Annotated in this window: 108 protein-coding genes, 2 pseudogenes and 1 riboswitch (1 of these 111 running past the window's edge); of the genes and pseudogenes, 68 read left to right on the forward strand and 42 right to left on the reverse strand. The window is 71.7% G+C overall.

Annotated elements, in window-relative coordinates; genetic code table 11:
- Window positions 1-152: 152 nt before the first annotated feature.
- Together AB0L37_RS23630 and AB0L37_RS23635 are read left to right on the forward strand one after the other, a co-directional pair.
- The gene (locus AB0L37_RS23630; RefSeq protein ID WP_365508774.1) at window positions 153-488 is read left to right on the forward strand and encodes a hypothetical protein; all 336 of its coding nucleotides are present in this window, start codon (window positions 153-155) and stop codon (window positions 486-488) included.
- A 94-nt stretch (window positions 489-582) separates the two neighbouring features.
- The gene (locus AB0L37_RS23635) at window positions 583-1707 is read left to right on the forward strand and encodes an amidohydrolase family protein (protein WP_365508777.1); all 1125 of its coding nucleotides are present in this window, start codon (window positions 583-585) and stop codon (window positions 1705-1707) included.
- On the opposite strand, the gene AB0L37_RS23640 is transcribed toward AB0L37_RS23635, so the two are convergent.
- Window positions 1688-2182 (reverse strand): helix-turn-helix domain-containing protein, encoded by a 495-nt coding sequence (locus tag AB0L37_RS23640; RefSeq protein ID WP_365508780.1) that lies wholly within the window; start codon window positions 2180-2182, stop codon window positions 1688-1690. The two genes, AB0L37_RS23635 and AB0L37_RS23640, sit on opposite strands and share 20 nt — an antisense overlap.
- A 203-nt stretch (window positions 2183-2385) precedes the next feature.
- Between AB0L37_RS23640 and AB0L37_RS23645 the strand changes: the two genes are divergently transcribed.
- Window positions 2386-3201 carry an alpha/beta hydrolase gene (locus tag AB0L37_RS23645; RefSeq protein ID WP_365508782.1) on the forward strand — a complete coding sequence of 272 codons (816 nt, stop codon included), beginning with the start codon at window positions 2386-2388 and terminating at the stop codon, window positions 3199-3201.
- Between the two features lie 38 nt (window positions 3202-3239).
- Here the strand turns inward: AB0L37_RS23645 and AB0L37_RS23650 are convergent, their stop codons facing one another.
- The 4 genes from AB0L37_RS23650 to AB0L37_RS23665 form a co-directional block, all read right to left on the reverse strand.
- Window positions 3240-4241 (reverse strand): COX15/CtaA family protein, encoded by a 1002-nt coding sequence (locus AB0L37_RS23650; RefSeq protein ID WP_365508784.1) that lies wholly within the window; start codon window positions 4239-4241, stop codon window positions 3240-3242.
- A gap of 97 nt (window positions 4242-4338) precedes the next feature.
- Entirely contained in the window at window positions 4339-5106 is a 768-nt protein-coding gene (locus AB0L37_RS23655) for an ABC transporter permease (protein ID WP_365508787.1), read from the reverse strand.
- Window positions 5103-6026 (reverse strand): ABC transporter ATP-binding protein, encoded by a 924-nt coding sequence (locus tag AB0L37_RS23660; protein WP_365508789.1) that lies wholly within the window; start codon window positions 6024-6026, stop codon window positions 5103-5105. Before AB0L37_RS23660 ends, AB0L37_RS23655 begins: the two co-directional genes overlap by 4 nt.
- A gap of 61 nt (window positions 6027-6087) precedes the next feature.
- Entirely contained in the window at window positions 6088-6870 is a 783-nt protein-coding gene (locus tag AB0L37_RS23665; protein ID WP_365508792.1) for an AAC(3) family N-acetyltransferase, read from the reverse strand.
- A gap of 174 nt (window positions 6871-7044) precedes the next feature.
- Here AB0L37_RS23665 and AB0L37_RS23670 point away from each other — a divergent pair, with 174 nt between their 5' ends.
- From AB0L37_RS23670 to AB0L37_RS23710, 9 genes are all read left to right on the forward strand, one after another.
- The gene (locus tag AB0L37_RS23670) at window positions 7045-7803 is read left to right on the forward strand and encodes an ArsR family transcriptional regulator (protein ID WP_365508795.1); all 759 of its coding nucleotides are present in this window, start codon (window positions 7045-7047) and stop codon (window positions 7801-7803) included.
- Entirely contained in the window at window positions 7800-9224 is a 1425-nt protein-coding gene (sufB, locus tag AB0L37_RS23675) for a Fe-S cluster assembly protein SufB (protein ID WP_365508797.1), read from the forward strand. The genes AB0L37_RS23670 and sufB overlap by 4 nt, the downstream gene beginning before the upstream one ends.
- A gap of 61 nt (window positions 9225-9285) precedes the next feature.
- Window positions 9286-10467, forward strand: a complete 1182-nt coding sequence (sufD, locus tag AB0L37_RS23680; RefSeq protein WP_365508800.1) for a Fe-S cluster assembly protein SufD — start codon at window positions 9286-9288, stop codon at window positions 10465-10467.
- Complete coding sequence (locus AB0L37_RS23685) at window positions 10467-10784, forward strand: bifunctional 3-phenylpropionate/cinnamic acid dioxygenase ferredoxin subunit (protein ID WP_361931265.1); 318 nt, start codon at window positions 10467-10469, stop codon at window positions 10782-10784. The genes sufD and AB0L37_RS23685 overlap by 1 nt, the downstream gene beginning before the upstream one ends.
- Window positions 10785-10791: 7 nt before the next feature.
- Window positions 10792-11556 carry a Fe-S cluster assembly ATPase SufC gene (sufC, locus tag AB0L37_RS23690; protein WP_365508802.1) on the forward strand — a complete coding sequence of 255 codons (765 nt, stop codon included), beginning with the start codon at window positions 10792-10794 and terminating at the stop codon, window positions 11554-11556.
- Entirely contained in the window at window positions 11553-12809 is a 1257-nt protein-coding gene (locus AB0L37_RS23695; RefSeq protein WP_365508804.1) for a cysteine desulfurase, read from the forward strand. The genes sufC and AB0L37_RS23695 overlap by 4 nt, the downstream gene beginning before the upstream one ends.
- Window positions 12810-12821: 12 nt before the next feature.
- The gene (gene sufU / locus AB0L37_RS23700) at window positions 12822-13280 is read left to right on the forward strand and encodes a Fe-S cluster assembly sulfur transfer protein SufU (RefSeq protein ID WP_365508806.1); all 459 of its coding nucleotides are present in this window, start codon (window positions 12822-12824) and stop codon (window positions 13278-13280) included.
- Window positions 13277-13612, forward strand: coding sequence for a metal-sulfur cluster assembly factor (locus AB0L37_RS23705; protein WP_018533312.1), 336 nt, complete (start codon window positions 13277-13279; stop codon window positions 13610-13612). The genes sufU and AB0L37_RS23705 overlap by 4 nt, the downstream gene beginning before the upstream one ends.
- Window positions 13613-13843: 231 nt before the next feature.
- Window positions 13844-15163: a DUF3616 domain-containing protein gene (locus AB0L37_RS23710; protein WP_365508809.1), complete on the forward strand. Its 1320-nt coding sequence runs from the start codon at window positions 13844-13846 to the stop codon at window positions 15161-15163.
- Here AB0L37_RS23710 and AB0L37_RS23715 read toward each other — a convergent pair.
- Window positions 15150-15377, reverse strand: coding sequence for a hypothetical protein (locus tag AB0L37_RS23715; RefSeq protein ID WP_365508812.1), 228 nt, complete (start codon window positions 15375-15377; stop codon window positions 15150-15152). The two genes, AB0L37_RS23710 and AB0L37_RS23715, sit on opposite strands and share 14 nt — an antisense overlap.
- 392 nt (window positions 15378-15769) lie before the next feature.
- Here AB0L37_RS23715 and AB0L37_RS23720 point away from each other — a divergent pair, with 392 nt between their 5' ends.
- From AB0L37_RS23720 to AB0L37_RS23750, 7 genes are all read left to right on the forward strand, one after another.
- Entirely contained in the window at window positions 15770-16090 is a 321-nt protein-coding gene (locus tag AB0L37_RS23720; RefSeq protein WP_365508815.1) for a multidrug efflux SMR transporter, read from the forward strand.
- Complete coding sequence (locus AB0L37_RS23725; protein WP_365508818.1) at window positions 16090-16626, forward strand: TetR family transcriptional regulator; 537 nt, start codon at window positions 16090-16092, stop codon at window positions 16624-16626. Before AB0L37_RS23720 ends, AB0L37_RS23725 begins: the two co-directional genes overlap by 1 nt.
- Window positions 16627-16751: 125 nt before the next feature.
- Window positions 16752-17351, forward strand: coding sequence for an RNA polymerase sigma factor (locus AB0L37_RS23730; RefSeq protein ID WP_365508820.1), 600 nt, complete (start codon window positions 16752-16754; stop codon window positions 17349-17351).
- Window positions 17348-18331, forward strand: coding sequence for a CU044_5270 family protein (locus AB0L37_RS23735; protein WP_365508823.1), 984 nt, complete (start codon window positions 17348-17350; stop codon window positions 18329-18331). The genes AB0L37_RS23730 and AB0L37_RS23735 overlap by 4 nt, the downstream gene beginning before the upstream one ends.
- Window positions 18332-18419: 88 nt before the next feature.
- Window positions 18420-19409, forward strand: coding sequence for a 2,3,4,5-tetrahydropyridine-2,6-dicarboxylate N-succinyltransferase (dapD, locus tag AB0L37_RS23740; RefSeq protein ID WP_365508826.1), 990 nt, complete (start codon window positions 18420-18422; stop codon window positions 19407-19409).
- Between the two features lie 179 nt (window positions 19410-19588).
- Window positions 19589-20173, forward strand: coding sequence for a SigE family RNA polymerase sigma factor (locus AB0L37_RS23745; protein ID WP_365508829.1), 585 nt, complete (start codon window positions 19589-19591; stop codon window positions 20171-20173).
- Window positions 20170-21390: a WD40 repeat domain-containing protein gene (locus AB0L37_RS23750; RefSeq protein WP_365508832.1), complete on the forward strand. Its 1221-nt coding sequence runs from the start codon at window positions 20170-20172 to the stop codon at window positions 21388-21390. The genes AB0L37_RS23745 and AB0L37_RS23750 overlap by 4 nt, the downstream gene beginning before the upstream one ends.
- Here the strand turns inward: AB0L37_RS23750 and dapA are convergent.
- Window positions 21377-22270, reverse strand: coding sequence for a 4-hydroxy-tetrahydrodipicolinate synthase (gene dapA / locus AB0L37_RS23755; protein ID WP_365508834.1), 894 nt, complete (start codon window positions 22268-22270; stop codon window positions 21377-21379). The genes AB0L37_RS23750 and dapA overlap by 14 nt on opposite strands.
- Before the next feature lie 219 nt (window positions 22271-22489).
- Here dapA and AB0L37_RS23760 point away from each other — a divergent pair, with 219 nt between their 5' ends.
- Genes AB0L37_RS23760 through AB0L37_RS23785 form a run of 6 tightly spaced genes read left to right on the forward strand, consistent with a single transcriptional unit; the run spans window position 22490 to window position 24675 of the window.
- Entirely contained in the window at window positions 22490-22810 is a 321-nt protein-coding gene (locus AB0L37_RS23760; RefSeq protein WP_365508837.1) for a hypothetical protein, read from the forward strand.
- On the forward strand, window positions 22807-22941 hold the full coding sequence (locus AB0L37_RS23765) for a hypothetical protein (RefSeq protein ID WP_365508840.1): 135 nt from the start codon (window positions 22807-22809) through the stop codon (window positions 22939-22941). Before AB0L37_RS23760 ends, AB0L37_RS23765 begins: the two co-directional genes overlap by 4 nt.
- Window positions 22938-23618 carry a hypothetical protein gene (locus AB0L37_RS23770; RefSeq protein ID WP_365508843.1) on the forward strand — a complete coding sequence of 227 codons (681 nt, stop codon included), beginning with the start codon at window positions 22938-22940 and terminating at the stop codon, window positions 23616-23618. The genes AB0L37_RS23765 and AB0L37_RS23770 overlap by 4 nt, the downstream gene beginning before the upstream one ends.
- Window positions 23619-23672: 54 nt before the next feature.
- Window positions 23673-24095, forward strand: coding sequence for a phage holin family protein (locus AB0L37_RS23775; RefSeq protein ID WP_365508846.1), 423 nt, complete (start codon window positions 23673-23675; stop codon window positions 24093-24095).
- A complete protein-coding gene (locus AB0L37_RS23780) occupies window positions 24092-24406 on the forward strand; it encodes a DUF3618 domain-containing protein (RefSeq protein WP_365508849.1) in 315 nt (104 codons plus the stop codon). The genes AB0L37_RS23775 and AB0L37_RS23780 overlap by 4 nt, the downstream gene beginning before the upstream one ends.
- The gene (locus AB0L37_RS23785) at window positions 24406-24675 is read left to right on the forward strand and encodes a DUF4235 domain-containing protein (RefSeq protein WP_365508851.1); all 270 of its coding nucleotides are present in this window, start codon (window positions 24406-24408) and stop codon (window positions 24673-24675) included. The genes AB0L37_RS23780 and AB0L37_RS23785 overlap by 1 nt, the downstream gene beginning before the upstream one ends.
- Window positions 24676-24732: 57 nt before the next feature.
- Here AB0L37_RS23785 and AB0L37_RS23790 read toward each other — a convergent pair whose 3' ends face one another.
- On the reverse strand, window positions 24733-26553 hold the full coding sequence (locus tag AB0L37_RS23790) for an endonuclease/exonuclease/phosphatase family protein (protein WP_365508854.1): 1821 nt from the start codon (window positions 26551-26553) through the stop codon (window positions 24733-24735).
- 224 nt (window positions 26554-26777) lie between these two features.
- Between AB0L37_RS23790 and AB0L37_RS23795 the strand changes: the two genes are divergently transcribed.
- Both AB0L37_RS23795 and AB0L37_RS23800 read left to right on the forward strand, forming a co-directional pair.
- Window positions 26778-28217: a hypothetical protein gene (locus tag AB0L37_RS23795; RefSeq protein ID WP_365508857.1), complete on the forward strand. Its 1440-nt coding sequence runs from the start codon at window positions 26778-26780 to the stop codon at window positions 28215-28217.
- A gap of 308 nt (window positions 28218-28525) precedes the next feature.
- Entirely contained in the window at window positions 28526-29986 is a 1461-nt protein-coding gene (locus AB0L37_RS23800) for an alkaline phosphatase PhoX (protein ID WP_365508860.1), read from the forward strand.
- A gap of 18 nt (window positions 29987-30004) precedes the next feature.
- On the opposite strand, the gene AB0L37_RS23805 is transcribed toward AB0L37_RS23800, so the two are convergent.
- Entirely contained in the window at window positions 30005-31474 is a 1470-nt protein-coding gene (locus tag AB0L37_RS23805; protein ID WP_365508863.1) for an amino acid permease, read from the reverse strand.
- Window positions 31475-31838: 364 nt separating this feature from the next.
- Here AB0L37_RS23805 and AB0L37_RS23810 point away from each other — a divergent pair, with 364 nt between their 5' ends.
- Window positions 31839-33425 carry a TROVE domain-containing protein gene (locus tag AB0L37_RS23810; protein ID WP_365508866.1) on the forward strand — a complete coding sequence of 529 codons (1587 nt, stop codon included), beginning with the start codon at window positions 31839-31841 and terminating at the stop codon, window positions 33423-33425.
- Between the two features lie 4 nt (window positions 33426-33429).
- Here AB0L37_RS23810 and AB0L37_RS23815 read toward each other — a convergent pair whose 3' ends face one another.
- Window positions 33430-34866, reverse strand: coding sequence for an MFS transporter (locus AB0L37_RS23815; RefSeq protein WP_365508869.1), 1437 nt, complete (start codon window positions 34864-34866; stop codon window positions 33430-33432).
- Between the two features lie 160 nt (window positions 34867-35026).
- Here AB0L37_RS23815 and AB0L37_RS23820 point away from each other — a divergent pair, with 160 nt between their 5' ends.
- The 3 genes from AB0L37_RS23820 to AB0L37_RS23830 all read left to right on the forward strand — a co-directional run bounded on the left by AB0L37_RS23820 (window position 35027) and on the right by AB0L37_RS23830 (window position 38321).
- Window positions 35027-35617, forward strand: coding sequence for a helix-turn-helix domain-containing protein (locus AB0L37_RS23820; protein WP_365508872.1), 591 nt, complete (start codon window positions 35027-35029; stop codon window positions 35615-35617).
- Between the two features lie 83 nt (window positions 35618-35700).
- The gene (locus AB0L37_RS23825; RefSeq protein ID WP_365509215.1) at window positions 35701-36945 is read left to right on the forward strand and encodes a TerD family protein; all 1245 of its coding nucleotides are present in this window, start codon (window positions 35701-35703) and stop codon (window positions 36943-36945) included.
- 92 nt (window positions 36946-37037) lie between these two features.
- Complete coding sequence (locus AB0L37_RS23830; RefSeq protein ID WP_365508874.1) at window positions 37038-38321, forward strand: amidohydrolase; 1284 nt, start codon at window positions 37038-37040, stop codon at window positions 38319-38321.
- 60 nt (window positions 38322-38381) lie between these two features.
- Here AB0L37_RS23830 and AB0L37_RS23835 read toward each other — a convergent pair whose 3' ends face one another.
- Entirely contained in the window at window positions 38382-40109 is a 1728-nt protein-coding gene (locus tag AB0L37_RS23835) for a PP2C family protein-serine/threonine phosphatase (protein ID WP_365508876.1), read from the reverse strand.
- 127 nt (window positions 40110-40236) lie between these two features.
- Entirely contained in the window at window positions 40237-41085 is an 849-nt protein-coding gene (locus AB0L37_RS23840) for an NAD(P)-dependent oxidoreductase (RefSeq protein WP_365508879.1), read from the reverse strand.
- A gap of 255 nt (window positions 41086-41340) precedes the next feature.
- Between AB0L37_RS23840 and AB0L37_RS23845 the strand changes: the two genes are divergently transcribed.
- The 3 genes from AB0L37_RS23845 to AB0L37_RS23855 all read left to right on the forward strand — a co-directional run bounded on the left by AB0L37_RS23845 (window position 41341) and on the right by AB0L37_RS23855 (window position 44130).
- Window positions 41341-42306, forward strand: coding sequence for a 5-dehydro-4-deoxyglucarate dehydratase (locus AB0L37_RS23845; RefSeq protein ID WP_365509218.1), 966 nt, complete (start codon window positions 41341-41343; stop codon window positions 42304-42306).
- Window positions 42303-43469 (forward strand): hypothetical protein, encoded by a 1167-nt coding sequence (locus tag AB0L37_RS23850; RefSeq protein ID WP_365508882.1) that lies wholly within the window; start codon window positions 42303-42305, stop codon window positions 43467-43469. Before AB0L37_RS23845 ends, AB0L37_RS23850 begins: the two co-directional genes overlap by 4 nt.
- Window positions 43470-43554: 85 nt before the next feature.
- The gene (locus tag AB0L37_RS23855) at window positions 43555-44130 is read left to right on the forward strand and encodes a TIGR03086 family metal-binding protein (RefSeq protein WP_365508884.1); all 576 of its coding nucleotides are present in this window, start codon (window positions 43555-43557) and stop codon (window positions 44128-44130) included.
- 124 nt (window positions 44131-44254) lie between these two features.
- Here the strand turns inward: AB0L37_RS23855 and AB0L37_RS23860 are convergent, their stop codons facing one another.
- Window positions 44255-44614 carry a nuclear transport factor 2 family protein gene (locus AB0L37_RS23860; protein WP_365508887.1) on the reverse strand — a complete coding sequence of 120 codons (360 nt, stop codon included), beginning with the start codon at window positions 44612-44614 and terminating at the stop codon, window positions 44255-44257.
- A 23-nt stretch (window positions 44615-44637) separates the two neighbouring features.
- Entirely contained in the window at window positions 44638-45432 is a 795-nt protein-coding gene (locus AB0L37_RS23865; protein ID WP_365508890.1) for an SDR family oxidoreductase, read from the reverse strand.
- A 110-nt stretch (window positions 45433-45542) separates the two neighbouring features.
- On the opposite strand from AB0L37_RS23865, the gene AB0L37_RS23870 reads away from it, so the two are divergent.
- The 19 genes from AB0L37_RS23870 to AB0L37_RS23960 all read left to right on the forward strand — a co-directional run bounded on the left by AB0L37_RS23870 (window position 45543) and on the right by AB0L37_RS23960 (window position 69718).
- Complete coding sequence (locus AB0L37_RS23870) at window positions 45543-46064, forward strand: helix-turn-helix domain-containing protein (protein ID WP_365508893.1); 522 nt, start codon at window positions 45543-45545, stop codon at window positions 46062-46064.
- Between the two features lie 61 nt (window positions 46065-46125).
- Complete coding sequence (locus tag AB0L37_RS23875; RefSeq protein WP_365508896.1) at window positions 46126-47316, forward strand: DNA alkylation repair protein; 1191 nt, start codon at window positions 46126-46128, stop codon at window positions 47314-47316.
- A 283-nt stretch (window positions 47317-47599) separates the two neighbouring features.
- Complete coding sequence (locus AB0L37_RS23880; protein WP_365508899.1) at window positions 47600-48271, forward strand: GntR family transcriptional regulator; 672 nt, start codon at window positions 47600-47602, stop codon at window positions 48269-48271.
- A complete protein-coding gene (locus tag AB0L37_RS23885) occupies window positions 48268-49215 on the forward strand; it encodes a dihydrodipicolinate synthase family protein (RefSeq protein ID WP_365508902.1) in 948 nt (315 codons plus the stop codon). Before AB0L37_RS23880 ends, AB0L37_RS23885 begins: the two co-directional genes overlap by 4 nt.
- Window positions 49212-50948 (forward strand): L-arabinonate dehydratase, encoded by a 1737-nt coding sequence (gene araD / locus AB0L37_RS23890; RefSeq protein WP_365508905.1) that lies wholly within the window; start codon window positions 49212-49214, stop codon window positions 50946-50948. Before AB0L37_RS23885 ends, araD begins: the two co-directional genes overlap by 4 nt.
- A 59-nt stretch (window positions 50949-51007) precedes the next feature.
- Complete coding sequence (locus tag AB0L37_RS23895; RefSeq protein ID WP_365508908.1) at window positions 51008-51955, forward strand: sugar ABC transporter permease; 948 nt, start codon at window positions 51008-51010, stop codon at window positions 51953-51955.
- A gap of 20 nt (window positions 51956-51975) precedes the next feature.
- Complete coding sequence (locus tag AB0L37_RS23900) at window positions 51976-52878, forward strand: carbohydrate ABC transporter permease (protein ID WP_365508911.1); 903 nt, start codon at window positions 51976-51978, stop codon at window positions 52876-52878.
- A 5-nt stretch (window positions 52879-52883) separates the two neighbouring features.
- Window positions 52884-54206, forward strand: coding sequence for a pectate lyase (locus AB0L37_RS23905; protein WP_365508913.1), 1323 nt, complete (start codon window positions 52884-52886; stop codon window positions 54204-54206).
- Window positions 54203-56419 (forward strand): DUF6807 family protein, encoded by a 2217-nt coding sequence (locus AB0L37_RS23910; protein WP_365508916.1) that lies wholly within the window; start codon window positions 54203-54205, stop codon window positions 56417-56419. The genes AB0L37_RS23905 and AB0L37_RS23910 overlap by 4 nt, the downstream gene beginning before the upstream one ends.
- Complete coding sequence (locus AB0L37_RS23915; protein ID WP_365508919.1) at window positions 56416-57963, forward strand: family 43 glycosylhydrolase; 1548 nt, start codon at window positions 56416-56418, stop codon at window positions 57961-57963. Before AB0L37_RS23910 ends, AB0L37_RS23915 begins: the two co-directional genes overlap by 4 nt.
- Before the next feature lie 32 nt (window positions 57964-57995).
- Window positions 57996-59972 carry a pectinesterase family protein gene (locus AB0L37_RS23920; RefSeq protein ID WP_365508922.1) on the forward strand — a complete coding sequence of 659 codons (1977 nt, stop codon included), beginning with the start codon at window positions 57996-57998 and terminating at the stop codon, window positions 59970-59972.
- 104 nt (window positions 59973-60076) lie between these two features.
- Window positions 60077-61423 carry a sugar ABC transporter substrate-binding protein gene (locus AB0L37_RS23925; protein WP_365508925.1) on the forward strand — a complete coding sequence of 449 codons (1347 nt, stop codon included), beginning with the start codon at window positions 60077-60079 and terminating at the stop codon, window positions 61421-61423.
- 144 nt (window positions 61424-61567) lie between these two features.
- A complete protein-coding gene (locus AB0L37_RS23930; RefSeq protein WP_365508928.1) occupies window positions 61568-62401 on the forward strand; it encodes a rhamnogalacturonan acetylesterase in 834 nt (277 codons plus the stop codon).
- A 46-nt stretch (window positions 62402-62447) separates the two neighbouring features.
- Complete coding sequence (locus AB0L37_RS23935; RefSeq protein WP_365508931.1) at window positions 62448-63761, forward strand: polysaccharide lyase family 1 protein; 1314 nt, start codon at window positions 62448-62450, stop codon at window positions 63759-63761.
- 245 nt (window positions 63762-64006) lie between these two features.
- Entirely contained in the window at window positions 64007-65116 is a 1110-nt protein-coding gene (locus tag AB0L37_RS23940; RefSeq protein WP_365508934.1) for a pectinesterase family protein, read from the forward strand.
- On the forward strand, window positions 65116-66141 hold the full coding sequence (locus AB0L37_RS23945; RefSeq protein WP_365508937.1) for a pectinesterase family protein: 1026 nt from the start codon (window positions 65116-65118) through the stop codon (window positions 66139-66141). Before AB0L37_RS23940 ends, AB0L37_RS23945 begins: the two co-directional genes overlap by 1 nt.
- Complete coding sequence (locus tag AB0L37_RS23950) at window positions 66134-67189, forward strand: dienelactone hydrolase family protein (protein WP_365508940.1); 1056 nt, start codon at window positions 66134-66136, stop codon at window positions 67187-67189. The genes AB0L37_RS23945 and AB0L37_RS23950 overlap by 8 nt, the downstream gene beginning before the upstream one ends.
- A 40-nt stretch (window positions 67190-67229) precedes the next feature.
- Entirely contained in the window at window positions 67230-68567 is a 1338-nt protein-coding gene (locus AB0L37_RS23955; RefSeq protein ID WP_365508943.1) for a pectate lyase, read from the forward strand.
- 35 nt (window positions 68568-68602) lie between these two features.
- Window positions 68603-69718 (forward strand): pectate lyase, encoded by a 1116-nt coding sequence (locus tag AB0L37_RS23960; protein WP_365508946.1) that lies wholly within the window; start codon window positions 68603-68605, stop codon window positions 69716-69718.
- Window positions 69719-69784: 66 nt separating this feature from the next.
- Here AB0L37_RS23960 and AB0L37_RS23965 read toward each other — a convergent pair whose 3' ends face one another.
- On the reverse strand, window positions 69785-70030 hold the full coding sequence (locus tag AB0L37_RS23965; RefSeq protein WP_365508949.1) for a hypothetical protein: 246 nt from the start codon (window positions 70028-70030) through the stop codon (window positions 69785-69787).
- Window positions 70031-70270: 240 nt separating this feature from the next.
- Here AB0L37_RS23965 and AB0L37_RS23970 point away from each other — a divergent pair, with 240 nt between their 5' ends.
- On the forward strand, window positions 70271-71074 hold the full coding sequence (locus AB0L37_RS23970; RefSeq protein WP_365508952.1) for an HAD family acid phosphatase: 804 nt from the start codon (window positions 70271-70273) through the stop codon (window positions 71072-71074).
- Window positions 71075-71168: 94 nt separating this feature from the next.
- A complete protein-coding gene (locus AB0L37_RS23975) occupies window positions 71169-72317 on the forward strand; it encodes a right-handed parallel beta-helix repeat-containing protein (protein ID WP_365508955.1) in 1149 nt (382 codons plus the stop codon).
- A gap of 101 nt (window positions 72318-72418) precedes the next feature.
- Here the strand turns inward: AB0L37_RS23975 and AB0L37_RS23980 are convergent, their stop codons facing one another.
- The 8 genes from AB0L37_RS23980 to AB0L37_RS24015 all read right to left on the reverse strand — a co-directional run bounded on the left by AB0L37_RS23980 (window position 72419) and on the right by AB0L37_RS24015 (window position 80149).
- Entirely contained in the window at window positions 72419-73249 is an 831-nt protein-coding gene (locus AB0L37_RS23980) for a pectate lyase (protein ID WP_365508958.1), read from the reverse strand.
- 69 nt (window positions 73250-73318) lie between these two features.
- Window positions 73319-74158, reverse strand: coding sequence for a hypothetical protein (locus AB0L37_RS23985; RefSeq protein ID WP_365508960.1), 840 nt, complete (start codon window positions 74156-74158; stop codon window positions 73319-73321).
- The gene (locus tag AB0L37_RS23990; protein WP_365508963.1) at window positions 74155-74733 is read right to left on the reverse strand and encodes a SigE family RNA polymerase sigma factor; all 579 of its coding nucleotides are present in this window, start codon (window positions 74731-74733) and stop codon (window positions 74155-74157) included. Before AB0L37_RS23990 ends, AB0L37_RS23985 begins: the two co-directional genes overlap by 4 nt.
- A gap of 123 nt (window positions 74734-74856) precedes the next feature.
- A complete protein-coding gene (locus AB0L37_RS23995; protein WP_365508966.1) occupies window positions 74857-76317 on the reverse strand; it encodes a penicillin-binding transpeptidase domain-containing protein in 1461 nt (486 codons plus the stop codon).
- A 95-nt stretch (window positions 76318-76412) separates the two neighbouring features.
- Entirely contained in the window at window positions 76413-77066 is a 654-nt protein-coding gene (locus tag AB0L37_RS24000) for a response regulator transcription factor (protein WP_365508969.1), read from the reverse strand.
- On the reverse strand, window positions 77063-78334 hold the full coding sequence (locus AB0L37_RS24005; RefSeq protein ID WP_365508972.1) for a histidine kinase: 1272 nt from the start codon (window positions 78332-78334) through the stop codon (window positions 77063-77065). The genes AB0L37_RS24000 and AB0L37_RS24005 overlap by 4 nt, the downstream gene beginning before the upstream one ends.
- Window positions 78331-79281, reverse strand: a complete 951-nt coding sequence (locus AB0L37_RS24010; RefSeq protein ID WP_365508975.1) for a hypothetical protein — start codon at window positions 79279-79281, stop codon at window positions 78331-78333. The genes AB0L37_RS24005 and AB0L37_RS24010 overlap by 4 nt, the downstream gene beginning before the upstream one ends.
- Before the next feature lie 85 nt (window positions 79282-79366).
- The gene (locus tag AB0L37_RS24015; RefSeq protein WP_365508977.1) at window positions 79367-80149 is read right to left on the reverse strand and encodes an IclR family transcriptional regulator; all 783 of its coding nucleotides are present in this window, start codon (window positions 80147-80149) and stop codon (window positions 79367-79369) included.
- Window positions 80150-80277: 128 nt separating this feature from the next.
- Here AB0L37_RS24015 and AB0L37_RS24020 point away from each other — a divergent pair, with 128 nt between their 5' ends.
- The 4 genes from AB0L37_RS24020 to AB0L37_RS24035 all read left to right on the forward strand — a co-directional run bounded on the left by AB0L37_RS24020 (window position 80278) and on the right by AB0L37_RS24035 (window position 84886).
- Window positions 80278-81819, forward strand: coding sequence for an aldehyde dehydrogenase (NADP(+)) (locus AB0L37_RS24020; RefSeq protein ID WP_365508980.1), 1542 nt, complete (start codon window positions 80278-80280; stop codon window positions 81817-81819).
- The gene (locus tag AB0L37_RS24025; protein ID WP_365508983.1) at window positions 81819-82427 is read left to right on the forward strand and encodes a DUF1349 domain-containing protein; all 609 of its coding nucleotides are present in this window, start codon (window positions 81819-81821) and stop codon (window positions 82425-82427) included. Before AB0L37_RS24020 ends, AB0L37_RS24025 begins: the two co-directional genes overlap by 1 nt.
- A 599-nt stretch (window positions 82428-83026) precedes the next feature.
- Entirely contained in the window at window positions 83027-83749 is a 723-nt protein-coding gene (locus tag AB0L37_RS24030; RefSeq protein ID WP_365508985.1) for a DsbA family oxidoreductase, read from the forward strand.
- 69 nt (window positions 83750-83818) lie between these two features.
- Window positions 83819-84886 (forward strand): aminotransferase class V-fold PLP-dependent enzyme, encoded by a 1068-nt coding sequence (locus tag AB0L37_RS24035; protein WP_365508988.1) that lies wholly within the window; start codon window positions 83819-83821, stop codon window positions 84884-84886.
- A gap of 31 nt (window positions 84887-84917) precedes the next feature.
- On the opposite strand, the gene AB0L37_RS24040 is transcribed toward AB0L37_RS24035, so the two are convergent.
- Window positions 84918-85475 (reverse strand): MarR family winged helix-turn-helix transcriptional regulator, encoded by a 558-nt coding sequence (locus tag AB0L37_RS24040; RefSeq protein ID WP_365508991.1) that lies wholly within the window; start codon window positions 85473-85475, stop codon window positions 84918-84920.
- Between the two features lie 141 nt (window positions 85476-85616).
- Between AB0L37_RS24040 and AB0L37_RS24045 the strand changes: the two genes are divergently transcribed.
- Entirely contained in the window at window positions 85617-86681 is a 1065-nt protein-coding gene (locus AB0L37_RS24045; protein WP_365509221.1) for an alkene reductase, read from the forward strand.
- 144 nt (window positions 86682-86825) lie between these two features.
- Here AB0L37_RS24045 and thpD read toward each other — a convergent pair whose 3' ends face one another.
- The 5 genes from thpD to AB0L37_RS24070 all read right to left on the reverse strand — a co-directional run bounded on the left by thpD (window position 86826) and on the right by AB0L37_RS24070 (window position 91490).
- On the reverse strand, window positions 86826-87710 hold the full coding sequence (gene thpD, locus AB0L37_RS24050; protein ID WP_365508994.1) for an ectoine hydroxylase: 885 nt from the start codon (window positions 87708-87710) through the stop codon (window positions 86826-86828).
- A gap of 5 nt (window positions 87711-87715) precedes the next feature.
- On the reverse strand, window positions 87716-88120 hold the full coding sequence (locus tag AB0L37_RS24055) for an ectoine synthase (protein WP_365508996.1): 405 nt from the start codon (window positions 88118-88120) through the stop codon (window positions 87716-87718).
- A 39-nt stretch (window positions 88121-88159) separates the two neighbouring features.
- Window positions 88160-89431: a diaminobutyrate--2-oxoglutarate transaminase gene (gene ectB / locus AB0L37_RS24060; RefSeq protein WP_365508999.1), complete on the reverse strand. Its 1272-nt coding sequence runs from the start codon at window positions 89429-89431 to the stop codon at window positions 88160-88162.
- 67 nt (window positions 89432-89498) lie between these two features.
- The gene (gene ectA, locus AB0L37_RS24065; protein ID WP_365509002.1) at window positions 89499-90008 is read right to left on the reverse strand and encodes a diaminobutyrate acetyltransferase; all 510 of its coding nucleotides are present in this window, start codon (window positions 90006-90008) and stop codon (window positions 89499-89501) included.
- Window positions 90009-90389: 381 nt separating this feature from the next.
- Complete coding sequence (locus tag AB0L37_RS24070; protein WP_365509005.1) at window positions 90390-91490, reverse strand: aminotransferase class V-fold PLP-dependent enzyme; 1101 nt, start codon at window positions 91488-91490, stop codon at window positions 90390-90392.
- Window positions 91491-91600: 110 nt separating this feature from the next.
- Here AB0L37_RS24070 and AB0L37_RS24075 point away from each other — a divergent pair, with 110 nt between their 5' ends.
- A complete protein-coding gene (locus tag AB0L37_RS24075) occupies window positions 91601-92695 on the forward strand; it encodes an amidohydrolase family protein (RefSeq protein ID WP_365509224.1) in 1095 nt (364 codons plus the stop codon).
- 213 nt (window positions 92696-92908) lie between these two features.
- On the opposite strand, the gene AB0L37_RS24080 is transcribed toward AB0L37_RS24075, so the two are convergent.
- Window positions 92909-94309 (reverse strand): arylsulfatase, encoded by a 1401-nt coding sequence (locus tag AB0L37_RS24080; protein WP_365509008.1) that lies wholly within the window; start codon window positions 94307-94309, stop codon window positions 92909-92911.
- A 395-nt stretch (window positions 94310-94704) separates the two neighbouring features.
- Here AB0L37_RS24080 and AB0L37_RS24085 point away from each other — a divergent pair, with 395 nt between their 5' ends.
- Window positions 94705-95670: an SCO1860 family LAETG-anchored protein gene (locus AB0L37_RS24085; protein ID WP_365509011.1), complete on the forward strand. Its 966-nt coding sequence runs from the start codon at window positions 94705-94707 to the stop codon at window positions 95668-95670.
- Window positions 95671-95794: 124 nt separating this feature from the next.
- Window positions 95795-96175: a group 1 truncated hemoglobin gene (locus AB0L37_RS24090; RefSeq protein ID WP_365509014.1), complete on the forward strand. Its 381-nt coding sequence runs from the start codon at window positions 95795-95797 to the stop codon at window positions 96173-96175.
- On the opposite strand, the gene AB0L37_RS24095 is transcribed toward AB0L37_RS24090, so the two are convergent.
- Window positions 96172-97209, reverse strand: a complete 1038-nt coding sequence (locus tag AB0L37_RS24095) for a saccharopine dehydrogenase NADP-binding domain-containing protein (protein ID WP_365509017.1) — start codon at window positions 97207-97209, stop codon at window positions 96172-96174. The two genes, AB0L37_RS24090 and AB0L37_RS24095, sit on opposite strands and share 4 nt — an antisense overlap.
- 154 nt (window positions 97210-97363) lie before the next feature.
- Here AB0L37_RS24095 and AB0L37_RS24100 point away from each other — a divergent pair, with 154 nt between their 5' ends.
- A complete protein-coding gene (locus AB0L37_RS24100) occupies window positions 97364-98380 on the forward strand; it encodes a helix-turn-helix domain-containing protein (protein ID WP_365509020.1) in 1017 nt (338 codons plus the stop codon).
- On the opposite strand, the gene cobC is transcribed toward AB0L37_RS24100, so the two are convergent.
- The 3 genes and pseudogenes from cobC to AB0L37_RS24115 all read right to left on the reverse strand — a co-directional run.
- Window positions 98358-99446, reverse strand: coding sequence for an Rv2231c family pyridoxal phosphate-dependent protein CobC (cobC, locus tag AB0L37_RS24105; RefSeq protein WP_365509227.1), 1089 nt, complete (start codon window positions 99444-99446; stop codon window positions 98358-98360). The genes AB0L37_RS24100 and cobC overlap by 23 nt on opposite strands.
- Before the next feature lie 123 nt (window positions 99447-99569).
- Window positions 99570-99890, reverse strand: a pseudogene (locus AB0L37_RS24110) (hypothetical protein); the annotation flags it as partial.
- A pseudogene (locus AB0L37_RS24115) lies at window positions 99875-100297 on the reverse strand (cobalamin biosynthesis protein); the annotation flags it as partial. The pseudogenes AB0L37_RS24115 and AB0L37_RS24110, both read right to left, overlap by 16 nt.
- Before the next feature lie 6 nt (window positions 100298-100303).
- Between AB0L37_RS24115 and AB0L37_RS24120 the strand changes: the two are divergent.
- On the forward strand, window positions 100304-101035 hold the full coding sequence (locus tag AB0L37_RS24120) for a ZIP family metal transporter (RefSeq protein ID WP_365509023.1): 732 nt from the start codon (window positions 100304-100306) through the stop codon (window positions 101033-101035).
- Window positions 101036-101037: 2 nt separating this feature from the next.
- Here AB0L37_RS24120 and AB0L37_RS24125 read toward each other — a convergent pair whose 3' ends face one another.
- The 8 genes from AB0L37_RS24125 to AB0L37_RS24160 form a co-directional block, all read right to left on the reverse strand.
- Window positions 101038-102420, reverse strand: coding sequence for a cobyrinate a,c-diamide synthase (locus tag AB0L37_RS24125; RefSeq protein WP_365509025.1), 1383 nt, complete (start codon window positions 102418-102420; stop codon window positions 101038-101040).
- A gap of 8 nt (window positions 102421-102428) precedes the next feature.
- Window positions 102429-103028, reverse strand: a complete 600-nt coding sequence (gene cobO, locus AB0L37_RS24130; RefSeq protein WP_365509027.1) for a cob(I)yrinic acid a,c-diamide adenosyltransferase — start codon at window positions 103026-103028, stop codon at window positions 102429-102431.
- Window positions 103028-105109, reverse strand: a complete 2082-nt coding sequence (locus AB0L37_RS24135; protein WP_365509030.1) for a putative cobaltochelatase — start codon at window positions 105107-105109, stop codon at window positions 103028-103030. The genes cobO and AB0L37_RS24135 overlap by 1 nt, the downstream gene beginning before the upstream one ends.
- A 121-nt stretch (window positions 105110-105230) precedes the next feature.
- Window positions 105231-106748 carry a cobyric acid synthase gene (locus tag AB0L37_RS24140; RefSeq protein ID WP_365509033.1) on the reverse strand — a complete coding sequence of 506 codons (1518 nt, stop codon included), beginning with the start codon at window positions 106746-106748 and terminating at the stop codon, window positions 105231-105233.
- Complete coding sequence (locus AB0L37_RS24145; protein WP_365509035.1) at window positions 106745-107704, reverse strand: cobalamin biosynthesis protein; 960 nt, start codon at window positions 107702-107704, stop codon at window positions 106745-106747. Before AB0L37_RS24145 ends, AB0L37_RS24140 begins: the two co-directional genes overlap by 4 nt.
- Before the next feature lie 58 nt (window positions 107705-107762).
- Window positions 107763-107834: riboswitch (cobalamin riboswitch) on the reverse strand.
- 182 nt (window positions 107835-108016) lie between these two features.
- On the reverse strand, window positions 108017-108238 hold the full coding sequence (locus tag AB0L37_RS24150) for a hypothetical protein (RefSeq protein ID WP_365509038.1): 222 nt from the start codon (window positions 108236-108238) through the stop codon (window positions 108017-108019).
- A 16-nt stretch (window positions 108239-108254) separates the two neighbouring features.
- Window positions 108255-109538 (reverse strand): inorganic phosphate transporter, encoded by a 1284-nt coding sequence (locus AB0L37_RS24155; protein WP_365509041.1) that lies wholly within the window; start codon window positions 109536-109538, stop codon window positions 108255-108257.
- A 227-nt stretch (window positions 109539-109765) separates the two neighbouring features.
- Complete coding sequence (locus AB0L37_RS24160; protein WP_365509044.1) at window positions 109766-110509, reverse strand: lysozyme; 744 nt, start codon at window positions 110507-110509, stop codon at window positions 109766-109768.
- 186 nt (window positions 110510-110695) lie between these two features.
- Here AB0L37_RS24160 and AB0L37_RS24165 point away from each other — a divergent pair, with 186 nt between their 5' ends.
- From AB0L37_RS24165 to AB0L37_RS24175, 3 genes are all read left to right on the forward strand, one after another.
- Window positions 110696-111385, forward strand: coding sequence for a class II aldolase/adducin family protein (locus AB0L37_RS24165; RefSeq protein WP_365509047.1), 690 nt, complete (start codon window positions 110696-110698; stop codon window positions 111383-111385).
- Window positions 111386-111560: 175 nt separating this feature from the next.
- Complete coding sequence (locus AB0L37_RS24170) at window positions 111561-112688, forward strand: alpha/beta hydrolase (protein WP_365509050.1); 1128 nt, start codon at window positions 111561-111563, stop codon at window positions 112686-112688.
- Window positions 112689-112789: 101 nt separating this feature from the next.
- Window positions 112790-113213, forward strand: the start of a protein-coding gene (locus tag AB0L37_RS24175) for a hypothetical protein (RefSeq protein WP_365509053.1). The gene runs 968 nt beyond the window's last position; only the first 424 of its 1392 coding nucleotides appear in the window; its start codon is at window positions 112790-112792; the stop codon falls past the right edge of the window.

A 113213-nucleotide genomic window follows, 5' to 3' on the forward strand; every position in this document is an offset into this window, starting at 1 on the left:
GCCAGTTGCCGAGGACCGTCTCGCTCTCGCCGCCGACGCTCCCGGTGTTCCAGAACGCGTAGTTGTCCGACGTGTCGACGAACGTGCCGCGTGGCCTAGGCCACGCGCCCCACCCATCGCCTGTTTGGCTACTCGTCGGTAGCATCCTGTCCATGGCAGAGACTCAGACGGTTGAGGCGCCCGGTCGGGCGGCGAAGGACGAGCGCCGGGCGGCCAAGCTGGCCAAGCGGATCGGCGCGTTCGCCCAGGCGCACGGCGGGGCCGAGGGACAGCTCGCGTACATCGGGGAGCACGGCACCCGCATCGTGCTCGTCGGCGAGGACGGCGGCTGGGGCGACCTGGTGGCCGACACCTATGAGGTCGCACAGAAGGCGGTCGAGAAGGCCGGTATCACCGTCCACGAGGACTTCGACGGCGACTTCGCGGCGAAGGTGGAGACGGGCCCCTACGAGTGGAAGCGCATGGCGGGCATCCAGCTCGGCGGCTGAATCGCGCGTTTGTGCGCTCTCGCGTTGAGCAACACCAGGCGCTCGTTCACCCGTTAGGACTGTAGGAGCACGGTCCATATACGGGGAGCCCCGGATGATCGAAACGCCGTCCCTCGTGGACCAGTACTGCCACGGGGTGCTGCGTACGGAGCTGGGCCTCGGCACGTTCGAGGCCCACCTCGGCCGGGGTGAAGGGCCGCCCGCGCCCGGCACCACCTTCTTCGACACGCAGACCGGCTTCGCGATCCGCCGCTGGTGCCCGCCGCTGCTCGGCCTGGAACCCCACTGCCCGCCCGCCCGCTATCTGGCCAGACGCCGCGAACTCGGCGTCATGGAAGCGGGCCGCAGACTGCTGTGCGGGAGCGGCATCACGACGTATCTGGTCGACACGGGACTGCCCGACGACCTGACCGGGCCCGCGGAACTGGCCAACGCCGGGGAGGCCGAGGCCCACGAGATCGTCCGCCTCGAACTGCTGGCCGAACAGGTCGCGGACACCTCCGGCACGGTCGAGTCCTTCCTCGCGAACCTGGCGGAGTCGGTCCACGCGGCCGCCGCCGGTGCCGTCGCCTTCACCTCGGTCGCCGGCGTACGACACGGCCTCGCACTGGCGCCTCAGCCCCCCGGGCCCGGCGAGGTGCGGGGAGCGGCGGGCCGGTGGCTCGCGGGGCGGACCGTGGGCGGGCCGCTGACCGACCCGGTCCTGCTGCGCCATCTGCTGTGGATCGCCGTCGCCTCGGGCCGGCCGCTCCAACTGCACGCGGGGCTCGGCGAATCGGGTCTGCGCATCGACCGCACCGACCCGGTGCTCCTCGCCGACTTCGCCCGCGCCACGGCGGGCCTGGGCACCGACCTGATCCTGCTGCACGGCTACCCGTACCACCGCCAGGCCGCCCATCTGTCCGGCATCTTCCCGCATGTCTACGCCGATCTGGGCCCCGCGCTGGCCAGGACGGGGGCGCGGGCTCCGGCCGTCCTGGCCGAGATCCTCGAACTGGCCCCGTTCGGCAAGCTGCTCTTCTCCAGCGGTGCGCGCGGGCTCCCGGAGCTGCATGTCGTGGGGGCGCGACTGTTCCGTGAGGCGCTCGGGAGGGTCCTCGGCGGGTGGGTGGCCGAGGGGGCGTGGTCGCTGGGCGATGCCCAGCGGGTGGCGGGGATGATCGCGTCCGGGACGGCGCAGCGGGTGTACGGGCTCGGGGTCACGGACGCAGCCGGCTGACCGACTCCGGGGTGAGGTGCCGGGCGAGGACGCCGAGCGCCTCGGTCACCTCGCGCAGCGCGGCGGGATCGTCGCTGCCGAGGGCGGTGGTGAGGGCCTGGGTGATGTCGGACCTGCGGACCTCGGCGACCCGCTCGGAGACCTCGTCGGCCTGCTGGATCAACTGCCGCCTGCCGTCGGCCGGATCGGGCGCGGTCCGGATCGACCCGGTCTCCTTCAGCCGGGCCACGGCGCCGGACACCTGGCTCTGGGGCAGCCCGGTGCGGGACGCGATGGCTCCGACCGACGTGTTGTCGTGCGCGTGGATGTCACTGAGCACGACCAGGATCGCGCGGGTGCCGCCCCGGAACTGACCGCCGCCGACGGCCGGTTCGGGCAGGGACTCCTCGCCGATCTTCATCAGCGTGCGGCCGAGGAGGAACAGCTCGACGGGGGTGAGGGGAGGTCGGCTGTCGGACGGGGGCTGGGGGCTCATGGGCGGATGTTATATCGAGACCGATGAATCCTAAGTGATGGATCCGAAGCGATGAATCTGAAGCGATGGGCCCAGGTCGATGAATCCCTATCGATGCATCTCTATTGATGGATCGAAATAGATGGAGTACGGTGAGGGTGTTCGGCGCGGATGTCGGGCGGAGGGCGAGCGGCGTCCTCCGGCGTATGCGCCCTGGGGGATCGATGTTTCTCACCGTCGACGGAGCCAAGCTCTACTACGAGGTCCGGGGCAGCGGCCCTCTGCTGCTCATCGCACAGAGCGGAGAGGGTGATGCCGGTCGCAGTGTCGACCTGGCCGACCGCCTCGTGGACCGCTACACCGTGGTGACGTACGACCGTCGCGGCCTGTCCCGCAGTGAGCTGGCTGAGCCGGAGCGGGGCGTACGGATGACCCAGCACGCCGACGACGTGCACCGGCTGCTGGCCGAGCTGACCGACCGGCCGGCGTTGATGCTGGGGTGCAGCATGGGCGCCTCGATCGGGCTGCATCTCGCGGTGCGCCATCCGGAGCAACTGGCGGTGCTCGTCGCCCACGAGCCGGTGTCACCCGCGTTGCTGCCCGCTGAGCGCAGGCCCCACCATGTGCGGGAACTGCTCGACCTCCAGCGGGTCCACCGGGACGGGGGACTGCAAGCGGCGGTACCGGAGATGGCGCGCGTGCTCGGGATCGACCCGGTGAACCAGGAGGTCGAGCCGGACCGTACGCCGATGCCCATGACACCGCAGCGCGCGGCGAACTTCGCGTACTTCATCCAGTGGGAGTTCACCGCGGTGATTCAGGCGGAGCTGGACGTGGAGGCGGTCGCCGGGTCCCCCGTGCGGATCGTGCCGGCTGTCGGCAGTGCCACGGCCCCCGACGTCTTCGACCGGCACTGTGCCCTGGAGCTGGCGCGGATACGGGAGACGCAGGCGCGCGAGTTCCCCGGCGGACACAACGGGAACACGACGCACCCGCGCGCGTACGCGGCCCGGCTCACCGAGGTCCTGGGGGAACGGTGAGGCTCTGCGCGGTGCTGGGGCTGTGCGCGGCGCTGAGGTCAGCGGCCCGCGCTCACCGGCTCCTGCGTCGACGGCCCCGGCAGATCGACGGTGGTCGTGGGCCGCTCCCGCAGCGACAGGACGACACGCAGGACGCCGATCCACACCAGCGCCGAGCCCAGCATGTGCAGGCCGACCAGGACCTCGGGAAGGTCGGTGAAGTACTGGACGTAGCCGATGACGCCCTGCGCGAGCAGGATCAGGAACAGGTCGCGGGTGCGGTGCAGGGGACCCTTGGGGGCGTCGACCGCCTTCAGGACGAACCACAGGGCGAACGTCAGCGTGACCACGATCCAGGCCAGGACCGCGTGGAGCTTGGTCACCGTCTCCCAGTCGAGCGGCATGCGCTTGACGTCGCTGGAGTCACCGGCGTGCGGCCCGGCGCCGGTCACGACGGTGCCGACGGCGATGAGCAGCCCGGATGCCGCGACCAGGAACCACACCAGCTGCTTGACCGAGGCGCCGACCAGCGGGCGCGGCGCGGAGTCGCCCTCGCGGGTGCGCTGCCACATCAGCACGGCGACCGTGAGGAGGGCGGTGGTCAGGATGAAGTGGGCCGCGACCGTATAGGGGTTGAGGCCGACCAGGACGACGATGCCACCGAGCACCGCGTTGCCCATGACGATCCAGAACTGGGCCCAGCCGAGCCGGGTCAGCGGGCGCCGCCACGGCTTCTGGGAGCGGGCGGCGATGATCGCCCAGCCCACCGCCGCGCACAGCACGTACGTGAGCATGCGGTTGCCGAACTCGATGGCGCCGTGGAAGCCCATCTCGCTCGTCGCGGTCAGCGACTGGTCGGTGCACTTGGGCCAGGTCGGGCAGCCGAGGCCGGACCCGGTCAGGCGGACCGCCCCGCCGGTGATGACGATGATCACGGTCATCACGACGGCGGACATGGCCGCGCGCTGGACGGTCCGCTGCGTGGGGGTCCAGCGGTCAGCGATGAAGGCGAGCGGGTTGCGCAGCGCCTGCGCGGCGTCGGCGGGGGTCAGCTTTGGCACGCGCCCATCGTAGGGGGCCGCTTGTGCACGGCTTCACGAGGGGGACGTAACTGGGCCTTTTGTGACGCGGGTTACGCCCCCCACGGCCGCTGTGCGGCTACTCCCAGCGGAAGAAGCGGCCCGCCGCTCCCAGGCCGAGGACCGCCCACACCGCGAGGATGCCGAGGTCGCCCCAGGGCATCGAGGCGCCGTGCTGAAGGACGTCCCGCAGGCCGTCGGAGAGCGCCGAGATGGGCAGCAGGCCGAGCACCGACTGGGCGGCGTCGGGGAACTTGTCGAGCGGCACGATGACGCCGCCGCCGACGAGCAGGAGGAGGAAGACGAGGTTGGCGGCGGCGAGCGTGGCCTCCGCCTTGAGCGTGCCGGCCATCAGCAGGCCGAGACCCGAGAAGGCGGCGGTGCCGAGGACGAGGAGAAGGAGGACGGCGAACGGATTGCCGTGCGGCGACCAGCCGAGGGCGAACGCGATGACCGTGAGCAGGACGACCTGGAGGATCTCCGTGACCAGAACAGAGAGGGTCTTCGCCGTCATCAGGGCCCAGCGGGGCAGCGGGGAGGCGGCCAGGCGCTTGAGGACGCCGTACCGGCGCTCGAAGCCCGTCGCGATGGCCTGGCCGGTGAAGGCGGTCGACATCACGGCGAGGGCGAGGATGCCGGGGGTCAGGAAGTCGACGGCCTTGCCGGAGCCCGTGTCGACGATGTCGACGGACGAGAACAGGACCAGCAGAAGGGTGGGGATGACGACGGTGAGCAGAAGCTGTTCGCCGTTGCGCAGCAGCATCTTCGTCTCGAGGGCCGCCTGCGCGGCGATCATGCGGGGGAGCGGAGCGGCTCCGGGGTTCGGTGCGTACGTGCCCGCGCTCATCCGCGCAGCTCCTTGCCGGTCAGTTCGAGGAAGACGTCTTCGAGGGTGTGGCGCTCGACGGAGATCTTGTCCGGCATCACGCCGTGCTGGGCGCACCAGGAGGTGACCGTCGCCAGGAGCTGGGGGTCGACCTTGCCGGACACGCGGTAGGAGCCGGGGGTGAGTTCGGCGGCCGCGGAGTCGGCGGGCAGGGCTTTGAGCAGGGAGGCCACGTCCAGTCCGGGGCGGCCGGAGAAGCGCAGGGTGTTCTCGGCGCCGCCGCGGCACAGCTGCTCCGGGGAGCCCTGGGCGATGACCTTGCCCGCGTCGACGATCGCGACGTCGTCGGAGAGCTGTTCGGCCTCGTCCATGTGGTGCGTGGTGAGGATGACGGAGACGCCGTCCGACCGCAGATCGCGGACCAGGTCCCAGGTGGCGCGGCGGGCCTGCGGGTCGAGGCCGGCGGTCGGCTCGTCGAGGAAGACGAGGTCGGGGCGGCCGACCACGGCCATCGCGAGGGCGAGGCGCTGCTGCTGGCCGCCGGACAGCCGTCGGTAGGTGGTGCGGCCGCAGCTGCCCAGGCCGAGACGCTCGATGAGGGCGTCGACGTCGAGCGGGTGGGCGTGCAGCTTGGCGACGTGGCGGAGCATCTCGTCGGCGCGGGCGCCGGAGTAGACACCGCCGGACTGGAGCATCACGCCGATGCGGGGGCGCAGCGCCGAGGCCTGCTTCACGGGGTCGAGGCCGAGGACGCGGACGGTGCCGGCGTCCGGCCTGCGGTAGCCCTCGCAGGTCTCGATGGTGGTGGTCTTGCCCGCGCCGTTGGGACCGAGGACGGCCGTGATGCCGGGGGCTGTGGTGAGGTCGAGGCCGTCGACCGCGGTCTTGTTTCCGTACCGCTTCACCAGACCGGTGATGTGGACGACGGGCTCGCTTTCCATGGTGGGCAAGTCTAGGGAGGTCGTGCGGGTGCGCGGTGGGCGGGGCCGCACCTGCGTCACCTCACCCGCCGCTCCCGCTCAGCCACTTCTCCGCGTACGCGACCGCCTCCGCCACCGGGAACAGCCGGGAGTCGGCGGCGCCCACCCGGCCCCGGACCACCGGCGTCTCCCGCTCGAAGTCCGCGCCGAGTTCCTCGAAGCGGTCGGCGCTGATGGCTACTTCGGTCACCGGTTCCCAGCCCGCAGGGCCCGGGCGGCCGGCGTCCTCCGTGCGGCGGGGGACGCGGTACTCGGCCAGGTGGAAGGCGGTGCACGCGTCGTAGCCGGCGCCCAGGAGCAGGACTCGGGCGCCGAGCTGCTCCAGGCGGGCCAGCGGGCTGTGCTCGCCGAGGCGGCAGTCGACGGCGTGGCCGTCGGTCACCTCCGCCGCGCGCGGGCCGAGCGCCGCGAACGAGGTCTGCGGGTGCGCGCTGCGCAGGGCACCGGGCCAGGTGCGGACGGTCTCGGGGACCACGCCGACGCCGCGGGTGGGTGTGGTCAGCGGGTCGTAGGCGGGCATCGTCGCGCGGATCGCCTCCCACCACTCGGCCGGCACCGGTGGGTCGCTCCACAGCGACGGGTCCGTGAGGTCTCCGGACTGGGCGGGCACCACGAGCGTGCCGTGCGGGCCGAGGGCGTCGAGCAGTGCCTGGACGACGGCGACGGGGCCGCCGTTCACCCAGCCGAGGCTGCTGAGGGAGGAGTGCACGAGGAGCGTCTCGCCGGGCCGCACCCCCAGGGCGCGCAGGTCGGTGGCGAGGGACGCGCGGGTGACGAGCGGGCCGGTCGGAAGGGGTAAGGGCATACGCGCGAGTCTGCCCGGGAGGTTGCGGGTGCGCCACGGAATTTTGATCGATCGGAGATCGTTTACGCAGGTCACGCCCTATACCTACTTAGGTTTGCCTAAGTGATGCACCGCACCGCAGGGCGATCACCAGTGCGCTTGTCAGGGTCTGAGGAATTACGCAACAATGGCGTTGTGAAAAACGTCGGCGAGGCTCAGGAGTCCCCCGTCGGGGCTCCTCAGGAGGAGCTCGCGACCGGGGAGCGCTCGACGCGCAACCGGGTCGCGCGCTCGATCCTGGACCACGGCCCGTCCACCGTCGCCGATCTCGCCACCCGTCTCGGTCTCACCCAGGCCGCCGTCCGCCGTCACCTGGACGCCCTGGTCGCCGACGACGTCGTGGAGCCGAGGGAGCAGCGCGTCTACGGCGCCCGTACCCGGGGCCGCCCCGCCAAGGTCTTCGCGCTGACCGACTGCGGCCGGGACGCCTTCGACCAGTCCTACGACAAGCTCGCCGCGGACGCGCTCCGCTGGATCGCGGAGCAGGCCGGCGGGGACGAGGCGCTGGTGGCGTTCGCCCGCGCCCGGATCGCCGCGCAGGCCGCTCCGTACAAGGCGGCCGTCGAGTCCGTGGCCCCCGAAGAGCGCACGCAGGCCCTGGCCAGGGCCTTGAGCGCGGACGGGTACGCTGCTACGGCGCGCAGCGCGCCCCTCCCGCAACAGGGCGAGCAGCTCTGCCAGCACCACTGTCCGGTCGCCCATGTGGCGGAGCAGTTCCCGCAGCTTTGCGAGGCGGAGACGGAAATGTTCTCCCACCTGCTCGGTACGCATGTGCAGCGGCTGGCCACCATCGCCCACGGTGATGGCGTCTGCACGACGTTCATCCCCAAGAGCACCACCCCCAAGACCATCACCAACGCATCTGCAAGCACCGCCGGGAGGAACCCCGCATGACTCTCCCCATCGAGGAGACGGCCCACCCCGAGCTCGAGGGCCTGGGCAAGTACGAATACGGCTGGGCGGACTCCGACGAGGCCGGTGCCTCTGCCAAGCGCGGTATCAACGAGGACGTCGTCAAGGACATCTCCTCGAAGAAGTCCGAGCCGGAGTGGATGACCAAGCTCCGCCTCAAGGGCCTGAAGCTGTTCGGCAAGAAGCCCATGCCGAACTGGGGCTCGGACCTGTCGGGCATCGACTTCGACAACATCAAGTACTTCGTGCGCTCCACGGAGAAGCAGGCGGAGTCCTGGGAGGACCTGCCCGAGGACATCAAGAACACGTACGACAAGCTCGGCATCCCCGAGGCGGAGAAGCAGCGCCTCGTCGCCGGTGTCGCGGCCCAGTACGAGTCCGAGGTCGTCTACCACCAGATCCGTGAGGACCTGGAGGAGCAGGGCGTCATCTTCCTCGACACCGACACCGCCCTCAAGGAGCACCCGGAGCTCTTCAAGGAGTACTTCGGCACGGTCATCCCGGCCGGCGACAACAAGTTCGCCGCGCTGAACACGGCCGTGTGGTCGGGCGGCTCCTTCATCTACGTGCCGAAGGGCGTGCACGTGGAGATCCCGCTCCAGGCCTACTTCCGTATCAACACGGAGAACATGGGCCAGTTCGAGCGGACGCTGATCATCGTCGACGAAGACGCCTACGTGCACTACGTCGAGGGCTGCACCGCGCCGATCTACAAGTCGGACTCGCTGCACTCCGCGGTCGTCGAGATCATCGTCAAGAAGGGCGCCCGCTGCCGTTACACGACCATCCAGAACTGGTCGAACAACGTCTACAACCTGGTCACCAAGCGCGCCGTGGCGTACGAGGGCGCGACCATGGAGTGGATCGACGGCAACATCGGTTCCAAGGTCACCATGAAGTACCCGGCCGTCTACCTGATGGGCGAGCACGCCAAGGGCGAGACGCTCTCCATCGCCTTCGCGGGCGAGGGCCAGCACCAGGACGCCGGCTCCAAGATGGTCCACATGGCGCCGAACACGTCGTCCAACATCGTCTCGAAGTCCGTGGCGCGCGGCGGCGGTCGTACGTCGTACCGCGGCCTCGTCGAGATCGGTGAGGGCGCCCACGGCTCCAAGTCGAACGTGCTGTGCGACGCGCTGCTCGTCGACACCATCTCCCGCTCCGACACCTACCCGTACGTCGACGTCCGCGAGGACGACGTCTCCATGGGCCACGAGGCGACCGTCTCCAAGGTCTCCGAGGACCAGCTCTTCTACCTGATGAGCCGCGGCCTGAGCGAGTTCGAGGCCATGGCGATGATCGTGCGCGGCTTCGTCGAGCCGATCGCCAAGGAGCTGCCGATGGAGTACGCGCTCGAGCTCAACCGGCTGATCGAGCTCCAGATGGAAGGGTCGGTCGGCTGACCCCGGTCGCCTGACGTCTCCATCAGCCCACTTACGTAAGAAAGCGAGCGCTACGACAGCCATGGCTGAGGCTCAGAACATCCCGGCCGGATCCACGACCGCCGGAACCATCGCGGTGGCCGCAGAGTCGACCGTCGCCACGCGCATGAGCGCGCCCCCGTCCTACGACGTGCAGGACTTCCCGGTCCCGCACGGCCGTGAGGAGGAGTGGCGGTTCACGCCGCTGGAGCGGCTGCGCGGCCTGCACGACGGCACCGCCGTCGCCACCGGCACCGGCGTCAAGGTCGACGTGGAGGCGCCCGCCGGCGTCACCGTCGAGACCGTCGGCCGGGACGACGCCCGCATCGGCAAGGCGGGCAAGCCCGTCGACCGCGTCGCCGCGCAGGCGTACTCGGCGTTCGAGAAGGCCGGCGTGATCACCGTCCCCAAGGAGACGGTCCTCACCGAGCCGATCCGTATCGCCGTGCACGGCGAGGGCGGCACCGCCTTCGCCCACCAGGTGATCGAGCTGGGCGCCTTCGCCGAGGCCGTCGTCGTCATCGACCACACCGGTGACGCCGTGCTCGCCGCCAACGTCGACTACCTGCTCGGCGACGGCGCGAAGCTGACCGTCGTCTCCGTGCAGGACTGGGACGACAAGGCCGTGCACGTCGCACAGCACAACGCCCTCATCGGGCGCGACGCGTCGTTCAAGTCGGTCGTCGTGACCTTCGGCGGTGACGTCGTCCGCCTGAACCCGCGCGTCAACTACGCGGGCACCGGCGGCGAGGCCGAGCTGTTCGGCCTCTACTTCACCGACGCCGGCCAGCACCAGGAGCACCGCCTCCTGGTCGACCACAACACCCCGCACTGCAAGTCGAACGTCGTCTACAAGGGCGCGCTCCAGGGCGAGAACGCCCACGCCGTGTGGATCGGTGACGTCCTCATCGAGGCCGCCGCCGAGGGCACGGACACGTACGAGATGAACCGGAACCTGGTTCTGACCGACGGTGCCCGCGTCGACTCCGTGCCGAACCTGGAGATCGAGACCGGCGAGATCGTCGGCGCCGGTCACGCCTCCGCCACCGGCCGCTTCGACGACGAGCAGCTCTTCTACCTGATGGCCCGCGGCATCCCCGCCGACGAGGCGCGCCGCCTCGTCGTGCGCGGCTTCTTCGCCGAGCTGGTCCAGCAGATCGGTGTCGACGACATCGAGTCGCGGCTGCTCGAGAAGATCGAGGCCGAGCTGGAGGCCACGGTCTGATGGCTTTCGTACGCGCCTGTGGGCTGAGCGAGCTGGAGGAGGACACCCCGAAGCGGGTGGAACTCGACGGCACGCCGGTCTCGGTCGTCCGCACCGAGGGCGAGGTGTTCGCGATCAACGACATCTGCTCGCACGCGAACGTCTCCCTCTCCGAGGGCGAGGTGGAGGACTGCCAGATCGAGTGCTGGCTGCACGGCTCCGCGTTCGACCTCCGCACCGGCAAGCCGTCCGGCCTTCCCGCGACGCGCCCCGTCCCCGTATACCCCGTAAAGATCGAAGGGGACGACGTGCTCGTCTCCCTCACCCAGGAGTCCTGAGGCACCCATGGCAACGCTTGAAATCCGAGACCTGCACGTCACCGTCGAGGCCGACAACGCCACGAAGGAGATCCTCAAGGGCGTCGACCTCACCGTGAAGCAGGGCGAGACGCACGCCATCATGGGCCCGAACGGCTCCGGCAAGTCGACCCTCGCCTACTCCCTCGCGGGTCACCCCAAGTACACGATCACGCAGGGCACCGTCACCCTCGACGGCGAGGACGTCCTCGAGATGTCCGTCGACGAGCGCGCCCGCGCCGGCCTCTTCCTCGCCATGCAGTACCCGGTCGAGGTCCCCGGCGTCTCCGTGTCGAACTTCCTGCGCACCTCGGCCACGGCCGTGCGCGGCGAGGCCCCCAAGCTGCGCACCTGGGTCAAGGAGGTCAAGGAAGCCATGGAGAAGCTCTCCATGGACCCGGCCTTCGCCGAGCGCAACGTGAACGAGGGCTTCTCCGGCGGTGAGAAGAAGCGTCACGAGATCCTTCAGCTCGAACTGCTCAAGCCGAAGATCGCGATCCTCGACGAGACCGACTCCGGCCTGGACGTCGACGCGCTGCGCATCGTCTCCGAGGGCATCAACCGCGTCCGTGAGAACGGCGAGGTCGGCACCCTCCTGGTGACCCACTACACGCGCATCCTGCGCTACATCAAGCCCGACCACGTGCACGTGTTCGCGGGCGGCCGCATCGTCGAGTCCGGTGGCGCCGAGCTCGCCGACCAGCTCGAGGCCGAGGGCTACGACAAGTACGTGAAGGGTGGCGCATCCGCGTGACACAGCTGCCGGGCCTCCTCGACACCGAGGCGATCCGCAAGGACTTCCCGATCCTCGACCGGGTGCTCCACGACGGCAAGAAGCTCGTGTACCTGGACAACGCGGCGACCTCGCAGACGCCGCGCCAGGTACTCGACGTCCTGAGCGAGTACTACGAGCAGCACAACGCCAACGTCCACCGTGGCGTGCACGTGCTGGCCGAGGAGGCCACGGCGCTGTACGAGGGCGCGCGCGACAAGGTCGCCGCGTTCATCAACGCGCCGAGCCGCGACGAGGTCATCTTCACGAAGAACGCCTCGGAGTCGCTCAACCTCGTCGCCAACATGCTCGGCTGGGCCGACGAGCCGTACAAGGTCGACCACGAGACCGAGATCGTCATCACGGAGATGGAGCACCACTCCAACATCGTTCCGTGGCAGCTGCTCTCGCAGCGCACCGGCGCGAAGCTGAAGTGGTTCGGCCTGACCGACGACGGCCGCCTCGACCTCTCCAACATCAACGAGGTCATCACGGAGAAGACGAAGATCGTCTCCTTCGTGCTCGTGTCGAACATCCTCGGCACCCACAACCCGGTCGAGGCCATCGTGCGCCGCGCCCAGGAGGTGGGCGCGCTCGTCCTCATCGACGCCTCGCAGGCCGCCCCGCACATGCCGCTCGACGTGCAGGCGCTCCAGGCCGACTTCGTGGCCTTCACCGGTCACAAGATGTGCGGCCCGACCGGCATCGGCGTGCTGTGGGGACGGCAGGAGCTCCTGGAGGACCTGCCGCCGTTCCTCGGCGGCGGCGAGATGATCGAGACCGTCTCGATGCACTCGTCCACCTACGCTCCGGCGCCGCACAAGTTCGAGGCGGGTACGCCGCCGATCTCGCAGGCCATCGGCCTCGGGGCGGCGATCGACTACCTGAACTCGATCGGCATGGAGAACATCCTCCGCCACGAGCAGGCGCTCACCGAGTACGCGGTGAAGAAGCTCCAGGAAGTCCCCGATCTGCGCATCATCGGCCCGACCACGGCCGAGGAGCGCGGCGCCGCGATCTCCTTCACGCTCGGCGACATCCACCCGCACGACGTGGGCCAGGTCCTCGACGAGCAGGGCATCGCGGTCCGCGTCGGACACCACTGCGCGCGGCCCGTCTGCCTGCGGTACGGAATTCCTGCGACCACGCGAGCGTCGTTCTATCTGTACTCCACGCCCGGCGAGATCGATGCGCTGGTCGACGGCCTGGAGCACGTACGGAACTTCTTCGGGTAGAGGGCTGGGACTGTGAAGCTGGATTCCATGTACCAGGAAGTCATCCTGGACCACTACAAGCACCCCCACGGGCGCGGTCTGCGGGACGGCGACGCCGAGGTGCACCACGTCAACCCGACGTGCGGTGACGAGATCACGCTGCGCGTCAAGTACGACGGCGAGAAGATCGCGGACGTCTCGTACGAGGGCCAGGGCTGCTCCATCAGCCAGGCCTCGGCCTCCGTCCTGAACGACCTGCTCGTCGGCAAGGAGCTCGCGGACGCGCGGAAGATCCAGGAGACGTTCCTGGAGCTGATGCAGTCCAAGGGGCAGATCGAGCCGGACGACTCGATGGAGGAGATCCTGGAGGACGCGATCGCGTTCGCCGGTGTCTCCAAGTACCCGGCCCGAGTCAAGTGCGCCCTCCTGAGCTGGATGGCGTGGAAGGACGCGACGGCCCAGGCCTTCGCGGAGGAGGCGAAGAGCGCATGACCGAGAACGCTGTCGAGATGAAGCCGGCCTCCGAGGAGGAGGTCCGCGAGGCGCTGTACGACGTCGTCGACCCCGAGCTGGGCATCGACGTCGTCAACCTCGGCCTGATCTACGGCATCCACATCGACGACGCGAACATCGCGACGATCGACATGACGCTGACGTCCGCGGCCTGCCCGCTGACCGACGTCATCGAGGACCAGGCGAAGTCCGCCACCGACGGCATCGTCAACGAGCTGCGGATCAACTGGGTCTGGATGCCGCCGTGGGGCCCGGACAAGATCACGGACGACGGCCGCGAGCAGCTTCGGGCGCTCGGGTTCAACGTCTGAGGGTTCAGCCCGCGTGCGACGACCGTACGGCCCCGTCTCTTCGGAGGCGGGGCCGTTCGTCGTCCGGTGCTGTTCAGCTGTCGTATGTAGGGCCGTCACCGGGGATTGGCGCAGGGCGAAGAGGGTTCCGGTCGACACCGTGTCGACGAAAGGGACCCAGTGCCGCATCACATTCCGCGTTCACGCCGAACGGCCGTTGCCGTCGTGGGTGGGCTTCTTACGCTGGCCGGCATGGGCAGCAACTTCCCGGCGGGTGCGGCGGGTTCGGCTACGCCGACGATCGCGCTGTCGGCCGGATATCTGAGCAGTGCCGTCGGTGGCGTGAGTGATCCGACGGTGACCGTGAACGTCGCGCAGAGCGGGGCCGACGCCTCCCGGCTCACCGTCGCGGCGAGCGCCAGCAGCAGGACGTCGGTCGCTCAGCCGGTCGATGTCACCGTCAGCGGCACCGGCGCGAGCCGTACGGTCTCCGTCGCCGCGCGGGGGCAGGGGTACACCGATCTGACGTTGAAGGTCACGGGGGTGGGCGGTGTCTCGGCGACGACGACGCTGCACTATGCCGCGTCCGGGGGTGTGCAGAACGCCGTCGACGCGCGGTACTTCACCGGGTCCAGCGACGCCTCCGCCGCCGTCGACGTCGGTGACGGCTATGTCGTCGTCGCCGACGACGAGTCCAACGTGCTGCGTCTGTACGACCGCTCCGCCTCCGGTGCGCCGGTGCGGACGTGGGACTTCTCCTCGCAGCTCGGGGTCAGCAAGGAGGTCGACATCGAGGGGGCCGCGCGCGTCGGTGACCTCATCTACTGGACCGGTTCGCTCGGCAACAACAAGGACGGCGAGTACAAGGCGCCGCGCAACACCGTCTTCACCACGGCGGTGACCGGGTCGGGCTCCGCCACGCAGTTGTCGTACGCGCACTCCTACAAGAAGCTGCGCGATCAGCTCGTCGCCTGGGACGAGGCCAACGGGGACCGGTACGGGTTCGCCGCCGGCACCGCGGCCGGTGAGGCGCCCAAGCAGGTCGACGGGTTCAACGTCGAAGGCCTCGAGTTCGCCCCCGGGTCCACCTCCACCGCGTACATCGGCTTCCGGGCGCCGCTCGTGCCCCCGAAGGACGGCGGCAGGGCGCTCATCGTGCCCGTCACGAACTTCGACAAGGTGCTCGCGAGTGGGGCGGCCCCCGTTTTCGGCGCGGCCATCGAGCTGGATCTCGGCGGGCTTTCGATCCGTGACATCCGGAAGAACTCCGCCGACCAGTACCTGATCCTGGCGGGGAGCTGGGCCGCCGACGACAACACCGACCCGTACGCGCTGTACCAGTGGGACGGCGTCGCCGGGCACGCGCCCGTCAAGCGCGCGGATCTGCCGACGAGCGATCCCGGCGGCTGGGAGTCCGTCGTCGCCGTGCCCGATCTGAGTGTGCCGGGGCAGCGGGCGCAGCTGATCACCGACAACGGCTCCGCGGTTCTTTACGGTGACGGCGTCCAGGCCAAGGACCTCACGCACCCCGAATGGAAGAAGTCGCGGGCGGGCTGGTTCACCGTGTCGTAGCGCCGCCCTGTCCGGGCGCGAGGGACTGCGCCGGGTCGCTGCTGCGGATGTCGTGGTGGCACAGCGGGTTCCACGAGGCTGTCGCCACCTGGGCGCAGGTGAGGGGCGCGGCGGGCAAGTGGCGGGCCCGGCTGGGGAGTTCGTGGGGGCGCGAGGTGTGGATCGAGGACCTCGTCGCCGGCCCGAGACCGAACTGCGGCGCGTCTGCGGGCACTTGCCCCACCGGCTCGCCGGGGTCGCCGTGCTCGCCCGCAAGACCTGGCACGCGCACGCCCGAGGCGCGCTGGACGTGTCGTGGGCCGAGACCTGGGTGACGCGTCTGACATCTGATCAAGTGCGGCTCTGTGACGCCGTGTTGGGGTCCGGCACGCCCCTTACGGCTATGAGGCCGCCGGATCCGTTCGCCCCGATCCGGCGGAGATCGCCCGCTACCGGAAGGCCGTCGGGCAGCGCCGCACCGCGTACGGGAAGCGGCGCCGCGCGGACCGGGCGGTGCGACTGCGCGAGTGCGGCGAGGTGGCGGACGCGCCGCGGCCCGGAGCGGCCTGACGGCGGTCGGCGCCGCGTTGTGTACGGGCGTACGCAACGATACGTACACTCGTCCGCATGGGATATGTACTGCTGGCCGGCGCCATCGCCGCCGAAGTGGGCGCCACCACGGCCATGAAGTACAGCGAGGGGTTCAGCAGGCTCTGGCCCTCGCTCATCACGGTCGTCGGATACGTGATCGCGTTCGCCCTGCTCGCGCAGACGCTGAAGACCGTCCAGATCGGCACCGCGTACGCGATCTGGGCGGGCACCGGCACCGCCGTCATCGCCGCCATCGGCATGCTCTTCCTCGGTGAGGGACTGACCGCCGCGAAGGTCGCGGGCATCGCCCTCGTCATCGGCGGCGTCGTCCTGCTGAACCTGGGCGGGGCCCACTGATGGCCCGGCGCCACGACCCCGAGCGGCGCGGGCGGATCATCGACGCCGCGATCCGGGTGGTGGGGGAGAAGGGCATCGGCGGGCTGAGTCATCGCACCGTCGCCGCCGAGGCCGATGTGCCGCTCGGCTCGACCACGTACCACTTCAAGACCCTCGACGAGCTGATGGTGGCCGCGCTGCGGCAGGCCAACGAGGGGTTCGCCAAGATCGTCGCGGCGCGCGGCGCCTTCCGGGACCCGGACCGCGATCTCGCCGACGAGCTGGCCGGGGTGCTCGGCGAGTGGCTCGCCGGGGACCGGGTCGGGGTGGAGCTGGAGTACGAGCTGTATCTGGCGGCGCTGCGGCGCCCCGCCCTGCGGCCCGTCGCCGCCGAGTGGTGCGAGGAGCTGGCCGAGGCCGTGGCGGGCCGCACCGATCCGCGCACCGCCCGCGCCCTGGTCGCCCTCATGGACGGGATCGCGCTCCAGGTGCTGCTCACCGGCGGGGAGTACGACGCGGCGTACGCGCGGGAGATGCTGGCCCGGCTCCTCCCTTAGCCGACTCATCCCCTAGCCGACTCGTGTCCTTCAGCCGGCCCGTGTCCGCGGTCCGTGAACCTTTGGGCGGCCTGTGGGGAACAGGGGGGTGACATGCTCGCACCCATCCCGCGGACGGAGGGCCCGTGACCGGACCACCAGCTGTGCCCGATCCCGGCGCCGACGACGGACTCGTCATCGCCAGGTCACTGGAACATCCCGAGCTCTTCGCCCGGCTCTACGACCGGTACGCGCCCGACATCCACCGGTACGCGGCCCGCCGGCTCGGTGACCAGGCGGCGGACGACCTCACCGCCGACACGTTCCTCACGGCGTTCCGCGTACGCGGCCGCTACGACACGGCGCGGACCAGCGCACGCCCCTGGCTCTACGGGATCGCCGCGCACCTCATCGGCAAGCAGCGCCGCACCGAGGTGCGGGCCCTGCGCGCCCTCGCGCGGACCGGCCACGACCCGGTCGCCGCGAGCTGGGTCGAGGACACCGACAGCCGGGTCGCCGCACAGGCCCCGCTCGCGGACGCGCTCGCCGCGCTGTCCTCGGCGGACCGGCACGTGCTGCTCCTCGTGGCCTGGGCCGATCTCTCGTACCAGGACGTCGCCGAGGCGCTCGGCATACCCGTGGGAACGGTCAGGTCCCGGTTGAACCGGGCCCGGCGCAAGGTGCGGGCCGCGCTGGGCGCGGACCCGGCGTTCGGCAGTGAGGTCCCGGAGGTGGTCAGGCCGTGAACGTCGACGAGATGAACGAGGTACGACAGCTGCGGGCCGACGCGCCCGTGCCGGACCGGGGGCGGCTCGCGCCGGGCCGGGCCCGGCTGGAGGAGGCGCTGCGCGGACGCGCCCGGACCCGCAGGCTCCGGTCCGACTGGCGCATCGCCGCGGGGGCCGCGGCCGGCGCGGTCGCGGCGATCACCGCGGTCACGCTGCTGGCGACGGGCGTCGGCGGCGACGGAACCGCGGGTCCCGCGACCCCCGCCGCGAGCAGGCTCGTCCTCGGCGAGCCCGCGGACGTGCTCGGCCGCATCGCCGACACCGTCGAGCAGGGGCCCGAGGTGCCCGAGCCGGGGCCCACGCAGTGGACGTACCAGCGGGTGATGCGCGGTGACGCCGGGCTCTGGCCGAACGACGGCGCCGCGACCCCCGAGCCGCAGATCCAGAACGAGTGGAAGAAGTACGCCGACCCGCGCTTCGAGAACGGCCGCGAGGGCGACGACCACTCGCCGCGCGAGCGGTACCGCTTCCTGAAGGCGCTGCCCGACGACCCGAAGGGCGTCCTGAGGAAGGCCCGGGAGTTCTATCCGACGGGCAAGCACAGCAGGCAGTCGCAGGCGGAGGAGGACTTCGGGTCCCTGCGCGTGCTCCTCGCGAGCTACCCGATACCGCCCGACGGGCTCGCCAAGGTGTACCGGGCGCTGGCCACCGTGCCGGGCGTGGAGATCACCGACCATCTCGTACGGGACGTCGCGGGCCGCGAGGCCATCGCCATCGGCGTGAGGCCAGGGCCCACGACGGACATGCGCGACGAGGTCCTCATCGACCCGCGCACGTACGCGTACGCCGGAGGGCGCCAGATCGCGGTGCGGGACCACATGCAGGACTACCCCGGCGCCGACGACACCCCCGACCGGCCGTGGAAGACGGGCGACATCCGGCTCCAAAACGCGCGGCTCGCCGCCGCCGTCGTGGACAAGAAGGGGCAGCGCCCCTGAAACCGGGGCCGGGGAAGGGAGCCCGGCTGCTGAGACGGGCTCCCCGCCGGTTCGCATCCGCGGGGGCCCGCCGATTAAGTTGGCCCCCATGACCGACACCATTGCTCCGCGTTCCACCGGCGCCGTCGCCGCAGGCCTTGCCACCGTCACCGCCGACGGCACCGTTCTCGACACCTGGTTCCCCGCGCCCGAACTCGTCGCCGAGCCGGGCCCCGCCGGGACCGAGAAGCTCTCCGCCGAGAAGGCCGTCGAACTGCTCGGCGAGGGCGCGGCGAAGGCGATCGGTCCGGACGCCCGCCGCGGTGTGGAGATCGTCGCCGTCCGCACGGTCATCGCGTCCCTGGACGACAAGCCGCTCGACGCGCACGACGTCTACCTGCGGCTGCACCTGCTCTCGCACCGCCTGGTCAAGCCGCACGGCCAGAACCTGGACGGCATGTTCGGCTTCCTCGCCAACGTCGCCTGGACCTCGCTCGGCCCGGTCGCCGTCGACGACGTCGAGAAGGTCCGCCTGAACGCCCGCGCCGAGGGCCTGCACCTCCAGGTCACCTCCATCGACAAGTTCCCGCGCATGACGGACTACGTCGCCCCGAAGGGCGTGCGCATCGCCGACGCCGACCGGGTCCGCCTGGGCGCGCACCTCGCCGAGGGCACCACGGTCATGCACGAGGGCTTCGTGAACTTCAACGCCGGCACGCTCGGCACGTCGATGGTCGAGGGCCGCATCTCCGCCGGCGTCGTCGTCGGCGACGGCTCGGACATCGGCGGCGGCGCCTCCACCATGGGCACCCTCTCCGGCGGCGGCAACGTCCGCATCGTCATCGGCGAGCGCTGCCTCGTCGGCGCCGAGGCGGGCGTCGGCATCGCGCTCGGCGACGAGTGCGTCGTCGAGGCGGGCCTGTACGTCACCGCGGGCACCCGCGTCACGATGCCCGACGGCGAGATCGTCAAGGCCCGCGACCTCTCCGGCGCCTCGAACATCCTCTTCCGCCGCAACTCGGTGACGGGCACGGTCGAGGCCCGCCCGAACAACGCGGTGTGGGGCGGCCTGAACGAGATCCTGCACAGCCACAACTGAGCAGCCCAGGCCCAGCACGTCGTACGAGCGGCCCGCGTCCGGGAATTCCCTGGCGCGGGCCGCTCGCGCGTGTGCGGGAGAAAAATGTCGGGGGGCAGGCATAGCGGTGCCCGGGTGCGCTCGTCATCAGGGGAGAGAGCGTGTACAGCCGGGGGAGCCCGGGGGGAAGAGAGGTGGCGATGGATGCCGTACGCGAGGGGCTCGGCGAGAGCGGAGAAGGAGCCGAGAGCTTCCGGGATTTCGTGGCGGGGCGGTCGTCGGCGCTCCTGAAGACGGCCGTGCTGCTGTGCGGCGGCGACCGGCACGCCGGTGAGGACCTGTTGCAGGGCGCGCTGATCAAGGTCGCGGGGCGCTGGAACAGGGTCGAGGACCCCGAGGCGTACGTCCGTCAGGTCCTGTACCGGCAGCAGGTCAACCGCTGGCGGCTCAAGTGGCCGCGGCGCGAGGTGAGTTACGGGGACGTGCCCGACGCGGCCGGAGGTGACGGGGGTACCTCCGCCGCGGAGCTGAGGGTCGTGCTGCGCGCGGCCCTGGCCCGGCTCACCCCGCGCCAGCGCACCGTCCTCGTCCTGCGCTACTTCGAGGACCTGCCCGAGGCCGACGTGGCCCGCGCCCTCGGCTGCACGGTCGGAACCGTGCGCTCCACCACCCACCGCTCCCTGGCCAGGCTGCGCAGCCTCGCGCCCGAGCTGAGCGCGCTGGGCCTCGCCGACGGCGAACAGCCGCCGTCCCGTGACTACGCGCCCGTGGAGGTGCGCCCGTGAACGTCGACGACATGCTGAAGGACGCGCTGCGCGAGCAGGCCGCCCGCGTCGAACCCGCGCCCGCGGACTTCGCCGACCGGGTGCTCGCGACCCGGCGCAGGCGGCGCGGCCGCGGGATCGCCGTCGCGGCCGTGGCGGTGACCGCCCTGGTCGCCGGAGCCGTCGTGGTCCCGCAGATCGGGGGCGGCGAGGACGTCAGGCCCGCCGGGGTGACCGGTACGCAGGACGTCATCGCGCACCCGGACCAGTCACCGCCGAAGGACGTGATCGCGGCGGGGCGGACGGCACTGGCGTCGTTCGTCACGGGGAAGAGCGTCGTGTACAAGAACGGTGACGGTCACCAGGACCGCATCTACGGCGTGATCGACCCGACGACCAAGACCTACCGCAAGACCACCGCGTGGTCCTGGCTGACCGTCGCTCCGGGGCTGCGTACCGCCGCCGTGCTGGAGAAGAAGTGGCCGGTCGACCGGATCGGGATGCTCGACCTCGCCACGAACAAGGTGAAGCGGTGGATCCCGGTGAAGGAGGGGGTCGCCGGGGTCGGGTTCTCGCCTGACGGGAGCAAACTGGTCGCCACGACGTACGCGAAGGACCCGGACAAGCTCTACAAGCGGAACAGGGTCGAGGACGGCAGCGGCAAGGTCATGCCCGGCCCGGACTTCCAGTCGACCAGGAACGGCTTCGCCGTCGTCGACGTCAGGACGGGACACAGCGACTGGCACGCGGTCGACGAGAACGACGACATCAACGCCCGGCAGGACTTCGCGTTCAACGCCGACGGCACCCTCGTGCACGCCGGTGTCATGACGGGTGGCGTCCCCGAGCAGTACTTCGACCTCCAGGGACGCAAGGCTGCCGTGCCCGCCAACGAGCGCCACGTCCACTGGTTCATCGAGGCGGGCCTCTCGCCCAACGGCAAGCTGGTCGCCGGCGACTTCGCAGGCAAGGGCGACCAGATCGCTGTCGCCGTGAACGACGCCCGCACCGGCAAGCTCGTCGAGAAGCTGCCCGCGCAGCAGCTCGTCGCCTGGGCCGACGACAAGCGCGTCATCGCCTGGGGCTGCGACCCGCACAAGTGCAACGGCAAGGGAGAGTTCCACAATCAGCTGCTCCTGATCACCCTCGGCAGCCACAAGGTCGTTCCGCTCAGCGACTTCCGCAAGGCGTCGGCCGACTATCCGGGGCGCTGGAGCCCGGAGTTCACGACGCGCTGACCAGCTCGTCGTACGCCGCCCGCAGCCCGTCGACCGCGTCCCGGTCGGCGGGCCGCAGCGGTGCGCGGACGGGGCCGCCGCCCGGCAGGCCGAGATCGGTGAGGAGCGCCTTCGCCGTCACCGTGCCCGGCAGGCCCGCGTTCATCATCAACTCCGTGAGCGGGACGGTGAGTTGCTGGAGACGGGCGGCGTCCTTCGCGCGTCCCTCGTCGTACGCGTCGACGATCGCGCGGAACGTGGCGGGCGCGACGTTCGCCACGGTCGAGACACAGCCCGCACCGCCGAGCGCGTACAGGGCGAGGACGTACTCGTCGCAGCCCGTGTAGTACGCCAAGTCCGTTTCCCGCATGACCCTTTGGGTGCCGAGCAGGTCGTACGCGCAGTCCTTCACCGCGACGATATGGGGATGCTCCGCGAGCCGGATCATCGTGTCCGGCTCGATGCGCGTGCCGGTGCGGCCCGGGATGTCGTAGAGCATGACGGGCAGCTCCGTCGCGTCGGCGAGGTCGCGGAAGTGCGCCTCGACGGCGTCCTGCGGCGGCCGGCTGTAGTACGGGGTGACCGCCAACAGGCCGTCCGCGCCCGCCTGTTGGGCCTGTGCGGCGAGGGCGATCGTGTGCCGGGTGTCGGACGTGCCGATGCCGGCGATGACCGCTGCCCGTCCGTCGGCCGCCGCGCGCACCGCCCGCACGAGGTCCGCCTTCTCGGCGTCGGTCGTGGCGGGGGACTCCCCGGTCGTGCCGGAGAGCACCAGGCCCTCGCAGCCCTCGGTGATCAGCCGGTCCGCCAGCTTCTGCGCGGCGTCCAGGTCGAGGGCGCCGTCCTCGGCGAACGGCGTGACCATGGCGCACAGGGCGCGGCCGAAGTGCGTTCTGTTCATGGGGGCAGTGTCGGCCGCCCGACAGTGAAGCTCCACTTAAATCTGCTACGAGGTAAGGCGGAGCGCTGCTGAAGAGTGTGAGGGATAGGACATTTTTCCGGGCGTTCTCGGGCGGTTTTGGCCGGTGGATGTCCTTCAGTCGGCCCGCGTGGAACCCGATGAACTGCACAGAGCACGTGAGTGTGTTGTTCGTTTCATACGGGTCTTGAGGGGTTTGTGGTGCGAGACGTGGTGATGGCCCTGGCCATGCCCGTGCTGATGTGCGCGAGCGGGATCTACGCGGCGGGTGCGGCGTGCTGGCGGCGCAGGCGCCCGGCAGCCCCGCCGCACTCGCAGGCGGGGCTGCGCCTCGCGGGCGAGCGGGCGGTCGCCGTGGCCGAGGCGATGGTGGCCGACCATTACGCGCTCCTTGTCTGCGACGGGGCCGGCGGCAGAGGCGGCGGTGCGGGCACCGGTGCGAAAAAGCCCGGGATGCGCCACCATGAGAAGCCGGTGGCCGACGACCGGGTCGCCGAAGGCCGTTCAGGGGAGGCAGCATGAGGCTCGGCAAAGCACTCGCCACCGGGATCGCCGAAGAGGCACCTGAACTCCCGGTGCAGGAGCCGGAGTTCACGGAGCCCGCAGAGGGCGTCGAGCCGGCGGAGCCCGTCGAGGTCCCGGCCGCACGATGAGGCTGCGGCTCCCCGAGGAACGTCCCACGGAGCCGCCCACCGGATACAAGATCGCCCACCCCGTGCTCGACGCGGATGGTGGGCGCGCCGGTTTCCTGGGTGTCTCGCTGGGTGCGGCCGCGCCGTACCGGGTGCTCGACGACGCGCGCTGCGTCTACGGGCGCAGACACCGCGCACCGCACCGCCGCTGCGACTGCGGATTCCACTGCGTGCACGAACGCGCGGTCGCCGAGGGGCTGTTGGCGAGCGAGGAGCACCGCAAGGCCGTGCTCCTCGAAGTCTCCGTGCTCGGCCCGTACCTCCGCTTCGAGCGCGGTTTCCGCTACGGCCGGCAACGGGTGCGGAGCGCGACCGTCGGGCCCTGCCCGTGCGGGGCGCCGGCCTCCGTGCTCGCCGACGCCGGGTGGGGCCGCGAGGGGCGGCGCGTCCTGGAGGCCGCGTGCGGCGGCTGCGCGGGTGGCAGGCCCCGCTGGACCCTCGCCACGTTCGCCCGCCTGGCCGGCGACGGCCTGCGGGTCGTGGCCGCACCCGGCACCGACGTACCCCTCGGTGAGACGCCCGGCATACCCGAGCTGGTCGCGGAGGCGGCGCTGCTCCAGGCGCGGCTCGACTGGTTCCAGGGGCAGTTGGCGCGGATCGGCCGGGCGAGGGGGCCGGGGCGCGACACGGACGGATAGCGCGCCCGACGGCGGGTACCCGGCACGTCCACGCACCGAAGGAGGCGGGAGACGGTGACCGGGACCACCGACCAGTACGCCGGACAGCACACGGAGCGGCGCTCCGTCAGCGAGCTCGTCGAGCAGGCGACCGAGCAGCTCTCCACGCTCGTACGGCAGGAAATGGCGCTCGCGCGCTGGGAGTTGACCGAGAAGGGCCGCCGGGCCGGACGCGGCGGCGGACTGCTCGGCGCCGCGGGGGCCGTCGCGTACGTGGCGTTCATGGTCCTGGCCGGAGCCGGGACCGCCGCCCTGGCCCTGGTGCTGCCCGTGTGGGCGAGCGCCCTGATCGTGGCGGGCGTGCTGTTCGCCGTGGCCGCGGTGCTCGGCATGCTCGGCCGCAGCGAACTGAAGCAGGCCACCCCACCGGTGCCCAGCGAGGCCATGACGGAGATCAAGCACGACGTCGACGAGATCAAGGGAAGGGCGCATCGATGAGCCGTACGGACAGCACGCCCGGAGCCAAGGGGCCCGAGGAGCTGCGCCGCGACATCGCGCACAGCAGGGGAGAACTCGCGGACATCGTAGGGGAGTTGGCGGAGCGCGCCGATGTGAAGGGGCGGGCGCGGGACAAGGCCGTGCAGCTCGCCCACCGCGTCCAGGACGGCACCCCGCAGCCCGTGCGCCACGCCACGTCGACCGTCGTACGGGCCGGGCTCGACTACCGTAAGCCGGTGCTCGTCGCCGCGGCCGGGGCCGCCGTGGCCGTCGCCGTCGTGCGCCACCGCAGCCACACGGGGCGGCGCTGATGGGCCGCGCCGTCAAGATCGTCTACCGCCCCCTCGGCATGGCCACCGGCCTCGCGGGCGGACTGCTCGCCCGCGCGGTCTTCAACAAGACCTGGAAGGCGCTGGTCGGCGAGGACGACGCCCCCGACGCCATGGACGAGGACCGCGGCTGGGGCGAGGTGCTCGGCGCGGCCGTCGTCCAGGGCGCGATCTTCGCCGTGGTGAAGGCCGCCGTGGACCGAGGCGGCGCGGTCGGTGTGCGCCGGGTGACCGGGGTCTGGCCCGGCTGACCGGGCCGAACGAGCCTGCCGGGCGGGGGAGTGCGGCCCCCGCCCGGCAGCCCCGTGTCACGGCCGGAAGCGCAGGACCTGCGGGTCGTGGTCGCTGATCTGGTCGTGGAACTCGCTGTTGATGTGCACGCTGTCGTAGTCGAACCCGCCCTTGCGGATCGACGGGCTCACCAGGATCTGGTCGAGGACCTGGCTGTTGCCCTGGTAGTCGTACGTGTAACGCTCCTTCTTCGGCAGCGACTTGATGCCCGAGTACAGGTCGCCGTCGCCTTCCAGGATCTTCGCCGTGTCGGAGAACTCGAAGTCGTTGATGTCGCCGAGGGCGATGACGTCCGCGTTCTTCTGGGCCGCGTAAATGCTCTTCACGAAGGTGTTGACGGCCGTCGCCTGCGCATGGCGCTGGGTCTCCGAGCTGCGCGGCACCGGCTGGAACTGCGAGGTCAGCGCGTAGTCGCCGCCCTTGGAGTTCAGGTGGTTGGCGATCACGAAGACGGTCTTCCCACGGAAGACGAACTCGCCGGCCAGCGGCTTGCGGCTCGCGTCCCACGCCGTGTTCGCGGGGTCGACGCGGCCGGGCGACGCGGTCAGCTGCGCCGCTCCGCCGACCCTGGTGACCCTGACGGCCGTCGTCGCGTCGCCGCCCGCGCGGTCGGTGAACGACACCCGCTCGGGGTTGAAGAGAAACACCTGGCGGATGTTGCCGCCGGGCTCGCCGCCGTCCTTGTCGTTGACCGGGTCGATGGAGCGCCAGTCGTAGCGCGGGCCGCCTGCCGCGACGATCGCGTCGATCAGCTTGCCCATGGTCCGGTCGGCGGCGACCGTGCCGTCGTCCTTCGCGCCGTTGTTGTCCTGGATCTCCTCCAGGGACACGATGTCGGGTGCCTGGAGGTTGTTCACGATGGCGCTCGCGTGCGCGGCGAACGTGCCGTCGGACGGGTCGAGGTTCTCGACGTTGTACGTCGCCACGGCCAGCTCGCGCGAGGACTGCTTCTTCGTCGTCTCGCGCTCGATGCCGCCCGGCTCGGCGGCGCCGATGGTGGCCGCGGAGATCGTGTAGCCGCCGTACGAGTTGAAGTCGAGCGGGCCCTCGGTCGTGCCGGTGAGGCGGTCGCCGACGTCGACGGTCGGGAACTCCTGCGCCGAGTTCAGCGGCATCACCTGGAGACGGCCGGTGTTCTGGTCGTCGTACGAGCGGTAGAGGGAGCCGCCGCGCGCGGTGCGGTTCTCGTGCGGCTTCACCGTGACCCACAGCTCGTCGTACGCGTTCGAGGCGGTGACCACCCGCGAGGAGCCGATCGCGACGCTCATGCCCTCGAGGGACTCGTAGTAGTCGAGGGCGTACGCCGACGGGTCGAGCGTGAGGCCGTTGATGGAGTTGCCCGCGGCGCTGTCGCCGGCCGGGGCGTACGCGTCCGGCACCGACTTGGCGGTGATCGCCGTGGCGGCGGGCAGCGCGTTGCCGGACGAGACGACCGTGACCGTCGGCTTGCTGATCTCGGTGAGCGACTGGTTGCCGGTGCTCACCACGTACTCGGTGACGGTGCCGGAGACCGTCACCGCGTCGCCGACGGCGACCTTCGGAGCGGAGCCGGTGTAGACGAACACGCCCTCGCTGGTGGCGGGATCGTCGTCCGGGTTCGGGTCCTGGATCCAGAACCCCTTGGAGCCGGTGGTGCGGACGGCGGTGACGATGCCCGCGACATCGGTGACCGCCTGGCCCTTGTACGGGGATATCCGGGTCGTGCCCTGGATGTCGTGGACGGCGACCGTGGCGGCGTGCGCGGTGCCGGTCAGGGCCACGGCGTACGTGGCACAACTGGCGGTGGCGACGGCGAGCGCCGCGAGACGGGTGCGGCGGTGCGTGGACTTGCTCGGCAAGGGGATCCCTCCGGGGACGTACGTGAGCGCCGGGACGAGGGTGGAGCACATCGGCTTCTACGCGCGTAAATCTCTTGTGTGGGCACGGGAGTTGTCAAGGTTTCGTGGGCGTCCGTGAGGCGAGCGGAACCTGACGGGTACATGAACCGGGCAGCAAAGGGTCAAATCCGTCTAGGCTGAGCGGTCGCAGAACCAGGCTTTCAGCCCCTGAGGAGAACCAGCCGATGTCAGACAGCTCCCCCCTGCCGCCGGTGCGGCTGCCCGCCGAAGCGGAGCTGGCGCGGGACGCCCTTGCCACCCCTCTCCTGTCGCGAGCGGTGCGGCTCGCCCGCTGGGCCGGGCCCGACACCCGGGTCGGCGCGGGCGGCGAACTCGTCGACGAGCAACTGCCCGGCGCCGCCGCCGAGCTGGGGCTCACCGACGACGAGGACGGCGCCGCGTACGCGAGCGAGGCCTGGCGCGTCGCCGTCGACACCGGTCTGGTCGACGTCGTCGACGAGGAGGAGGGCACCGTCACCGTCGGCGCGGAGCTCGGCACCCTCACCTCCGGCGCCCCCGCGGACGTGCTCGACCTGTGGCTCGGCGCGCTCGACACGGTCCTCGCCGACGCGACCGTGCCCGACCTCGACGACCTGGTAGGCGCCATGGGCGAGGACGGCGGCGAGATCGACTTCTCGCAGCTCGACTGGGACCCGGAGGCGGAGGCCGAGTTCCTGGAGGGCGTGCTCGGCAACCTGTACCTGCTGACCGTCAGCGAGGGCGGCGCCGGCGAGGGCCCGGTGCCGCTGCCCGCGCTCGCCGCGTCGATGATCGTGCCCGACGACATGGGCGAGCCGACCGACGACGTCCTGGAGCAGGTGTCGGACGCGATGATGCGCCTCGACGACCAGTTCCGGCTGCTCGACCCCATCGGGCTCGTGGAGTTCCAGCCGGTCGACGAGGCGCTGATGGCGGACATCGACGACCCGGCCGAGCCGGTCGCCGAGCCGGTCGACGAGTCCGACGTCTCCCGGTACGGCATGGTGCGGCTCACCCCGCTCGGCCTGTACGGGATCCGCGCGCGGATGCTGGACGCGGGCGTCGAGGCGCCGGCCGTCGGCGACCTCGCCGACAAGGGGGCCGACGTGCTCCTCGACAGCACCTCCGGCTTCCCGCAGGCGGCCGCCCAGGCCGAGATCGAGCAGTGGCTCGCGCGGCGTGAACCGCTGGGCGCGGCACGGGAGTTGCTCGGCGCCGCCCGGGGCGCCGACGCCGGGGCGCCGCTGCGGCGGCTGCGCTGCCAGCAGGCCCTGTCGCTGGTCGGCGCCGAGGCCGAGCCCGCGCTGCGCGAAGTCCTCGACGACCCCGAACTCGGCGGTCTCGCCCGGGTCTGGCTCGCCGAACACGGTGCGGCGGACGTGCCCGCGCCCTCGCAGGACCTCGTCTTCTGGCTCACCGTCGACACGATCGCGGCGCAGCTCTCCCTGGAGGGCAACTCGGACGAACTCCAGGCGCTGGTGGAAGGGCTTGCCGCGCAGCACAGCGGGTTCTTCGCGACGGCGTGGCGGGTTGAGCACCCGGCGACGGCGGATGTGCTGGAGGCGATGGGCCGCCTCCACCCGGACAAGAAGGTGGCCAAGGAGGCCCGCAAGGCGGCGTTCAAGGCTCGGTCGGCGGCGCAGTAGCGGTTGCCGGGTGCGCGTGGCCGGGCGTCTGCGGGTGCGGTGGGGGCGGGTCGCGCAGTTCCCCCGCACCCGTTACCGCGGGAACCCCTGCCGCGCGCCGGGGCGGTCAAGGCGTTCTGCGTGACATCTCGAGATTCCGTACGAGATGCGCCTGTTGACCTTCTTCGCGAAGATTCCCGGACGTCATGGAACCGGGCCCCCGGACGTAGGGCGGCGTTCAACCGCCGTTCAGGAACGGGCGAGAACGTATGGCCGAAAACAGGTCCGCCCCCCCGCACCGCCTTCACCTCAACCGGGAGACAGCCACCATGCCGCTCACTCGCAGGGACTTCGCCAGACGCTCCGCCGCCACCGGCGCGGGTGTCGCCCTGGCCGGCTCCGTCGGCGCCCTCGCCACCGCTCCGGGCGCCCTCGCGGCCACCGATGACACCGCGGCCGCCGGTGCCGACGCCGAGTCCGCGCGCAAGGGCGGCCACCACCACGGCGTCGGCTACGGCCCGCTGGTGCCCGACCCCGACGGCATCCTCGCGCTGCCGGAAGGGTTCTCGTACAAGGTCATCACGTACTGCGGGAAGACCAAGCTGGAGTCGGGCGAGTTCACGCCGTCCAACCACGACGGCACATCCACCTTCGAGGGCCCGCGCGGCACCACCCTCCTCGTCAACAACCACGAGCTGGCCGGCGCCCGTGCCGACTGGCCGCACCCGGTCCCGCTGACCGAGGGTCTCGTCTACGACCCGATGGCGGCCGGCGGCTGCACCGTCGTCGAGGTGCGCCGCGGCGGCGAGGTCGCCGAGTGGGTCGGCATCGCCGGCACCGCCACCAACTGCGCGGGCGGCAACACCCCGTGGGGCACCTGGCTGACCTGCGAGGAGACCGAGGACAAGGCCGGCAAGAACGGCTTCACCAAGGACCACGGCTACGTCTTCGAGGTCGACCCGTACGACCGCCGGGCCAACCGGTCGCCCAAGCCCATCAAGGCACTCGGCCGCTACGCCCACGAGGCCGTCGTCGTCGACCCCAAGCGCGGCCACCTGTACCTGACCGAGGACGCGTCGGGCCCCAACGGCCTCTTCTACCGCTGGACCCCGCCGCATGGCTTCACGCACGGCCGAGGCAAGCTGCGCACGCTCGCCGACGACGCGGGCACGTACGAGGCGTTCAAGTGCTTCGACTCCGGCGGCCGGTTCGTCGACGACCTCTCGCGCGCCACGAAGATCGGCACTGTGTACGGCGTCGACTGGGTCGAGGTCCCGGACCGCGACGCCAAGGCGGTCTCCGTGCGCAAGCAGTTCGCGGAGGGCGAGATCACCCGCGCCCGCAAGCTGGAGGGCATGTGGTGGGGTGACGGCGGCGTGTACGTCGTCTCGTCGTTCGCCCGCGCCGAGAGCCCGGTCGCGCACGACGGCCAGGTCTGGTTCTACGACCCCAAGCGCCGCACCCTCACCCTGAAGGTGCTGTTCGGGGTGAACCCGGACCCGTCGGTCGACGGCGCCTTCGACGGCCCGGACAACATCACCGTCTCGCCGTACGGCGGTCTGGTCATCGCCGAGGACGGCGAGGGCGTCCAGCACCTGTTCGGCGCGACCGACGGCGGGCGCACGTACCCGATCGCCCGCAACGAGCTGAACATCGGCACCGCGCAGGAGCCGGAGTACAGCGAGTTCACGGGCGTGACGTTCTCGCCCGACGGCCGCACCCTGTTCGCCAACATCCAGTCGCCGGGCATCATGCTCGCGATCACCGGCCCCTGGAAGCGCCAGAAGTAGCGGCCCGTTCGTCCCGGGCTATTGCAGCGGGTCCACCGGCGGAGCCTCCTGCTCGTCGGCGATGCGGTGGACCCGCCCGCGCACCGCGTACCAGCCCGCCGTCAGACACAGCGCGATGGGAATGAGCATCAGGACGGTGTCGCGGCCCGCGCCGTCCTTGTCGAACCACATCATCACGATCACGCCGAGCAGGAAGGCGATCGTGATCAGCTCGATCCACGGCGACCACCACAGCCGGAACGAAGGACGGTGCACCACGCCCTCCTTCGAGCGGCGCACGAACACCAGGTGGCAGAGCATGATCATGCACCAGGTGGAGATGACGCCGAGCGAGGAGATGTTCGTGACGATCGCGAACGCGTCCTCGGGCAGCCACGCGTTCAGCGCGACGCCGAACAGCGCCGCCGTCGCCGTCAGCAGGATGCCCCCGTACGGGACATGGCTGCCGCTCATCCGGGCCGTGAACGACGGCGCCGAGCCCGCCATCGACATCGAGCGCAGGATGCGCCCTGTCGTGTAGAGACCGGAGTTGAGCGAGGACATCGCGGCCGTCAGCACGACCAGGTTCATGATGCCGCCGGCCGACGGCACCCCGATCTTCGACAGGACCGTCACGAACGGGCTCTGGTCCGCCGAGTACGCCGTCCACGGCAGCAGCAGCGTCAGCATCACGACCGAGCCGACGTAGAAGATGCCGACCCGCCACATGATCGAGTTCACGGCCTTCGGGACGAGCTCCTCCGGGTTCTCCGTCTCGCCCGCCGTCACACCGACCATCTCCACGGCCGCGTACGCGAACACGACGGTCTGCGTGATGAGGACGACGGGGAGCACACCGAGCGGGAAGAACCCGCCGTTGTCGCTGATCAGCGAGAAGCCCGGGTCGTTGCCGTCCACCTCGTGGCCGGTGACCAGGAAGAAGATGCCGATCAGCAGGAACAGCACCAGCGCGGCCACCTTGACGATGGCGAACCAGAACTCCATCTCACCGAAGCTCTTCACGGAGATCAGGTTCACGGTCAGCACGATCGCCAGCGCGATCGCGGCGAGCACCCACTGCGGGACCGACGTGAACATCGACCAGTAGTGCACGTACAGGGCGACCGCCGTGATGTCGGCCATGCCCGCGGTCGACCAGTTCAGGACGTACATCCACCCGGCGACGAACGCGCCCCGCTCGCCGAGGAACTCACGGGCGTACGACACGAACGAACCGGACGACGGCCGGTGCACGACGAGTTCGCCCAGGGCCCGCACCACGAAGAACGCGAACATCCCGCAGATGGCGTACGCGAACGCGAGGGCCGGGCCCGCCTTGGCGAGGTTGCCGCCCGCGCCGAGGAAGAGGCCGGTGCCGATCGCGCCACCGATCGCGATCATGCTGATGTGCCGTGGTTTCAGGGACTTGGCATAGCCGAGGTCACCGGCGTCAGTGACGCCTTCCGCGGTGAGCGGGTCGTCGAGGTGCGCATCTTTTTCCGGGTTCACGCGGGGAACTCTCGCAAAATAAATGCCTGGCGTGGCTGATGCGCGCCGCCATACAGTCGTTCCCGTCGAGAGCAGCACCTCCCGGTGCGCGAGGCGGCGGTTACTTCCTTTCCAGAACGAATACCGCGGCCGGCTTGATCTCGGGAGGCGCAGCAGATGGTGTGTGCCCGGTGCGCAGGCAGCGGATACTTCTTTGATCCGGCGGTTGCGGGTTCGAGTCCCGTCGGCGACTTCAGGTCGTCGTAGCTCAATCGGCAGAGCACCAGAATGGACCGCCGCCGACTTCCGATCTCGGGCACGCTCCATTCGCTGCGCCTCCCTCCGAAGCTCACAGAGCACTACTCATGAATTCGGGGGAATTCTCATGGCGCGTTTCAACCGTAAGTCCGCGAAGGCGGCCGTCCTTTCCGCCGTGCGCACCACGGGGCGCACCCTGGCCACCCACGAGGGCGGCCGTGGATTCCAGCGCGACGCACGCTCCGAGCTCTTCCTGCTCGCCGTCGCCAACTTCGTGTCCCAGCAGACCTTCTACGAGGACGGCGCCGCCCGCGACGACCGCTTCGCCGCGCTGGTGCGCGAGCTCGCCGTGTCCGACCCGGAGTGGACCGCGGGCCTGCTGGGCTGGCTGCGCGGCGAGGGCAACCTGCGCACCGCCTCGCTCGTCGGAGCCGCCGAGTACGTGAAGGCGCGCCTCGACGCGGGCGCCACCGACGGGCCCGCGAACCGCGAGGTCGTCGCCTCCGTGCTGCGCCGCCCCGACGAGCCGGGCGAGCTGCTCGGCTACTGGACGCAGACGTACGGGCGGGCCGTGCCCAAGCCGGTCAAGCGCGGCATCGCCGACGCGGTGCGCCGGCTGTACCACGACAGGGCGCTCCTGAAGTACGACACCGCGTCCAAGGGCTTCCGGTTCGGCGACGTCCTGAACCTGGTGCACGCGGCGCCCGACCCGGCGAAGGCCTGGCAGGGCGAGCTGTTCCGGTACGCGCTCGACCGCCGGCACCACCCGGACACGGCGGTGCCCCCGGCGTCGAGTCACGTCCTGTGCGCACACCGAGAGTTGATGGCGGTGCCGGTCGACGCGCGGCGCTCCGTGCTGACCTCCGCGGACGGCGCCGAGCGGCTCGCCGCGGCGGGCATGACGTGGGAGGCGCTGGCCGGCTGGCTCCAGGGGCCGATGGACCGGGCGGCGTGGGAGGCCGTCATCCCGTCGATGGGCTCGATGGCGCTCGTCCGTAACCTGCGCAACTTCGACGAGGCAGGGGTCTCGGACGAGGTCGCGGCGCGGGTGGCCGCGAAGATCTCGGACCCGGCCGAGGTGGCGCGCTCGCGGCAGTTCCCGTTCCGCTACCTCGCCGCGTACCAGCACGCGCCGTCGCTGCGCTGGGCGTACCCGCTGGAGCAGGCGCTCGCCCACTCCCTGTCCAACGTGCCGTCCCTGAGCGGCCGTTCGCTGATCCTGGTGGACCGCTCGGGCTCCATGTGGGGCCGCCTCTCCGACCGCTCGCAGCTCAACCGGGCCGACGCGGCGGCGGTGTTCGGCACCGCGCTCGCGCTGCGGGCCGAGCGGGCCGACCTGGTGCAGTTCGGCACCGGCAGCGCCGACGTGATGTACCGCAAGGGCGAGTCGGTCCTTAAGATCCTGGAGCGGTTCGGCAGCCTCGGCGGCACGGACACGACCGAGGCGGTACGCCGTCACTACCGCGGCCACGACCGGGTGCTGATCGTGACCGACGAGCAGGCGGCGTACAGCCACCACGGCGACCCGACCGCGCGGATCCCGGCGCAGGTTCCGGTCTACACATGGAACCTGGCCGGGTACCGGGCGGGCCACGGCCCCTCCGGGTCGGGCAACCGGCACGTCTTCGGCGGCCTCACGGACGCGGCGTTCCGGACGGTGACGCTGCTCGAGTCCGGTCGCGATGCCAACTGGCCCTGGATGCAGCGGAGTTGAGCCGTCAGGTCGCCTTCGTCCCGCGGGGTGTTCCCCGCAGGACGAAGGCGACCACCAGCAGGGCCGCAAGGCCGATCAGCGCGCCCACCTCGAACGCCCGGCCCGCGCCGTGCACGAGGACCGCGTCCGCCGTGCCCCGGGTGTGCCGGGCCGCCGTGCCGTACACGGTGACGAGGACCGCGAGGCCGAGCGTGCCGCCCAGCCACTGGAAGGTCTGGAGCAGGCCCGAGGCCGCGCCCGCCTCGTGCGGTGTGACGCGTGCCAGGATCGTCGCGTTGAGCGGCATGAAGCTCAGGCCGACGCCCACGCCGAGCAGCACCATCGGGCCGAGCAGCCCGGCCGCGTACGAGTCGTCGACGCGCAGCCGTGACAGCCATCCGGCGGCCGCCACCGTCAGCAGCGAGCCGGTCAGGAGCAGCGGCTTCGGGCCGAGCCGGGCGAGCAGCCGCGGCGCGGCCCGCACCGTCGCGAACGCCCCGGCCGTCAGCGGAAGGAAGGCGAACCCCGCCTTCAACGGGCTGTAGTCCAGGACCTGTTGGATGTAGAGGGTGAGGAAGTAGAAGGCGCCGAAGTTCCCTGCGGGCAGCAGCAGGATCACGGCGTACGCGGCCGCCCTGGTGCGGTCGCGCAGCAGGGTGAGCGGCGCGATGGGCTGCCGGGCGCGCGACTCGACGCAGAGGAATCCGGCGAGCAGCACGGCCGCGATGAAGAAGCAGGTCAGGGCGCGGGTGTCGGACCAGCCGCGGTCCGAGACGCGGAGGAAGGCGTAGACGAGGGTGAACATGCCGGTGGTGCCGGTGACGGCCCCCGCCGCGTCGAACCGCCCGGTGCGGCGCGGGGTTTCGCGCACGGCCCGTGGCAGGGCGAGCGCCAGTGCGGCACCGATCGGTACGTTGATCAGCAGGGCCCAGCGCCAGGACGCCAGGTCGGTGAACGCGCCGCCCACGACGAGCCCGATCGAGGCGCCGATGCCGGCCATGGAGGAGTAGACGGCCAGCGCGCGATGGCGGGCGGGGCCGTCGGTGAAGTGCGTGGTGATCAGGGCGAGGGTGCTGGGCGCGATGAGGGCCGCGCCGACGCCCTGGACGGCGCGCGCGGCGAGCAGCAGCCCGCCGTCGGAGGCCAGGCCGCCGAGCAGGGACGCGGTCGCGAAGATGAGGACTCCGCAGGTCAGCGCCTTGCGGCGACCGATAAGGTCGCCCGCGCGGCCGCCAAGGAGGAGCAGGCCGCCGAAGGTGAGGGTGTAGGCGTTCAGGACCCACGACAGGCCCGTCGGGGCGTAGTCGAAGGTGCGCTGGATGTCGGGCAGGGCGACGTTCACGACGGTCGAGTCGACGCCGACCATGAGGTAGGCCGTGACGACGAGGAGAAGGACGGCGCCGGGACGCGTTACCGTGCGCTCTGCGGACAGGGGCGGTGTGACGGGCGGTGCGGAGGACATGCTCGACTCCCGTACGGGGACGGTGGGTTGAGGACGGTGAGCGAAGGTGTGCGGGCAGCCCGGACTGCCCGCACCGAAAGCGGGGACTGTCTCCGTTTAGCTCCGGCTAAGATACGGAGACCGTCCCCGGTTGTGCAAGGTGCTTTGAGGAGGCGTGGAGATGTCCCAGGTGGGAGCGGGCCGCCCGGCCAAGCCGAAGCGAGCCGACGCGCGGCGCAACTACGAACGCCTCGTCCACGAAGCCGGGTTGGCGTTCGCCGAGAAGGGCGCGCAGGCCTCCCTCGACGACATCGCGAAGCGGGCCGGCGTCGGCTCGGGCACGCTCTACCGGCACTTCCCCACGCGGGAGGCGCTCATGGAGGCGGTGTACGTCGGCCAGTTCGACGAACTGGCCGAGCAGGCGCGGCGGCTGGCCGCCGAGCTGCCCCCCGCCGAGGCCCTCTTCGCCTGGCTGGCCGCCCTGGGCGATCAGATCGTGCGGGTGCGTGCCCTCAAGACGCTGCTCGGGGCGGCCGTCGCCGAAGGCGGCGCGGCCCTCGTCGTCCAGTGCGGTGACGTCCTCAAGGCGGCCGCGGCCGAGCTGCTCGCGGCGGCCCAGGAAGCCGGCGAGGTGCGGGCCGACCTCACCCATCTGGAGCTGCTGCGGCTCAATCACGCCATGGTCGCCGCGGCCGAGCTCGCGGGCGACGGACCCAAGGACATCGGCCGCTACCAGCAGCTTCTGCTCGAAGGGGTCCGGGCGAAGCCGTGACGGCGCCCCGGGGGTCCCGGAAGAAAAGTCTTCGGTAAGGGAACGGTAAAGCGGAGCCGCTCGTTACCCCAGGCATGACAGCTATGACCCCCGGCTCGAACATCCCGCTCACGGCGCAGCGTGTGGCGGTGGACGTCACGGGCCCCGTGCGGCTCGACGTATCGGGCCTGCTGCTCACCGCCGACGGCAAGGTGCGCTCGGACGACGACTTCATCTTCTACAACCAGCCCGCGGGCCCCGGCGTGAGCTATACGTCGGGCGGTGGCACGAGCCCCGACTCGATCACCGTGGACACGGCCGCCGTGCCGCCCGGCATCGAGAAGATCGTCGTCACCGCGAGCCCGGACGCGGCGGGGCAGACGTTCCAGGGCATCGAGCCCACGGCCACGATCCGCAACGCGGACGACGGCTCGGTCCTCGCCACGTTCACGCCGCCGCAGCTCGGCGCCGAGACGGCGCTGGTGGTCATGGAGGTGTATCTCCGCAACGGCGCGTGGAAGGCGCGCGCCGTGGGCCAGGGGTATGCGAACGGGCTCGCGGGCATCGCCACCGACTTCGGCGTGAGCGTCGAGGAGCCGGCCGCGCCGGCCGCGCCCGCCCCGGCTCCCGCCCCCGCCGCGGCGCCGGTCGCCCCGCCCGCCGCCATGCCCGCGCCGACCACGCCCCCGGTCGACCCGCGCATCGCCCCGCCCCCGCCGCCGGCCGCGGCCCCCGCCGCGCCCGCGCCCGCCGCCCCGGCCCCCGGCTCCGGCAAGATCAACCTGGACAAGGGGCGCGTCTCCCTCCAGAAGAACCAGACGGTGTCCCTGGTCAAGGGCGGAAAGCCGCTGCTCAGCCAGGTCAAGATGGGCCTCGGCTGGGAGCCCGCGTTCCGCGGCAAGGACATCGACCTGGACGCGTCCGTCATCGCGTACGGGCCGCAGCGCAACCACATCGACACCTGCTACTTCGGCAAGCTGTCGATCGTGAACGGCGCGATCAAGCACTCCGGCGACAACCTCACGGGCGAGGGCGGCGGCGACGACGAGGTGATCGTCGTCGACCTGGGCCGGCTGCCGCAGGACGTCACGGGCCTCGTCTTCACGGTGAACTCGTTCTCCGGCCAGAAGTTCACGGAGGTCGCCAAGGCGTACTGCCGGCTGCTCGACGCGGCCACCGGCGAGGAGCTGGTCCGCTTCGACCTCACGAACGCGGAGGCGCAGACCGGCGTCATGATGGCCAAGCTCATCAAGCAGTTCTCCGGCGAGTGGGAGATGACCGCGATGGGCGACTTCGTGAAGTCCCGCACCGCGCGCGGCATGGTCAAGCCGGCGGCGCAGGCCCTGTAGCCGCTGATCCGGTCCGGCCCTCGTGGCCGGGCCGGACGCCGGGCCCGGCGGTAGCGTGCTCGTGACAGGACGGGACACGAGGAGGCCGGGCCATGGCAAAGGCGCAGGTGCAGTCGGTGCTCGACGGGCTCGCGGGGATCCGGGAGGACCTCGCCGCGTTCTACCGGGACCTGCACCGGCACCCGGAGCTGTCCCTCCAGGAGACCCGCACCGCCGGCCTCCTCGCGCGGCGGCTGCGGGACGCCGGGTGCGACGAGGTCGCCGAGGGCATCGGCACCACCGGCGTCGTCGGCGTCCTGCGCAACGGCGAGGGGCCCGTGGTCATGCTCCGCGCCGACTTCGACGCGCTGCCCGTCGAGGAGAAGACCGGTCTGCCGTACGCCTCCACGGACCGCGGCGTCGACCACGACGGGCGCGACGTCCCTGTCATGCACGCCTGCGGCCACGACATGCACGCCGCCTGCCTCGTCGGCGCCGCCACGCTCTTCGCGCGGGCCCGTGACGCCTGGTCGGGCACCCTCCTGATCGTCTTCCAGCCCGCCGAGGAACTCGTCGTCGGCGCCCAGGGGATGATCGACGACGGCCTCTTCGAGCGGTTCCCCGTGCCCGGCATCGTCCTCGGCCAGCACGTCGGCCCGCTGCCCGCCGGGTTCATCGGACACGGATCGGGCCCGGTCATGGCGGCCGCGGACTCCCTGCACGTCACCCTGCACGGCCGCGGCGGGCACGGCTCGCGCCCCGAGTCGACCGTCGACCCGGTCGTCATGGCCGCGCACGTCGTGACCCGGCTCCAGGGCATCGTCGCCCGCGAGGTCCCGCCGTCCGAGCCCGCCGTCGTCACCGTCGGCCGGCTCCAGGCGGGCACCAAGGACAACATCATTCCCGACACCGCCGAGCTCGGGATCAACATCCGTACGTACACGCCGCAGATCCGCGACCTGGTGCGCGCCGCCGTCGAGCGGGTCGTGCGCGCCGAGTCCGCGGCCGGCGGCGCCGTCGCCGAGCCCGACCTGCGCTGGTCCGGCGCCGCGCCCGCGCTGGTCAGCGACCCCGAGGCGACCGAGGCGACGGTCGCCGCGTTCGCCGGGCACTTCGGTGAGCAGCGCCTCCAGAAGCTGCCCCTGATCACCGCCAGCGAGGACGTCGGCCTGTTCGGCGCCGTCCTGAAGGTGCCCACCGTCTTCTGGTTCTGGGGAGGCCTCGACACCGAGCCGACGGTCGCCGCCTTCCTGGAGGGCCGGATCGACGAACTCCCCGGCAACCACTCGCCGTTCTTCGCGCCGGTCGTCGAGCCCACGCTCAGCACCGGTGTGGAGGCGCTGGTGGTGGCCGCCCACACCTGGCTGAGCCGTCTCGACGGAGCGCGTCGACCCTAGTGCGTGCTCTGGGGGAGCTTGCCAGGTGTCGCGAGGCGGACGGGAATGGTCGGACAGGCGCTACGTCCGGCCGGGCGTGGGCGGGATGCGGCGCAGGGCGAGGAGCGTGGCGTCGTCGGTGCGGTGCGGACCGTCGAGCCGGGCGACCAGGCGCTGGGCGTAGTCGAGGAGGTCGTCGTGCCCGGCGCTGGGGGCCGCCTGGCGGTAGCAGTCCCGGGCGGCGGCCAGGAAGCGGGCGGTGTCCTCGTCCGGGTCGTGGCCGCGCCGTTCGGTCAGACCGTCCGTGTACAGGAGCACGATGTCGCCGAGCTGGAGGGAGACCGTCGCCGCACTGTACGTGGCACCGGGCAGCACCCCGACCGGCAGCCCGGGACCGCCCGGCGGCAGGGGCAGCTGCGTCGCCCGGCCCGCGCGCAGCAGGACGGGGCTCGGGTGTCCGGCGCAGGTCCAGCGCAACAGGCCGATCTCGGGGTGGTAGCGGGCGATGACGGCCGTCGCGGTGGACTCCATGCCGTCCGCGCAGGCCAACTCGTTGAGCCACTGCGTCAGTTGCTCGACCCGCTGCTCCGTGTAGGCGAGGCCGGCCAGGGCGTACCGCAGCTTCGCCATGAGGGTGACCGCTTCGAGGCCGTGGCCCCGCGCGTCCCCCAGCGCGACGAGCAGCCGGTCGCCGGGCAGCCTGCGGGCCTTGTACCAGTCGCCGCCGACCCCGGCCTCGCGGGCGTCGGGCCGGTAGACGACGGCGGCTTCGAGACCGTACGCGGCCAACTCGTCCTGGAAGTGCGGCAGTACGGCCTCGCGCAGTGCGCCCGCGACCTCGGCGACCGCCTCGGCGTGCTTGCGCTGGAGACGGGCCTCGCGCTCGGCGCGCTCGGCGGCGTCCCGGCGGCGCCGCTCCGCCGTCACGTCGACGAGGACCCCGCGCACCGCCCACACCAGGCTGCCGGGAGCGATCCGCAGGGGCTCGGCCGTCAGCCGGATCACCCGCGCGCCGGGGCCGCGCAGCCGCAGCTCGCACTCCGTCGTCCGCTTGCGCAGGATGACGTCGTACAGGGTCTGGTAGAGGCCGGGGAGGCTCTCCGGCGCGGTGGCCTCCGCGAGGTCGTACAGGCCGGGCAGCGGTGCGTCCGTGTCGAGGCCGAGGACCTGGCGGAAGCTGCCGGAGGGCGCGACCCCGTGATCGCCGAGGTTCCACTCCGCCCAGCAGACCCGCACCAGCTGCTGTGCGGCGGCGGCCATGTGCAGCCGGTGCCCGCGCTCCCAGACGGCGAGGACGTGGTCGCCGCAGGGAGCGACCTGCACCTGGTCGTTGATCCGCACCGGCCCCGCCGGGGTCCGTGCGATCCACTCGACGGTCTCGGGCCCCTGGACGGTGCCCTCGCGCAAGGCGCGGGCGATCATGCCGGGGACCGCCGTCGCCGCCATCCCGGGGAAGCGGTCGTACGCCGACACCGGGTCCGTCCAGGTCGGCATGGTGGTACGGGCGAAACGCTCGGCGGCGTAGGCGCGGGCCGCCGCGTTCTGGGACACGTAGAGGAGGTCCTGGATCCGCCCGTCGGCGTCGAGCACGGGTGCCAGCAGGAGCGCCGGCGTCGGCATGGCGTCGAGGAGCTGCTGCGTGGACGGCGGCGGGGGAGCCGGGTACTGGGCCGGACGGGTGGTCGGCGCGGGGGCGCTGTGCAGATCGGCGTACTTGCGTACGCGGCGGCGCTGGGCGGTGAGGAGCTCATGGATCGCCTGCATGTCCAGGCGGGAGCGGGTGTCGCGCGCCGCGGAGGGGTCCACCATGCGGATCGGGCCTCCAGTACGCGGAATGTACGGCAGTGCCGAACATGATCACCGCGATGGGCCCGGCCGGCCAGCCGGGGAGGGCCGGCCGGCGGTCTCCCCGACGGGTCAGGTGGGCGTCGACGGCTCAGTACGGCCAGATCGGCGGGTCGTTCACGAAGCGGCCGCCCATGTGGACGTGCGCCGGGTTGTCGTCGCTGAGCGGGCCGAACTCGGCGAGGAGCTTGTCCGCGTACTCCTCCGAGTCGTCCTGCGGCTCGTAGCCGAGGGCACGGGCGCTCGAAAGGTCCCACCACAGACGGGTGTTGGCGGACGATCCGTAGACGACGGTGTGGCCGACGCCGGGTGCGCTCAGCGCCGCGTGGAAGAGGCGGGCGCCGTCGGCCGGGCTCATCCACACCGACATCATGCGGACGTCCGTGGGCTCCTTGAAGCAGGAGCCGATGCGGACCGAGACCGTCTCCAGGCCGTGCTCGTCCCAGTAGAACTGGGCGAGGTCCTCGCCGAACGACTTCGACAGGCCGTAGAAGGTGTCGGGGCGGCGCAGGGTCTCGACGGGGACGAGCGGGGCGCCGTCCTCCACGCGCGGGCGCGGCGTGTAGCCGATCGCGTGGTTGGAGGAGGCGAAGACGATCCGGGGCGCCGTGCCGTCCGCGCGGGAGGCCGCCTCCTCGCGGACCGCTTCGTAGAGGTGGTAGGTGCCCTTGATGTTCGCTTCGAGGATCTTGTCGAACGTGGACTCCAGGGAGATCCCGGCCAGGTGCAGCACGCCGTCGACGCCGCGCACCGCCTCGCGCAGCGCCTCCGTGTCGTTCAGGTCGGCGACGATCGCGTCGGGCGCGTCCTCGACCGGGCGCACGTCGAGCAGCCGGAGCGTGTAGCCGTGCTGCGGGAGCAGCTCGCGCATCAGGGTGCCGAGGCCGCCGGCCGCGCCGGTGAGCAGGATCGTGCGGGGCCCAGAGGGGGCTGCTGACATGTGCGTCGTCTCCGTGTCCGTGAGCTGCATTCACATGCGTGGATGCGCGGGGCCACGCTAAGGAGGAGGCGTCCGAGCCGTCAAGAGTCCCGCCGATGCGGGGAGTTCGGGCGCTTGACCGTCCCCTTTGGGGCGGCTTACGGTGAGCGCGTTCAGAAATATAGACGCTAATCATAGACGTGCACATGCCTGCGGGCGGCGTAGAGGTCCGCGGGCGTGCGCCTGTCCGCAGTGTTCCAGGGAGAGTCCGTGACGATGCCCCCTCTTGGCCCCCTCGCCGCCCGGCTCGGCATCCCCAGCGGGCCGCTGTTCTTCCCCGTCACCGCGTACGGGCCCGACGGCGCCGTCGACCTGGACACCTACCGCACCCATGTGCGGCGCGGCGTCGAAGCCGGGGCCGCCGCCGTGTTCGCCTGCTGCGGCACTGGTGAGTTCCACGCGCTCACGCCCGAGGAGTTCGAGGAGTGCGTCGCCGCCGCCGTCGAGGCGACCGAAGGGCGGGTTCCCGTCGTCGCGGGCGCCGGCTACGGCACCGCCCTCGCCGTCCGCTACGCGCGCGCGGCCGAACGGGCGGGCGCCGACGGCCTGTTGGCGATGCCGCCCTACCTCGTGGTCGCCGGGCAGGAAGGCCTCCTGCGGCACTACAGCGAGCTGGCCGACGCGACCTCCCTCGACGTCATCGTCTACCAGCGCGACAACGCCGTGTTCACCCCGGAGTCCGTCGTCGCGCTCGCCCGCCACCCCAAGGTCATCGGCCTCAAGGACGGCCTCGGCGACCTCGACCTGATGCAGCGCATCGTCAGCGCCGTACGCACCGACGTCGGGGACGACTTCCTCTACTTCAACGGCCTGCCGACCGCCGAACTCACCGGCCTCGCCTACCGCGGCATCGGCATCACCCTCTACTCCTCCGCCGTCTTCTGCTTCGCCCCCGACATCGCGCAGGCCTTCCACAAGGCGCTGGGCACGGGCGACGACGCGATGGTGAACCGGCTCGTCGACGGCTTCTACCGGCCGCTCGTCGAACTGCGCAACCAGGGCCGCGGCTACGCGGTGTCCCTGGTCAAGGCCGGTGTACGGCTGCGCGGGCTCGACGTCGGCGAGGTGCGGCCGCCGCTGCACGAACCGTCCGAGGAGCACGTCAAGCAGCTCGCCGAACTCGTCGAGCGCGGCCGGGCGTTGCTCGAAGACCCCACCGACAACGAGGATGGCGCCGCATGAAGACCTCCGCCTTCGTCTACCCGTGGGACGTCAACGGCGACCCGGACGCCGCCCGCCGCATCGCCGACCTCGGCGTTCGGCAGGTCACCCTGGCCGCCGCCTACCACTCCACCCGGGCCCTCACGCCCCGCCACCCGCGCCACCGCGTCGTCACCGCCGAGCACGCCTCCGTGCTCTATCCGGTCGACGAACAGCGCTGGGAGGGGCGGGAGCTGAGGCCGTACGCCGCCGGTGACTGGGCCCCCGCAGACGCCTACGGCGAGGCCGCCGCCGCGCTCGCCGCCGCCGGACTCGACGTGCACACCTGGGTCGTGCTCGCCCACAACTCCCGCCTCGGCGCCGAACATCCGGACACCTCCGTCGTCAACGCGTACGGCGACCGCTACCCGTGGGCCCCCTGCATCGCCCAGCCCGCCACCCGCGCCTACCTCGTCGGCCTCGCCGCCGAAGCGGCCACCCGGCCCGGCGCGCGCGGCACCGAACTCGAATCCCTCGGCTGGTACGGCCTCGCGCATCTGCACGCCCACGACAAGACGGCCGGCGTCGGACTCGGCGAGGCCGGGCAGTACCTGATGTCCCTGTGCTTCTGCGCCGACTGCCGCACCGGGTACGGACAACACGGCCTGGACGCGGACGAGTTGGCGCGTGCCGTGCGGGCCGCCCTGGAACCCGTGTGGCGCGGGGAGGCCACGGACGACGGCTGGCCCACGGTCGAGAAGCTGCTCGGCGCGGAACCGGCCGCCGCCACCCGCGCCCACCGCGACGCCACCGCCCGCTCCCTCCAGGAGGCGGCCGTCGCGGCGGTGCGGGAAGCGGCCCCCGACGGCTTCCAGGTGCTGCTGCACGCGGACCCGGTCTCCTATCACTGTGGCGCCAACGCCGGTGTCGACCCCGCGCACATCCTCTCCGTCGCCGACGGCGTGGTCGTGCCCTGCACGGGAGGGGCCGCTCTCGTCGGGCCCTTCGCCCGGGCCGGGAAAGCCGCGAAGGTCGTCGCCGCGAACTTCACCGTCGTACGGGGGATGGGCGGCAGCCCGCACACCCTCGCCGCCGACGCGCGGGCCGCGCGCGACCTGGGCGCCACGGAGCTGCGGCTCTACCACGCGGGCCTCGCCTCGGACACGGACCTCGACACGGTGCGGGAGGCGCTCGCGCAGCTGTGACCCGCGGCACCGATGAGTTTCGGGCTGCGGGCCGGTCCACAGGTGACAGGGACGTACGGACACCCAGGAACCGGAAGGCTCACCCATGAGTGACGCGACAGTGGACATCGGCCCGCAGGCCCGCATCGTGGCGCACCTCGCCCACGGCGTGCGCGAGGACCAGCTGGACCTGCCCACCCCTTGCCCCGACTACACGGTGCGCCACCTCCTCGGGCACATCGTCGGACTCTGCGCCGGGTTGCGCGCCACCGCCCGCAAGGAGTCCGAGAAGAGCGGGCAGAACCCCGGCAGCGCACTGCCCGAACTGCCGGCCGACTGGCGCTCCGCCCTGCCCGGCGCGCTCGACGCGCTCGTCGAGGCCTGGGCCGAGCCCGCCGCGTGGGAGGGCATGACGCAGGCGGGCGGCATCGACCTGCCCGGGTCCGTCGGCGGCCTCGTCACCGCCGACGAACTCGTCGTGCACGGCTGGGACCTGGCCCGCGCGACCGGCCAGGAGTACGCGCCCGACGAGGCCGCGCTGCGGGCCGCGCACGCGCTGCTCGCTCCGGAGGAGGAGGGGCCCGCCGGGCTGTTCGGCCCTGTCGTGCCGGTGCCCGACGAGGCGCCGTTCCTCGACCGCGTCATCGGGCTGAGCGGCCGCGACCCGCACTGGAAGGCGTAGCCGCCACCGAACCCGTCGCCGGCCACGGGGAACATCCGTACAGCGAGCGGTAGAGAACGGGGCCGGGCGGCGTCTCCATGGACGCCGCCCAGCCCCGCGAGGTCGCCGGTTCGCTTCGCCTGGCTCAGGGCTCGATGCGCAGGTCCTCGATGAGGCCGTCGCGGAGGCTGAAGCGGAAGTGCAGGTCCACCACGCCGCCCGGGAAGTCACCCTCGACGTGTTGGACGGCGACGTAGTGGTCCGCATCGGCCTGCTGCGCACCGATGAGGTCGATCGTGTACGTGTACTCGCCGGCGGAGCGGGTCATCCAGGCTTCGATCGCCGGGGCTCCCTGATGGGTCTTGCCCTCGTCGGTCACGGTGGCGTCGGGGTGGAGGAAGCCGAGTGCCGTGGCGGCGTCGTGGGCGCGGTGCGCCTTGAGAAAGCCGGTGACGGCCTCGGGCAGAGCCTCGGGAGCGATGATCTGGGGCTGGTCGGGGGACATGAGTCTCCTGGGGGGTTCGGGGATCAGACGGTGGGGACGGTGCCGCCGTCGATGACGTGCTCGGCGCCGACGATGGCGGAGGCGCGGTCGGACACGAGGAAGGCGACGAGTTCGGCAACTTCCTCGGGGTGGGCGGGGCGGCCCAGCGGGATTCCGCCGAGGGAGTCCATGAGCTGCTTCAGGGCCGCTTCGAGGGTGGTGCCGGCGTTCTCCGCGATGCGGGCGACGAGCTGGTCGGCGGCGGTGGTCCGGACGAAGCCGGGACTGACGGAGTTGATCCGGATGCCGAGCGGAGCGACCTCGTTGGCCAGGCCCTTGCTGTAGGTGGTCAGTGCGGCCTTGGCGGCGGCGTAGGCGAGGGTGCCGTCCCAGAGCGGCATGCGGCGCTGGATCGAGGAGACGTGCACGATGGCGCCCCGTCCGGCTTCGGTCATGGCGGGCAGCAGGCCGCGGTCGAGGCGGACGGCGGCGAGGAGGTTGACGTTGAGCTCGTTGGCCCAGTCGTCCTCGGTCAGGGCCGCGTATCCGCCCGAGGGGGCGTTGGAGCCGCCCACGTTGTTGACCAGGATGTCGACGCCGCCGAGGCGGCGGAGGGCCTCGTCGACCACCCTGGCAGCCCCTTCGGGAGCCGCCAGGTCCGCGGTGATGATGTCCGAGGCGGCCATGTCGTCCGGGCGGCTGCGCGCGGTGACCAGCACGGTGGCGCCGGCCTGGGACAGGCGCCGGGCGACGGCCGCGCCGACGCCTTTCGTGCCGCCGGTGACCAGGGCGCGGCGGCCCTTCAGGGAGTCGCCGGTTTCGCGGAGGGGGGTGGCCATGATGTCTTCCGTTCCCGGGTGCGGACCGAAGAGGGGGCGCACCTGTCGTTACTGCTAGAATAGAAGTGAGTAACTTCGACATTAGCAGTAACTCTGCGGAGGTGGTCAACTTGGCGAGCCGGATCAGGGCGGAAGACTTCGAATGCCCGCTGTCCACGACCGTGCAGCACGTCGGCGAATGGTGGACGCTGCTGCTCCTCCACGACGCCTTCGACGGGTACACCCGCTTCGACCAGTTCCAGGAGAACCTCGGCATCTCCACCAGCATGCTCACCGCACGCCTCAAGACGCTGGTCGCGGACGGCCTGCTGGAGCGCCGTCCCTACCAGACCAATCCCGTCCGCAACGAGTACGTCCTGACCGACCTGGGACGCTCCCTGCGCCCCGTGATCATCACGTTGGCGGCGTGGGGCAACTCCCGCCTCACCCCCGAGCAGCGCAGCATGATCCTCATCGACACCACGAGCGGCGAAGAGGTGGAACCCGTGGTCGTCGATGCCACGACGGGCCGCCGCCTCGACGACAGCCGTGCCTACGTGTTCGCCGCCGGCCCTGCCGCCAGCCCCGCCATGCGGGCCCGCTACCCCCGCAGCGGTGAGACCACCGCCGACGAACCCGCCCGCACCAGCTGACGCACACGCCACCCCGCCGCGCGAGCCGCACCCGCTCGACACGCCCGTCCCCGGAGGATCCGTGCCCACCGCCGACGAACTGATCAGCCCCGACAGCATCCGCGGTCTGACGGCCGTCCTGCGCCGTACGTCCCCCACCGCCTCCCGCTGGCGCACCGTGGCCGGCAGCGCGGCAACCCTCGGCCCGCTCTCCCTCAGCCGGCGGGCCCGTGCGGTCGGCGAGGCCCTCCTGGCCGACATCGGCCACGACTACACCCGGCTCGCCCATGCGACGCGCGCGGCCCTCACCAGCGACGACCTCACCGGCTGGATGGTCTGGCCGCTCACCGAGGCCGTCGCCGCCGCGGCCACCACGTCCTCCACCGACGCGGACTTCGACGACGGCCTCGACCTCCTCGCCCGGCTCACGCCCCGCCTCACCGCGGAATTCGCGCTGCGCACCTTCCTCGACGCCGACCTGCCCAGAACGCTCGCCACCGCAGCAGCCTGGACCGCATCTCCCGACCCCGCGGTGCGCCGGCTGGCGAGCGAGGGCACCCGCCCCAAACTCCCCTGGGCCCGCCAGGTTCCCGAGCTGACCCGCAACCCCGCCGCCACCCTCCCCCTGCTGGACCGGCTGCACACCGACACCTCCGACACCGTGCGTCGCTCGGTCGCCAACCACCTCAACGACATCTCCCGCCTCGACCCCGATCTCGCCACCGCCCAGGCCGCCCGCTGGGCGAACGGCGCCGCACCGACCAGCCCCGCGCTGATCCGCCACGCCATGCGCACCCTCGTCAAACAGGGCAACCCCGCGGCGCTGGACCTGGTCGGCTTCCACGGCGGCCGCGCCGACCTCACGGTGGAGGGCCCCCTCCTGGAGCGAACCGGCGTCCTCCTGGGTGGCACCCTCGACTTCACCGCCCGCGTCACCAACATCTCGGACAAGCCGGTCACCCTGGCCATCGACTACGTCGTCCACCATCTGAAGGCCAACGGCAAGCAGGCCCCCAAGGTCTTCAAACTCGCCAAGCGCGCCCTGTCCCCCGGCGAGACGACCGAGCTGCGGCGCGGCCACTCCTTCCGTCCCATCAGCACACGCCGCTACTACCCGGGCGCCCACGCCATCCAGCTCCAGGTCAACGGCCACCCCTACGACAAGGTGGCCTTCGCACTCGACTCCGATCAGGTCGCGGTCGACGTCGTCGAGGAAGAAGAACCGAGCGGCCCAGCCGGTGTGCCGGCCGGCCATGAGCGTTCTCGCCCATAACCGCTGTACCGACGTTCCCCGAGGCCGGCCTCACCACGCCCCCTCGCCCCGCATCCGTGCGGGACGAGGGGGCTTTCGTTCGACCGGTCGCACATGAACCGCCAACTCGCGGGCGGATCAACGGACTTCCATGGACTTCTTTTGTCGGAAGCGTTGACGAAACATGCCGGTGCTTCTAGCTTCAACGCGTCGTACTTCGTACGTCATATATGAGACGCGATACGAGATACGCCAGACACAAGACATCAGACGCCAGACACCAGACGCCAGATATGAGGCGCGCATGACCTCTGTGCCCACGCCGATCCCCTCCCGTACCCAGTACGTCCAGGAGGAGATCAAGCACCGCATCCTGACCGGCCAGTTGAGGCCGGGACAGGCCCTGGTGGAGACCGACCTCGCCGCGCAGTTCGGCGTCTCCAAGACACCGGTGCGCGAGGCGCTCAAGACCCTGGCCGGGACCGGACTCGTCGTGATGAACCAGTACAAGGGCGTCACGGTGCGCATGGTCGACGCGGACATGGCGCGCGAGGTCTACGACGTGCGCCTGCTCCTGGAGCCGGAGGCACTGCGCCGCACCGTGCGCCGCAGCGCCTCCCTCGACGTCGCGAGCGAAGCGCTTCAACGCGCCGCCACCGCGACCGACACCGCCCAACGCTCCCTCGCCAACCGGGAGTTCCACCGCGCCCTCTACGTGCCGTGCGGCAACCCGCTGCTCGGCAAGATGCTCGACGAGGTCCGCGACCAGGCCGCCCTGGTCTCCGCGGTGGCCTGGGCCGCCGACCCGTCCTGGGAACGGGAGGCCGCCGAGCACCAGGAGATCCTGGAGCTCGCTCTCGCCGGTGACGCCCAGGGGGCCTCGCGCGCACTGCGCAACCACATCGCGTCGTTCGTACAGCGGGCCTTTCCCGAGATCTCGGAGGCCCTGGAAGAAATGGGTGAGCAGGACTCATGACAGCCCCCACGCCCCCCACACCCGCAGCGCACTCCGCGGCGGTCTCCTTCGAGTCGCAGCGGGCCGCGCTCGCCGACGTCGTCGCGATCCCGGTGACCCCGTTCGCCGAGGACGGCTCCGTCGACGAGGCGACACTGCGCTCGCTGCTGCGCCGCATGCTCGACGGCGGCGTCCGCATTCTCACACCGAACGGCAACACCGGCGAGTTCTACGCCCTCAGCCCCCAGGAGCGCCGTCTCGTCACCGAGGTCACGCTCGACGAGGCGGGGGAGCGGGCCGCGATCCTGGTCGGCGTCGGCCACGACCTGCCGACCGCGATCGACACCGCGCGCCACGCCCGCGAGAGCGGCGCGCACATGGTGATGGTGCACCAGCCCGTGCACCCGTACGTCTCTGAGGACGGCTGGGTCGACTACCACCGCGCGATCGCCGACGCCGTCCCGGAGCTGGGCGTGGTGCCCTACATCAAGAACGCGGCGCTGCCCGGCGCCCGGCTCGCCGAACTCGGCGCCGCCTGTCCGAACGTGATCGGCGTGAAGTACGCCGTCGCCGACGCCGCGCGCTTCGCCGCCTTCGCCCGGGACGCGGGCCTCGACCGGTTCGTCTGGGTCGCCGGGCTCGCCGAGCCGTACGCGCCCTCGTACTTCTCGGCCGGCGCCACCGGCTTCACCTCCGGGCTCGTCAACGTCGAACCGGGTATCTCGCTGTCCATGATCGAAGCGCTTCGATCCGGCGACTACCCGGCCGCCATGAAGGTCTGGGAGCAGATCCGCCGCTTCGAGGAGCTGCGCGGCGCGGACGCCTCCGCCAACAACGTCACCGTCGTCAAGGAGGCCCTCGCCTCCCTCGGCCTGTGCCGCCGCGAAGTCCGCCCGCCCAGCAAGGAGTTGCCGCAGGCGGAGCGCGCCGAGGTCGCGGAGATAGCCGCCGGGTGGTCGATATGACGGCCCGTCGCAGACTCGCCCCCGAGGAGCTGCGCTCCCACCTCTGGTACGGCGTCGAGGGCGCCCTGCGCACCTGGTCGCACAACGCCCGGATGCGCCAACTCGGCTACGAGGACGAGGAGTACCGGGGCCGCCCGGTGATCGCCGTCCTCAACACCTGGTCCGACATCAACCCCTGCCACGTCCACCTGCGCGAGCGCGCCGAGGCGGTCAAGCGGGGCGTGTGGCAGGCGGGGGGCTTCCCGCTCGAGTTCCCCGTCTCCACGCTCTCGGAGACGTACCAGAAGCCGACCCCGATGCTCTACCGCAACCTCCTCGCCATGGAGACGGAGGAGCTGCTGCGCTCCTACCCCGTGGACGCGGCGGTGCTGCTCGGCGGCTGCGACAAGTCGACGCCGGCGCTGCTCATGGGCGCCACGTCCGCCGACGTGCCGTCGCTCTTCGTGCCCGCGGGGCCGATGCTGCCCGGGCACTGGCGCGGCGAGACCCTGGGCTCCGGCACCGACATGTGGAAGTACTGGGACGAGCACCGCGCGGGCAATCTGACGGACTGTGAACTGCGGGAGCTGCAGGGCGGGTTGGCGCGTTCACCCGGTCACTGCATGACCATGGGAACCGCGTCGACGATGACCGCGGCGGCCGAGGCCCTCGGCATGACGCTGCCCGGTGCCTCCTCCGTCCCGGCCGTCGACTCGGCGCACGAGCGGATGGCCGCCGCCTCCGGGCGCCGCGCCGTCGAACTCGCCTGGACCGCGCTCAAGCCGTCCGAGATCCTCACCCCCGACGCCTTCGAGGACGCCGTCACCACGGTCCTCGGGCTCGGCGGCTCCACCAACGCCGTCATCCACCTGATCGCGATGGCCGGGCGGGCCCAAGTGCCCCTGTCCCTCGACGACTTCGACCGCATCGCCCGCACGGTCCCCGTGCTCGCGAACGTACGGCCGGGCGGACGGACGTACCTGATGGAGGACTTCTACTTCGCCGGCGGGCTGCCCGCCTTCCTCTCCCGGATCACCGACCTGCTCCACCTGGAGCGGCCCACGGTGAACGGCACCCTCGGCGAGCAGATCGGGTCCGCCGTCGTCCACGACGACGACGTGATCCGGCCGCGCGAGAACCCGGTCGCGGCCGAGGGTGGCGTCGCCGTCCTGCGCGGCAACCTCTGCCCCGACGGCGCCGTCATCAAGCACATCGCCGCCGAGCAGCACCTGCTCAAGCACACCGGCCCCGCCGTCGTCTTCGACGACTACAAGACGATGCAACGCACCATCAACGACCCGGAGTTGGGCATCACCGCCGACACCGTCCTGGTGCTGCGCGGCTCCGGACCCAAGGGCGGGCCCGGCATGCCCGAGTACGGCATGCTGCCCATCCCCGACCACCTGCTCAAGCAGGGGGTGCGCGACATGGTCAGGATCTCCGACGCCCGGATGAGCGGCACGAGTTACGGGGCGTGCGTGCTGCACGTGGCCCCCGAGTCGCACGTCGGCGGGCCCCTCGCCCTGGTGCGCACCGGCGACACCATCACGCTCGACGTCGCCGCCCGCACCCTCCGACTCAACGTGGACGACGCGGAGTTGGAGCTGCGGCGGAGCGCGTGGACGGCGCCTCCCGAGCGGTTCGAGCGCGGGTACGGGGCGCTCTACAACGAACAGATCACCCAGGCCGACACCGGCTGCGACTTCGAGTTCCTCGCACGACCGGGCAAGGCCGCCGACCCGTACGCGAGCTGACCACCAGGGCGCCGGCGCGTACCGGCTCCGCCCCACCCCGTACGAACGGAGAGCCGACCATGGCAACGACCACCGCCGTGGCCACAGCACCAAGGCCCGAGGGACCGCCGACGCCGCGCAAGCGCCGCTCGGCCACACCGAAGAAGCTGCCCTACCTGCTCATCGCGCCGGCCGGGCTCCTCATGCTCGGCTTCATCGCGTACCCCGTCCTGAACGTCTTCTACACGGCGTTCCAGCACGAGAACCCGACCAAGCCCTGGCGGGCGGGGTTCGCCGGCTGGGACAACTTCACCCGCATCTTCACCGAGGACGACCAGTTCTGGACCGCGCTGGTCTTCAGCGGCAAGTGGGTCGTCGTCGAGGTCGGCCTCCAACTCCTCTTCGGCCTCGCGCTCGCCCTCATCGTCAACCAGACGTTCGTCGGCCGCGCCCTGTCCCGCGCCATGGTCTTCTCGCCGTGGGCCGTCTCCGGCGTCCTCACCAGCGCCATCTGGGTGCTGCTCTACAACTCCCAGACGGGCATCACCCGTTACCTCGCGGACATGGGCCTCGCCGAGTACGGCTCCAGCTGGCTCTCCGACCCGAACACCGTCTTCTCCGCGGCCGTCGTCGCGGACCTGTGGCGCGGCGTCCCCTTCTTCGCGATCCTCATCCTCGCCGATTTGCAGACCGTCTCGAAGGACCTGTACGAGGCCGCCGAGGTCGACGGCGCCTCGCGCCTCCAGCAGTTCTTCCACATCACGCTGCCGCACCTGAAGGACGCGATCATCCTCGCCACGCTGCTGCGCATGGTGTGGGAGTTCAACAACGTCGACCTGCTCTACACCCTCACCGGCGGCGGACCCGCGGGGCAGACCACCACACTCCCGCTGTACATCGCCAACATCTCCGTCGACGCACACGACTTCGGCTACGCGTCGGCCCTGACCACCGTGGCCTTCGTGATCCTCCTCTTCTGCTCGATCATCTACCTCCGGCTCAGCAAGTTCGGGGGCGACGACAAGTGACCACCGCCCAGGAGGCACCCGTGGCCGTCACCGACAAGCCGCAGGCCGCGCACGCCGGCACCACCACAGGCTCCGGCGGCGCTCCCGCCGGGAACCGCAGGACCCGCCGCGCCTGGGACGAGGCGCCCCGCTGGCAGATCTACCTGCCGCTCGGCGTCTACCTCGTCTTCACGATCGTCCCGTTCTACTGGATGGTCCTGTTCGCCCTGCGGCCCGCGGGCGCCACCGGAATGCTGCCGTGGCCGATCACCTTCGACCACTTCGAGAAGGTGTGGACCGAGCGAAGCTTCGGCGTCTTCTTCCAGAACAGCCTCATCGTCGGCGTCGTCACGCTCTTCATGACGACCCTCGTCTCGCTGGCCGGCGGCTACGCCCTCGCCCGCTTCAACTTCAAGATCAAGCGGGGCTTCATGCTCGCCCTGCTCTGCTCCCAGTTCGTGCCCGGCGCGCTGCTGCTCGTCCCGCTGTTCAAGGTGTTCGCCGGCATCCAGATGATCAACTCGCTCGGCAGCGTGATCATCGCGGAGACCGTCTTCCAGCTGCCGCTGTCGATGATCCTGCTCAGCAACTTCATCAAGAACGTGCCGTACACCCTCGAAGAGGCCGCCTGGGTCGACGGCTGCGGACGCTTCCGCGCCTTCTGCGCGATCGTCCTGCCGATGCTCCGCCCCGGCCTCGTCGCCGTCGGCTCCTTCGCCTTCGTGCACAGCTGGAACCACTTCCTGTTCGCCCTGATGTTCCTGTCCAAGCAGGACCTCCAGACGATCCCGGTCGGCCTGAACACCCTGCTGTCCGCCGACTCCGTGGACCTCGGGGCGCTCGCCGCCGGCGGTGTCATCGCCGCGCTGCCCGTCGTGATCGTGTTCGCGTTCATCCAGAAGTACCTCGTCACGGGCTTCAGCGCCGGGGCGGTGAAGGGATGAGACCCATGACCCTCGTACGCAACCGACCTCTCCATGTCGCCCTCGCCTGCGGCCTGTTGGCGCTCGGGCTCGGCGCCTCCACCTCGGCGGGCGCGCAGGGCCGCGACATCAGCCGTGACGTCCTGGCCGCCGGTGACGGCTGGGCCGCGGCCGACGGCGGCACCACCGGCGGCGCCGCGGCCGACGACGCCCACGTCTTCACCGTCACCACCCGCGCCGAACTGGCCCGCGCCCTCGACGGCGGCTCCCCGACCCCGAAGATCATCAAGGTCGCGGGGACCATCGACGGCAACGAGACCGACGACGGCGACCACCTGTCCTGCGCCGACTACGCCACCGACGGCTACGACCTCAAGAAGTACCTGGCCGCCTACGACCCCCGCACCTGGGGCGGTGCCAAGCCCTCCGGACCGCAGGAGGACGCGCGCGCCGCGTCCGCCGCCCGCCAGGCGGAGCGGGTCGTGCTGCCCGTCGGCTCCAACACCACGATCGTCGGCCTGGGTTCGGGCGCCGTCCTCAAGGGCGCCTCCCTCCAGGTGAAGAACGCCGACAACGTCATCGTCCGCAACCTCGACCTGCGCGACGCCTACGACTGCTTCCCCGTCTGGTCGCCCAACACCGGCGGCCTCGGCGACTGGAAGACCGCCTACGACACCCTGTGGCTGAACGGCTCCACCCACGTCTGGGTCGACCACATCACCGCCTCCGACCGGGGCCACCTCGACGAGGACGAGCCGACCTACTTCGGCCGCAACTACCTGCGCCATGACGGCCTCCTCGACATCACGAGCGGCTCCGACCTGGTCACCGTCTCCTGGAGCCGGTTCGCCGACCACGACAAGGCGATGCTCATCGGCAACGGCGACGGGGTCACCGGCGACCGCGACAAGCTCCGCGTCACCCTGCACCACAACTCCTTCGAGTCCGTCGTCCAGCGCGCCCCGCGCGTCCGCTTCGGCCAGGTCCACGTCTACAACAACCGGTACGTCGTGCCGAAGGACCAGGCCGACTACCGCTACAGCATCGGCGTCTCCACCGAGTCGCAGATCTACGCCCAGAACAACGCGTTCACCACACCCGGCTACGTGGAGGCCGCCGACCTCGTCAAGAGCTGGAACGGCACCGCGCTGCACGACGAGGGCAGCCGCTTCAACGGCTTCCCCGTCGACCTGCTGCCGATCTACAACGCGTACAACTCCGGCAGCGAGCGCGACCTGACCGGCGACGTCGGCTGGACCCCGGCGCCGGAGCTGCACGGCCCGATCAGCAGCGCGGCACAGGCCGACCAGGACGTGGCGCGCGGCGCGGGGGCGGGGAGGATCCGGTGAGCGCATCCGGCACCACCCCCGTCCCGGTCGTCCTCGCCGGCGCGCGCGGACACGGCCGCTGGCACCTGGACAACCTGCGGCGCCTCGCCGGCACGGGCCGCATCACGCTCGCCGGCGTGTGCGAACTGAAGCCGCTGACGGACGAGGAGCTGAACGGCTTCACCGGCGTCGCCCAGTCCGCCGACTTCGGCGCGCTGCTCGACGCGACCGGTGCCCGCGTCGCGATCGTCTGCACCCCCATCCCCACCCACACCGACCTGGCCCTGACCGCGGCGGCCCGCGGTGTGCACCTGCTCCTGGAGAAGCCACCCGCCCCGTCGTACGCGGAGTACCGGCGGATGGCGGACGGCGTGGCCGCGGCCGGCATCGCCTGCCAGGTCGGCTTCCAGTCGCTCGGCTCGCATGCCGTGCCCCATATACGTGATCTCGTACGGGACGGCCTCATCGGGGAGCCGCTCGGTATCGGCGCCGCCGGGGCCTGGTCGCGCGACGAGTCCTACTACCGGCGCGCCCCCTGGGCCGGGCGCCGCCGCTACGACGACGGCAGCGACGTCCTCGACGGCGTTCTCACCAACCCCCTCGCGCACGCCGTCGCCACCGCCCTCGCCCTCGACGGGGCGACCGGCGCCGACGACCTCGCCGACATCCGCACCGAACTCTTCCGCGCCAACGCCATCGAGGCCGACGACACCTCGTACGTCGCACTCACCACGCGCCGCGGCTCCCGGATCACCGTCGCCGCGACGCTGTGCGCCGAGCGCCCCGACGAGCCGTACGTCATCGTGCACGGCAGCCGCGGGCGGATCACCTTCTGGTACAAGCAGGACCGCGTCCTCGTGCAGCGCGCCGGACACGGCCCGGAGGAGACCGTGCACGGACGCACGGACCTCCTGGAGAACCTTCTCGACCACCTCGCCACCGACGGAGCGACCCCGCTCCTGGTCACCCCGGCCGCGACGGGCGCGTTCATGCGGGTCGTCGAAGCGATTCGACGCGCCCCCGACCCGCGGCCGCTGCCCGCCGAGGCGTGGACCGCGCTGCCCGTCCCCGCCGACGGCGGCGACGGCACCCTGCGCCGCGTCGTGCACGGCATCGACGGACTCGTCGCCGCCAGCGCCGACACCCTCACCGGCTACACCGAGCTCGGAGCGTCCTGGGCCCGGCCGGCGCCTGTCGTCGAACTCCCGGCTGCCTCACGACAGCTGGCAGGCGCTTTCGCCGCACCGGGCGTCAGGCCGAGTGCATCCGGTACGAGGCCTTGCACCCGGCACGCCGAGAGCGCGCACCAGACGCCGCGAGGCCGCCCTCCGGGCGACGGCCGGAGCTTGACGACAGGCAGCCCCAGGACTGGAGGCCACAACGTGAACCGCCTCGCCACCGCACCCCTGACCCTGAGCTGCGCGGGCCGCCCCGTCGCCCGCTACGAGATCCTCGCGGACGTCGACACCAGGCTGTCGCCGCGCCCGTATCTGCACCCGGTCGCGACCCTGGCCGGCACCCCGGTCACCGAGTTCGCCCCCGCCGACCACCCGCACCACCTCGGCGTGAGCGTCGCCGTGCCGGACGTCGCCGGGTTCAACTTCTGGGGCGGGCGCACCTACGTCCGCGACCGGGGGCCCACCGAACTCGACAACCACGGCGAGCAGCGGCACCGCGAGTTCAAGCTGTGCGACCCGGACGGGTTCGTCGAGGACCTCGACTGGATCGCCGACGGACGGCTCCTGCTGCGCGAGCGCCGCACCGTGGCCGCGACCCAACTGGCCGACGACGCCTGGTCGTTGGACCTCACCTTCACGCTCACCAACCCGGCGGGCGAGGAGCTGACCATCGGCAGCCCGGCCACCAACGGCCGCCCCGGCGCCGCCTACGGCGGGTTCTTCTGGCGCGCCCCCAAGGAAGCCGCCGCGCCCGACGTGTTCACGGCCGACAGAGAGGGCGAGGCCGCGGTGCACGGTCGCACCGCGGACTGGCTCGCGATGGCGGGGGAGACCTGGACCCTCGTCTTCGCGGGCGCCACCGTCGAGACCCGCCGCGACCCCTGGTTCGTGCGCACCGGCGAATACCCGGGCGTCGGCTCCTCCCTCGCCTGCGCGGACCGGCTGGCGATCGGCCCCGGCGACACCGCCGTGCGCCGGCTCGTCACAGTCGTCGCCGACGGCCGGCTCGACCGGGCCCGCGCCGCAACCCTCGTCCGCAAGGCGGTGACCGCATGACCCCGTACGAACCGACCGGAGATCTGGGAAACGGCACCTACCGCAACCCCGTCCTCGCCGCCGACTGGTCCGACCCCGACGTGGTCCGCGTCGGCGACGACTACTACCTCACCGCGTCCAGCTTCGGCCGGGTGCCGGGCCTGCCGCTGCTGCACTCCCGCGACCTCGTCAACTGGACGCTGATCGGGCACGCCCTGGACCGCCTGGAACCCGCCGAGGCGTTCGCGACCCCGCGCCACGACTGCGGCGTGTGGGCGCCGTCGATCCGCCACCACGACGGCCGCTTCTGGATCTTCTGGGGCGACCCCGACCACGGCGTCTACCAGATCAACTCGCCCTCGATCAGGGGCCCCTGGACGCAGCCGCACCTCATCAAGGCGGGCAAGGGCCTCATCGACGCCTGCCCGCTGTGGGACGAGGAGAGCGGCGAGGCGTACCTCGTGCACGCCTGGGCCCGTTCCCGCTCCGGCATCAAGAACCGGCTCACCGGACACCGGATGAGCGCCGACGGCCGTGAACTCCTCGACGAGGGACGGCTGTTGATCGACGGGGACCGCATCCCCGGCTGGTTCACCCTCGAAGGGCCCAAGCTGTACCGGCACGACGGCTGGTTCTGGATCCTCGCCCCCGCCGGAAGCGTGGAGAGCGGCTGGCAGGGCGCGTTCCGCTCCCGCTCGTTCTTCGGCCCGTACGAGGAACGCGTCGTCCTCGAACAGGGCGACACCGACGTCAACGGCCCCCACCAGGGCGGCTGGGTGCGCACGCCCGCCGGTGAGGACTGGTTCCTGCACTTCCAGCAGCGCGGCCCGTACGGGCGCGTCGTCCACCTGCAACCCATGCGCTGGGACGCCGCGGGCTGGCCGGTGATGGGCGACGACGGTGCCCCGGTGCACGTACACGCCAAGCCCGCGCTGCCGCCGCAGCCGGTCACCGCCCCCGCCACCGACGACGACTTCCCCGGCGGCCGGTACGGCAGGCAGTGGCAGTGGACCGCCAACCCCCGTGACGGCTGGGCGAGTTCGCACAGCGGGGACGGGCTCCGGCTTGCCTGCGTCCGCTCCGCCGACGGGGTCCGCGACCTGCGCCGCGTCCCGCACCTGCTCACCCAGCGGCTGCCGCTGCTGCCCTCCCGCGTCGAGGTCGGCCTCCGGCTCACCAGCACAACCCCCGGCGCCAGGGCGGGGCTCGCCGTCCTCGGCGACGCGTACTCCTGGGTCGGCCTGGAGCGCGGCACGGACGGCAGCGCCCACCTGGTGCACCGCTTCGCCGAGCTCACCGCAGAGCAGGAACGCGACGCGGCCCACCCGCGCGAGGCGCCCCACGGGACGGCGCGGCTGCGCGTCGACATCGCCGACGGAGCGCGCTGCCGGTTCTTCGTCGACACCGGCGACGGCAGCGGCTTCCGGCCCTCGGGGCAGGTGTTCACGGCGCTGCCGTGGCGCTGGGTCGGCGCCCTGCTCGGACTGTTCGCGGCCGCGCCGACCGGCGAGTCGCAGGCCGGCACCGCCCTGTTCACGCACTTCCGGATCAGCCCGGACAACTGACCGCAACCGCACGCCTGTTGGGAGCCGCAACGATGCACCTCCACCGCAACAAGCGCCACAGAAAGCGCGCCGCACTCGCCGCACTCGCCGCCACCGTCGGGCTCGGGATCGCCGCGCCGGTCCCGGCCGCGCACGCCGCCGAACCCCAGCCGGCCGCAGCCGGGCCCGACCGCCTCTCCGACACCCCGCACGGCTTCGCCTCCCTCGCGGGCGGCACGACCGGCGGGGCGGGCGGCAAGGTCGTCACCGTCACCACCCAGGCCGACCTGGAGAAGTACGCGGCTGCGCCGGAGCCGTACATCATCCGCGTCGCCGCCTCGATCAAGGCCGAGCCGTTCGGCGCCAACGTCGTCGTCGCCTCGGACAAGACGATCGTCGGCGTCGGCACGCAGGGCGAACTCGTCCAGGGCGAGTTCCATCTCAACCCCGGCACGCACAACGTGATCATCCGGAACCTGACGATCAGGGACTCCGCGATCGCGGGCAACTGGGACTGCAAGGACACCGACTTCGACGGCATCCAGATGGACACGTCCCACCACGTGTGGGTCGACCACAACCGCTTCTCGAACATCTGTGACGGCCAGCTCGACGTCCGCAAGGACAGCGACTACATCACCGTCTCCGACAACCGCTTCGAGAACAACAACAAGACGTTCGGCCTCGGCTGGACCACGAACGTCGTCACGAAGATCACCATCGACCACAACTGGTTCCGCAACACCAAACAGCGCAACCCCTCGGTCGACAACGCCGCGAACGCCCACCTCTACAACAACTACCTGACGGCCCAGCAGGACCCCGGCGACCCCGTGTGGACGTACGGGAACTGGTCCCGCGGCAAGACCAAAATGGTCATCGAGAACAGCTACTACGACAGCGTGCAGCACCCCTACCAGGCCGACGCCACGGCCGAGTTGGTGCAGCGCGGCTCCATCCTGAAGAACACCACGGGACGTACCGACGCCTGGGGTGCGGCCTTCGACCCGCGGGACTTCTACGCGTACCGCCTGGACCCGGCGGCCGCCGTTCCCGCGCTGGTCAAGAAGTTCTCCGGGCCGCAGCGGACGATCGGTACGAGCACGACGCTGCACGTGCCCGGCGACTACCCGACCGTGCAGGCGGCCGTCGACGCCGTGCCGGACGGCAACGACGGGCGGGTCACCGTGGCCGTCGCCCCGGGCACGTACCGCGAGAAGGTCCACATTCCCGCGTCGAAGCCGAAAATTGATCTGCGCGGGACTGGACACGACCGCTCCGACACCGTCATCGTCTTCGACACACCGGCCGCGTACGGCGGCTCCACGGGGAGCGCCACGGTCCGGATCGCCGCGAACGACGTGACGGCGCGCCACCTCACCTTCAGCAACGACTTCGACGAGGCGGCGCACGAGCTCAGCGGCGAGCAGGCCCTCGCCATGAAGACGACCGGCGACCGCATCGTCTTCGAGGACACGGCCTTCCTGGGCAACCAGGACACCCTGATGACCGACAGCCCCAAGCTGAACCAGATCGCGCGCGTCTATGTCCGGGACTCGTACATCGAAGGCGACGTCGACTTCATCTACGGCCGCGCCACCACGGTGATCGAGGACTCCGTCATCAAGGCGCTCAGCCGCGGCTCGGACACCAACAACGGCTACATCACGGCCGCTTCGACCTGGAAGGAGAACCCGTACGGCTTCCTGATCACCGACTCCCGCATCATCAGCGACGCGCCCGCCGGATCCTTCCACCTCGGCCGGCCCTGGCACCCCGGCGGTGACCCCGACGCCGTCGCCCAGGTCCTGATCCGCGACACCGAACTGCCCGCCGCGATCAAGGCGTCGCCGTGGACCGACATGAGCGGCTTCTCCTGGCGCGACGCCCGCTTCACCGAGTACCGCACCTTCGGCCCCGGGGCCGGCGTCACCGCCGACCGGCCGCAGATGAGCGACGCGGACGCGGCCGGCCACACCGTCGCCGACTACCTGCGCGGCACCGACGGCTGGGCCCCGCAGCGCCACTGACACGCGCACGCCCCCCATTTCTTCTCGTGCACCCAGTGCTTCTCGTACACCCCCACGTCTTCTCGTACCTCCCCATCACACCGAGCAACAGAGAGCCGACCATCATGAACAAGCAGCGCAGCCGCCGTCTCGTCGCGGCGATCTCCCTGGTGTCCGCACTGGCCCTGACCGCGACCGCCTGCGGTGACGACGGCTCTTCGTCGGGTGGCGAGAAGGGCGGCGAGGGCTCCGGCAAGGGCAAGATCGTCTTCTGGGACAACAACGGCGGTGTCCGCACCGCCGTCTGGAAGGAGATCATCGCCGACTTCGAGAAGGCGAACCCGGACATCGACGTCGAGTACGTCGGCGTCTCCGCCACCGAGTACCAGTCGAAGGTCGAGACCGCCCTCCAGGGCGGCGGCCTGCCGGACGTCGGCGGCGTCGGCACCACCATGGTCTCCGCGCTCAACCTCCAGAACGGCCTGGAGCCGCTGACGTCGCGTTACGAGAAGTCCCCGCTCAAGGGCAAGCTCAACGAGGGCTTCGTCGAGTCGGTGAAGGCCGCGGCCGGCGGCGGCGACGAGATGTACACGATCCCGACCTCCGCCAACAACGGCACGCTGTACTACCGCACGGACCTGTTCAAGAAGGCGAACCTGCCCGAGCCGATCACCTGGGACGCGTTCTACAAGGCCGCCGACAAGCTGACGAACGCCAAGAAGAACGAGTTCGGCTACACGATCCGCGGCGGCGCGGGCTCGGTCGCGCAGGCCCTCGACGCGATGTACGGGCAGTCGGGCATCACCTCGTTCTGGGACGCGTCGGGCAAGAAGACGACCCTCAACGACGCCAAGAACGTCGCCGCCCTGGAGAAGTACGCGGCCCTGTACAAGAAGGTCACGCCGTCGGCCGACCTCAACAACGACTTCACCAAGATGGTCGCCCAGTGGGACTCGGGCACCATCGGCATGCTCAACCACAACCTGGGCTCCTACCAGGACCACGTGAAGGCGCTCGGCGCGGACAAGTTCCGCGGCATCCCGCAGCCGACCGGCCCCGGCGGCAAGCGCGTCCAGGTCTCCAACCCGGTGGACGGCGTCGGCATCTTCAAGGCCTCCAAGAACAAGGACGCCGCCTGGAAGTTCGTCGAGTACGCCGCCTCGCACGAGGCCAACTCCAAGTGGAACGAGTCGGCCGGCTCGATCCCCGCCAACACCGAGGCCGCCAAGGACGCCTGGGTCGCCAAGGCCGAGCCGACCAAGCTCGCCGCCGCGGCCCTCAACGACGGCTCGACCACGATCGTCCAGCTCCCGTACTACCTGCCGGACTGGAACACGATCACGAAGACCGACGCCGAGCCGGAGTTCCAGAAGGTGCTCCTCGGCAAGACCAGCGCCAAGGACTTCCTCGACAAGACGGCCGACGCCTTCAACAAGGCGCAGGCCGAGTGGGACGAGCAGAAGAAGAAGTAGTGGCCCGAGGGCCCCTCGAACCGGGGCGGGGCTTTCGAGGGGAGGGCCCCGCCCCCTGTGCACCTCACGCGCTCCCGTTGCACGCGTTCCCTCGCACGCGTCCCGTTGCACGCGTTCCCGTTCATGAAAGGACGGCACACCGACGTGTCGACCACCAGAAGAGCCACCCTCGCAAGCCTCGCCGCGCTCGCCGCCGTGCCGCTCGCAGCGGCGGGCGTGAGCCCGGCCGCCGCGGCCGGCGGCCGCACCGACCGGCGCACCCTGTTCATCGCGGGCGACTCCACCGCCGCCCAGAAGTACGTCGACGCCAAGCCCGAGACCGGCTGGGGCATGGCCCTGCCGTTCTTCCTCGCCGACCGCGCCGCCGTCGCCAACCACGCGGTCAACGGCCGCAGTTCGAAGAGCTTCGTCGACCAGGGCCGCCTCGACGCGATCCTCGCCGCGATCCGCCCCGGCGACCTGCTGCTCATCCAGTTCGCGCACAACGACGAGAAGAGCGCCGACCCCACCCGCTACACCGAGCCATGGTCCACGTACCAGGACTGTCTGCGGCTCTACATCGACGGGGCCCGCGCCAAGGGCGCCCGCCCGGTCCTCGCCACCCCCGTCGAACGCAGAAAGTTCGACGCGAGCGGCAACGCCCTGCCGACCCACGGCGACTACCCGGCGGCGATGCGCGCCCTCGCCGAGGAGGAGGGCGTCGCGCTGCTCGACATCCAGGCGCTGTCCCTCGCGCTGTGGCAGAAGCTCGGCGTCGAGGAGACGAAGGTCTACTTCAACTGGACCGCCACCGAGCAGGACAACACCCACGCGAACCCGCCCGGCGCCATCGCCGTGGCCCGGCTCGTCGCCTCCGAGCTGCTCCGTACGCGCGTGCTCCCGGCCCGTGACGTACGCCGGCTCGGCGACGAGATCGACGAGCTGGCCGAGGTGTGGACGTCCCGGCTGACGTGGCTCCCCGGCACGACCCCCGCCTGAACCCTCTTTCCTCCCTTACGAGTTCACCCGCTTGAGGAGCCGTACAGTGAAGACACAGAAATGTCATGGGCGCGTCATAGCCGGGCTCGTCGGCTGCACCGCGCTCGTCCTCGCCGTCACCACCACGGGCGCCGCGCAGGCGCACGTCCGGGACACCGCCCGGCAGACGCTGGCCGCGGGCGACGGCTGGGCGTCGGCGACCACCGGCACCACGGGCGGCGCCGCCGCCGACGCCGCGCACGTCTACACCGTCACCACCTGGGCCGAACTGAAGGCCGCCTTCGCCGACGGCGGCTCCGCGCCGAAGATCATCAAGGTGAAGGGCACGCTCGACGGGGACGGCGCGACCTGCGACGAATTCGCCGTCGACGGCTACGACTTCGACAAGTACCTCGCCGCGTACGACCCGGCGGTCTGGGGCTACGAGAAGAACCTGGACGACGAGAAGAAGACCGTCGGCACCCAGGAGTACCTGCGCAACCTCTCCGCCGGCGCCCAGGCCAAGGCCATCAAGGCCGCCGTCCCCGCCAACACCACCCTCATCGGTGTCGGCAAGAACCCCGGGATCGTCGGCGGCAGCCTCCAGATCACCGGCGTCGACAACGTCATCGTCCGCGGCCTCACGATGGAGTCCCCGCTCGACTGCTTCCCGGAGTGGGACCCGACCGACGGCGACACCGGCAACTGGAACTCCGAGTACGACGCGGCCGTGGTGTACGGCTCCACGCACGTGTGGCTCGACCACAACACGTTCACCGACGGCGCGCACCCGGACTCGACACTGCCGTCGTACTTCGGGCGGATCTACCAGCAGCACGACGGCGAGCTGGACGTGGTCAAGGGCGCCGACTACGTCACCGCGTCCTGGAACGTCTTCGAGGACCACGACAAGACCCTCATGATCGGCAACAGTGACAGCGCCGGCGCCACGGACGAGGGCAAGCTGCGCGTCACCCTGCACCACAACCTGTTCAAGAACCTCGTCGAGCGGGCGCCGCGCGTGCGGTTCGGACAGGTCGACGCGTACAACAACTCCTACGTCGGGAACGCCGACTACTCCTACTCCTTCGGCATCGGCTTCAAGTCCCGACTCGTCGCGGAGAAGAACTCGTTCACGCTACCGGAGGGCATCGGCGCGGGCGCGATCCTGCACCGGTGGAGCGACTACCCGATGACGGCCAAGGGCAACGTCGTCAACGGCGTCGCGACCGACATCATCGCGGCGTACAACGCGGCCCACGCGAGTGCGCCGGTGCGGAGCGATGCCGGGTGGACGCCCGAGCTTCGGCTCCGCGTCGACCCGGCCAAGGCGGTGGGCCCGATCGTGGCGCGGGGCGCCGGGGCGGCTCAGCTCCGCTGAGGGGTGGTTCGTTGCCGGGTGCGGCTCTCGTCGTGGCTGGTCGCGCAGTTCCCCGCGCCCCCAGAGATGCTCCGCATCTCTCGGCGAAATGCGCGCGAAGCGCAGGCATTTCAGGGGCGCGGGGCTGTATCGATCAGCGGCTCCGCCGCGGGGCGCGACCAGCCCCCACCGAACCCGCACCCGGCAACGAAACGCACCGCCCACCCCCATAGCCGCCCACCCGCACAAGAAGGAGCCGCACCCCCATGCCCCCAGCCAGACGCCAGTTCCTCGCGGCCAGCGCCGGCACCGCACTCGCCCTGGGCCTCGGCACCATCCCCGCCCACGCCGGAGGCAACCGCCCCTTCGGCCGATACGGGTCACCCCGAGCCCGCCTCACCGACCGCACCCTCTACGTCGACCCGAGCGGCGCCGGCGACCACACCACCGTCCAGGCCGCCGTCACCGCCGCGAACGGCCCCGGCCACACCCTCGTCATCGCCCCCGGCGTCTACCGCGAGACCACCGCCGTCAGCGTCGCCCGCACCGACATGACCTGGATCGGCGCGACCGGCCGGCCCGAGGACGTCGTCATCGTGTACGACAACGCCGCCGGGACCCCGAAGCCCGACGGTTCGGGCACCTACGGCACCACCGGCTCGGCCACGACCACCGTGCAGGCCGCCGGGTTCACCGCGCACGCGATCACGTTCGCCAACGACTGGCTCCGCGCCGACCACCCGGGGACCAGCGGCACGCAGGCCGTCGCGATCAAGGTGCAGGGCGACCGTTCGGCGTTCTTCCGGTGCCGGTTCCTCGGGCACCAGGACACCCTGTACGCCGACTCGATGGCGCTGACCGCCTTCGCCCGCCAGTACTTCCGCGACTGTTACGTCGAGGGCGACGTCGACTTCGTCTTCGGCCGGGCCACCGCCGTCTTCGAGCACTGCCACTTCCGGACCCTGGACCGCACCGACCTGGCCGCGGCCCCGTACGGCTTCGTGTTCGCGCCGTCGACGGCCGGCGCCAACCCGCGCGGCTACCTCGTCTCCCGCTCCCGTGTCACCAGCGCCGCCCCCGACGCGTACTACAAGCTGGCCCGCCCGTGGGTGCCGAGCTCCGACACGACGGCCCGGCCCTCGCTCGTCGTCCGCGACACGCACCTCGGCGCCGGGATCGACGCCGTCGCGCCCTACACGAACATGTCGGACAGCTTCCCCTGGCAGAACCAGCGGTTCGCCGAGTATCGCAACACGGGACCGGGCGCCGCGCTCACCGACCCCGCGAACCGGCCCCAACTGACGCGCACCGAAGCCAAGGTGGCCACCCGTACGGCGTACCTCGGTGACTGGACGCCGGGCGAGGTGACGCCGTGATGCGCCGCCGCACGCTGCTGACGGCCGCCGGGGGAGTGCTGGCCGCCACGAGTCTCGCCGCGGCTCCGGCCCGCCCGCGCACCCGCCACGTCCGCCCCGGCGACTCGGTGCAGGCCGCGGTCGACGCCGTCGACGGGCCCGGACAGACGATCGTCGTGCACCCGGGTGTCTACCGTGAGCTCGTCCAAGTAGCGCCCACCACAGCCGACTTGACGATCCGCGGCGTCGAGGGCCAGAACCCGCGTGCCGCCGTCATCGTGTACGACAACGCCAACGGCACGCGGAAGCCCGACGGTTCGGGCACCTACGGCACCGCCGGGTCCGCCACCTTCACCTCCGCCGCCCCCGGCCTCACCGTCCGCGGCCTCACCCTCGCCAACGACTGGCTGCGCGCCGACCACCCCGAGATCACCGGCACCCAGGCCGTCGCCGCGTACGTGACGGGGGACCGGACCCTCTTCGACGGGGTGCGCCTGCTCGGCCACCAGGACACCCTGTTCGCCGACACCACCGCCCTCACCGCCTTCGACCGGCAGTACTTCCGCAACTGCTACGTCGAAGGCGACGTCGACTTCGTCTTCGGGCGCGGCACGTCCGTCTTCGAGCGCTGCCACTTCCGCACCCTCGCCCGCGACGTCGACTTCACCCCCAAGGGCATGGTCTTCGCCCCGGCCACCGCCCGCGCCAACCCGCACGGATTCCTCGCCGTGCGCTGCCGGTTCACCTCCGGCGCCGAGGACGGCGCGTACAAACTGGCCCGCCCCTGGGTCCCCTCGTACGAGACGACGGCCCGGCCCGCACTCGTCGTACGGGACTCCTGGCTCGGCCCCGGTATCGACCCGGTCGCCCCGTACACGAACATGCGCGACGCCTATCCGTGGCAGACCATGCGGTTCGCCGAACACGCCAACTCCGGTCCGGGCGCGGTGATGCCCGTTCCCGAGAACCGGCCGCAGCTCACCCCCGCGCAGGCCGCCGAGCACACCCGCGCGGCCTACCTCGGCGACTGGCGGCCCGATGTGTGAGCTGAGCGGCGTCCACCAACTCCTCAAGAAGGAGCTGGACTTCCCGCTCGCCTGGGGAAGCTCCCCGATCCGTGACTTCACGCAGTGGCGCCGCGCCGCCCGCGCCCAGGTCGAGGACCTCCTTCTCGTCGACGGCCAGGACGACGTTCCGTACGCGCCGACGTACCGCGCCACCTCCCAAGGGCCCGGCTACCGGCGGGAGTTGGTGACCGTCTCGCTCACCCGGTACGAGCGGGTGCGCGGCGCGCTGCTCACCCCCGAAGGCCCGGGACCCTTCCCCGCGGTGCTCCTCCTGCACGACCACGGCGGCATGTTCGACATCGGCAAGGAGAAGTGCGTCCGGCCCTGGTACGACGACACGCGTCTCGCCCCCGCGCAGGCCTGGGCGGACGACCTGCTCGGCGGACGGTTCGTCGGCGACGAACTCGCCCGGCGCGGCTATGTCGTGCTCTGCCTCGACGCGCTCGGCTGGGGCGACCGCGGGCCCGTCGCCTACGAGCAACAGCAGGCCCTGGCCGGCACTTTCTACCACCTCGGTTCCTCGCTCGCCGGGCTCATGGCCCGCGAGGACGCCCGCGCCGCCGGCTTCCTCGCCGGACTCGACCGCGTCGACCCGGCACGGATCGCCGCCGCCGGCTTCTCCATGGGCGGCTACCGCGCCTGGCAGACCGCGGCCCTGAGCGACCACGTCGCCGCCGCCGTCAGCGTCAGCTGGATGACCGGCCTCAAAGAAATGATGGTGCCCGGCAGCAACGCCCTGCGCGGCCACTCCGCCTACTACATGCTCCACCCCGGACTCGCCCGCCACCTCGACATCCCCGACGTCGCGAGCATCGCCGCACCCCGCCCGATGTACTTCCTCGGCGGCGCCGACGACACCCTCTTCAGCGCCGAGGGCGTCGAGGCGGCGTACGGCCGGATGCGGACCGTCTGGCGCTCCCGGCACGCCGGCGACCGGCTGCGCACCGAGACCTGGCCCGGCCTCGGCCATGTCTTCACCGGCCACATGCAGGACGCGGTTCTCGCCTGGCTGGACGACGTGATGTAACGCCGCACGAACCCCCCACCGACGAAAGGACCCGCACGTCATGTTTCGTCGTACGACCGGCACCACCCTCGTCGCCCTCGCCTGGGCCGCTCTCCTCGGCTGCGGTGCCGCCGCCGTTCCCGCCCAGGCCTCCGCGCCCCCACCGGGCGTCGAAGGCTGGGCGGGCGCCGACGGGGGCACCGTCACCGGCGGCGCGGGCGCGGACCCGGCCTCCGTCTGGACCGTGCGCACCCGCGCCGAACTCAAGGAAGCCCTCGCCAACCACGGCGACCCCACCGCACCCAAGGTGATCAGGGTCGCCGTCGACATCGACGGCGCCGAGGCCGACGACGGCAGCGGCCGGCTCCTCGGCGAGCAGGACTACGCGCCCGGCTACGACCGCACCAAGTACATGGCCTGCTTCGGCCCGGACGGCACCACGTGGTCCGACACCCGCCACGACTACTGCAAGCAGCAGCGCACCCTGCGCCAGACCGGCTCGAACAGGCAGAAACTCCAGATCCAGCTGACCGTCCCCAGCAACACCACCCTGGAGGGCACCGGCGAGCACGCCCGTCTCCTCGGCGTCTTCCTGACGGTCAACACCGGCAGCAACATCATCGTCCGCGACCTCCGACTGGAGGCGCCCGTCGACCACTTCACCACCTGGTCCCCCGACGACGGCGACAGCGGCAACTGGAACGCCCGCTTCGACGCCATGACCGTCATCACCGGCAGCCGCATCCTCATCGAGCACTGCACGTTCACCGACGGCCGCTTCCCCGACTCCCGGGCCCCCGTCGGCTTCCACGGCAAACCCGTCCAGCGGCACGACGGGCTCCTCGACATCGAGGACGGCTCGAACTTCATCACCGTCGCCGACTCCCGGTTCACCGACCACGACAAGGCGCTGCTCATCGGCTCCGGCGACGGCCGCGGTGACCGCGACCACGGCAAGCTGAAGATCACCTTCGCCCGGAACTGGTTCCACGACATCGTGCAGCGCGCCCCACGCGTCCGCTTCGGCCAGGTCCACGCCTACAACAACCTCTACACCGGCGCCCGCCCCCTGTACGCGCTCGGCGTCGGCCTGGAGTCGGCGATCGTCAGCGAGAAGAACGTCTTCGCGTACGAGCACAGCGGCTACGGGACCGGCTCCGGCAGCCCGACCGTGGTGGGCGCGCTGGGCGGCACCGCCTTCCACGACAAGGGCTCCTGGATCGACGGCAGCCCGGCCCGACTCGACGCCCAGGCAGCCGAGTCGATCGGCACCGCCTACACCTCCGACACCGGCTGGGACCCGGCCACGGCCCCCGGCTACACCTACCGGCCGCTCCCCACGGCCGCGGCCGTACAGAGCCACGTCCGCCACCACGCGGGCCCGCACCCCGCCGCGTAGCCCCCTCTCCTTCCGACGAAAGGCCCCCGCACGTCATGCTTCGTCGTACCGCTCGCCTCGCCCTGTCCACCGCCGTCGCCGCCGCGGCCGCCGTGATCGTCCTGCCCGCGCAGGCACACGCGGCCACGGTCGTCGTCGACACCACCGCCGAACTCGACGCGGCGCTCTCCAGTGCCTCCGCCGGCACCGTCATCCAGGTGCGCGGCGGCACCTACTACCCGACCGAGACCCTCCAGTCGACGGCCAACGGGACCTCCTCGTCGCCCGTCACGCTCACCGCGTACGGCAGCGAGACGGTGAAGATCGACGGCTCGTCGCTGCCCTCCGGCGACTGGATCCTCAAGCTGACCGCCGACTACTGGAACGTCTCGAACATCACCTTCCAGAACTCCCCGGACAGCGCCGTCGTCTGCCAGTCCTGCACGGGCACCTACTGGAACAACATCAAGACCGTCAACGGCGGCGACTCCGGCTTCACGCTCACCGGCGACGGCACGGTGAACAACACCGTCAAGAACATCGACAGCTACGGCAACTACGACGCCGCGAACCACGGCGAGAACGCCGACGGCGTCGCCGTGAAGTTCGGCTCCGGCAGCGGCAACCTGATCACCGGCGCCCGCCTCTACAACAACTCCGACGACGGCATCGACCTCTGGTCCTTCTCCTCGCCCGTCACCATCGAGCACACCTGGTCCTTCGGCAACGGCAGGAACCGCTGGTCCGACTCGGCCTTCGCGGGCGACGGCAACGGCTACAAGCTGGGCGGCGACGGCGAGGTCGTCGCCCACGTCGTCAACAACTCGGCCGCCTGGGACGACGCCGGCAACGGCTTCACCGAGAACTCCAACAAGGGCGCCCTCGTCATCAACCGCACCACGGCCTACGCGAACGGCAAGTACGGCTACTACTTCGCGACCAGCTCGGCCAAGCTCGGCAAGAACCTCGCCGTGCGCAACGGCTCGGCAGCCGTCTCCAAGGGCTCCTCGGTCACCTCGTCCGGCAACAACTGGGACTCCGGCATCGCGACCCCGGCCTTCATCTCCACGGACGCGTCGTCGACGTACAACGCCCGCTCCTCGTCCGGCACGCTGCCCGCGACGACGTTCCTCACGACGGGATCGACGACGATCGGCGCGACGATGAACTGACCCCGCCCCGTCGCCCCGCCTGCCCGGCCCGCCGACCTCGGTGGGCCGGGCAGTTCGCGCCGCCGCTCAGCCCAACTGCCACAGCACGTACGTCACCACGATCAGCAACACCCCGGCCAGCGCCATCACCGCGCCCAGGACCCGCAGATACCCGGGCCTGGCCAGCAGGTTGCCCGACGCGTCGAGGCCGGTGGCCCGGTTGCCGCGGCGGGTGGCGATGCCGCGGATGTCGAGGGCCCAGTTCATCCCGGTCCAGAGCGCGACGAGCCCGCCGACCAGGAAGGCGCCCAGGATCACGGGGGAGGGTCTCACGGCGGTCTGTCCTTGAACGTAGAGGTGCGCAGGAGGTGCGCAGGTGTGCCTGCTGAGCCTATGGGCCCGGGTTCAACACCTGGTCAAGCCCGGTTCAGACCTGGGCAATGGCCATGAATCCCGCCGGTCCGATATCGATCGGGTAAAGGGTGTCGCGGGACCGCGTGTGATGCGCGTAGACATGCCTCCACCTGCACGAGATCCACCCCCCCGATCCCTCATCCAGCTACGGGAGTACGTATGCCGACCCTCCGCAAGACCACCAGAGTCGTGGGCGTAGCCGCCGCCTGCGCCCTGGCCGGCGCCGCCGTCTACGGCACCGGCGTCGCGAGCGCCGACCGCACCACCGGGCACACGACGGCCGAACCGCACAACATCGGCCTGCTCGTGAGCGAGATCAAGTCCTACTACGGCGCCTCCCAGGACGCCGACGGCGTCTGGCAGGCCTCGGCCGACAGCGCCTACGCCGACGACCTGGCCCGGATCGAGGCCGGCGCCAGGAAGGACATCGACAAGGCGGTCAAGAAGGCGAAGGCGCACGGCGAGAAGCCCGCCGTCGTCTTCGACATCGACGACACGCTGCTGCTCAGCCTCGACTACGAGATCAAGACCAACTACGTCTACAACAGCGCCAGTTGGGCTGCCTACGTCGCCCAGGCCAACCGCCCGGCCGTGCCCGGCACGCCCGACCTCATCAAGTACGCCACGAGCAAGGGCGTCGAGGTCTTCTACAACTCCGGGCTCAAGGAGACGCAGCGCGCCTCCGCCGTGGAGAACCTGAAGAAGGTCGGCGTCGACGTCAACCTCGACGCCGACCACGTCTTCCTGAAGGACACCGCGAACCCGCCCGCGTACCTGAGCGAGTGCGCCACCGCGGCCGCCTGGAACTGCACCACGGTTCAGTACAAGTCGGGCACCCGCAAGCACATCGAGGACCAGGGCTACGACATCGTCGGCAACTTCGGCGACCAGTACTCCGACCTCGAGGGCGGCTACGCCGACAGGACGTACAAGCTCCCGAACCCCACGTACTACGTGAGCTGACCGGGCTGACCTGGGCGATCCCGGGTCACGGCAACCTTTCCCCCGGGCGGCGACCACCTACGGGTGCAAGATCCCCCAGGAAAGGACCCCTTCCGTGCGCACCACTGCACGTCACCGCCGCACCCGCGCGGTCCCGATCGCGATCGCCGTCGCGGTCGCGGCCGGCGCGGGCGGCGTGTATCTCGGCCTCCAGCCGGGCGACGCGGACGCGGCCACCACGGTCACGGTCTCGTCCACGGCCCAGCTGGAGACGGCCGTGAAGAACGCCTCGGCCGGCACCACCATCCAGGTCCGCGGCGGCACCTACTACCCGGCCGCCACCCTCAAGTCCACGGCGAACGGCACGAGTTCGGCCCGGATCACGCTCGCCGCGTACGGCAGCGAAAGGGTACGGATCGACGGCTCGAAACTGCCCGACGGCTCCTGGCTCGCCGGCGTCTACGGCGACTACTGGACCGTCCGGAACATCACCTGGCAGAACTCGCCCGCCCAGGGCTTCGTCGCCACGTCGTCGGCCGGCGGCATCTTCAAGAACCTCGTCACCGCGAACAACGGAGACTCGGGCTTCACCCTGCGCGGCGACGGCACCACGAACAACCTCATCCAGAACCTGGACAGCTACGGCAACTACGACCCGGCGGGCCACGGCCAGAACGCCGACGGCCTCGCCGTGAAGTTCGGCTCCGGCACCGGCAACAAGGTCACCGGCGCCCGCCTGTGGAACAACTCCGACGACGGCATGGACCTGTGGCAGTTCTCGTCGCCGGTCACCATCGAGCACTCCTGGGCGTACGGCAACGGCAAGAACCGCTGGTCCGACTCCGCCTTCGAGGGCAACGGCAACGGGTTCAAGCTCGGCGGCGGCGGCGCGACCGTCGCCCACGTCGTCAACGACAACGCGGCCTGGAACAACAGCCTCCACGGCTTCACCGAGAACTCCAACACCGGCGCCATCCAGCTGAACCGCAACACGGCGTACGCGAACACCGAGTCCGGCTACTACTTCGCCACCGGCGCCGCCCGCCTCGGCAAGAACCTCGCGGCGAAGAACGGCGCGGGACTCGCCGAGATCGGCTCGCAGGCCGTCTCCGCCGGCAACAACTGGGACAGCGGCATCGCGACCCCGGCCTTCACGTCGACCGACGCCACCACGGCGTACGGCGCCCGCCGGCCGAACGGCTCGCTCCCCTCGACGACGTTCCTGACGACCGGCTCCACCACGCTCGGCTCGACCATGAACTGACGCCGTCCACAGGCGAGTTGTGAACGCGGAGCGCCCCCGCCGGGTCCCACCGGCGGGGGCGCCACTCTGTGCGGTCATGGCTCAGGCAGCGGTCGGGTCGCTCAGTTGTACGTCAGGTCGGCGGCCGTGTAACGGCAGTACGTGCCGTCGGGGCCGCTGCCCAACTCCTTGGGCTCGGCACCGGTGTTGTTGCCCTGGTACCGGACGCACGGCTTGATCTTCTTGCTGCTGTCGCCGTGGATCCGGACGTTGCGCAGCGCGGCGGTGTCACCGTAGTTCGAGTTGATCCCGACGATCGACTTGCCGGGGGCGGTGATGTCGACGTCGTTCACGATGACGGTGCGGTTCTTGTACTGGGTCGAGCAGTTGCCGCAACTGCGCACCAGCTTGCCGAAGTTGGACACCTGGAACTTGGTGACGACGAGCTTGCCGGCGCCGTTGAACTGGAACACCTTGTCGGACGCCGACTTGGCGCCGCCGCCGTACACGGTGTACACGGACGAGGCGGACTTGCCCTTGAAGGTGGCGGCGTCCTCGCCGACGTCCTCCCACCAGACGTTCTGGAGGGTGCAACTGCCCTCGCAGTGCACGCCGTCGGCGGCGGGGGAGCCGATGATGACGTTCTTGAGGACGGCCCCGTCCTTCAGGTCGAAGATCGGGTCCTGGCCCTCGTCCTGTCCGTCGCCGCCCAGGTCGCCGGAGCCGTAGTACCGCTTGTAGCCGCCGTCGAGGGTGCCCGAGACGGAGATGGTCGAGGAGACGGCCTTCGTGCCCTTCGCCTCGGGCCAGGCGGACGCGGCGCCCGCGGAGCTGAGCATCCCGCTGGTGGCGACTGCGGCCCCGGTGAGCGTGAAGGCGGCGAGCCCGCCGAGTACGGCCCGCCGCCGGGTGACCCGGCGGCGGTGGGAACGGGGGGGTTGGCTTCTGGTCATGCCCGTTGGTCGCCGCCCGGCAGGGAAAGGTTGCCGCGAATGTCACCCACGCCGCAGAAGGCGAGCGGCCTACTCGAAGTCCCCGCCCACGGAAGCCTCCTGGCCCTCCGTCGTCCGCGCCGTCACCGAGTACCGGTCGTCCGAGGCGTCCCGCCCGCCGGAGGCATGGTCGTACTGCCCGGCGAACACGCTCTCCCCGGCCGGCACCGTCCGCCCGGCCTTCAGCACCCACCGGTACACCAGGAAGCCGTCCTTCTCGGTGACGGACTGGGTGAAGTCGTCGGCGGGCAGGGAGCGCCAGTTGCCCGTGTCGGCGACCTTCCCGGTCTGCGCGATCCGCAGCTCCACGGTCAGCTCGGACAGCGGGTCCTTCGTCTTGAACGTGACGTTGCTCTGGCTCCAGAAGTCGTTCGACCCCGGGTCGACCGAACCGTCCGACCACAGCGGCCCGTCGGAGGTGTCGCTCACCGGCGGCTTCCGGTCCGCGCCGCCACTCGCACCGTCCGACGGCTTCGTCTCCGCGGGCCCGGACGAGGCGGCACGCTCCGGCGTCCGCGACGGATCGGCCGCCTTCCCGGAGGACGTCGCGGGCGCGGAGGGCCGCGGCTCGCGCGACGTGGCGTCCGGTGACGGCGCGGTCGTGGGCGTCGGCGAGACGGCCACCTGCTGCTGCGGGGTGTCGTCCTGGCGCAGCGCGGCGCCGACCGCGAACCCGCCGACGGCGAGCACCCCGGCGACCCCGGCGGTCACCCCGGCGATCCGCACCCAGCCGACCGCGGGCCGGCCGCGCTCGGGCCGCGCCGCGGGCTGTTCGTGCATGCCGCGCTCGATGCGGGCCAGCATCCGCTCCCGGTCGGGCCGGTGCGCGTCGGCGGCCTCGCGCAGCCGCTGGCGCAGGTCGTCGCTCATCGCCGGCCTCCTTCCGTGGCATCGAGTGCCGCACCGACCGCCCGTACGCGCTGCGGCGCCTGCCCGTTCACCTTCTCGTGGCCGAGCCTGCGCTCCAGCTCGGCCATCCCCTTCGACGTCTGGCTCTTCACCGTACCGACCGAGATCCCCAGGGCGAGCGCGGTGTCCTTCTCCGACAGATCGAAGGCGTGCCGCAGCACCACACACGCGCGCTTGCGGAACGGCAGTTCCCGCAGCGCGTCCTGGACATCGACGACGGCGGGCACATCGGGCCCGTCGGTACGGTCCTGACGGCCCGACCAGAACAGGGCCACGCGCCGCCGCTCACGGATCGCGCTGCGGATGCGCGTCCGGGCGAGATTGGCGACGACACCGCGCGCGTACGCGACCGGATGCTCGGCCGCGCGCACCCGGTCCCAGCGGTGCCAGAGCGCGAGCAGCGCGTCGGCCGCGAGGTCGTCGGCGGCGTCCGGCTCACCCGTCAGGAGGTGGGCGAGACGGGCGAGTTCGGCGTGATGCCGTTCGAAGAAGGCATGGAACTCGGCGGAGGCGGCATCGTCCACGACCGTGCTCACGCGGAACCTCCCTCACTCTGTGCGGCCCGGCGGAGTGCGAGAGCGTACCAGCGTTTCGTACAGTGATTCGAAGGGCGTCCGTGATACCGGACATATCGGAGGACGCCGTTCAGCCGCCCAGGTTCAGTCGTCCAGCGCGGCCTGCATCATGGCCTTCGCGACCGGCGCCGCGAGGCTGTTGCCGCCGACCTCGGCGCGCGCGGTGTCGGACTGCTCCACGAGGACCGCCACGGCGACCTCCTTGCCGGTCGAGTCGTCCTTCGCGTACGACGTGAACCAGGCGTACGGCGTCTGGCTGTTGTTCTCGCCGTGCTGCGCCGTGCCCGTCTTGCCGCCGACCGTCGCGCCGGAGATCTGCGCGTTCGTACCCGTGCCCTTCGACACCACCGTCTCCATCGCGGACTGGAGCTGCGAGGCGGTCGAGGAGCTCACCACGCGGGTGTCGTCGCCGTCCGCGTAGCTCTTGATCGCGTCGCCGTCCGCGTCCGTCACCTCGGACACCATGTGCGGGGACGCCTGCTCGCCGCCGTTGGCGATCGTCGCGGAGACCATCGCCATCTGAAGCGGCGTCGCCGTCACATCGAACTGGCCGATACCGGACAGGGCGGTCTGCGCCTTGTCCATGTCGGAGGGGTACACGCTTTCGCCGGCCCGCACCGGGATGTCCAGCTTCTCGTCGTCGAAGCCGAACTTCTCGGCCATCGCCTTGACCTTGTCCTGGCCCAGGTCGACGGCCATCTTCCCGAAGACGTTGTTGCAGGAGTACTGCAACGCCGTGCGGATCGTGGCGTTCTCGCAGGGCGCCGCCGCGTTCTCGTTCTTCAGGTACGTGCTCGTGCCCGGCAGCAGATAGGGGTTCGGCGACGTCGTCCTCTCGTCGACCGACGAGTACAGGCCGTCCTCCAGGGCGGCCGCGGCGACCACCAGCTTGAACGTCGACCCGGGCGGCAGCGCCTGCTTCAGTGCCCGGTTCGTCGTCGGCGAGTCCTCGTCACCGGCCAGCGCCTTCCACGCCGCCGCGTCCGACGAGCCGGAACCGCTGATCTTCGACGGGTCGTACGACGGGGTCGACACCATGCCGAGCACCTTCCCGGTCTGCGGGTCGATCGCGACGGCCGCGCCCTTCTTGTCGCCGAGCGCCCTGTACGCGGCCTTCTGCACATCCGGGTCGATGGTCGTGACCACGTCGCCGGGGTCGGAGTGCTTGCCGGTGAGCGTGTCCAGCGGGTTCTTGAGCCGGGTGTCCGTGCCGTCGAGCACGCCCTGGTAGATCGACTCCAGCTGTGTCGAGCCGTACACCTGCGACGTGTAGCCGGTCACCGCCGCGTACAGCGAGCCGTCCGTATAGGTGCGCTTGTACTTGAGGTCGCTCGACCCGCCGGTCTTCGCCGAACCCGTCACCGCCTTTCCGCCCACGATGATGTCGCCCAGCGGATACCCGTACTGCTCGATGGTCTTGCGCCGGTTCTTGTCGTCGTCTGCGAGAGCCTGGCCGTCGTAGAACTGCACCCATGTCGCCCTGATCAGCAGGGCGAGTATGAGCAGCAGCGTGAAGACGGAGGCACGCCTGATCGTCTTGTTCATCCCGCCCAGAAGACGAGCGGAGCGGATCGATTCGTTCCGATAGTCCTGCTTTTCTCAGAAACCTCTCACGAACCGGCCCCATCAGCCGGCCCCCATCAGCCGGCCCGCATGAACCCGCCCTCGTAGGCGGCGATCACGGCCTGCGTCCGGTCCCGCGCCCCGGTCTTCGCGAGAACCGCCGCCACATGCGTCTTGACGGTCGCGGGCCCCACCCCGATCCGCCCGGCGATCTCCGCGTTCGTCAGCCCGGCCGCCATCAGCCGCAGCACGTCGCTCTCCCGCCCGGTGAGCCGCGCCACCCACGGCGCGACGGCCCGCCGCACGGCGTGCTCGGCGGCGAGCGCGCGCACGGCGGCCGGAAAGAGCAGGCTGTCGCTGCGCGCCACCAGCCGCACCGCCCCCACCAGGGCCTCGGCCTCGGCCCGCTTCAGCAGAACTCCGGCGGCCCCCGCGCGCAGCGCCTCGTACACGTACGCGTCGTTCTCGAAGGTGGTGACGACGACGATCCGCGGCGCGCCCTCGCCAAGGCCGCCCAGAATCCGCTCGGTCGCCCGGATCCCGTCCCCCTCCGGCATCCGTACGTCCATGAGGACCACGTCCGGCCGCAGCTCGCGCACCACGGACACGGCCTCCGCGCCGGTCGCCGCCTCGCCGACGACCTCGATGTCGTCCTCGGCGGACAGGATGGCGCGCAGCGCGGTGCGCACCATCCGCTCGTCGTCGGCGAGCACGACGCTCACGGGCTTCATACGAGGGGTCCCTTCATCGGAAGTCGTACGTCGACACGCCACACCCCGGGCTCCCCGGCCGCCGGCCCCGCCTCGGCCGAACCGCCGAGCAGCCGGGCCCGGTCGGCGACCCCGCGCAGCCCGTGCCCGCCGCCCGGCCGGGTGGGCGACCCGTCGGCGAGCGGGTTCTCGGCGGTGATCCGCAGCGCGTCCCCGTCCCGTACGAGACGCAGCGCGACCCCGGTCCCCGCGTGCCGCACCGCGTTGCTCAGCGCCTCCTGCACGATGCGGTAGGCCTCGCGCGAGACGAGCGGCGGCACATCGGCCGGATCGACGCCGACCGCGGCACGCACCTCGATGCCACCGGCCCGGGTGCGGCGCAGCAGCCCGTCGAGGTCGTCGGCGAGGGTCGGCGCGGGAGCGGTGTCCGCGGCATCCCCGGCCTCCCTCAACACCCCGAGCACGGCGTCGAGTTCACCGACCGTACGCCGCGTGGTGTCCTCGATCGCCGCGAGCGCCTCCCGTACGAAGTCGGGGTCGGAGTCGAGGACCCGGCGCGCGGCGCTCGCCTGGAGGGTGACCGCGCTGAGCGCGTGCCCCACCGAGTCGTGCAGCTCGCGGGCGAGGCGGTTGCGCACGGCGAGGTCGGCGGCGCGCGCCTCGGCGGCGGCGAGCCGGTCCGCCGGCGCGGGCCCGAGCAGCAGGGGAGCCCACCGGGCGAGCAGCCCCGACGCCGCGGCCGCACACGCCGCGAGCGCCACCAGCATCAGCGCACCGGCCACCGGAGCAAGCCCCGACACCCAACCCGATTCCAGTACGTGAGGAGGTGCGACCCGCGCGTCCCGCAGCCCGTCGCGCAGCCCGGGCGAGACCGGCAGCAGCATCACCACGACCGCGAACGGCGGCAGCGCGAGCGTCATCCCGCTCAGCACTCCGCCCCACCCCAGATGCAGCGTGAACCAGGCGACGGTGCGCCCGCGAGCGCCCCACCCGCGCGGCGGCCCGTCGGCGAGCGCACCCGGCTCCACCGAGCACAGCGCGCGCACCGCGGCCACCGACATCGGCCGGGTCAGCGGGAACAGCGCGGTGACGGCCGCGAGAGGCAACCCGACCAGGAACGACAGGAGTTGGAGCGGCAGATCGGTGAACACGTCGTCCGCCCCGACGAGCGGCCCCACGACCACGGACCCCACGAGGACGTACGGCATCGCGACGGCGCCGCCGAGGATCAGATGGACCCAGCGGCGGCGCGCGGTACGCCCGAACAGGGCGCGGGCCGCGCCTCTCACACCGGCGCCGGGACGCTGACACGCGCCGCCTGCCGCCGGGCGGCGTACCGGACCCCGACGGACGCGACGAGCAGGCCGACGGTCATCTGGCCAGCGTAGGTGAGGTTCATCAGGGCCGTCGGCCGGTTCGCGCTGTCGGCGACATCGAGCAGCGCGGCCAGCCCGAGCCAGCCGCCCCAGCAGGCCGCGGACGCGGAGCCGAACCAGGTCAGCGCCAGCGGCGCCCGCACCGCCCGGCCGCCGCCGTACGCGAGGAGCAGGGCACCGGCGACGGCGGCCGCGAGATAGCCGACGTTCAGGGCCTCAAGGACGTAGAAATCACTGGCGCGCCCATCGGCCCGCCCCACGGCGAGCCCGGCCCGAGAGCCGAGCGCCCACAGCAGATGCATGGCGGCGGGGAACAGCGCGAGCCCGGCCGCGCCCACGGCGGCCCACCGCGACAGGGCCCCGGCCGACTCCGGCACCCGCCCCCGCCACAGGTGCCCCCACCGCTCCCGTGCGTAGCCGACGAACAGGGCGCCCAGGCACAGCCCCTGCACGATGAACCCCGGGTACACCACCATGAACACCCAGTCGTCCAGGAACGGTTCGCTCGCCTTCGCGGCCCCGGTCGACCCGCCGAAGGCGCGCACGACGAGCTGTGCGGGATACCCGATCATGATCGGCACGAGCAGCCCGGTCGCCACCCACATCGGCACGACGAGCAGCACCGCCGGCACGCGCCGCCCCCAGGGCCGGGTCAGCAGCAGGGCGAGAACGATGACGGCGCTGTCGAGCAGCACGGTGAAGGCGTTGCCGACCGCCATGGCGGTGCGGTGGTCGAGCAGCGAGCTGCCGTCCGGAATCCCGACCCGGCCGCCGGCGATCCAGACGACTTTGAGGGTGAGGTAGGGAAGGCAGGCCAGAACGGCGACGGAGCGCAGGATCTGCTGCGTACGGGAGGTCATACGTCCAGGCTGGCGCCGGGAACGGCGCCGCACGTCCTGCTCACCGCCGATCCGCCTCCGCCGCACGGCGGAGGCGACGGAGCCGTCAGAGCCGACGCGTGGCCAGCGTCAGCCGGTCCCGCGCGTCGAACAGCGCGTCCTTGACCATCTGCTCATGCGCGGGCGTCAGCCGGGCCACCGGAACGGAACACGAGATGGCATCCCTGGCCGGCGTCCGGTACGGGACGGCGACGCCGAAGCAGCGCAGCCCCAGCGTGTTCTCCTCGCGGTCCACGGCGAACCCCTGCTCCCGGACCGTGTGCAGCTCCTCGATGAGCTTCTCGCGGTCGGTGATGGTGTGTTCGGTCAATGCGGGGAGCGTCTCGGGCAGCATCTTGCGCACCTGCTCATCGGTGTGCGTGGCGAGCAGCGCCTTGCCCAGCGACGTCGAATGGGCGGGCAGCCGCCGTCCCACCCGTGTGAAGGGCCGCAGGTAGTGCTGCGACTGCCGGGTGGCCAGATAGACGACGTTCGTCCCGTCGAGCCGGGCGAGGTGGATGGTCTCGGTGGTGTCGTCCGAGAGCCGGTCGAGGGTGGGCCGGGCGGCGGCCACGACCTCGTCGCCGTCGATGTACGAGGTGCCGACGAGCAGGGCCCGCACCCCGATCCCGTACCGCGTCCCGGTCGCGTCGGTCTCCACCCAGCCGAGCTCGACGAGCGTCCGAAGGAGCATGTACAGGCTGGACTTCGGGTATCCGACGGCCTCCTGCACCGCGGCGAGGGAGTGCATCCCGGGGCGGCCTGCGAAGTACTCGAGCAGCTCCACCGTCCGTACCGCGGACTTCACCTGCGCACCGCCCGCAGCGGCCCCCGTCTCGCCAGCCGACATCGCCCTTGACCCCTTCGTTCGACGAGAAATAGTCTCCATAGTGTTCATCAACAGAGACAGCGTTCAGTATATCGAACGACCCTCGTGGCTCGTCCGGCGAGTCACGAGAAAAGCTGGAGGAATTCGCCGTGGCAGCAGCACCAGTCTGGAGTGTGGACCCCCGAACCGGGAAGCAGCGGGAGCAGGTTGCGACCGAGGCCACCGCCCAGGAGGTCGACCAGGCGGTCCGCGCCGCGCACGAAGCGCGCGGCGCGCTCGCCGACCGCACCGTCCGCGCCGCCTTCCTGCGCACGGCCGCCGACCTGCTCGACGAGGCCAAGGACCACCTGGTCGAGGCGGCGGACGCGGAGACCGCCCTCGGCCCGGTCCGGCTCACCGGCGAACTGGCGCGCACCTGCTTCCAGTTGCGGGCCTTCGCGGACATCGTCGACGAGGGTGCCTTCCTCGGCGTCGTCATCGACCACCCCGACGACACGGCGACGCCCCCGATCCCGGACCTGCGCCGCTACAAGATCCCCCTCGGCGTGGTGGCGGTCTACTCGGCCTCCAACTTCCCCTTCGCCTTCTCCGTCCCCGGCGGCGACACGGCGAGCGCCCTCGCGGCCGGCTGCCCCGTCGTCGTCAAGGCCCACCCGGACCACCCGGCGACGTCCGAGCTGGTCGCATCCGTCATCCGCCGCGCGGCCGTCCAGCACGGCATCCCGGAGGCGGTCCTCGGCCTGGTCCACGGCTTCGAGGCGGGCGTCGAACTGGTCAAGCACCCCCTCATCGCGGCGGCGGGCTTCACCGGCTCGGTCCGCGGCGGCCGCGCGCTGTTCGACGCGGCGTCGTCCCGCCCGACCCCGATCCCGTTCCACGGCGAGCTGGGTTCCCTGAACCCCGTGGTGATCACGGAGCAGGCTGCCGCCGAACGCCCCGACCAGATCGGTACGGGCCTGGCAGGCTCCATGACGCTCGGCGTCGGCCAGTTCTGCGTCAAGCCGGGCCTGGTCTTCGCACCGCAGGGCGAGGCGGGCGACAGCCTCCTCAAGTCCCTCACCGCCGCGGTCAGCGACACCGCGGCCGGCGTCCTGCTCGACCACCGCATGCGCGACAACTTCGTCGCGGGCGTCGCCGAGCGCGCACAGCTCCCCGACGTCGAGGCGCCGGTCACGCCGGGCGCGGGCGGCGAGCACACGGTCAGCCCCGGCTTCCTCACGGTCCCGGCCGCGCGCCTGGCCACCGAGGGCACCGAGCACGACCTGCTCCTCGAAGAGTGCTTCGGCCCGGTCACGGTGGTGGCCCGGTACGAATCCGCGGACGAGATCACGGCGGTCCTCTCCCGCCTGCCCGGCAACCTCACGGCGACGGTCCAGCTGTCCTCGGCCGAGGCCGCAGGCGAAGGCCGCGGCACCGAGATCCTCGCGGAGCTCACGCCGCTCGCGGGCCGCGTCCTGGTCAACGGCTGGCCGACCGGCGTGGCCGTCGCCCCGGCCCAGCACCACGGCGGCCCGTACCCGGCGACGACCTCCACGTCCACCTCCGTCGGCGGCACGGCCATCGAGCGCTGGCTGCGCCCGGTCTCGTACCAGACGACCCCCGAAGCGCTGCTCCCGCCGGAGCTGCGCGACGACAACCCCCTCGGCCTGCCCCGCCGCTTCAACGGCCGCCTGGAACTCCGAGAAGGCTGATGGACATCCAACTCCCCGAGCTCCCCTTCCCGTTGCGCTCCTACGGCCCGGACGGGCACTGGTCGTACGAGGAGGGGACGCTCACCGGGTGGGCGGGGCCGCGGCAGGACCGCTTCGTCCCGCCGACCGGCGACGCGCTCGAACCGGCCTCGGACGCGCCCCGGCTGCTCGGAGCGCCCGAGGGCGACTTCCAGCTGATCGCGCGGGTGACGGTCGGTTTCGCGGCGGCGTTCGACGCGGGCGTGCTCTACCTGCACGTGGGCGACCGTGAATGGGCGAAGCTCTGCTTCGAGCGCTCTCCGGACGAACCCACGATCTGCACGGTGGTGACGAGGGGCCACTCGGACGACGCGAACGCGTTCGTCGTCCCCGGCTCCTCGGCCTGGCTCCGCATCAGCCGCACAGGCACGGCCTTCGCCTTCCACGCGTCGACCGACGGCCGGACCTGGACCTTCGTCCGCATCTTCTCCCTCGGGGACGAGAAGTCGGCGGCGGCCGCGATGGTGGGCTTCCTGGCGCAGTCCCCGGTGGGGGAGGGCTGCGTGGTCACGTACGACCACATCGAGTTCCGCCCGACCTGGCCCGAGGCCCTACGAGACGGCTCCTGAACCGATCCCTCCGGCTGCCCGAACCGCCCTCACCAACGCGCACCCGGCGCTGGGGGGCCGCCTTGCCCACCCTGCCGCCCCAGGCGGCAGCCTGCCCAAGGCGAGGCAGCGACGACCCCTGGCCGGGGTGAGCCGCGGCGGGGTCGATCCGCGGCGCGGATGATCCACTGCCGGGACCCGCGGCGGGGACGATCCACGGCCAGGACAACCCACTGCCGGGATGACCCACGGCCAGGACGATGGACCGTGGGGCCGGATGATGAATGGCGGGGCCAGGGTGATGGATCCCGGGGCCCGGGACGATGACTGGAATGGGGGGGCTGGGACGGTTCGCAGTTGCGTACGAGACGGGAGGGGACGCGTCGGGGTGCCCCCGCAGGACACCGCAGGCACTCCGCGCCGGATGCGCGACTTTGGTCGTCCGGAGACGACGACACCAATCCGGCCGAGGAGGCACCCCGACGCGGCCCCGCCCCACCCCCACAGCGGCGGCGCCTCCAACCCCGGGAATGTCCGGAGGGTCCATCCGGTTGTACAAGGCTGAACAAACGAGCAACCGAGCAACCGAACGACCCCTTCACCCCGGAGCGAGAAACCCCATGCGCGTCGAGATCTGGACCGACATCAACTGCCCGTTCTGCTACATCGGCAAGTCCCGGTTCGAGCAGGCACTCGACGCCTTCCCGCACAAGGACGCCGTCGAGGTCGTGCACCGCTCCTTCGAGCTCGACCCCACGATCAAGAAGGGCGACACCGGCCCGGTCATCGCCAAGATCGCCAAGAAGTACGGCATCAGCGAGTCCCAGGCGGCAGCCAACGAGCAGGGCCTCGGCCGCCAGGCCGCCGAGCTCGGCCTGCCCTACCTCACCGAGGGCCGCGACTACGGCAACAGCTTCGACCTGCACCGCCTCCTCCACCTCGCCCACGAGAAGGGCCTCCAGGACGCCATGATCGACGCCCTGTACCGAGGCAACTTCGCCGACGAGGGCTCGGTCTTCGCCGACGACGAGCACGTCGTCCAGCTCGCCGTCGAGGCCGGCCTCGACGAGGCCGAGGTCCGAGCCGTCCTCGCCGACCCCGACGCCTACGCGGACGCGGTCCGCACCGACGAGCGCGAGGCCGCCGAGCTCGGCGCGACCGGCGTCCCGTTCTTCGTCCTCGACCGCAAGTTCGGCGTCTCCGGCGCCCAGCCCGCCGAGGTCTTCACCCAGGCGCTCACCCAGGCCTGGGACGCCCGCTCCCCGCTGACCGTCATCGACACGTCCACGAGCGAGGCCGGCGACACCTGCGGCCCGGACGGCTGCGCGGTCCCGCAGGCATAAGCGTTCCTTAGAGGTACCGCTCAACAATCCGCAATAGACGAACACTTGGTGCGGGGTCACAGTGGAGCCATGGACCTGGACACGGACCTAGTCCGAGCCGAATACACCCCGGCCACCACCTACCTCAACACCGCGAGCTCAGGCCTCCTCCCGGCGAGGGCCGCGCACGCGATGCGCGAAGCGATCACCGGCATGACCGAGGGCCGCCCGGTCGACTCCCTCTTCACGGACGTGGAGGAGTCGAGGGCGGCCTTCGCCCGTATCGCGGGGGTCCCGACGGCGCGAGTGGCGACCGGCGCCTCCGTCGCCGTCTACTCGGGCCTGATCGCCGCTTCCCTCCCCCAGGGCGCCGAAGTCCTGGTCCCGGAAGGGGAGTTCAGCTCCACGATCAACCCGTTCCACGTACGCCGCGACCTCAAGATCCGCACCGCCCCCCTGGCGGCGCTCGCCGAGGAGGTCCGCCCGGGCACGGCGCTCGTGGCGGTCAGCGCGGCCCAGTCGGCGGACGGCAGGCTCGCCGACCTCACGGAACTGCGGGAGGCGACCCGCACCCACGGCGCCCGCCTCTACGTGGACGCGTCGCAGGCGGCGGGCTGGTTCCCGCTGGCGGACCACGCGGCGGCCGCGGACTACGTGGCCTCCGTAGCCTTCAAGTGGCTGACGTGCCCGCGGGGAGCGGTCTTCTTCATCGGCCCGGGGGACCCCGAAGGGTTCGAGGCGCTGACCCCGGTCTTCGCCGGCTGGGTGGCGGGGGAGAAGCCCTGGGACAGCTGCTACGGCCCGGTCACGGAACCGGCCCGTTCGGCCCGCCGCTTCGACGAGACGCCGGGCCTCATCGCGTACGCGGGGGCACGCCAATCCCTCGCCGTGATCGAGGAGTTGGGCCCGGACCGGATCCGCGCCCATGACCTGGCACTGGCGGACCGCTTCCGCGAGGGCCTGAAGAACCTCGGCCACGAGCCGATCGAGTCCCCCGGTTCACCGATCGTCTCGGTACCCGAACTGGGCCCGAACCAACACGACCTGCACCGCAAAGGCATCGAACTCTCCAACAGGGCAGGCAACTTGCGGGCGTCCTTCCACCTCTACAACACGCCCCACGACGTCGACCGCCTCCTGGCAGCCCTGTCGCACTGAGGAACGCGCCGCACGTACCCCCGGACGTCACTCACTCAGCAGCACACCCACCCGGCCCCGACCCCGAACCCGCCCCCGATCCCGCCCCCGCATCCGAAGCCAAGCTCTCCCCGCACAGATTCCCCTCCACCACACCCAACAGCCGCACGAACTCGGCCCGTTCCCCCTCGGAGAGCCCCGTCAGGGTCAGCTCCTCCAGGGAGCCCCACACCCCGGCGACGTCCCGGAGGAGCTCGCAGCTCGCCTCGGTCGCCTCGACGAGCACCGCACGCCGGTCGCGCGGGTCGGGGGAGCGCGTCACGTGCCCGGACTGCTCCAGGCGCTGCAACATCTTCGTCACCGTCGAGGGGTCCAGGTCGACGGCCTTGATCAGGTCCGACTGCCGCACTGGCCCGCGGTCCCACAGGTGCATCAGGACGAACTCCTGACCGGGGAAGAGGCCGAGGGCGCGCAGCCGGCGGCCCGCCGCGTTGCGGTGCAGGCGGGCGACGCGGGCGAGCGCGAGGCTGACCGGGCCGCTGCGGGCGGCGGCCGGCGCGAGATCCGTACAGGCGGGGTCCGCGGCGGCGGGGGCGTCGGGGCGGGACATGGCGGCTCCTTCATGGCGTACACCCCGAGGTTACCGCCATGAGGAGAATTAAGTTGGCCGACCAATGAATGCGTTACAGTGGCGACAGCGCTCTTACTTGGCCGACCAACTTAAAGCTCGGAGCCCGCCATGACCACCGCATTGACCACCGCATTCGACCCGATCGACCTCTCCGGCACCCGTCTCGCGCACCGCATAGCCCTGGCCCCCATGACCCGCAGCAGGGCCGGCGCCGGCGGTACCGCCACCGAGCTGACCGCCGAGTACTACGCGCAGCGCGCCGCGGACGGCCTGCTCGTGACCGAGGGCATCCAGCCCTCCCTCGTGGGGCAGGGCTACGCCTGGACGCCGGGACTGCACAGCGCCGAGCAGGTCGCCTCCTGGCGCCGGGTCACCGACGCCGTGCACGCCAAGGGCGGCACGATCTTCGCGCAGCTCATGCACGCGGGACGGATCAGCCACCCGTCGCTCCAGCCCGGCGGCGGCCGGCCGGTCGCCCCGTCGGCCGTGGCGCCCGAGGGCCAGGCGTTCACGAACGAGGGCTTCCAGGACTTCGTCGAGCCGCGCGAGCTGACCGCCGACGAGATCCGCGCCACGGTCGCGGACTTCGCCGCCGCGGCCAGGAACGCGATCGAGGCGGGCTTCGACGGCGTCGAACTCCACGGCGCCAACGGCTACTTGATCCACCAGTTCCTGGAGCCGAGCACGAACCGCCGCACCGACGAGTGGGGCGGCGCCGTCGAGAACCGCATCCGGTTCGCGGTCGAGACGACCAAGGCGGTCGCCGAGGCCATCGGTGCCGAGCGCACCGCGATCCGGGTCTCGCCCGGGAACCCGTACAACTCGATGGGGGCGAACGACCCGGCCGACACGTACACGGCGCTCGTCGACGCCCTGGAGCCGCTGGGTCTCGCCTATCTGCACGTCCTTGAGGCGTCCGCGGAGGTCCGCGAGGTCACCGCCGACCTGCGCAAGCGGTTCGGCGGCACCTTCGTCCTCAACGCTTTCACCGAGGGCCCCACCGACCACAGGACCCTCAAGGAGATCGAGAACGGTCTCGCCGACATCATCAGCTTCGGCGCGCTGTACCTCGCCAACCCGGACCTGCCCGCGCGGCTGCGGACCGAGGGCCCGTACAACACGCCGGACCCGTCGTCGTTCTTCGGCGGCGACGCGAAGGGCTACACGGACTACCCGTCCCTGTAGCCGGCCCCCACCGCAGAACAAGCAGGGACGAAGGGCTACCCGGACCACCCGTCCCTGTAGTCAGCCCCCACCAAAGAACAAGCAGGGGCGGGGCCGATCAAGGCCCCGCCCCAACTCATCCCCGTAGGAACACACGGAGGAACATCACTTCACGGGCGTGAAGTCCCGCGCCCCGATGAACTCCGGCCGCCGCACCGGCGCCGCGAACGGCTCCACGGCGGCGTTCTCCACGCTGTTGAACACGATGAAGACGTTCGAGCGCGGGTACGGCGTGATGTTGTCGCCCGAGCCGTGCATCGCGTTGCAGTCGAACCAGGTCGCCGACCCGGCCTTGCCGGTGAACAGCCGGATGCCGTGCCGGTCGGCGAACTTGGTCAGCGCCTCGTCCGAGGGCGTGCCCGCGTCCTGCATCTGCAACGACTTCTTGTAGTTGTCCTTCGGCGTCTCGCCCGCGCAGCCGAGGAACGTCTTGTGCGAGCCGGGCATGATCATCAGCCCGCCGTTGGTGTCGTAGTTCTCGGTGAGCGCGATCGACACCGACACGGTCCGCATGTTCGGCAGCCCGTCCTCGGCGTGCCAGGTCTCGAAGTCCGAGTGCCAGTAGAAGCCACTCGCCCCGAAGCCGGGCTTGACGTTGATCCGCGACTGGTGGACGTAGACGTCCGAACCGAGGATCTGCCGCGCGCGGCCCACGACACGCTCGTCGCGCACCAGGCTGGCGAACACGTCGCTGATCTTGTGCACCTCGAAGACCGAACGGACGTCCTTCGACTTCGGCTCGACGATGGAGCGTTCGTCCGCCTTGATCTCCGGATCGTTGACCAGGCGGTCCAACTCGGCCTGGTACGTGCCGATCTCGTCGGGACCGATCAGCTCGTCGATGGCGAGGAAGCCGTCCCGCTCGAAGTTCGCGAGGTCCGACTGGCGGATGGGACCGCGCGCTCCCGGCTCCGACCAGACGACCGGGTCGATGCGCGGGGTCGCCACCTCGGAGGTGCCGCGGGTGGGATACAGGTCGTCGGTGCTCATACGGATCAGACCTCCTCGGGTTCGGTCAGCAGCGGGTAGACGCCGTTCTCGTCGTGGTCCTCCCGTCCGGTCACGGGAGGGTTGAACACGCACACGCAGCGGAAGTCGGTCTTCGGGCGCAGGGTGTGGCGCTCGTGGCCGTTCAGGAGGTACATCGTGCCCGGCTCGATCCAGTGCTTCTCCCCGGTCTCCCGGTTCTCGAGCTCGGCCTCGCCCTCGACGCACAGCACGGCCTCGATGTGGTTGGCGTACCACATGTCGGTCTCCGTGCCGGCGTAGAGGATCGTCTCGTGCAGGGAGAAGCCGACCTTCTCCTTGGCGAGGACGATGCGCTTGCTCTCCCAGGTGCCGGTCGCCGATTTCACGTGCCGGTCGGTGTTCTCGATCTCCTTGAACGAACGGACGATCACGGTGGGTTGCTGCCTTTCTCTTCTACGGGGTGAGGGGGGTCAGACGGTCTCGCGCACGGCTCGGGTGAGCGTGCGCAGCCCCTCTTCCAGCTCCTCGGGCGTGATCGTCAGCGCGGGAAGCAGCTTGACGACCTCGCTCTCGGGGCCGGAGGTCTCGATGAGCAGGCCGAGCTCGAAGGCGCGCTTGGCGACCTTGTTCGCCCGCTCCTTGTCGCGGAACTCGAAGCCCCAGACCAGGCCGCGGCCGCGGTACTCGACGATCTCCTCGGAGTACTCGGCGCGCAGCGCGGCGAGGGTCTCCTCGATCTGCTCGCCGCGGGCCATGGTCTGCTTCTCCATGGCCGGGCCGTCGGTCCAGTACGTCTCCAGGGCGGCGGCGGCCGTCACGAACGCGGGGTTGTTGCCGCGGAACGTGCCGTTGTGCTCGCCCGGCTCCCAGATGTCGAGCTCCGGCTTGAACAGGCAGAGGGACATGGGAAGCCCATACCCGCTGATGGACTTCGAAACGGTCACGATGTCCGGTGTGATGCCCGCCTCCTCGAAGGAGAAGAAGGCACCGGTGCGGCCGCAGCCCATCTGGATGTCGTCGACGATGAGCAGCATGTCCCAGCGCTCGCACACGTCGGCGAGCTTGCGCAGCCACTCGGCGCGGGCGACGTTGATGCCGCCCTCGCCCTGCACCGTCTCGACGATCACGGCGGCCGGGGTGTTCAGACCCGACCCGGAGTCCTCGAGCAGACGCTCGAACCAGATGAAGTCCGGGGTCTGCCCGTCCAGGTAGTTGTCGAACGGCATCGGCGTGCCGTGCACCAGCGGGATGCCGGCGCCGGCCCGCTTGAACGCGTTGCCGGTCACGGCGAGCGAGCCGAGCGACATGCCGTGGAAGGCGTTGGTGAAGGACACGATCGACTCGCGGCCCTTGACCTTGCGGGCCAGCTTCAGCGCGGACTCGACGGCGTTGGTGCCCGTCGGGCCCGGGAACATGACCTTGTACGGCAGGTCGCGCGGGCGCAGGATGATGTTCTGGAACGACTCCAGGAAGTTGCGCTTCGCCGAGGTCGACATGTCGAGCCCGTGCGTGACGCCGTCGCGCTCCAGGTAGTCGATCAGGGCGCGTTTGAGCACCGGGTTGTTGTGGCCGTAGTTGAGCGACCCGGCGCCCGCGAAGAAGTCCAGGTACTCGTGGCCGTCCTCGTCGTACATGCGGCTGCCCTGGGCCCGGTCGAAGACGGTGGGCCAGCCGCGGCAGTAGCTGCGCACCTCCGACTCAAGGGTCTCGAAGACGCTCAGGTCCGGCTGGGTGATGGTCACAGCAAATGCTCCTCTAGGGAGGGGAGTTGAGGGGGGTTGGAGGGGGTGGGGGAGAGGGCCGGGCGCGCTAGGGCGCGATCGGCCCGATCGTGTACAGCTCCTCGGGCAGGTGCCCGTCGTCGGGGAACAGGCCCGCGTCGAACAGGACCGTGCGCTCCACGCCGGCCCCGTGCCGGCGGGCGTACGACAGGAACAGCGCCTGGGAAGCCGCGTTGTCCGGGGTGATGGTGGTCTCGACCGTGCTGACCGGCCGCCCGGCGCCGAGCAGCTTGGCGGTCAGACCGTCCAGGAGTTCCCCGGCCAGTCCGCGCCCGCGGTGTGCGGCGTCGACGGCGACCTGCCACACGACCAGGGTGTGCGGCCGCTCCGGCCGGATGTACCCGGTGACGAAGCCGGCGACCTCGCCCGTCTCGTCGCGCGCCACCACCGAGGTGCCCGCGAAGTCGCGGCACCACAGCAGATAGCTGTACGACGAGTTGAGGTCGAGCACCTTGGAGTCACGTGCGATACGCCAGATCGCGGCGCCGTCGGCCACGCCGGGATGGTCGAGCTGGAATTGCGCTTGTGCGGCGGTCATGCGAATTCAATTTACCGAGCAATTTTTGGAATTGCATCTGGGGGAGGGGTTACGCACCGGGGGTGGTCTGTGTTATCGCGCGGGCGGGAGCGTGTGCGCGAGAAGCCGACGCTATGTGCCGATTTGTCCACCGCATAACGGGCAAATCCCTCCGCTTGTGGAGTACGTCACAAGCGTGTAACCCGACCGGTACGCGTCCGAATTACGCCGTTTCCCGTTGTTGAAATCTTAGTGTTTACGCCCGGGGAAAGCGGGCAGAAGCATTACGGGAAGCTGCCCGATAAACAATCGCGAAATAGCTCGGGAAATAAGAAAGGCGCCGTCCTCGAAAAGGACGGCGCCCCGGTGTGGTGCGCGAAAGTGAAAGCGACGTGGAGGCGATTACGCCCAGGCCGCCGCGACGGCCTTGCGGGCGCCCTCCAGGTCGACCTCGAACCCGGCCTCCGCGAGCGCGCCGCCGAGCGCGGCCAGCGAGGACTGCACGACACCGCGCGTGGCCTGCGGGCCGTAGTGGTTGACCCGGATCATCTCCGCGGCCAGCGCGCCACCACCCGCGACGAGCGGCAGCACGGGGTCGACGGCGAGCGCCTTCGCGACCAGGTCACGGGCGTCGGTCCCGGCGGGCGCGCGCAGCGTCGTGGCGACCGGCGCGGCGTCCCGGGCCTCGTGGACGTACGGCTCAAGTCCCCCGCCGAGGGCGAGCGTTCCGGCACGGGTCGCGGCGGCGGCGCTCGCGTGACGGGCCATCAGCGCGTCGAGCCCCTCGCTCTCGATGCGCTCCACGCAGGCCTCGAGGGCCAGCATCTCCAGCTGGGCGGGCGCGTGCAGCAGGGCCTTCCTGCCGCCGTCGATCCAGCGCTGCTTCCAGTCGAGCAGCGACAGGTACGAGTGGCGCGGCGCCTGCGGGTTGGCGGCCATCCGCTCCCACGCCCGGGCGCTCACCGACACGGCCGAGACACCGGCCGGGCCGCCCATCGCCTTCTGCGCGCCGATCACGCACAGGTCCACACCCCAGGCGTCCGGCAGCACCGGCTCTGCGGCGATCGAGGCCACGGCGTCCAGGTAGAACAGCGCGCCCTGCTCGCGCACCACCTCACCGATCTCCGCGACCGGGTTCGTGTTGCCGGTCGCGGCCTCCGCGTGCACCAGCGACACGAAGTCGATCTCCGGGTGCTCGGCGAAGGCCTCCCGCACCTGCTCGGCGGTGACCGCCGTGTGGAACGGGACGGCCAGGTCGTACACCGTGGCGCCGCAGTCGCGCAGCCAGTCGCCGAAGGTCTGACCGTACGGTCCTGTGATCACGTTCAGGGCGACGGTGCCCGGGCCCGCGGTCGCGCGGATGGCGCCCTCCAGGGGCAGCAGCGCCTCGCCCTGCATGATCACGACGTCCTGGGAGGTGTCCATGAGCCGGGCCACACGGTCCTCGATGGAGGCGAAGTGCTCGGCGCTCAACGGGGCCAGATCGAGAAACGGATGTGTCACGGCGGTGCTCTCTTCGCTCATGGGTTCGTCAACCGGTACGTCAACCGGTTCGTCGGGGATGCCGCTGACGAGCGTACCCACCGCTCTCATAGGCTTCGGACATGACTGAGCTGAGCCGGTCCGGCGTGCTGCACGTGAAGGGGCGGGTCCTGGCCGGGCCCGACGACGTACGCGACGAGCTGTGGGTGATCGACGGCCGTGTCACGTACGACCGCCCGGTGACGGCCGCGCTCGACGTGACGACCGTCGACGGCTGGGCCCTGCCCGGTCTGGTCGACGCCCACTGCCACGTCGGCCTCGGCACGCACGGCCCCGTCCCCGCCGAGGAGGCCGAGAAGCAGGCGCTGACCGACCGCGACCACGGCACGCTGCTGCTGCGCGACGCCGGCTCGCCCTCCGACACCCGCTGGGTCGACGACCGCGAGGACCTGCCGCGCATCATCCGCGCGGGCCGCCACATCGCCCGTACGCGCCGCTACATCCGCAACTTCGCCCACGAGATCGAACCCGAGGACCTCGTCGCGTACGTCGCCCAGGAGGCCCGGCGCGGCGACGGCTGGGTCAAGCTGGTCGGCGACTGGATCGACCGCTCCACCGGCGACCTCGGCGCCTGCTGGCCGCGCGGCGCGGTGGAGGCGGCGATCGCGGAGGCGCACCGGCTCGGCGCCCGCGTCACGGCCCACTGCTTCGCCGAGGAGTCCCTCCGGGACCTGGTCGAGGCGGGCATCGACTGCATCGAGCACGCGACGGGCCTCACCGACGACCTGATCCCGCTCTTCGCGGAGCGCGGCGTCGCGATCGTCCCGACACTCGTCAACATCGCCACGTTCCCGCAGCTCGCGGCGGGCGGCGACGAGAAGTTCCCCCGCTGGTCGGCCCACATGCGCCGCCTGCACGCCCGCCGCTACGAGACGGTCCGCAACGCCTACGACGCCGGGATCCCGGTGTACGTGGGCACGGACGCGGGCGGTTCGCTGGCGCACGGCCTGGTCGCCGGGGAGGTCGCTGAGCTGGTGAAAGCCGGGATCCCGCGGGTCGACGCGGTGTCGGCGACGGCGTGGTCGGCCCGCTCCTGGCTGGGCCGCCCGGGCCTGGAGGAGGGCGCGCCGGCGGACCTGGTCGTCTACGGGGCGGATCCCCGCGCGGACGTGTCGACCCTGGCGGCGCCTCGGCGGATCGTGCTGCGGGGGAGGGTGGTGGGGTAGGGGGTTCGGTTGTCGTGTGCGGCGCCGTCGTGGCTGGTCGCGCAGTTCCCCGCGCCCCTGAAATGCAGACGCTTCGCGTCGCATTTCCCCGATCAAGGCTGAGGTCATCGGGGAGATGCCGCACCGAAGGTGCGCATCTCAGGGGCGCGGGGAACTGCGCGACCAGCCCCCACCCACCCGCGGAGGCCAACCCACCACAACCAGCCCCCCCCGTCACGCCCCGGCGACCAACATCCCGCCCGCCACAAACCCCTCGGCCCGCCCCTCCAGCTCACCCACAAGCCGCCCCCGCCACAACGCGACCCCCTCCACATCCGCCCGGGCCAGATCACACAACTCCCCGGGATCCGCGTCCAGATCGAAGAGCTGCTCCCGCCCGGACCCGGAGAACCACACGTACTTGGCGTGCCCGTCGGTCAGCCAGTGCATCGACTCCCCGAACAAGGCGTGCTCCCCGTGCAAGTACGCCCGGGCCGAGGAGAGCCGCCCGCCGAGCGCCGCAGGCAACAGGCTCTGCCCATCGAGCCCGGACGGCACCGCCAGCCCCGCACACTCCAGCAACGTCGGCATGACATCCCGGAGTTCGGCCACCGTCTCCGCCCCGACCACGGTCCCGCCCGGCAGCGCCCCCGGCGGCCCCGACAGGATCAGCGGAACCCGCGCCGACCCCTCGTACGGATAGGCCTTGCGCCACAGCCGGTGCTCGCCGAGCATCTCGCCGTGGTCCGACGTGAAGCAGATCCACGTGTCGTCGGCGAGGCGGAACTCGCCGAGTGCCTGCACGAACCGGTTGATCTGCTGGTCGATGTGGGACATGTGCCCGTAGTAGCCGGCCCGTGCGCGATGGACCGTACGGGCGTCGTACGAGGCGTAGTTGGCGTCGGCGCGCGTGTCGTCCCGCCAGCCCTCCAGCGCGTCGGCCCAGTCGCCGACGGCCGGTTCGTAGGCGGGCGCGTCCAGGTACTGCTCGAAGGCCCAGGCCGGCGGGTCGTACGGCGGATGCGGCCGGTGGAAGGAGAGATGGAGCAGGAAGGGGGCCGTCGGGTCCCTGCGGTAGAGGAAGTCGATGGCCTCGCTCACCACCCAGTTGGTGGGGTGCAGCCGCTCCGGGCGGTCCCACGGCCGCGCCACCACGCTGTTGCAGTCGAGCCCGTGGTCCGTGTAGTCGCCGCCGCCGGGCTGCCGCTCCAGCCAGGCCGCGTAGTCGTCGTGGAAGCGCGGATCGGTCTGCCGGTCCCGGGCGAACCCCAAGTACCCGTCGTGCAGGGTCACTTCGTCGAAGCCGATGCGGTTGCGCTCCGGGTAGGCGTGCAGCTTGCCGATGGCCCGCGTCTGGTACCCCTGCCGCCCGAACTCGCCCGCCAGCGTCACCGGGTACTCCCACGGCACCCCGTCCTCGTACCCGGTGCGGCCGTGCGAGGTCTGCGCGAGGCCGGTGTGCAGCGCGGCGCGCGCCGGGATGCAGGACGGCACCGCCGAGTACGCGCGGTCGAACCGGGCGCCCCGGCCCGCGAGTTGATCGAGATAGGGCGTACGGACCACCGGGTGCCCGGCGCCGGAGAGGCAGTCGCCGCGCCATTGGTCGGCGGTGATCAGGACGACGTTGCGCGCCATCGAACTCCCAGCTCCGGTACGGATGTTGACACAGCGTGACCAGGTGGCGTCGCTGCTCGTTGCACACAACTTGCCTGCGCCCGCGCTGTCAACCGGCGTACGCGTCAGAGGAGGGGCGAGAGGGAACACGCGAGCCAAAGGAAGCGAAAGAATCGAAGAGATGCGCGGAAACCCCCCTTTGGGGTGAACTCACGCCTGGTTGTCGCCTGTTCACTCTCAGTGCGTAAAGATTCCTTCATCGATGACCGGTCGGCGCCCGTCGGCGGCGCCGCGCGATGTCCCCATGGCGCGCCCGTCCGACGGCACCGATCACCCGATATCCGATACGCGATACCCGACATCCGACATCCGACGGGCCCTGTCCCGGCCCGTCCCTTCCTGGGGGTCCCACCAGCATGCCCAGCTCCACCTTCACCGCCGCCGTCCTGCGCACGCCCGCCCGCCGCCTCGCCGCGACGGCCGTGGCGACCGCGCTCGCCGCGGGCCCGGTCGCCCTCGCCGCCGCGGTCCCCGCGGCGGCCACCGGCGACCACGGCGGCACGTCCAGCGCGGTCGTGCTCCGCACCGGCCTGGACGTCTCCCTCCTGAACAAGACCGTGAACGTCCCGCTCAAGGTCGCGCTGAACGAGGTGCAGGCCCCCGCGAGCGCCGAGAAGACCGCACTGACCGTGAAGCTGGACGGCGTGGAGGGCGGCCACCCGGTCAGCGTGCTCCAGGCGGAGGTGGCCAAGGCGCAGGCCACCGTCGACGACCACAAGGCGGAGGGCTTCACCCAGCTCGTCCACGCCAAGGTCCACGTCCCCGGCCTGCCGCTGCTCTCGCTCATCGAGGTCGACCAGGTCACGTCGAAGGCCCTGTGCGAAGCCGGCAAGAAGCCGGTCGCCGAGTCGAACCTGCTGGGTTCCGTCACGGTCCTCGGCAAGAAGGTCACGCTCACCGCGGGCGGCACGACCGAGGTCAAGGTCCCGGGCGTCGGCGATGTCTCGCTCGGCCTGTCCAACACGTCGACGACGTCGACGACGGCCGCCGCCTCCGCGCTCCAACTGAAGGTCTCCGTCAACCCGTTGAAGCTGAACGTGGCGGAGGTCAACGGCGAGGTCACCCTGGCGGGCGCCACCTGCGAGGCCCCGAAGGCCCCGGCGTCGACGCCCCCGGCGTCCGCGAAGCCCGCAGACGACGTGAAGCCGCAGGGCGCCAAGGCCGACAAGCCGGTCGCCGCCGAACAGGCCCCTGCGAAGGGGGACTTGGCGGAGACGGGCGGCAACTCGCTCACCCCGTACATCGCCGGGGGCGCGATCGTCCTGCTCGTGGCGGGCGGCGGCGGGGTGGCGATGGCCCGCCGGGGCCGTTCGCGCGCCTGACGCACTGACGGGGGGCGACAGGGGGGATAGGGGGACAGGGGGGTAGGGGGTGGGCCGGTGCGCGGGGATCATCGCGTACCGGCCCGCTTCTGAATGCCTGGTTCCGCAGATACGTTCGATTCTCATGGATAACACGCGTGACACGACGGCGTCCCTGTACGAGTCCATCGGCGGAGCCCCCGCGGTGTCGACGGTGGTCGACCTCTTCTACGCCAAGGTCCTCGCGGACGACACCCTGGCCCCGCACTTCCAGAAGACGGACCTCGCGGCCCTCAAGGCGCACCAGCGCACGTTCATCACGGTGGCCCTGGGCGGCCCCGCCGCGTACAAGGGCCGCCCGCTGCGCGAGGCGCACGCCCAACTCTCCCTCAAGGGGGAGGACTTCGACCGCGTGGTGACCCATCTCGCCGAGTCCCTTGCGCAGGCGGGCGTGCCGGACGCGACGATCACCGAGATCGCCGGCCACCTCCTGCCGCTGAAGCCCGAGGTGACGGGCGCGGCCTAGAGGCCCGCGGGCAGCTCCACCGTGATGTGCGGGGCGAGCGCGCGCAGGAAGTCGGCCGCGTCGAAGAGCGCTCCCGCCGAGGCGACGCCGACCGTGCGGGTCCGCCCCGTCAGGATGCGGTCCACCGCCTCGACCGCGAGGGGTGCGGTGACGGCGTAGATGTCCCGGCCGGTGGCCACGGCCCGCCGCTCGGCGCCGCCGGAGCGTACGACGACGTCGACGAGGAAGGTCTGCGCCGAGCGACCGTGCTCGTCGACGGCGGTGCGTGGGCCGGCGGCCGGGGCCGCGACGCCGGTGGCCGCCTCCGTCGTCATGTAGGTGCGGACCTCCGGGACGGACAGGTGGCTGGGGAGGGTGACGACGTCGGCCATCGTGAACTCACCGACGACGTCCCGCGCCCCCATCGGCTCGGGGAACGGCCACCGCACGACGGGCAGTTCGTCGGCGTGGTACTCCAACTCCCCGTTCCTGAACCGGACTCGCTGCCCGCCGCGCCGCTCGACCGAGACCCGTCCCGCGATCCGCGTCCCCTCCGTGGGCTCCCAGTTGTTGAGCCCGTAGGCGATGTGGGCTTCGTCGGCGCCGGTCCAGTCGCCCATCGCGGCGGAGGCGAGCAGGTCGCCGAGGCCGCCGTAGAAGGCCATCGCGGGCACGACCACCGTGCCGGCCGCGCGGGCCCGGTCCGTGAAGTGCGCGAAGGTGTCGGCGTTGGCCTCGATCTCGGCGGCCACGTCGACGTACGGGATGCCGGCCCGCAGCGCCGCCTCGATCACCGGGGCGGATGTCGTGGCGAAGGGGCCCGCGGTGTTGATGACGGCCGCCACTCCGGTCAGCGCGTCGTCGAGCGCCGCCGGGTCGTCCACCGACGCCGCGCGGACGTCGAGGCCGGGGAACTCCTCGGCGAGCGCCTTGAGTTGGTGAGCGTCGCGCCCGGACAGGACGGGGACGAACCTGCGCTCCCGGAGGTGCGCCACCACGAACCTGCCGGTGTGCCCGTAGGCGCCGTACACCGTGACCCTCTGTCCCGCTGCCATGACTCTCTCCCGTGTGTGAAGCCCGCATGTGGAGCGATTCGCATGTGACGCGATCCGCATGTGGAGCGATCCGCCGTTCAACAGGTCTCACTCTGGCCTGGTTGAACCATCAACCGTGAGTGTCCGGAACGACATGCCCCGTACACTTCCGGACATGAGACCGGAGATGAGACCGGACATCGCCCCGGACGTGACGTCCGTCGCGCTGGCCGTCACCGACGGGATGCTGCACTTCGAACTGTCCATCGCCTATGAGGTGTTCGGCTCCGCCCCGGCCGCCGTGACCGGCCCCTGGTACGACCTCACCCTCTGCGGGCCCGCCCCCGTGCCCTTCGGCCCCTTCCGGCTGGAACCCGAGCGCGGACTCGACCGCCTCAAGGACGCCGGCACCGTGATCGTCCCCGGCTGGGCCGACACCGACACGGCTCCTCCCGCCGACCTCGTCGACGCGGTGCGGGACGCCCACGACGCGGGCGCCCGGATGGTCTCCCTGTGCACCGGCGCGTTCGTCCTGGCCGCAGCGGGCATCCTCGACGGGAAGCGCGCGACGACCCACTGGGCGCACACCGACGCGCTGGCCGCCCGCCATCCCGAGGTCGAGGTCGACCCCGACGTGCTCTACGTGGACAACGGCCGGGTGCTCACCTCCGCGGGCAAGGCCGCCGCGCTCGACCTGTGCCTGCACCTGGTCCGCCTCGACCACGGCTCCGCCGTCGCCAACACCGCCGCGCGCCGCCTGGTCGTCCCGCCGCACCGCTCGGGCGGACAGGCCCAGTTCGTCAGCGCGCCCGTGCCCGAGCAGGACGACCACCCCCTCACCGCCCTGCTGCCCTGGGTCATCGAGCGGCTCGACGAGCCGCTGACCGTGGAGGACCTGGCCCGGCAGGCGCGGATGAGCTCCCGCCACCTGGGCCGCCACTTCCGCGCCGCGACCGGCACGACCCCGCTGCAATGGCTCCTGGCCCAGCGCATCCGGCACGCCCAGGAGCTCCTGGAGACGACCGACGACAGCATCGACGCCGTCGCCACCGCCACCGGCATGGGCACCGCCACGACCCTGCGCCGCCACTTCAACCGCACCCTCGGCGTCCCCCCGGACACCTACCGCCGCACGTTCCGCACCCGAAATCCCAGTCTCCCGGCGCCCGTCATCCCCGTAGAACGGCCGTGAGCGCGCCGACGAACCGCTCGCTCGTCGCCCGGTCCCGCACGGCGATCCGCACCCAGTCCGTCCCGAGCCCCGGGAACGTGTCACCGCGCCGCACCGCGAACCCCGCGCCCCGCAGCCGCTCCCGCACGGCGTGCGCGTCCGGCACCCGCACCAGCAGGAAGGGGCCCTCCGCGGGCCCGGCCGCCTCCACCCCGTACGGCGCCAACTCCCGTAGCAGGCCCACGAGATACGCCCGGTCGTCGGCCACGGCGTCCGCCGCGTCCGCCGCCTCCGCGACGCCCCGCGCCGACACGCACGCCTGCGCCGCCACCAGAGCGGGCGACGACACCGGCCACAGCGGCTGCGCCTGCTCCAAGGCCGAGATGATCTCCGGCTCGGCCAGTACGTACCCGATGCGAAGACCGGCCAGGCCCCAGGTCTTCGTCAGGCTGCGCAGCACCACGAGGCCCGGCACGTCGGTGCGCCCGGCCAGCGACTCCCGCTCGCCCGGCACCGCGTCCATGAACGCCTCGTCGACCACGAGCACCCGCCCCGGGCGGGCGAGCCGCGCCACCGTGTCGGCCGGATGCAGCACGGACGTCGGATTGGTCGGGTTGCCCACGACCACCAGATCCGCGTCGTACGGCACGAGCTCCGGATCGAGCGCGAATCCGTCCTCCTCGCGCAGCAGCACCCGCCCCACCGCGTGCCCGGCGTCCGCCAACGCCGCCTCGGGCTCCGTGAATTGAGGGTGCACGACCACCGGCCGCCGCACCCTGAGCGCCCGCGCGAGCAGCACGAACGCCTCCGCCGCCCCGGCCGTGAGCAGCACCCGCTCCACGGGCACCCCGTGCCGCGCCGCCACCGCGGCCCGCGCCGCCCGGCCGTCCGGATAGGCGGGGAGCCCGTCGAGCGCCGCGGCGATGTGCTCGCGCAGCCAGGCGGGCGGCGTGCCGGTGCGCACGTTCACCGCGAGATCCGTCAACTTCTCGCCGTCGTCGCGTACTTCGGCGTCTCCGTGGTGCCGCAGATCGGGCCCGCCGGCCGGTGCCGGCGCGGCGGCGGAGTTCGCGTGGAGCACCGCCACCCCGGCGTGCGCCGCGCTCCACCCCTCCGCCTGCGCCGCGGCCCGCCGCGCGACCTGGGCCTCGTACGGCAGGACGACGATCCGCCGCGCCCCGAGCGCCGCACACCGGTCGAGCCCCGACGGCACGTCCGGCGCGGCGCCCGACACGAACGCGGCCTCCACGCCCGCGAAGCCGCTGCCCTCCCACAACAGCCGTGCTGCGGCGACGAGTTCGGCGTTCGCGACGGGGTCGAAGCCGCCCCGTCCCACGAGCAGCACCGTCACATCGGCCCGGTCGGACGGCGTACGGCCACCGCCGCCCAGGACGTCGTCGAGCCGCTGCTCAAGGGCGGCGAGCAGAGCCGGGGCGGGTGTGTGCACGGACGTTTCTCCTCGGGAGACGGATCGGAAAGAGAAAGAGCTTGAGCGGGGGAGGGGCGCTATCCGCTCCGCGCGACCGCGCACGTCACGCGCCCGGGGGCGCCGTCCACCCCCGTCGACGTGCGCTTGGGGACGAGCAGTTCACCCCCGCAGGCGAGCGCCGCGGCCTCGGCGACGGACGGGGTGCCGACGGCCGCGCGGGCCGCGTCCGACGGGTGGGGCACCGGCACGGCGGCGAGCCGCGCCGCGTCGAACGTCACCAGCGGCGCACCGAGCAGCTCCGCCGCCCGGACGATCCCGGGCTCGTGCCGCTTCGCGTCGACCGTCACGAGCGCCACGACGTCCCGCGGCCCTGCCCCGGCCTCGTCGAGCACCGCCCGGACGAGCCCCAGGACCTCGTCCGGGCTCACCCCCGCGCGGGCGCCGACGCCGACGACCACGGCGTCCGGGTGGTGTCGGATGTGCGCCGCGCCCGTCCGATGCGTTAGCAAGGGCCCATGGCGGTGTTCGTGGCGCTCGGCGCCTTTGTGATGACCCTGGTCGGCGGCTGGACCGCGAGGCGGGTCACCGACCGGCGCCATCTGGTGCTCGGGCTCGCGGGTGGGCTGATGCTCGGCGTCGTCGGCCTCGACCTGCTGCCGGAGGCGCTCGACGCGGCCGGCGGCCCGGTCTTCGGGGTGCCGGCCGCGCTGCTCCTGTTCGTCGCCGGGTTCCTCGCCGCGCACGTCCTCGAACACCTTCTCGCCCAGCGCCAGGCGGCCCACGGCGGCGACGAGCACGAGAACGGCCGGGCCCCCGAGGTGGGGCTCACGGCGGCGTCGGCGATGGTCGGGCACAGCCTGATGGACGGCATGGCGATCGGCGCAGCGTTCCAGGTCGGCGGCGGGATGGGCCTCGCGGTGGCGCTGGCGGTGATCGCGCACGACTTCGCCGACGGCTTCAACACGTACACGATCACACGGCTGTACGGGAACGCCCGCCGCAAGGCGATGATGATGCTCTTCGCCGACGCGGCGGCACCCGTCGTCGGCGCGGCATCGACGCTCCTGTTCACCATTCCGGAGCAATTGCTCGGCGGCTATCTGGGCTTCTTCGGCGGCGTGCTCCTGTACCTGGCCGCCGCCGAGATCCTGCCGGAGGCCCACCACGAGCACCCCGCCCGCTCGACCCTGGCGTGCACGGTCGCGGGCGCGGCGTTCATCTGGCTCGTGGTGGGCCTGGCCGGCTGAGCTCACGGGGTGCCGCCGCCGCACCGGTCCACGAGGCGCCGGGCGATGTCCGGCGTCGCCGCCCAGTGCGTGTGCAGATAGCTGGCGTGCACGCCCTGCTGCACGAAGCCCTCGACGCGCGGGGCCGGAAGACGCATGCCCCACGCGGGCGTCGGACCTGCGCCCGGCTCCATCACGGTGCGGTGGAACTCGTGGCCGCGCAGCCGGGTCCCGGCCGGGGCGAGCGCGCTGTCCGTCAGGGCGACGGCGTCCCGGTAGCCCAGGGTGAGGCGGCCGGACATGGCGGCGTCGGCGTCCAGGACCCCGCACATCTCCTTGCCGTCGAGGGAGCGGGCCAGGTAGAGCAGGCCCGCGCATTCGGCGAGGACGGGGGCGCCGGACGCGGCCAGGGCGGCGATGGACTTGCGGAGCTGTTCGTTCTCCGACAGTTCCGGGGCGTAGACCTCGGGGAAGCCGCCGCCGATGACGAGGGCCGACGTGTTCTCGGGGAGCTGTTCGTCGTGGAGGGGGTCGAAGGTGACGACTTCTGCGCCTGCCGCTCGGAGCAGCTCTGTGTGTTCGGCGTAGGAGAAGGTGAAGGCTGCGCCTCCTGCCACTGCCACGGTGGGGTTCGTCGGCGTGTGCGGCGCCATCGTGGCTGGTCGCGCAGTTCCCCGCGCCCCTGGCAGGGCTGCACTCCATGCCTCCGTCGCCAGCGGCGGGGCTGTTCTCGCCAATGCCAGCAGGCCCTCCAAATCGCAGCCCTCGCGGATCATCGCCGCCGCCGCCCGTACGGAGTCGACTGCCTCCGTGCTGCGTTCCGCCACCGGGACCAGGCCCAAATGGCGTGCGGGCGTGGCGACTTGAGGGGTGCGGCGCAGGGCGCCGTACACCGGGACGCCGACCTCCTCCAAGGCCTCGCGGAGCAGCTGCTCGTGGCGGTCGGAGCCGACCTTGTTGAGGATGACGCCCGCGAGCCGGACCTGTGGGTCGAAGGAGGCGAAGCCGTGCACCAGCGCCGCCACCGAACGCGACTGCGACGAGGCGTCCACGACGAGCACGACCGGCGCCTTCAGCAGCTTCGCCACATGGGCGGTCGAGGCCAGTTCGCCCGCACCCGACGCGCCGTCGAACAGACCCATCACGCCTTCCACGACGGCGAGTTCGCACCCGGCCGAGCCGTGCGCGAACAGCGGCGCGACCAGCTCGGGCCCGCACATGTACGCGTCCAGATTGCGCCCGGGGCGGCCGGTCGCGAGGGCGTGGTAGCCCGGGTCGATGTAGTCGGGCCCGACCTTGTGCGGCGACACGGCGAGGCCGCGCTCGGCGAACGCGGCCATCAGGCCCGTCGCCACGGTCGTCTTGCCGGACCCGGACGCGGGCGCGGCGACGACCAGGCGAGGCACTTCGGACGTCACCACTCGATGCCCCGCTGGCCCTTCTGGCCCGCGTCCATCGGGTGCTTCACCTTCGACATGTCGGTCACCAGATCCGCGAACTCGACCAGTTTCTCAGGGGCGTTGCGCCCGGTGATGACAACGTGCTGCGTGCCGGGACGGTCACGCAGCACCTGCACGACCTCGTCGACGTCGATCCAGCCCCAGTGCATCGGGTAGGCGAACTCGTCGAGCACGTACAGCTTGTACGTCTCGGCGGCCAGGTCCCGCTTGACCTGCTCCCACCCCTCGCGCGCCTTCTCCTCATTGTCGACCTGATCGTCGCGCTGCACCCACGACCAGCCCTCGCCCATCTTGTGCCAGGCGACGGTGCCGCCCTCGCCGGAGGCCCCGAGGACCTTGAGGGCGTTCTCCTCGCCGACCTTCCACTTCGCCGACTTGACGAACTGGAACACCCCGATGGGCCACCCCTGGTTCCACGCGCGAAGGGCGAGCCCGAAGGCCGCCGTCGACTTGCCCTTGCCGATGCCCGTGTGCACGAACACCAGCGGACGGTTGCGGCGCTGACGAGTCGTCAGACCGTCGTCCGGTACGACACTCGGCTGTCCCTGCGGCATTAAGCGGCCCTCCTGATGCTCTGCTGACTTCCCTGTACGTCCTTGACGAGACCGGCGATCGAATCCGCCCGCAGCTCGTCCAACGTCACTGCTGTGCCCCCGAGTTGAGCAGCGAGCTGCCCGGCGAGCCCGAGCCGCACCATGCCGCCCTCGCAGTCGACGACCACGGAGGCGATGCCCTCGGCCGCGTGCAGCCCGGCCGCCCGCCCGGCCAGCTTGACCGGCTCCGGGCCGCCGGTGGCGCGCCCGTCCGTCACGACGACCATCAGCGGCCTGCGCGCCGGGTCCCGCAGCCGCTCCACGCGCAGCACGTCGTGCGCCTTGAGCAGCCCGGCCGCCAGCGGCGTGCGCCCGCCGGTCGGCAGCGACTCCAGGCGGGAGGCGGCCGCGTCCACGCTGGACGTGGGCGGCAGCGCGACCTCGGCGCCCGTGCCCCGGAACGTCACGAGCCCCACCTTGTCGCGCCGCTGATAGGCGTCGAGCAGCAGCGACATGACGGCGCCCTTGACGGCGCCCATCCGCTGCCGCGCCGCCATCGACCCCGACGCGTCGACCACGAACAGGACGAGGTTGCCCTCGCGCCCCTCCCGGGTCGCCTGCCGCAGGTCGTCGCGGCGCACCACGAGCCCCGGCCCCGACCGGCCGCGCGCCCGCTGGTGCGGGGCGGCGGCCTGCACGGTCGCGGCGAGGTGCAGCTTGGTCAGGGCGCCCCGGGGCCGGGTGGCGCCCGTCGTCCGCCCGTGCTCGGTCCGCGCCCGGGACCGCCGCCCCGCCGCGCCCTCGCCGAGCCCCGGGACGCTCAGCATCTTCGTACGGAACGGCTCGCCCGCGGCGACGGCCCGCTGCTCCCCGGCGCCGGCCCCGGCGGGCGCGGGCGCGCTCTCGGGGGACTCCTGCGGCTCGGGCGTCTCCGCGGGGCCGTCCTCCTCGGGACCGCGCTCCTCGGGACCGTGCTCCTCGGGTCCGTGCTGCTCCGGGCCGCCCTGCGGGGGCAGCCCGCCGCCCCCGCCGCCGTCCGGCCCCGACCCGCCGTCGTCGGGGCCCTCGGGCTCCGGGTCCGGCTCGTCGTCGGGCCCGAACTCGTCCAGCGTCCGGTCGAGCTTGTCCTCGTCGAGCCCCGGCGCGTCGAAGGGGTTGCGGCGCCTGCGGTGCGGCAGCGCGAGCAGCGCCGCCTGCCGTACGTCCTCCGCGAGCACGTCCGTCCGCCCCGCCCACGCGGCGAGCGCGGTCGCGGTGCGGGCCATCACGATGTCGGCCCGCATCCCGTCGACCTCGAACGCCGCGCAGGTCGCGGCGATCTGCGTCAACGCCGCGTCGCCGAGCCGGACGTGGGGGAGCAGCGCGCGGGCGGCCACGATCCGCTCCCGCACGTCGGCCTCGTCCCCGGCCCACCGGGCGGCGAAGCCGTCCGGGTCGTCGTCGTACGCGAGGCGCCGCTTGACGACCTCGACGCGCTGCGCCGGCTCCCGCGACGCGGCGACCTCCACCGTCAGGCCGAACCGGTCGAGCAACTGCGGCCGCAGCTCACCCTCTTCGGGGTTCATCGTCCCGACGAGGAGGAACCGGGCGGCGTGCCGTACGGAGACGCCCTCGCGCTCGACGTACGAGGCGCCCATCGCGGCGGCGTCGAGCAGCAGGTCGACCAGGTGATCGTGGAGCAGGTTCACTTCATCGACGTACAGGATCCCGCGGTGGGCGTCGGCGAGCAGCCCCGGCTCGAAGGCCTTGACGCCCTCGGCGAGCGCCCGCTCGATGTCGAGCGCGCCGACGAGCCGGTCCTCGGACGCCCCGACCGGCAACTCGACCATGCGCGCGGCACGTTGGGCACCGGGGCCGTCGGTGTGCGGCCCGTCCGGGCACTGCGGGTCGGGCGCCACCGGGTCGCAGGAGAACCGGCACCCGGGGACGACATCGACCCCCGGCATGAGCGCCGAGAGCGCCCGTACGGCCGTCGACTTGGCGGTCCCCTTCTCGCCGCGCACCAGCACACCACCCACAGCGGGCGACACGGCGTTCAACACCAGGGCAAGCCGCAGATCGTCCTGGCCGACGAGTGCGGTGAACGGGTAGGGAGTGGCCATCAGCCGCGATCCTCCGATGAGTTGAGGCGCCCCGTCAGGGGCGCGGGGAACTGTGCGAGCAACCACGACGGCGCAGCCTTCGCAAACGAACGGGCAACGTGCAACGGCGAGTCGGCGCTCATCACGGCGCCCCCGGCGGCACGAACGGCAACCCTCCAGGCACGCCCTCCTCGATCAACCGCATCAACGCCCCGGTGTCGGCATACCGCTCGATCAGATCCCCCAGCCGATCCAGCTGCTCCTCCCGCAACGCCTCGAACGACGTGTCGGGCGCCGGAACGAACCGCCGCCCCGCATCCCGCGCGACCTCCCGCAGGAACGCCCGCCGGAACCCGTCCGACTCAAGGGACCCGTGCCAGTGCGTCCCCCACACGGCCCCCACCCGGCACCCGTCCAAGAAGGCTTCCCCGCCCAGGACTTCGGCGACCCCGTGATGGATCTCGTACCCCTCGACGGGCTCCCCGAGGGCCACCCCGGCCGGCCGGGCCAGCGTCTTCGCGGCGGCGAACCGCACCCGTACGGGAAGCAGTCCGAGCCCGTCGACGACGCCCGCCCGGGACTCCACCTCGTCCTCGATGCGCTCACCGAGGAGCTGGAAGCCGCCGCAGATGCCGAGCACGGGACGCCCCTCGGCGGCCCGCCGCGCCAGCGCGTCCGCGAGCCCCCGCTCCCGCAGCCACTCCAGCGCCTTCACGGTGCCGCGCGTCCCGGGCACCACCACCAGGTCCGCGTCGACGAGCTCCTCGGCCCGGTCCACGAACCGCACGACGACCCCCGGCTCGGCGGCCAGCGCGTCGACATCGGTGAAGTTCGACATGAGCGGGACGGCGCACACGGCGACCCGCAGCACGTCCTCGCCGACCGGCGGCGCCACGACGGACTCCCGCACGGCGCCCCGCAGGGAGACGCGCAGCCCGTCCTCCTCGTCGATCCCGAGCCCGTGCTGATACGGCAGCACGCCATAAGTGGGCCGCCCCGTAAGGGACTTGAGCATGTCGAGCCCGGGCTCCAGCAAGCTCACGTCACCCCGGAACTTGTTGACGAGATACCCGGCGAGCAGTTCCTGGTCCTCCGGCGCGAGCAGCGCCGTCGTCCCGAAGAACGAGGCGAAGACCCCGCCCCGGTCGATGTCGCCCACCACGAGCACGGGCAGCCGCGCTGCCCGCGCGATGCCCATGTTCACGATGTCGGTACGCCGCAGATTGATCTCGGCGGGAGAGCCCGCCCCCTCACAGATCACAGCGTCATGACTGCCCCGCAACTCCTCCAGGCACCCCACGACGGTGTCGAGCAGCGACGCCTGCCGGCTGCCGTGGTAGCCGCGCGCGCTCATCTCGCCCACGGGCTTGCCCATGAGCACGACCTGACTGCTGCGATCGCTCCCCGGCTTCAACAGCACGGGATTCATGAGCGCGCTCGGCTCGACGCGGGCGGCCTGCGCCTGCATGGCCTGCGCCCGCCCGATCTCGGCGCCCTCGCGCGTCACGAACGAGTTGAGGGACATGTTCTGTCCCTTGAACGGCGCGACCTTCACACCCTGCCGCACCAGCCACCGGCAGATCCCCGCGGTGACGACGCTCTTCCCGGCGTCGGAGGTCGTGCCCGCGACGAGCAGCCCCCCGCCCCGACGGCCCGTCATCCCCGGCCCCGCATCAGCATTCGTGCTCCCACGCAGACTCCCAGTGCCGCCAGACCGACGCGCCGCGAAAGACGCGCGGCCCGCTCCACATCACGCACCTCGACCGGACGCCCCGGCGCGTTCAGGACAGGCCGGTGCTCGACCCTGCCCCCGTACGACAACGTGCCCCCGAGCCGCACCCCGAGCGCCCCCGCGAAGGACGCCTCGACGACCCCGGCGTTGGGGCTGGGGTGCCGCCCGGCATCCGCTCGCCACGCCCGTACGGCATCGCGCGGGCGCCCACCGGCGAGCACCGCGAGGGCGCCCGTCAGGCGCGCCCCCGGCCACCCCGCGACATCGTCGAGCCGCGCCGAGGCCCAGCCGAACCTGCGGTACTTCACCGACTTGTGCCCGACCATCGCGTCGAGCGTGTTCACGGCGCGGAAGGCGAGCAGTCCGGGCACACCCGCCACGGCACCCCACACCAGCGCGCCGACCACGGCGTCGGACGTGTTCTCGGCGACGGACTCCACGACGCCCCGGGCGATCCCGTCGGCGTCGAGCCCCTGCGGGTCACGGCCGCACAGCCGCGGCAGCAACTCCCGCGCCAGCTCCACGTCCCCGGCCTCCAGGGCGGAGCCGACGGCCCGCGCCTCCCGGCCCAGTGAGGTGCCGCCGACGACGGCCCAGGTGGCGGCGGCGGTCAGTGCGACGGAGGCGGCGGGGGAGCGGCGTACGAGACGCGTGGCGGCGACGCCCGCCGCGGCGGCGCCACCCGCGCACACGACGGTGTGCAGCGCGCCCCATCCGCGGTGGTCACGCCACAGCCGACGCTCGACGGCGCCCGCGGCCCGCCCGAACCCGGCGACGGGATGCCCGCGGCGCGGATCGCCGACCAGAAGGTCGCTCAACAGCCCGATGGCGGCCCCGTACGCGAAAACGCGCTCGGACCGCCCGGCCCCACGCAGGGCGAACATGGCGGTAGTTGTCCTCACTCAGGGTGTCCACGCCCTGGTTCGACGAGACCGGCAGAGAGAGTTCCTGGCTGGCCCTGCCGAAGCAGGACTCACAGTGGCGGGACCGCGCCGGATTCGCACCGGCTTCCTCAACTGCTGCCGTATATGGCGGGGGAAGTCCATCACGCCCCGCGAACGGCCGTCAACTTGCTGTTGACCAGGAACGGAAGAGTGTGCGCAGCCCCACACCGTCCCCCGGCGCACACACGGAACCGCCCTGCCCCTCCCGTCGAGGAGGAACAAGGCGGTCCCGAGCGAACACGCGCCGAGCGGTCAGGCCACGATCAGAAAGATCCCGTACGCCACAGCCACCGCACATGCCGCGAAGCACGCGTACGCACCGGACGTGACGAGGGCGGCCGAGCCACCCCGCTGCGCCGCCGACTCCTTCTTGGAGAGGCCGACGATGCCCAGGGTGAACAGGCCCACCAGGGCCACGGTGACCACGAGGCTGACGCCGAAGACGGAGCCGAGGGCTGCCCAGTCGATCTTCATAGCTGGTCCTGCTTCCTTACAGCGTGGCGCCGGCGGGGCGCGCGGGGTCGGCCACGGCCGGGGCCGGAGCGGGGATCGTGGTCTTCACCTCGGAGGACTCCCCGGTGGCGAGCGTGCCGACCGGCGGCGGCGTGACCGCGGCGATCGCGGTCGTCACGACGCCCGCGGGCTCCTCGGCCGGCACCGGAGCGGCGCCGATCTCGTCGTCGGTGACGTTCGTGTGGTCGATGGAGTTGCGGCGGGACAGCTTCCAGATGATCCCGGAGCCGGCCACGAGCAGTGCGGCGGTGAGGCCGATGCCCCACGGACCCTGCTTGGTGAGGAACTCGGCGCCCGCGCCCACCAGACCGGCGGCCGGCAGCGTCAGACCCCAGGCGACGAACATGCGGGTCGCGGTCGACCAGCGGACGACGCCGCCCTTGCGGCCGAGGCCCGAGCCCATCACGGCGCCGGAGCAGACCTGCGTCGTGGAGAGCGAGAAGCCGATGTGCGAGGAGGCCAGGATCGCCGTCGCGGCGCTGGTCTGCGCGGCGAAGCCCTGCTGCGGGGCGAGGTCGGTGAGGCCCTTGCCCATGGTGCGGATGATCCGCCAGCCGCCCAGGTACGTGCCCAGCGCGATGGCCAGACCGGCCGAGACGATGACCCACATCGGGGGGTTGGCGCCGGGCGAGAGCACGCCACCGGTGATCAGGGCGAGGGTGATGATGCCCATCGTCTTCTGCGCGTCGTTCGTGCCGTGCGCGAGGGAGACGAGGCCGGCCGAGGCGATCTGCCCGGCGCGGTAGCCCTTGGCGGTCGCCTTCTGGTCGGTCTTCTTGCTGATGCGGTAGGTCAGGCGCGTGGCGAGCATCGCGGCGAGACCGGCGACGATCGGCGCGGCGACCGCGGGCAGCAGCACCTTGGTGACGACGGTGCCGCCGTTCACCGACGACCAGCCCATCGACATGACCGCGGCGCCGATGAGGCCGCCGAACAGGGCGTGCGAGGAGCTGGAGGGGAGGCCGACCAGCCAGGTCAGCAGGTTCCAGAGGATGGCGCCTACGAGCGCCGCGAATATGACCTCTGTCTTGAGGCCGTCCTCATTGATGATGCCGCCGGAGATGGTCTTCGCGACCTCGACGGAGAGAAACGCTCCGACCAGGTTCAGCACGGCGGACATGGCCACCGCCGTCTTCGGCTTGAGGGCGCCTGTCGAGATGGTCGTCGCCATCGCGTTGGCGGTGTCGTGGAAACCGTTGGTGAAATCAAAAACCAGCGCGGTGACGATCACGATCGCAAGGAGCAGCGTGATGTGTTCCATTTACCCAGGCTTCGGTTGGACGTCAGTGGCACGTTGAACGTAGGGAAGCTGAGTGAACGGAAGATGAACTGGGGCGGGCGCCTCGGTGACCCGATCCGGAGCCACCTCGCTCCGCTTGACAGCAGACGGTCGCGCCGCCTCCGTTTCGGTGCGCCGAAGTCCCGGCCGAAGGCCCGGAATCACGGGCTCCGGGGACCTTCGGCCGGGCCTTTCGGCCACGCTCGGGGCTACCCCCGGGCGAACTTCCTGAGCTGCGCGAGCGACCCGTTGAAGAGATTCTGATCACCCGGCAGGCTGCCGCCGTTGTCGTACTGCCAGAACGTCCAGTAGCCCCACCCCGCGGGCAGGGCCCCCGCGCTCTCGTCGTAGCGCGCGAGCCACAGGGCGTGGTCGGCGGCGAAGGCCCGGCTGTTGCCGGTGCACTTCGCCCACCAGTGGTAGTTCGTGTAGATCACCGGACGCCGCCCGGTCCTGCGCTTGATCTCGTCGCTGAAGGACTTGATCCACGAGACGAGCCGGCCCCTGCTCATGCCGTAGCACTTCTTCTTGCCGTACGGGTTGTACTCGATGTCGAGCGCGGGCGGCAGCGTCCAGCCGTCCCGCGACCAGGCCCCTCCGTTGCGGACGAAGTACGAGGCCTGCGTCCGGCCCGACGACTTGTTCGGGACGGCGAAGTGGTAGGCGCCGCGGATGATGCCGGCGCTGCGGGCGCCGTTGTACTGCTGCGCGAAGTACGGGTTCTTGTAGGTCGTCGACTCGGTCGCCTTCACGTAGACGAACCGGGCCCCCTTGCTCCTGGCCTTGCTCCAGTTGACGTTCTTCTGGTGCGAGGAGACATCGTGCCCCCTGGGCTTGCCGGCCGCCTGCGCCGGCAGTTCCGCGAGCGCGGTGCCCCCCAACGTCAGCGCGGCCACGGAAGTCGCCGCGACGATGCGGGCACGACGACGCGTCGGTGTGTTGTCACGAGCCATATTTCCCCCCGGATGGCGACGTGCACGACAAATCCCCCAGAGAGTACTGGAAGATCCGGTGGTGCCCGTCGCCCCCAAGCCAGTCGTTGCCGAGGGTGATCCATGCCCATGTGCGCACTGCCGGACGCCCGGCTTCCGCACTCCTCCGCCCCGGCCTGGAGGCGGTCGGCTGACAGGATGCACGCCATGACGGAACACGATCGAGCACGGCCCCGGGACCTCGCCCGGGCATGGGAGGAACTGGTCGACACCGCCCGCCGCACGGTCGCCGACGGACTGGTCGTCGGCACCTCGGGCAACGTCTCCGTTCGCGTCGGCGAAGGCCCCGACAGTACGGTCCTGGTCACCCCGAGCGGTGTCCCCTACGACCGCCTCGGCCCGCGCGACGTGGTCGCCGTCGACCTCGACGGCACCCGGCACGCCGGCACCCTCGCCCCCACCAGCGAGCTGCCGATGCACCTCGCGATCTACCGGAACACCGACGCCCGCGCCGTCGTGCACACCCATGCCGTGCACGCCACGGCCGTCTCCACGCTCGTCCCCGAGCTCCCGCCGGTCCACTACATGACCGCGGCCCTCGGCGGCATCGTCCGCGTCGCCCCGTACGCGACCTACGGCACCGAAGAGTTGGCCGAGAACATGCTCTCGGCGCTGGCCGGTCGCACAGGCTGTCTACTCCAGAACCACGGCACCGTCACATACGGAAACACTCTCTCCCAGGCCTACGACCGCACCGCCCAGCTGGAGTGGATGTGCCGCCTGTGGCTCACCGCCCACTCCGTCCCCGGCCGCACCCCCACCCTCCTCACCGACGCCCAACTGGCCGAGGTGGGGGAGCGGCTGCGGGGATACGGACAGCAGGCCCCGCCGGCCTGATCCGCGCCCGGAGGCGTACGAGAGCCCTTCCCGGAGCACCCGTACGGGGACCCGCCCGGCGTGAGGAGGCCCCGTGAGCAGAACCCGTACGGCAATGGTGACCCGCCCGGCACGGGCGTCACTCGCATCCTCCGTCCCGCTGGCCGCGGCGCGCCGGGCCCACGACACTGGACGAGTGCGCACCGCCAGAGCGACGGCCGCTGCCGTCACCGCCGTCCTAGGGGCCTCGGCCGCCGCGATCGCCGCCGGCCGGCTGGCCAGCGACGCCGCGCTCAAGGCGCCCGCAGGACGCCCCCTGCCCACCGAACCCCGACTCGCCGTCCACGCCACCGCCGCGGGCCAGATCACCCTGACCCGTGACCTGGCCTCGCTGCGCCCGGGCACCTACGGGCTCGCGGGCGACGGGTTCCACGCCGTCGTCGGCCCCGTCGTCGAATCGGCTCCGCACGCCGCGGACACCGTCGTACGCCGCCTGGAGCGGGTCACCCACGGCACCCTGGAACCCGGCGCCAAGGCCTGGCTCACCCCGCAGGTGCACATCGGCGACCCCAAGTCCGCGCTCGGCCTCGACCACGCCGACGTGGACGTGCCCGGCGAACTCGGCGCGCTGCCCGCCTGGTTCCTGCCCGGCGTCCGCGACACCTGGGTCATCACCGTCCACGGTCTCGGCACCACCCGCGAACACCCCATGAACCTCATGGAGTTCCTGCACCACCACCGCTTCCCGGTGCTCGACCTCGCCTACCGCGGCGACCTCGGCGCCCCCCGGTCCCCGGACGGCCTCGGCCACCTCGGCGCGACGGAGTGGCGCGACCTGGACGCCGCGATCCGCTACGCCGTGCGCTACGGCGCCCGGCACGTCATCGTGCACGGCTGGTCCACCGGCGCCGCCATGGCCCTGCACGCCGCCGCGCACTCCGCGCTGCGCGACCGCATCAAGGGCCTGGTCCTCGACTCCCCGGTGCTCAGCTGGGAGGCGACGCTGCGCGCCCTGGCCGGCGCCCGCCGCACCCCCGCCGCCCTGCTCCCGCTGGCGGTCCGCGCCGCCCAGGGCCGCACCGGCCTGGGCGGCGACCGCCTCGCCGAGGCCGCGGACCTGGCCGCCCTCTCCGTCCCCACGCTCCTCGTGCACGGCCCCGACGACGAGGTGGCCCCCTGGGCGCTGTCCCGCCGGCTCGCCGAGCGCCGCCCGGAGCTGGTCACCCTGCACACGGTCGACGACGCCCCGCACAACGCGATGTGGAACGCGGACCCGAAGGGGTACGAAGAGGCGCTGCGCCGCTTCCTGACCCCCCTGATGTGAGGGCGCGGCTCGCGGTGCGCGAAGTGCCACGAACCGCGAGCCGAGCCCCGAACACAGGGGCGCGTTTGGGAATTCACGGGGTCACCCTGGAGACTGCTCCGGTGACGTCCCGTACTCCGCGCGACTCCAGGCTCCGACTTGTCCGCCCGCGCCGCCAGCCCCTGGCCGCGCCGGCCCCCAGGCCCGCGGCCGAGCGCCGCCCCGCACCCCGCCCGCCGGAGGGCACCCCGCCCCCGTCGGAGCTGGCCCGCACCGCCCGCCAGTGTCTGGCCGCCGCCGTCCGCGTGGCCCGCTGGGCCGACGCCGCGCTGAGCCCCGGCAACACCACGGCCGCCGGCGACGGCCTCGGCACCCTCGCCGACGCCACCGCGCGCCGCGCCGCCGACGACCTCGACCTCACGGTGGCCCAGGTCCGCGCCGACTGGGACACCGCACGCCTCGCCGGCCTCGTCGAGGTGCACGGCGACACCGCACGCCCCGGCTGGCGGCTGCGCGCCTGGGACCGCGACGACACGGCCGTGCTGC

The organism is Streptomyces sp. NPDC052225 (assembly GCF_040679615.1).
Lineage (GTDB): Bacteria > Actinomycetota > Actinomycetes > Streptomycetales > Streptomycetaceae > Streptomyces.

Excerpts from the sequence above, each read along its gene's own strand:
- AB0L37_RS24135 (WP_365509030.1), bottom strand. The coding sequence starts at position 105,109 with ATGGCCACTCCCTACCCGTTCACCGCACTCGTCGGCCAGGACGATCTG.
- AB0L37_RS23845 (WP_365509218.1), top strand. The coding sequence starts at position 41,341 with ATGCCCCCTCTTGGCCCCCTCGCCGCCCGGCTCGGCATCCCCAGCGGG.
- AB0L37_RS23800 (WP_365508860.1), top strand. The coding sequence starts at position 28,526 with ATGCCGCTCACTCGCAGGGACTTCGCCAGACGCTCCGCCGCCACCGGC.
- araD (WP_365508905.1), top strand. The coding sequence starts at position 49,212 with ATGACGGCCCGTCGCAGACTCGCCCCCGAGGAGCTGCGCTCCCACCTC.
- dapA (WP_365508834.1), bottom strand. The coding sequence starts at position 22,270 with ATGAACAGAACGCACTTCGGCCGCGCCCTGTGCGCCATGGTCACGCCG.
- AB0L37_RS23770 (WP_365508843.1), top strand. The coding sequence starts at position 22,938 with ATGAGGCTGCGGCTCCCCGAGGAACGTCCCACGGAGCCGCCCACCGGA.
- dapD (WP_365508826.1), top strand. The coding sequence starts at position 18,420 with ATGACCGACACCATTGCTCCGCGTTCCACCGGCGCCGTCGCCGCAGGC.
- AB0L37_RS24095 (WP_365509017.1), bottom strand. The coding sequence starts at position 97,209 with ATGGCAGCGGGACAGAGGGTCACGGTGTACGGCGCCTACGGGCACACC.
- AB0L37_RS24030 (WP_365508985.1), top strand. The coding sequence starts at position 83,027 with ATGCGCGTCGAGATCTGGACCGACATCAACTGCCCGTTCTGCTACATC.
- AB0L37_RS23855 (WP_365508884.1), top strand. The coding sequence starts at position 43,555 with ATGAGTGACGCGACAGTGGACATCGGCCCGCAGGCCCGCATCGTGGCG.
- AB0L37_RS23995 (WP_365508966.1), bottom strand. The coding sequence starts at position 76,317 with ATGAACAAGACGATCAGGCGTGCCTCCGTCTTCACGCTGCTGCTCATA.
- AB0L37_RS23820 (WP_365508872.1), top strand. The coding sequence starts at position 35,027 with ATGTCCCAGGTGGGAGCGGGCCGCCCGGCCAAGCCGAAGCGAGCCGAC.
- AB0L37_RS23815 (WP_365508869.1), bottom strand. The coding sequence starts at position 34,866 with ATGTCCTCCGCACCGCCCGTCACACCGCCCCTGTCCGCAGAGCGCACG.
- AB0L37_RS23850 (WP_365508882.1), top strand. The coding sequence starts at position 42,303 with ATGAAGACCTCCGCCTTCGTCTACCCGTGGGACGTCAACGGCGACCCG.
- cobO (WP_365509027.1), bottom strand. The coding sequence starts at position 103,028 with ATGCCGCAGGGACAGCCGAGTGTCGTACCGGACGACGGTCTGACGACT.
- AB0L37_RS24140 (WP_365509033.1), bottom strand. The coding sequence starts at position 106,748 with ATGACGGGCCGTCGGGGCGGGGGGCTGCTCGTCGCGGGCACGACCTCC.
- AB0L37_RS24000 (WP_365508969.1), bottom strand. The coding sequence starts at position 77,066 with ATGAAGCCCGTGAGCGTCGTGCTCGCCGACGACGAGCGGATGGTGCGC.
- AB0L37_RS23885 (WP_365508902.1), top strand. The coding sequence starts at position 48,268 with ATGACAGCCCCCACGCCCCCCACACCCGCAGCGCACTCCGCGGCGGTC.
- AB0L37_RS24080 (WP_365509008.1), bottom strand. The coding sequence starts at position 94,309 with ATGGCGCGCAACGTCGTCCTGATCACCGCCGACCAATGGCGCGGCGAC.
- AB0L37_RS24025 (WP_365508983.1), top strand. The coding sequence starts at position 81,819 with ATGGACATCCAACTCCCCGAGCTCCCCTTCCCGTTGCGCTCCTACGGC.
- AB0L37_RS23745 (WP_365508829.1), top strand. The coding sequence starts at position 19,589 with ATGGATGCCGTACGCGAGGGGCTCGGCGAGAGCGGAGAAGGAGCCGAG.
- AB0L37_RS23725 (WP_365508818.1), top strand. The coding sequence starts at position 16,090 with ATGGCCCGGCGCCACGACCCCGAGCGGCGCGGGCGGATCATCGACGCC.
- AB0L37_RS23785 (WP_365508851.1), top strand. The coding sequence starts at position 24,406 with ATGGGCCGCGCCGTCAAGATCGTCTACCGCCCCCTCGGCATGGCCACC.
- AB0L37_RS23720 (WP_365508815.1), top strand. The coding sequence starts at position 15,770 with ATGGGATATGTACTGCTGGCCGGCGCCATCGCCGCCGAAGTGGGCGCC.
- sufB (WP_365508797.1), top strand. The coding sequence starts at position 7,800 with ATGACTCTCCCCATCGAGGAGACGGCCCACCCCGAGCTCGAGGGCCTG.
- AB0L37_RS23985 (WP_365508960.1), bottom strand. The coding sequence starts at position 74,158 with ATGAGCGACGACCTGCGCCAGCGGCTGCGCGAGGCCGCCGACGCGCAC.
- AB0L37_RS24120 (WP_365509023.1), top strand. The coding sequence starts at position 100,304 with ATGGCGGTGTTCGTGGCGCTCGGCGCCTTTGTGATGACCCTGGTCGGC.
- AB0L37_RS23925 (WP_365508925.1), top strand. The coding sequence starts at position 60,077 with ATGAACAAGCAGCGCAGCCGCCGTCTCGTCGCGGCGATCTCCCTGGTG.
- AB0L37_RS23765 (WP_365508840.1), top strand. The coding sequence starts at position 22,807 with ATGAGGCTCGGCAAAGCACTCGCCACCGGGATCGCCGAAGAGGCACCT.
- ectA (WP_365509002.1), bottom strand. The coding sequence starts at position 90,008 with ATGACCGCCGCACAAGCGCAATTCCAGCTCGACCATCCCGGCGTGGCC.
- AB0L37_RS23955 (WP_365508943.1), top strand. The coding sequence starts at position 67,230 with ATGTTTCGTCGTACGACCGGCACCACCCTCGTCGCCCTCGCCTGGGCC.
- sufD (WP_365508800.1), top strand. The coding sequence starts at position 9,286 with ATGGCTGAGGCTCAGAACATCCCGGCCGGATCCACGACCGCCGGAACC.
- AB0L37_RS23710 (WP_365508809.1), top strand. The coding sequence starts at position 13,844 with ATGGGCAGCAACTTCCCGGCGGGTGCGGCGGGTTCGGCTACGCCGACG.
- AB0L37_RS23950 (WP_365508940.1), top strand. The coding sequence starts at position 66,134 with ATGTGTGAGCTGAGCGGCGTCCACCAACTCCTCAAGAAGGAGCTGGAC.
- AB0L37_RS24035 (WP_365508988.1), top strand. The coding sequence starts at position 83,819 with ATGGACCTGGACACGGACCTAGTCCGAGCCGAATACACCCCGGCCACC.
- AB0L37_RS24150 (WP_365509038.1), bottom strand. The coding sequence starts at position 108,238 with ATGAAGATCGACTGGGCAGCCCTCGGCTCCGTCTTCGGCGTCAGCCTC.
- AB0L37_RS23960 (WP_365508946.1), top strand. The coding sequence starts at position 68,603 with ATGCTTCGTCGTACCGCTCGCCTCGCCCTGTCCACCGCCGTCGCCGCC.
- AB0L37_RS23825 (WP_365509215.1), top strand. The coding sequence starts at position 35,701 with ATGACCCCCGGCTCGAACATCCCGCTCACGGCGCAGCGTGTGGCGGTG.
- AB0L37_RS23840 (WP_365508879.1), bottom strand. The coding sequence starts at position 41,085 with ATGTCAGCAGCCCCCTCTGGGCCCCGCACGATCCTGCTCACCGGCGCG.
- AB0L37_RS24160 (WP_365509044.1), bottom strand. The coding sequence starts at position 110,509 with ATGGCTCGTGACAACACACCGACGCGTCGTCGTGCCCGCATCGTCGCG.
- AB0L37_RS23970 (WP_365508952.1), top strand. The coding sequence starts at position 70,271 with ATGCCGACCCTCCGCAAGACCACCAGAGTCGTGGGCGTAGCCGCCGCC.
- sufC (WP_365508802.1), top strand. The coding sequence starts at position 10,792 with ATGGCAACGCTTGAAATCCGAGACCTGCACGTCACCGTCGAGGCCGAC.
- AB0L37_RS23880 (WP_365508899.1), top strand. The coding sequence starts at position 47,600 with ATGACCTCTGTGCCCACGCCGATCCCCTCCCGTACCCAGTACGTCCAG.
- AB0L37_RS24085 (WP_365509011.1), top strand. The coding sequence starts at position 94,705 with ATGCCCAGCTCCACCTTCACCGCCGCCGTCCTGCGCACGCCCGCCCGC.
- AB0L37_RS24010 (WP_365508975.1), bottom strand. The coding sequence starts at position 79,281 with ATGACCTCCCGTACGCAGCAGATCCTGCGCTCCGTCGCCGTTCTGGCC.
- AB0L37_RS24100 (WP_365509020.1), top strand. The coding sequence starts at position 97,364 with ATGAGACCGGAGATGAGACCGGACATCGCCCCGGACGTGACGTCCGTC.
- AB0L37_RS24015 (WP_365508977.1), bottom strand. The coding sequence starts at position 80,149 with ATGTCGGCTGGCGAGACGGGGGCCGCTGCGGGCGGTGCGCAGGTGAAG.
- AB0L37_RS23640 (WP_365508780.1), bottom strand. The coding sequence starts at position 2,182 with ATGAGCCCCCAGCCCCCGTCCGACAGCCGACCTCCCCTCACCCCCGTC.
- AB0L37_RS23665 (WP_365508792.1), bottom strand. The coding sequence starts at position 6,870 with ATGCCCTTACCCCTTCCGACCGGCCCGCTCGTCACCCGCGCGTCCCTC.
- AB0L37_RS23645 (WP_365508782.1), top strand. The coding sequence starts at position 2,386 with ATGTTTCTCACCGTCGACGGAGCCAAGCTCTACTACGAGGTCCGGGGC.
- AB0L37_RS23920 (WP_365508922.1), top strand. The coding sequence starts at position 57,996 with ATGCACCTCCACCGCAACAAGCGCCACAGAAAGCGCGCCGCACTCGCC.
- AB0L37_RS23940 (WP_365508934.1), top strand. The coding sequence starts at position 64,007 with ATGCCCCCAGCCAGACGCCAGTTCCTCGCGGCCAGCGCCGGCACCGCA.
- AB0L37_RS23660 (WP_365508789.1), bottom strand. The coding sequence starts at position 6,026 with ATGGAAAGCGAGCCCGTCGTCCACATCACCGGTCTGGTGAAGCGGTAC.
- AB0L37_RS23860 (WP_365508887.1), bottom strand. The coding sequence starts at position 44,614 with ATGTCCCCCGACCAGCCCCAGATCATCGCTCCCGAGGCTCTGCCCGAG.
- AB0L37_RS23685 (WP_361931265.1), top strand. The coding sequence starts at position 10,467 with ATGGCTTTCGTACGCGCCTGTGGGCTGAGCGAGCTGGAGGAGGACACC.
- AB0L37_RS23655 (WP_365508787.1), bottom strand. The coding sequence starts at position 5,106 with ATGAGCGCGGGCACGTACGCACCGAACCCCGGAGCCGCTCCGCTCCCC.
- AB0L37_RS24165 (WP_365509047.1), top strand. The coding sequence starts at position 110,696 with ATGACGGAACACGATCGAGCACGGCCCCGGGACCTCGCCCGGGCATGG.
- AB0L37_RS23895 (WP_365508908.1), top strand. The coding sequence starts at position 51,008 with ATGGCAACGACCACCGCCGTGGCCACAGCACCAAGGCCCGAGGGACCG.
- AB0L37_RS24090 (WP_365509014.1), top strand. The coding sequence starts at position 95,795 with ATGGATAACACGCGTGACACGACGGCGTCCCTGTACGAGTCCATCGGC.
- AB0L37_RS23795 (WP_365508857.1), top strand. The coding sequence starts at position 26,778 with ATGTCAGACAGCTCCCCCCTGCCGCCGGTGCGGCTGCCCGCCGAAGCG.
- AB0L37_RS23810 (WP_365508866.1), top strand. The coding sequence starts at position 31,839 with ATGGCGCGTTTCAACCGTAAGTCCGCGAAGGCGGCCGTCCTTTCCGCC.
- AB0L37_RS23780 (WP_365508849.1), top strand. The coding sequence starts at position 24,092 with ATGAGCCGTACGGACAGCACGCCCGGAGCCAAGGGGCCCGAGGAGCTG.
- AB0L37_RS23705 (WP_018533312.1), top strand. The coding sequence starts at position 13,277 with ATGACCGAGAACGCTGTCGAGATGAAGCCGGCCTCCGAGGAGGAGGTC.
- AB0L37_RS24145 (WP_365509035.1), bottom strand. The coding sequence starts at position 107,704 with ATGTTCGCCCTGCGTGGGGCCGGGCGGTCCGAGCGCGTTTTCGCGTAC.
- AB0L37_RS23835 (WP_365508876.1), bottom strand. The coding sequence starts at position 40,109 with ATGGTGGACCCCTCCGCGGCGCGCGACACCCGCTCCCGCCTGGACATG.
- AB0L37_RS24155 (WP_365509041.1), bottom strand. The coding sequence starts at position 109,538 with ATGGAACACATCACGCTGCTCCTTGCGATCGTGATCGTCACCGCGCTG.
- AB0L37_RS23945 (WP_365508937.1), top strand. The coding sequence starts at position 65,116 with ATGCGCCGCCGCACGCTGCTGACGGCCGCCGGGGGAGTGCTGGCCGCC.
- AB0L37_RS24040 (WP_365508991.1), bottom strand. The coding sequence starts at position 85,475 with ATGTCCCGCCCCGACGCCCCCGCCGCCGCGGACCCCGCCTGTACGGAT.
- AB0L37_RS23830 (WP_365508874.1), top strand. The coding sequence starts at position 37,038 with ATGGCAAAGGCGCAGGTGCAGTCGGTGCTCGACGGGCTCGCGGGGATC.
- AB0L37_RS23630 (WP_365508774.1), top strand. The coding sequence starts at position 153 with ATGGCAGAGACTCAGACGGTTGAGGCGCCCGGTCGGGCGGCGAAGGAC.
- AB0L37_RS23915 (WP_365508919.1), top strand. The coding sequence starts at position 56,416 with ATGACCCCGTACGAACCGACCGGAGATCTGGGAAACGGCACCTACCGC.
- AB0L37_RS23980 (WP_365508958.1), bottom strand. The coding sequence starts at position 73,249 with ATGACCAGAAGCCAACCCCCCCGTTCCCACCGCCGCCGGGTCACCCGG.
- AB0L37_RS23865 (WP_365508890.1), bottom strand. The coding sequence starts at position 45,432 with ATGGCCACCCCCCTCCGCGAAACCGGCGACTCCCTGAAGGGCCGCCGC.
- thpD (WP_365508994.1), bottom strand. The coding sequence starts at position 87,710 with ATGAGCACCGACGACCTGTATCCCACCCGCGGCACCTCCGAGGTGGCG.
- AB0L37_RS23635 (WP_365508777.1), top strand. The coding sequence starts at position 583 with ATGATCGAAACGCCGTCCCTCGTGGACCAGTACTGCCACGGGGTGCTG.
- AB0L37_RS23905 (WP_365508913.1), top strand. The coding sequence starts at position 52,884 with ATGACCCTCGTACGCAACCGACCTCTCCATGTCGCCCTCGCCTGCGGC.